This window comes from Dolomitihabitans soli (genome assembly GCF_022213955.1).
Classification (GTDB): Bacteria; Actinomycetota; Actinomycetes; order Streptosporangiales; family Streptosporangiaceae; genus Streptosporangium_A; species Streptosporangium_A soli.
The window spans coordinates 225,617-337,611 of the sequence record NZ_JAKNTW010000008.1 but is presented as its reverse complement, the minus strand read 5'-3'; the positions used below and the strand labels follow the sequence as shown (position 1 = coordinate 337,611).

110 protein-coding genes, 1 pseudogene and 2 riboswitches (2 of these 113 running past the window's edge) are annotated in these 111,995 nt (G+C 69.5%); of the genes and pseudogenes, 64 read left to right on the top strand and 47 right to left on the bottom strand.

What is annotated here, in order from left to right; translation table 11 throughout:
• The 3 genes from MBA17_RS19300 to MBA17_RS19290 all read right to left on the bottom strand — a co-directional run.
• Window positions 1-618: the 5' end (the start) of a protein kinase domain-containing protein gene (locus MBA17_RS19300; RefSeq protein ID WP_238497887.1), read on the bottom strand. The gene continues 1,362 nt to the left of window position 1, outside the view; only the first 618 of its 1,980 coding nucleotides appear in the window; the start codon lies at window positions 616-618; its stop codon lies beyond the left edge, outside the window.
• Window positions 619-681: 63 nt separating this feature from the next.
• Complete coding sequence (locus MBA17_RS19295; RefSeq protein WP_238497886.1) at window positions 682-1,404, bottom strand: hypothetical protein; 723 nt, start codon at window positions 1,402-1,404, stop codon at window positions 682-684.
• A gap of 170 nt (window positions 1,405-1,574) precedes the next feature.
• Window positions 1,575-2,339 carry a hypothetical protein gene (locus MBA17_RS19290; RefSeq protein WP_238497885.1) on the bottom strand — a complete coding sequence of 255 codons (765 nt, stop codon included), beginning with the start codon at window positions 2,337-2,339 and terminating at the stop codon, window positions 1,575-1,577.
• A gap of 426 nt (window positions 2,340-2,765) precedes the next feature.
• Here MBA17_RS19290 and MBA17_RS19285 point away from each other — a divergent pair, with 426 nt between their 5' ends.
• The gene (locus tag MBA17_RS19285) at window positions 2,766-3,224 is read left to right on the top strand and encodes a pyridoxamine 5'-phosphate oxidase family protein (RefSeq protein WP_238497884.1); all 459 of its coding nucleotides are present in this window, start codon (window positions 2,766-2,768) and stop codon (window positions 3,222-3,224) included.
• Between the two features lie 664 nt (window positions 3,225-3,888).
• Here MBA17_RS19285 and MBA17_RS19280 read toward each other — a convergent pair.
• On the bottom strand, window positions 3,889-4,224 hold the full coding sequence (locus MBA17_RS19280; protein WP_238497883.1) for a hypothetical protein: 336 nt from the start codon (window positions 4,222-4,224) through the stop codon (window positions 3,889-3,891).
• A gap of 246 nt (window positions 4,225-4,470) precedes the next feature.
• Between MBA17_RS19280 and MBA17_RS19275 the strand changes: the two genes are divergently transcribed.
• The gene (locus MBA17_RS19275) at window positions 4,471-5,301 is read left to right on the top strand and encodes a hypothetical protein (protein ID WP_238497882.1); all 831 of its coding nucleotides are present in this window, start codon (window positions 4,471-4,473) and stop codon (window positions 5,299-5,301) included.
• A 77-nt stretch (window positions 5,302-5,378) separates the two neighbouring features.
• Window positions 5,379-6,788 carry a serine hydrolase domain-containing protein gene (locus MBA17_RS19270; protein WP_238497881.1) on the top strand — a complete coding sequence of 470 codons (1,410 nt, stop codon included), beginning with the start codon at window positions 5,379-5,381 and terminating at the stop codon, window positions 6,786-6,788.
• Between the two features lie 261 nt (window positions 6,789-7,049).
• On the opposite strand, the gene MBA17_RS19265 is transcribed toward MBA17_RS19270, so the two are convergent.
• The 4 genes from MBA17_RS19265 to MBA17_RS19250 all read right to left on the bottom strand — a co-directional run bounded on the left by MBA17_RS19265 (window position 7,050) and on the right by MBA17_RS19250 (window position 10,276).
• Entirely contained in the window at window positions 7,050-7,682 is a 633-nt protein-coding gene (locus MBA17_RS19265; RefSeq protein WP_238497880.1) for a response regulator transcription factor, read from the bottom strand.
• Window positions 7,673-8,788: a sensor histidine kinase gene (locus MBA17_RS19260; RefSeq protein WP_238497879.1), complete on the bottom strand. Its 1,116-nt coding sequence runs from the start codon at window positions 8,786-8,788 to the stop codon at window positions 7,673-7,675. The genes MBA17_RS19265 and MBA17_RS19260 overlap by 10 nt, the downstream gene beginning before the upstream one ends.
• Before the next feature lie 197 nt (window positions 8,789-8,985).
• Window positions 8,986-9,444, bottom strand: a complete 459-nt coding sequence (locus MBA17_RS19255) for a hypothetical protein (RefSeq protein WP_238497878.1) — start codon at window positions 9,442-9,444, stop codon at window positions 8,986-8,988.
• 175 nt (window positions 9,445-9,619) lie between these two features.
• On the bottom strand, window positions 9,620-10,276 hold the full coding sequence (locus MBA17_RS19250) for a TetR/AcrR family transcriptional regulator (RefSeq protein ID WP_238497877.1): 657 nt from the start codon (window positions 10,274-10,276) through the stop codon (window positions 9,620-9,622).
• Window positions 10,277-10,358: 82 nt separating this feature from the next.
• On the opposite strand from MBA17_RS19250, the gene MBA17_RS19245 reads away from it, so the two are divergent.
• Window positions 10,359-11,546, top strand: a complete 1,188-nt coding sequence (locus MBA17_RS19245; RefSeq protein WP_238497876.1) for a DUF418 domain-containing protein — start codon at window positions 10,359-10,361, stop codon at window positions 11,544-11,546.
• Window positions 11,547-12,031: 485 nt separating this feature from the next.
• Here the strand turns inward: MBA17_RS19245 and MBA17_RS19240 are convergent, their stop codons facing one another.
• The gene (locus MBA17_RS19240) at window positions 12,032-12,403 is read right to left on the bottom strand and encodes an ArsR/SmtB family transcription factor (RefSeq protein ID WP_238497875.1); all 372 of its coding nucleotides are present in this window, start codon (window positions 12,401-12,403) and stop codon (window positions 12,032-12,034) included.
• 278 nt (window positions 12,404-12,681) lie between these two features.
• Window positions 12,682-13,908 (bottom strand): murein hydrolase activator EnvC family protein, encoded by a 1,227-nt coding sequence (locus MBA17_RS19235; RefSeq protein ID WP_238497874.1) that lies wholly within the window; start codon window positions 13,906-13,908, stop codon window positions 12,682-12,684.
• Window positions 13,909-14,627: 719 nt separating this feature from the next.
• On the opposite strand from MBA17_RS19235, the gene MBA17_RS49545 reads away from it, so the two are divergent.
• From MBA17_RS49545 to MBA17_RS19215, 5 genes are all read left to right on the top strand, one after another.
• On the top strand, window positions 14,628-14,753 hold the full coding sequence (locus MBA17_RS49545) for a hypothetical protein (protein ID WP_274385609.1): 126 nt from the start codon (window positions 14,628-14,630) through the stop codon (window positions 14,751-14,753).
• A 121-nt stretch (window positions 14,754-14,874) separates the two neighbouring features.
• A complete protein-coding gene (locus tag MBA17_RS19230) occupies window positions 14,875-16,485 on the top strand; it encodes an ABC-F family ATP-binding cassette domain-containing protein (protein ID WP_238497873.1) in 1,611 nt (536 codons plus the stop codon).
• A 321-nt stretch (window positions 16,486-16,806) separates the two neighbouring features.
• Window positions 16,807-17,520, top strand: a complete 714-nt coding sequence (locus MBA17_RS19225; protein ID WP_238497872.1) for a hypothetical protein — start codon at window positions 16,807-16,809, stop codon at window positions 17,518-17,520.
• A gap of 113 nt (window positions 17,521-17,633) precedes the next feature.
• Complete coding sequence (locus MBA17_RS19220; RefSeq protein ID WP_238498016.1) at window positions 17,634-19,046, top strand: hypothetical protein; 1,413 nt, start codon at window positions 17,634-17,636, stop codon at window positions 19,044-19,046.
• 130 nt (window positions 19,047-19,176) lie between these two features.
• Window positions 19,177-20,265: a C40 family peptidase gene (locus tag MBA17_RS19215; protein ID WP_238497871.1), complete on the top strand. Its 1,089-nt coding sequence runs from the start codon at window positions 19,177-19,179 to the stop codon at window positions 20,263-20,265.
• A 42-nt stretch (window positions 20,266-20,307) separates the two neighbouring features.
• Here MBA17_RS19215 and MBA17_RS19210 read toward each other — a convergent pair whose 3' ends face one another.
• Entirely contained in the window at window positions 20,308-20,802 is a 495-nt protein-coding gene (locus MBA17_RS19210) for an inorganic diphosphatase (protein WP_238497870.1), read from the bottom strand.
• A gap of 88 nt (window positions 20,803-20,890) precedes the next feature.
• On the opposite strand from MBA17_RS19210, the gene dacB reads away from it, so the two are divergent.
• The 11 genes from dacB (at window position 20,891) to MBA17_RS19155 (ending at window position 31,104) form a co-directional block, all read left to right on the top strand.
• Complete coding sequence (gene dacB / locus MBA17_RS19205; protein ID WP_238497869.1) at window positions 20,891-22,294, top strand: D-alanyl-D-alanine carboxypeptidase/D-alanyl-D-alanine endopeptidase; 1,404 nt, start codon at window positions 20,891-20,893, stop codon at window positions 22,292-22,294.
• Window positions 22,295-22,670: 376 nt separating this feature from the next.
• On the top strand, window positions 22,671-23,813 hold the full coding sequence (locus tag MBA17_RS19200; RefSeq protein ID WP_238497868.1) for a zinc-dependent metalloprotease: 1,143 nt from the start codon (window positions 22,671-22,673) through the stop codon (window positions 23,811-23,813).
• Window positions 23,814-23,819: 6 nt separating this feature from the next.
• Entirely contained in the window at window positions 23,820-24,830 is a 1,011-nt protein-coding gene (gene tilS, locus MBA17_RS19195) for a tRNA lysidine(34) synthetase TilS (protein WP_238497867.1), read from the top strand.
• Window positions 24,831-24,878: 48 nt separating this feature from the next.
• The gene (gene hpt, locus MBA17_RS19190; RefSeq protein ID WP_238497866.1) at window positions 24,879-25,439 is read left to right on the top strand and encodes a hypoxanthine phosphoribosyltransferase; all 561 of its coding nucleotides are present in this window, start codon (window positions 24,879-24,881) and stop codon (window positions 25,437-25,439) included.
• Between the two features lie 361 nt (window positions 25,440-25,800).
• Entirely contained in the window at window positions 25,801-27,777 is a 1,977-nt protein-coding gene (gene ftsH / locus MBA17_RS19185) for an ATP-dependent zinc metalloprotease FtsH (RefSeq protein ID WP_238497865.1), read from the top strand.
• On the top strand, window positions 27,778-28,362 hold the full coding sequence (gene folE, locus MBA17_RS19180) for a GTP cyclohydrolase I FolE (protein WP_238497864.1): 585 nt from the start codon (window positions 27,778-27,780) through the stop codon (window positions 28,360-28,362).
• A 127-nt stretch (window positions 28,363-28,489) separates the two neighbouring features.
• Window positions 28,490-29,344: a dihydropteroate synthase gene (folP, locus tag MBA17_RS19175; protein ID WP_455432794.1), complete on the top strand. Its 855-nt coding sequence runs from the start codon at window positions 28,490-28,492 to the stop codon at window positions 29,342-29,344.
• Window positions 29,341-29,781, top strand: coding sequence for a nuclear transport factor 2 family protein (locus MBA17_RS19170; protein WP_238497863.1), 441 nt, complete (start codon window positions 29,341-29,343; stop codon window positions 29,779-29,781). The genes folP and MBA17_RS19170 overlap by 4 nt, the downstream gene beginning before the upstream one ends.
• Window positions 29,778-30,152 (top strand): dihydroneopterin aldolase, encoded by a 375-nt coding sequence (folB, locus tag MBA17_RS19165; protein WP_238497862.1) that lies wholly within the window; start codon window positions 29,778-29,780, stop codon window positions 30,150-30,152. The genes MBA17_RS19170 and folB overlap by 4 nt, the downstream gene beginning before the upstream one ends.
• Window positions 30,149-30,649: a 2-amino-4-hydroxy-6-hydroxymethyldihydropteridine diphosphokinase gene (gene folK, locus MBA17_RS19160; RefSeq protein ID WP_238497861.1), complete on the top strand. Its 501-nt coding sequence runs from the start codon at window positions 30,149-30,151 to the stop codon at window positions 30,647-30,649. The genes folB and folK overlap by 4 nt, the downstream gene beginning before the upstream one ends.
• Window positions 30,646-31,104 (top strand): DUF3180 domain-containing protein, encoded by a 459-nt coding sequence (locus MBA17_RS19155; RefSeq protein ID WP_238497860.1) that lies wholly within the window; start codon window positions 30,646-30,648, stop codon window positions 31,102-31,104. Before folK ends, MBA17_RS19155 begins: the two co-directional genes overlap by 4 nt.
• Window positions 31,105-31,108: 4 nt before the next feature.
• Here MBA17_RS19155 and MBA17_RS19150 read toward each other — a convergent pair whose 3' ends face one another.
• Window positions 31,109-32,254 (bottom strand): NADH-quinone oxidoreductase subunit D, encoded by a 1,146-nt coding sequence (locus MBA17_RS19150; protein WP_238497859.1) that lies wholly within the window; start codon window positions 32,252-32,254, stop codon window positions 31,109-31,111.
• 17 nt (window positions 32,255-32,271) lie between these two features.
• Entirely contained in the window at window positions 32,272-33,555 is a 1,284-nt protein-coding gene (locus MBA17_RS19145) for an aminotransferase class V-fold PLP-dependent enzyme (RefSeq protein ID WP_238497858.1), read from the bottom strand.
• 47 nt (window positions 33,556-33,602) lie between these two features.
• Window positions 33,603-33,718, bottom strand: a riboswitch (SAM riboswitch).
• Window positions 33,719-33,780: 62 nt separating this feature from the next.
• On the opposite strand from MBA17_RS19145, the gene MBA17_RS19140 reads away from it, so the two are divergent.
• Window positions 33,781-34,983: a cytochrome P450 gene (locus MBA17_RS19140; RefSeq protein ID WP_238497857.1), complete on the top strand. Its 1,203-nt coding sequence runs from the start codon at window positions 33,781-33,783 to the stop codon at window positions 34,981-34,983.
• An 11-nt stretch (window positions 34,984-34,994) separates the two neighbouring features.
• On the opposite strand, the gene MBA17_RS19135 is transcribed toward MBA17_RS19140, so the two are convergent.
• From MBA17_RS19135 to MBA17_RS19125, 3 genes are read right to left on the bottom strand one after another with little or no spacing between them, the layout of a single operon-like run.
• Window positions 34,995-36,152, bottom strand: coding sequence for a cation:proton antiporter (locus MBA17_RS19135; RefSeq protein WP_238497856.1), 1,158 nt, complete (start codon window positions 36,150-36,152; stop codon window positions 34,995-34,997).
• 3 nt (window positions 36,153-36,155) lie between these two features.
• A complete protein-coding gene (locus tag MBA17_RS19130) occupies window positions 36,156-36,638 on the bottom strand; it encodes a cation:proton antiporter regulatory subunit (protein ID WP_238497855.1) in 483 nt (160 codons plus the stop codon).
• A 53-nt stretch (window positions 36,639-36,691) separates the two neighbouring features.
• Window positions 36,692-37,717 (bottom strand): SAM-dependent methyltransferase, encoded by a 1,026-nt coding sequence (locus tag MBA17_RS19125; protein ID WP_238497854.1) that lies wholly within the window; start codon window positions 37,715-37,717, stop codon window positions 36,692-36,694.
• A gap of 419 nt (window positions 37,718-38,136) precedes the next feature.
• On the opposite strand from MBA17_RS19125, the gene MBA17_RS19120 reads away from it, so the two are divergent.
• From MBA17_RS19120 to lysX, 5 genes are all read left to right on the top strand, one after another.
• Window positions 38,137-39,027, top strand: coding sequence for a Rossmann-like and DUF2520 domain-containing protein (locus MBA17_RS19120; RefSeq protein WP_238497853.1), 891 nt, complete (start codon window positions 38,137-38,139; stop codon window positions 39,025-39,027).
• Window positions 39,018-39,866 carry a pantoate--beta-alanine ligase gene (panC, locus tag MBA17_RS19115; protein ID WP_238497852.1) on the top strand — a complete coding sequence of 283 codons (849 nt, stop codon included), beginning with the start codon at window positions 39,018-39,020 and terminating at the stop codon, window positions 39,864-39,866. Before MBA17_RS19120 ends, panC begins: the two co-directional genes overlap by 10 nt.
• 125 nt (window positions 39,867-39,991) lie before the next feature.
• On the top strand, window positions 39,992-42,517 hold the full coding sequence (locus tag MBA17_RS19110) for an L-aspartate oxidase (RefSeq protein WP_238497851.1): 2,526 nt from the start codon (window positions 39,992-39,994) through the stop codon (window positions 42,515-42,517).
• Window positions 42,517-43,299 (top strand): type III pantothenate kinase, encoded by a 783-nt coding sequence (locus tag MBA17_RS19105; protein WP_238497850.1) that lies wholly within the window; start codon window positions 42,517-42,519, stop codon window positions 43,297-43,299. Before MBA17_RS19110 ends, MBA17_RS19105 begins: the two co-directional genes overlap by 1 nt.
• Before the next feature lie 82 nt (window positions 43,300-43,381).
• Entirely contained in the window at window positions 43,382-44,839 is a 1,458-nt protein-coding gene (gene lysX, locus MBA17_RS19100; RefSeq protein WP_238498007.1) for a bifunctional lysylphosphatidylglycerol synthetase/lysine--tRNA ligase LysX, read from the top strand.
• On the opposite strand, the gene MBA17_RS19095 is transcribed toward lysX, so the two are convergent.
• A complete protein-coding gene (locus MBA17_RS19095; protein WP_238497849.1) occupies window positions 44,823-46,001 on the bottom strand; it encodes a cytochrome P450 in 1,179 nt (392 codons plus the stop codon). The two genes, lysX and MBA17_RS19095, sit on opposite strands and share 17 nt — an antisense overlap.
• Complete coding sequence (locus tag MBA17_RS19090) at window positions 45,998-46,579, bottom strand: TetR/AcrR family transcriptional regulator (RefSeq protein WP_238497848.1); 582 nt, start codon at window positions 46,577-46,579, stop codon at window positions 45,998-46,000. The genes MBA17_RS19095 and MBA17_RS19090 overlap by 4 nt, the downstream gene beginning before the upstream one ends.
• A gap of 189 nt (window positions 46,580-46,768) precedes the next feature.
• On the opposite strand from MBA17_RS19090, the gene MBA17_RS19085 reads away from it, so the two are divergent.
• A complete protein-coding gene (locus MBA17_RS19085) occupies window positions 46,769-47,017 on the top strand; it encodes a helix-turn-helix domain-containing protein (RefSeq protein ID WP_238497847.1) in 249 nt (82 codons plus the stop codon).
• An 8-nt stretch (window positions 47,018-47,025) separates the two neighbouring features.
• Here the strand turns inward: MBA17_RS19085 and MBA17_RS49540 are convergent, their stop codons facing one another.
• Window positions 47,026-47,979: a C40 family peptidase gene (locus tag MBA17_RS49540; RefSeq protein ID WP_455432793.1), complete on the bottom strand. Its 954-nt coding sequence runs from the start codon at window positions 47,977-47,979 to the stop codon at window positions 47,026-47,028.
• Window positions 47,980-48,071: 92 nt separating this feature from the next.
• Window positions 48,072-48,211: riboswitch (cyclic di-AMP (ydaO/yuaA leader) on the bottom strand.
• A gap of 309 nt (window positions 48,212-48,520) precedes the next feature.
• On the opposite strand from MBA17_RS49540, the gene MBA17_RS19075 reads away from it, so the two are divergent.
• From MBA17_RS19075 to MBA17_RS19050, 6 genes are all read left to right on the top strand, one after another.
• A complete protein-coding gene (locus tag MBA17_RS19075) occupies window positions 48,521-49,081 on the top strand; it encodes an amino-acid N-acetyltransferase (protein WP_238497846.1) in 561 nt (186 codons plus the stop codon).
• A 227-nt stretch (window positions 49,082-49,308) separates the two neighbouring features.
• The gene (locus MBA17_RS50465) at window positions 49,309-50,526 is read left to right on the top strand and encodes an RDD family protein (protein ID WP_238497845.1); all 1,218 of its coding nucleotides are present in this window, start codon (window positions 49,309-49,311) and stop codon (window positions 50,524-50,526) included.
• 182 nt (window positions 50,527-50,708) lie between these two features.
• Window positions 50,709-51,260, top strand: coding sequence for an RDD family protein (locus tag MBA17_RS19065; protein ID WP_238497844.1), 552 nt, complete (start codon window positions 50,709-50,711; stop codon window positions 51,258-51,260).
• Between the two features lie 541 nt (window positions 51,261-51,801).
• Complete coding sequence (locus MBA17_RS19060; RefSeq protein WP_238497843.1) at window positions 51,802-52,137, top strand: histone-like nucleoid-structuring protein Lsr2; 336 nt, start codon at window positions 51,802-51,804, stop codon at window positions 52,135-52,137.
• A 334-nt stretch (window positions 52,138-52,471) separates the two neighbouring features.
• Window positions 52,472-54,979: an ATP-dependent Clp protease ATP-binding subunit gene (locus MBA17_RS19055; RefSeq protein ID WP_238497842.1), complete on the top strand. Its 2,508-nt coding sequence runs from the start codon at window positions 52,472-52,474 to the stop codon at window positions 54,977-54,979.
• 349 nt (window positions 54,980-55,328) lie between these two features.
• Entirely contained in the window at window positions 55,329-56,279 is a 951-nt protein-coding gene (locus MBA17_RS19050) for a TIM barrel protein (protein ID WP_238497841.1), read from the top strand.
• Window positions 56,280-56,438: 159 nt separating this feature from the next.
• Here MBA17_RS19050 and MBA17_RS19045 read toward each other — a convergent pair whose 3' ends face one another.
• Both MBA17_RS19045 and MBA17_RS19040 read right to left on the bottom strand, forming a co-directional pair.
• On the bottom strand, window positions 56,439-56,759 hold the full coding sequence (locus tag MBA17_RS19045) for a DMT family transporter (protein WP_012894543.1): 321 nt from the start codon (window positions 56,757-56,759) through the stop codon (window positions 56,439-56,441).
• Window positions 56,760-56,800: 41 nt separating this feature from the next.
• Window positions 56,801-57,145: a DMT family transporter gene (locus MBA17_RS19040; protein ID WP_031158438.1), complete on the bottom strand. Its 345-nt coding sequence runs from the start codon at window positions 57,143-57,145 to the stop codon at window positions 56,801-56,803.
• A gap of 125 nt (window positions 57,146-57,270) precedes the next feature.
• Here MBA17_RS19040 and MBA17_RS19035 point away from each other — a divergent pair, with 125 nt between their 5' ends.
• Window positions 57,271-57,732, top strand: coding sequence for a MarR family winged helix-turn-helix transcriptional regulator (locus MBA17_RS19035; RefSeq protein WP_238497840.1), 462 nt, complete (start codon window positions 57,271-57,273; stop codon window positions 57,730-57,732).
• A 185-nt stretch (window positions 57,733-57,917) separates the two neighbouring features.
• Here MBA17_RS19035 and MBA17_RS19030 read toward each other — a convergent pair whose 3' ends face one another.
• On the bottom strand, window positions 57,918-59,165 hold the full coding sequence (locus tag MBA17_RS19030; RefSeq protein ID WP_238498006.1) for a serine hydrolase domain-containing protein: 1,248 nt from the start codon (window positions 59,163-59,165) through the stop codon (window positions 57,918-57,920).
• 343 nt (window positions 59,166-59,508) lie between these two features.
• Window positions 59,509-60,381, bottom strand: coding sequence for an HhH-GPD family protein (locus MBA17_RS19025; protein ID WP_455432792.1), 873 nt, complete (start codon window positions 60,379-60,381; stop codon window positions 59,509-59,511).
• A 327-nt stretch (window positions 60,382-60,708) separates the two neighbouring features.
• Between MBA17_RS19025 and MBA17_RS19020 the strand changes: the two genes are divergently transcribed.
• Complete coding sequence (locus MBA17_RS19020) at window positions 60,709-61,395, top strand: hypothetical protein (RefSeq protein WP_238497839.1); 687 nt, start codon at window positions 60,709-60,711, stop codon at window positions 61,393-61,395.
• 209 nt (window positions 61,396-61,604) lie between these two features.
• On the opposite strand, the gene disA is transcribed toward MBA17_RS19020, so the two are convergent.
• The 5 genes from disA to MBA17_RS18995 form a co-directional block, all read right to left on the bottom strand.
• The gene (disA, locus tag MBA17_RS19015) at window positions 61,605-62,690 is read right to left on the bottom strand and encodes a DNA integrity scanning diadenylate cyclase DisA (RefSeq protein ID WP_238497838.1); all 1,086 of its coding nucleotides are present in this window, start codon (window positions 62,688-62,690) and stop codon (window positions 61,605-61,607) included.
• A gap of 79 nt (window positions 62,691-62,769) precedes the next feature.
• On the bottom strand, window positions 62,770-64,173 hold the full coding sequence (gene radA, locus MBA17_RS19010; protein WP_238497837.1) for a DNA repair protein RadA: 1,404 nt from the start codon (window positions 64,171-64,173) through the stop codon (window positions 62,770-62,772).
• A gap of 427 nt (window positions 64,174-64,600) precedes the next feature.
• On the bottom strand, window positions 64,601-64,915 hold the full coding sequence (trxA, locus tag MBA17_RS19005; RefSeq protein ID WP_238497836.1) for a thioredoxin: 315 nt from the start codon (window positions 64,913-64,915) through the stop codon (window positions 64,601-64,603).
• On the bottom strand, window positions 64,912-65,292 hold the full coding sequence (locus MBA17_RS19000; protein ID WP_238497835.1) for a MerR family transcriptional regulator: 381 nt from the start codon (window positions 65,290-65,292) through the stop codon (window positions 64,912-64,914). The genes trxA and MBA17_RS19000 overlap by 4 nt, the downstream gene beginning before the upstream one ends.
• Window positions 65,293-65,345: 53 nt before the next feature.
• Window positions 65,346-66,044, bottom strand: a complete 699-nt coding sequence (locus MBA17_RS18995; RefSeq protein WP_238497834.1) for a class I SAM-dependent methyltransferase — start codon at window positions 66,042-66,044, stop codon at window positions 65,346-65,348.
• A 100-nt stretch (window positions 66,045-66,144) separates the two neighbouring features.
• Between MBA17_RS18995 and MBA17_RS18990 the strand changes: the two genes are divergently transcribed.
• The 6 genes from MBA17_RS18990 to MBA17_RS18965 all read left to right on the top strand — a co-directional run bounded on the left by MBA17_RS18990 (window position 66,145) and on the right by MBA17_RS18965 (window position 72,260).
• The gene (locus MBA17_RS18990) at window positions 66,145-66,963 is read left to right on the top strand and encodes a sugar phosphate isomerase/epimerase family protein (protein WP_238497833.1); all 819 of its coding nucleotides are present in this window, start codon (window positions 66,145-66,147) and stop codon (window positions 66,961-66,963) included.
• Window positions 66,963-67,658, top strand: a complete 696-nt coding sequence (locus MBA17_RS18985; protein WP_238497832.1) for a TetR/AcrR family transcriptional regulator — start codon at window positions 66,963-66,965, stop codon at window positions 67,656-67,658. The genes MBA17_RS18990 and MBA17_RS18985 overlap by 1 nt, the downstream gene beginning before the upstream one ends.
• 161 nt (window positions 67,659-67,819) lie before the next feature.
• Complete coding sequence (locus MBA17_RS18980; protein ID WP_238497831.1) at window positions 67,820-69,952, top strand: heterodisulfide reductase-related iron-sulfur binding cluster; 2,133 nt, start codon at window positions 67,820-67,822, stop codon at window positions 69,950-69,952.
• Window positions 69,953-70,085: 133 nt separating this feature from the next.
• Window positions 70,086-70,880 carry a hypothetical protein gene (locus tag MBA17_RS18975; RefSeq protein WP_238497830.1) on the top strand — a complete coding sequence of 265 codons (795 nt, stop codon included), beginning with the start codon at window positions 70,086-70,088 and terminating at the stop codon, window positions 70,878-70,880.
• Window positions 70,881-70,891: 11 nt separating this feature from the next.
• Window positions 70,892-71,947, top strand: a complete 1,056-nt coding sequence (locus MBA17_RS18970; RefSeq protein ID WP_238497829.1) for a glycosyltransferase — start codon at window positions 70,892-70,894, stop codon at window positions 71,945-71,947.
• A gap of 31 nt (window positions 71,948-71,978) precedes the next feature.
• Window positions 71,979-72,260 carry a metal-sensitive transcriptional regulator gene (locus MBA17_RS18965; RefSeq protein ID WP_238497828.1) on the top strand — a complete coding sequence of 94 codons (282 nt, stop codon included), beginning with the start codon at window positions 71,979-71,981 and terminating at the stop codon, window positions 72,258-72,260.
• Between the two features lie 499 nt (window positions 72,261-72,759).
• Here the strand turns inward: MBA17_RS18965 and MBA17_RS18960 are convergent, their stop codons facing one another.
• Window positions 72,760-74,076, bottom strand: a complete 1,317-nt coding sequence (locus MBA17_RS18960; RefSeq protein WP_238497827.1) for a hypothetical protein — start codon at window positions 74,074-74,076, stop codon at window positions 72,760-72,762.
• A 39-nt stretch (window positions 74,077-74,115) separates the two neighbouring features.
• Window positions 74,116-74,652: a gamma carbonic anhydrase family protein gene (locus tag MBA17_RS18955; RefSeq protein WP_238497826.1), complete on the bottom strand. Its 537-nt coding sequence runs from the start codon at window positions 74,650-74,652 to the stop codon at window positions 74,116-74,118.
• A 164-nt stretch (window positions 74,653-74,816) separates the two neighbouring features.
• Here MBA17_RS18955 and MBA17_RS18950 point away from each other — a divergent pair, with 164 nt between their 5' ends.
• Window positions 74,817-75,887, top strand: coding sequence for a coiled-coil domain-containing protein (locus MBA17_RS18950; RefSeq protein ID WP_238497825.1), 1,071 nt, complete (start codon window positions 74,817-74,819; stop codon window positions 75,885-75,887).
• 276 nt (window positions 75,888-76,163) lie between these two features.
• Here MBA17_RS18950 and MBA17_RS18945 read toward each other — a convergent pair whose 3' ends face one another.
• The 3 genes from MBA17_RS18945 to MBA17_RS18935 form a co-directional block, all read right to left on the bottom strand.
• The gene (locus MBA17_RS18945) at window positions 76,164-76,388 is read right to left on the bottom strand and encodes a hypothetical protein (protein ID WP_238497824.1); all 225 of its coding nucleotides are present in this window, start codon (window positions 76,386-76,388) and stop codon (window positions 76,164-76,166) included.
• 122 nt (window positions 76,389-76,510) lie between these two features.
• The gene (locus MBA17_RS18940) at window positions 76,511-77,263 is read right to left on the bottom strand and encodes a GntR family transcriptional regulator (RefSeq protein ID WP_238497823.1); all 753 of its coding nucleotides are present in this window, start codon (window positions 77,261-77,263) and stop codon (window positions 76,511-76,513) included.
• 154 nt (window positions 77,264-77,417) lie between these two features.
• On the bottom strand, window positions 77,418-77,909 hold the full coding sequence (locus MBA17_RS18935; protein ID WP_238497822.1) for a VanZ family protein: 492 nt from the start codon (window positions 77,907-77,909) through the stop codon (window positions 77,418-77,420).
• A gap of 269 nt (window positions 77,910-78,178) precedes the next feature.
• Between MBA17_RS18935 and MBA17_RS18930 the strand changes: the two genes are divergently transcribed.
• From MBA17_RS18930 to kynU, 6 genes are read left to right on the top strand one after another with little or no spacing between them, the layout of a single operon-like run.
• The gene (locus MBA17_RS18930; protein WP_238497821.1) at window positions 78,179-79,606 is read left to right on the top strand and encodes an aldehyde dehydrogenase family protein; all 1,428 of its coding nucleotides are present in this window, start codon (window positions 78,179-78,181) and stop codon (window positions 79,604-79,606) included.
• The gene (locus MBA17_RS18925; RefSeq protein ID WP_238497820.1) at window positions 79,599-80,399 is read left to right on the top strand and encodes a 2-keto-4-pentenoate hydratase; all 801 of its coding nucleotides are present in this window, start codon (window positions 79,599-79,601) and stop codon (window positions 80,397-80,399) included. The genes MBA17_RS18930 and MBA17_RS18925 overlap by 8 nt, the downstream gene beginning before the upstream one ends.
• A complete protein-coding gene (locus MBA17_RS18920) occupies window positions 80,396-80,800 on the top strand; it encodes a RidA family protein (protein WP_238497819.1) in 405 nt (134 codons plus the stop codon). The genes MBA17_RS18925 and MBA17_RS18920 overlap by 4 nt, the downstream gene beginning before the upstream one ends.
• Window positions 80,797-81,312 (top strand): 3-hydroxyanthranilate 3,4-dioxygenase, encoded by a 516-nt coding sequence (locus MBA17_RS18915; protein ID WP_238497818.1) that lies wholly within the window; start codon window positions 80,797-80,799, stop codon window positions 81,310-81,312. Before MBA17_RS18920 ends, MBA17_RS18915 begins: the two co-directional genes overlap by 4 nt.
• 2 nt (window positions 81,313-81,314) lie before the next feature.
• The gene (locus MBA17_RS18910; protein ID WP_238497817.1) at window positions 81,315-82,304 is read left to right on the top strand and encodes an amidohydrolase family protein; all 990 of its coding nucleotides are present in this window, start codon (window positions 81,315-81,317) and stop codon (window positions 82,302-82,304) included.
• On the top strand, window positions 82,298-83,506 hold the full coding sequence (gene kynU / locus MBA17_RS18905) for a kynureninase (RefSeq protein WP_238498004.1): 1,209 nt from the start codon (window positions 82,298-82,300) through the stop codon (window positions 83,504-83,506). The genes MBA17_RS18910 and kynU overlap by 7 nt, the downstream gene beginning before the upstream one ends.
• Before the next feature lie 511 nt (window positions 83,507-84,017).
• Here the strand turns inward: kynU and MBA17_RS18900 are convergent.
• Entirely contained in the window at window positions 84,018-84,395 is a 378-nt protein-coding gene (locus tag MBA17_RS18900) for a VOC family protein (protein WP_238497816.1), read from the bottom strand.
• Window positions 84,396-84,552: 157 nt separating this feature from the next.
• Here MBA17_RS18900 and MBA17_RS18895 point away from each other — a divergent pair, with 157 nt between their 5' ends.
• Entirely contained in the window at window positions 84,553-85,524 is a 972-nt protein-coding gene (locus tag MBA17_RS18895) for a zinc-binding dehydrogenase (protein ID WP_238497815.1), read from the top strand.
• A 332-nt stretch (window positions 85,525-85,856) separates the two neighbouring features.
• Here the strand turns inward: MBA17_RS18895 and MBA17_RS18890 are convergent, their stop codons facing one another.
• The 3 genes from MBA17_RS18890 to MBA17_RS18880 form a co-directional block, all read right to left on the bottom strand.
• Window positions 85,857-86,222: an MmcQ/YjbR family DNA-binding protein gene (locus MBA17_RS18890; RefSeq protein WP_238497814.1), complete on the bottom strand. Its 366-nt coding sequence runs from the start codon at window positions 86,220-86,222 to the stop codon at window positions 85,857-85,859.
• Between the two features lie 374 nt (window positions 86,223-86,596).
• Complete coding sequence (locus tag MBA17_RS18885; protein WP_238497813.1) at window positions 86,597-87,478, bottom strand: sensor histidine kinase; 882 nt, start codon at window positions 87,476-87,478, stop codon at window positions 86,597-86,599.
• A gap of 211 nt (window positions 87,479-87,689) precedes the next feature.
• Window positions 87,690-87,863 carry a hypothetical protein gene (locus MBA17_RS18880; RefSeq protein WP_238497812.1) on the bottom strand — a complete coding sequence of 58 codons (174 nt, stop codon included), beginning with the start codon at window positions 87,861-87,863 and terminating at the stop codon, window positions 87,690-87,692.
• A gap of 59 nt (window positions 87,864-87,922) precedes the next feature.
• Here MBA17_RS18880 and MBA17_RS18875 point away from each other — a divergent pair, with 59 nt between their 5' ends.
• The 3 genes from MBA17_RS18875 (at window position 87,923) to MBA17_RS18865 (ending at window position 89,466) form a co-directional block, all read left to right on the top strand.
• A complete protein-coding gene (locus MBA17_RS18875) occupies window positions 87,923-88,129 on the top strand; it encodes a hypothetical protein (RefSeq protein WP_238497811.1) in 207 nt (68 codons plus the stop codon).
• A gap of 149 nt (window positions 88,130-88,278) precedes the next feature.
• Window positions 88,279-89,238, top strand: a complete 960-nt coding sequence (locus MBA17_RS18870) for a 2-hydroxyacid dehydrogenase (protein ID WP_238497810.1) — start codon at window positions 88,279-88,281, stop codon at window positions 89,236-89,238.
• 75 nt (window positions 89,239-89,313) lie between these two features.
• Window positions 89,314-89,466, top strand: coding sequence for a hypothetical protein (locus MBA17_RS18865; RefSeq protein WP_238497809.1), 153 nt, complete (start codon window positions 89,314-89,316; stop codon window positions 89,464-89,466).
• Between the two features lie 14 nt (window positions 89,467-89,480).
• Here the strand turns inward: MBA17_RS18865 and MBA17_RS18860 are convergent, their stop codons facing one another.
• The 3 genes from MBA17_RS18860 to MBA17_RS18850 form a co-directional block, all read right to left on the bottom strand.
• The gene (locus tag MBA17_RS18860; protein WP_238497808.1) at window positions 89,481-90,389 is read right to left on the bottom strand and encodes a hypothetical protein; all 909 of its coding nucleotides are present in this window, start codon (window positions 90,387-90,389) and stop codon (window positions 89,481-89,483) included.
• Between the two features lie 61 nt (window positions 90,390-90,450).
• The gene (locus tag MBA17_RS18855; protein ID WP_238497807.1) at window positions 90,451-91,125 is read right to left on the bottom strand and encodes an AIM24 family protein; all 675 of its coding nucleotides are present in this window, start codon (window positions 91,123-91,125) and stop codon (window positions 90,451-90,453) included.
• Window positions 91,126-91,296: 171 nt separating this feature from the next.
• Window positions 91,297-92,403: an epoxide hydrolase family protein gene (locus MBA17_RS18850; RefSeq protein ID WP_238497806.1), complete on the bottom strand. Its 1,107-nt coding sequence runs from the start codon at window positions 92,401-92,403 to the stop codon at window positions 91,297-91,299.
• Window positions 92,404-92,466: 63 nt separating this feature from the next.
• On the opposite strand from MBA17_RS18850, the pseudogene MBA17_RS18845 reads away from it, so the two are divergent.
• Window positions 92,467-93,411 (top strand): annotated as a pseudogene (locus MBA17_RS18845) (helix-turn-helix transcriptional regulator); the annotation flags it as partial.
• Window positions 93,412-93,745: 334 nt separating this feature from the next.
• Here the strand turns inward: MBA17_RS18845 and MBA17_RS18840 are convergent.
• A complete protein-coding gene (locus tag MBA17_RS18840) occupies window positions 93,746-94,879 on the bottom strand; it encodes a CU044_5270 family protein (RefSeq protein ID WP_238497804.1) in 1,134 nt (377 codons plus the stop codon).
• The gene (locus MBA17_RS18835; RefSeq protein WP_238497803.1) at window positions 94,872-95,480 is read right to left on the bottom strand and encodes an RNA polymerase sigma factor; all 609 of its coding nucleotides are present in this window, start codon (window positions 95,478-95,480) and stop codon (window positions 94,872-94,874) included. Before MBA17_RS18835 ends, MBA17_RS18840 begins: the two co-directional genes overlap by 8 nt.
• 473 nt (window positions 95,481-95,953) lie before the next feature.
• Between MBA17_RS18835 and MBA17_RS18830 the strand changes: the two genes are divergently transcribed.
• The 4 genes from MBA17_RS18830 to MBA17_RS18815 all read left to right on the top strand — a co-directional run bounded on the left by MBA17_RS18830 (window position 95,954) and on the right by MBA17_RS18815 (window position 101,417).
• Complete coding sequence (locus tag MBA17_RS18830; protein ID WP_455432791.1) at window positions 95,954-97,351, top strand: family 2B encapsulin nanocompartment shell protein; 1,398 nt, start codon at window positions 95,954-95,956, stop codon at window positions 97,349-97,351.
• Window positions 97,352-97,678: 327 nt separating this feature from the next.
• Window positions 97,679-99,061 (top strand): family 2B encapsulin nanocompartment shell protein, encoded by a 1,383-nt coding sequence (locus MBA17_RS18825; protein WP_238497801.1) that lies wholly within the window; start codon window positions 97,679-97,681, stop codon window positions 99,059-99,061.
• Between the two features lie 3 nt (window positions 99,062-99,064).
• Window positions 99,065-100,114, top strand: a complete 1,050-nt coding sequence (locus tag MBA17_RS18820; RefSeq protein ID WP_238497800.1) for a family 2 encapsulin nanocompartment cargo protein polyprenyl transferase — start codon at window positions 99,065-99,067, stop codon at window positions 100,112-100,114.
• A gap of 76 nt (window positions 100,115-100,190) precedes the next feature.
• Window positions 100,191-101,417, top strand: a complete 1,227-nt coding sequence (locus MBA17_RS18815; protein ID WP_238497799.1) for a 4-hydroxy-3-methylbut-2-enyl diphosphate reductase — start codon at window positions 100,191-100,193, stop codon at window positions 101,415-101,417.
• Here MBA17_RS18815 and MBA17_RS18810 read toward each other — a convergent pair.
• The 3 genes from MBA17_RS18810 to MBA17_RS18800 form a co-directional block, all read right to left on the bottom strand.
• Window positions 101,399-102,409 (bottom strand): polysaccharide deacetylase family protein, encoded by a 1,011-nt coding sequence (locus MBA17_RS18810; protein WP_238497798.1) that lies wholly within the window; start codon window positions 102,407-102,409, stop codon window positions 101,399-101,401. The two genes, MBA17_RS18815 and MBA17_RS18810, sit on opposite strands and share 19 nt — an antisense overlap.
• A gap of 200 nt (window positions 102,410-102,609) precedes the next feature.
• Complete coding sequence (locus MBA17_RS18805) at window positions 102,610-103,245, bottom strand: hypothetical protein (RefSeq protein ID WP_238497797.1); 636 nt, start codon at window positions 103,243-103,245, stop codon at window positions 102,610-102,612.
• A gap of 120 nt (window positions 103,246-103,365) precedes the next feature.
• The gene (locus tag MBA17_RS18800; protein ID WP_238497796.1) at window positions 103,366-104,538 is read right to left on the bottom strand and encodes a cytochrome P450; all 1,173 of its coding nucleotides are present in this window, start codon (window positions 104,536-104,538) and stop codon (window positions 103,366-103,368) included.
• Window positions 104,539-105,007: 469 nt separating this feature from the next.
• Here MBA17_RS18800 and MBA17_RS18795 point away from each other — a divergent pair, with 469 nt between their 5' ends.
• From MBA17_RS18795 to MBA17_RS49530, 6 genes are all read left to right on the top strand, one after another.
• A complete protein-coding gene (locus MBA17_RS18795) occupies window positions 105,008-105,709 on the top strand; it encodes an SIR2 family NAD-dependent protein deacylase (protein ID WP_238497795.1) in 702 nt (233 codons plus the stop codon).
• A 429-nt stretch (window positions 105,710-106,138) separates the two neighbouring features.
• On the top strand, window positions 106,139-108,481 hold the full coding sequence (locus tag MBA17_RS18790; RefSeq protein ID WP_238497794.1) for a sensor histidine kinase: 2,343 nt from the start codon (window positions 106,139-106,141) through the stop codon (window positions 108,479-108,481).
• Window positions 108,468-108,893, top strand: a complete 426-nt coding sequence (locus MBA17_RS18785; protein WP_238497793.1) for a roadblock/LC7 domain-containing protein — start codon at window positions 108,468-108,470, stop codon at window positions 108,891-108,893. Before MBA17_RS18790 ends, MBA17_RS18785 begins: the two co-directional genes overlap by 14 nt.
• Entirely contained in the window at window positions 108,890-109,237 is a 348-nt protein-coding gene (locus MBA17_RS18780; RefSeq protein WP_238497792.1) for a DUF742 domain-containing protein, read from the top strand. Before MBA17_RS18785 ends, MBA17_RS18780 begins: the two co-directional genes overlap by 4 nt.
• Entirely contained in the window at window positions 109,218-109,808 is a 591-nt protein-coding gene (locus MBA17_RS18775; RefSeq protein WP_238497791.1) for a GTP-binding protein, read from the top strand. Before MBA17_RS18780 ends, MBA17_RS18775 begins: the two co-directional genes overlap by 20 nt.
• 307 nt (window positions 109,809-110,115) lie before the next feature.
• Window positions 110,116-110,286, top strand: a complete 171-nt coding sequence (locus MBA17_RS49530; RefSeq protein ID WP_274385604.1) for a DUF3073 domain-containing protein — start codon at window positions 110,116-110,118, stop codon at window positions 110,284-110,286.
• On the opposite strand, the gene MBA17_RS18765 is transcribed toward MBA17_RS49530, so the two are convergent.
• The gene (locus MBA17_RS18765; protein WP_238497790.1) at window positions 110,279-110,623 is read right to left on the bottom strand and encodes an ArsR/SmtB family transcription factor; all 345 of its coding nucleotides are present in this window, start codon (window positions 110,621-110,623) and stop codon (window positions 110,279-110,281) included. The genes MBA17_RS49530 and MBA17_RS18765 overlap by 8 nt on opposite strands.
• A gap of 175 nt (window positions 110,624-110,798) precedes the next feature.
• Here MBA17_RS18765 and MBA17_RS18760 point away from each other — a divergent pair, with 175 nt between their 5' ends.
• A complete protein-coding gene (locus MBA17_RS18760) occupies window positions 110,799-111,452 on the top strand; it encodes a sensor domain-containing protein (protein WP_238497789.1) in 654 nt (217 codons plus the stop codon).
• Window positions 111,453-111,479: 27 nt separating this feature from the next.
• On the opposite strand, the gene MBA17_RS18755 is transcribed toward MBA17_RS18760, so the two are convergent.
• Window positions 111,480-111,995 carry the 3' portion of a maleylpyruvate isomerase family mycothiol-dependent enzyme gene (locus MBA17_RS18755; protein WP_238497788.1) on the bottom strand. Its footprint extends 321 nt past the window's final position, so only the last 516 of its 837 coding nucleotides appear in the window; its start codon lies beyond the right edge, outside the window — the gene reads right to left on this strand; the stop codon is at window positions 111,480-111,482.

The following is a 111,995-nucleotide window of genomic DNA, read 5'->3' as shown; positions in this document are numbered from 1 at the left end:
GTACACCATCGTGCATCCCCACGCGAAGACGTCGAGCCTCGACGTCAGGCGCTCGCCGCTCAGCTGCTCGGGGGCCATGTAGGAGGGCGTCCCGATCAACTCGGCCGAGATGGTCGTGGTGAGATCAAGGATCTTGGCGATCCCGAAGTCGATCACCCGGGGTCCGTCGGAGCCGAGCAGTACGTTGCTCGGTTTGAAATCGCGATGGATCACCTCTGCCTGGTGGATCGCGGTGAGCGCGGTCGCCGTGCCGATGGCGAGGCGGATGAGCGCCGAGGCGTCCCGCGGACCCGCTGCGGAGACGACCTGGTGCAGGGACGGCCCGTCCACGTACTCGCTCACGATGTACGGCTGGTCGCCCTCGACGTCGGCTGCCAACACCCGGGCGGTGCAGAACGCGGCCACCTTCCGCATCGCCTCCACCTCGGCGACCAGGTACTTCTTCGCCTTCGTGTCGGCGATGAGGTGCGCGTGCACCAGTTTGACGGCGACCTTGCCGCCCTCGGCCGTCTCACCGAGGTAAACGACGCCCTGCCCGCCTCCACCCAACCGGCCGAGCAGCCGCCACTCCCCGATGCGCCGGGGATCACCGGCTCGCAGGGATTCGATCACCGCCATGTCAGCCTCCGCGACTCAGACCATGATTGTCGCGGAAGAGCGCCTGCCGAGGCCACGGGAACCTTACAGGAGGGCCCGGCGGCCGGCCGGTGGGAGCAACGCCAGGTGCTCCTGGGTGACGACGTCGAACCGCAGGGCGGTGTTGACCAGCGCCGCCCGCTGCCAGTCGGCCTTATCGGGGGAGAGGCCGCGGACCCGGAGTTTCTGCGTTGCCAGGTAGGTGATGTGGTGATTAATCGCGAAACGGGTTAACTCAGGGTCCGAGAGCCGTTTGAGGATCTGCGGGACGGTCGGAATCACCGCCGTCGACGGATCAAGCAGCCGTGGCTCGCACAGCGCCACGAGCACGAGGAAGTACTTCTTGTGTGGATCCAGGTTGAAAACGGTCTTCGTGTCCCTGCGCGCGGGCCGTGCCGTACTGGCGACGATGTCACGCGGCGCCCAGACGAGGAAGCTCGCCGTGCCGCCGAGGGCGGGGACCACGACCCGGGCGAAGCCGTACCCGATCGGCACGCCCGCCTCGCCCGGCGCGATCTTGACGAACTCGCCGCCGCCCTCCGGATTCTCCACGACGTAGGTCGAGCCGGAGCTGGTGTTGGAGATCATCCAGTGGTCGCCGGCGGCTCTGATCGTGCCGCCCTCCCGGGACAGGCCGCGATCGTCGCTGAGGGGGATGTCCACCCGGGAGCCCGGGACGCTTCGCCCGAAGGTCACCGATCGGCCCTCAGCGATCTCGACAATGGGAAAACTGATCGAGGTCTTCTCGTCGGGCTGGATGATGACCATATTCAGGATTGTGCAGCACGTCGCGATAGGGGAGAACACGCCTCCGGTATCGGGTCCGGGTAGGGGCGGCGCTCGATTGTCGAAAGGCGTGTTTCTTCATGACCGCGGGGCGACCGGGTGCCGGACGCCGATCGCGTGACTTCGGCCGACGCTGTGGACAGCCCTTGTCCCTAGTTGTACTGGTACAGCCGGTCGCCGACCCGATTGTTGTGATCGAACACCGAGGCGCGGTACTTGCTGATGGAAAGACCGCCGTGCTCGGCCTTCCCGCAGCTGTTGGGCCCGGCCAGCTGGTGGATCTCGAAACGCGCCGACGGGTCGCCTCCCACGAAGTACTCCGCCCGGGCCTGATGCCTGTCGGCACTCGTGTCACACGCGAAGACGAACGTCTTCCGCTCGGCGAAGCACAGGCTCGCGGCGCCTCTCGTCGAGGTGCAGATCTCGGCCCGCGCCCGCGCGGTGAACGGTGTGACACGCGTTTCCCGCTTGACGGGATGCTTGGTGACGTTGCGAACCGTCATCCATGCGCTGACCTTGATCCGGTGATTGCCCTGGAATATCGCGGCTCGGAACGTCACGGTCTTGCCGATCGCGCGAGTTCCCCTGACTTCGCCCTCACGTGCCAGATTATGGATGACGTACTTCGTGCCCAGGTAGCCGTTCAGGTAGTACTCGACCGCGGGATGGAGCCTGTCGGTCTCGGTGTCCTCGATCGTGATCCCCGGCCGGTCGGCGTCGTCCGGGCCCACGCACGCCGCCGCGCCCCTGAGGCGGACGCAGGCGTCCTCCGCTTTGCCGGCGGTGGTGGGCGCAGCGGCGACACCGGGCACGTCGACGGTGGTGGCGGGCGCCTGTGCGTCGCTGTTCGCCGTGGCCCCTCCGGCGTTGAACGCGGTGGTCGCCATCACCACCACCGCTAAGAATGTGCGACCCATCACCACGTGGACCCCTCCAGGCTCATGCGTCACAGAGTATTGCCATATGACGTGCGGAACACCTCATTCGGTTCCGATCGGATGAGTATCAACCGGTCAGATCAAATGGCTTTATATCACGTGATAGGCCACAATTCGTGACAAAACATTCTGTCGGGCGGCAGCGCATAACCGTACTCCTGCGGGAACCTGACGAGTGACGGAAGCCCGCCATGATCTCCTGATGGCCCGCACGCCGCCGACCGGCCCGGCTCTGCCGTACGGCTATCGCGGGGGCATCGCGAGCCGGTGGACGTAATAGGAGGTCGGAGCGGCCAGGGCGCCCGAACTGCGTGGCGCGACGAAGGTGGTGCCGCCTGCTCCGGCGGCTGCCGCGCACGCGATGATTCGAGTGCCATGTTCGAAGTGAGAAGGAGTTGACCGACGATGAACCCGCCGCCTCGTACGCAGGAACAACGCAAGCAGGACACGCTGCATCGGCTTGAGCACGACGTGGACGCCTGGGTGGCCACCGCCGACGGGCAGAGCGGCCTGCCCTATCTGGTGCCGTTGTCCTTTCTGTGGGACGGCAGCGCCTTGTTGATATCCACGCCCGCCGCCAGCACGACCAGCCGTAACCTACAGGCCACCGGAAAGGTCCGGATCGGCATCGGCCCGACCCGCGACGTCCTGCTCATCGAGGGAACCGTCCAGGTTCTGACGGCTGCCGAGATCACCGACGAGGTCGGCGACGCCTTCGCCGCCAAGACCGGCTTCGACCCCCGCCGGCTCAGCAGCCCGTACCTCTATTTCCGCATTCACCCGCAGCGGCTGCAGGCTTGGCGCGAAGTCAACGAGCTCAAGGGCCGCGAACTCCTGACCGACGGACACTGGCTGACCACCTGACGAGGAACGCCATATTTGCCGTTAATCCATATCAAATCAACATAGATGGCAACTCTTGGGGTAACTGGGGCGTCATGTCCCTAGGGAGGCCAGATGGAAGTTCTGGATGGCGTCGAGGAAGACCTTCTCCTTGAGTTGCTTCTCATAGACGCCCTTCACCACGAGGCGGACCGGCTCACGGCCGGCGCGTAGGCCGTGTATCCCGCTGCTCCGGCGAGGGGAGCAGCGGGACCTGGGGCCGGCCGTCGCCGGCTAGACGAACTCGCTCTTGTAGAGACGCTGGACTGGCGCACGCCACCGGTATTGGCGTGGAATCCGAAGGCCAGGCGCGGACCCGCACCCGCCAGCCAGATCGTTTTAACTCACAGCAAGTCTCACCAGTTTGTACGGCTCGGCACACGTAGCCGGATAGCGTGCGGACTGGTGACGTTTCCTCTGATCAGGTCAAACGATGGGCTCGCGTGCGCTCCGCATGCCGTACTGACGAAGGAGACCGATCATGGCACCCGCCTGTGGCTGACGACTGGCCGGCCGGGTTGGAGGCCGTTCACGGCGGCGTCGTACGGCCCGCGGGCGGACAGGCCCGCGGACCGTAGCCCGTTGATCGACGGCCGAGGTGATGTCATGCCGTACGGCGTGCACCGGGGACGGCGGCCCCGGCTCGTCAGGAGAAGACGACCGAGCGCAGCTTCAGACGGTCCGAGGCCGCGCCGCCGAGGGGCCGGAGGCTGTAGTGGTTGCCTGCGCAGCCGAACTCGGTGAAGACCACGGCGGTCGAACGGGTCCAGTTGCGCGGGGCGGAAGCGGATTCCACGACCGCCTCAGGGATGTCGAAGCACTCGCCGCTCACCGGGTGCACGAGCGTGCCGTCGAGCGGCTGGCCGTACTCGTCGTAGTAGGTGTAATAGAACGTTCCGTCAGCCGCGCCGGCGGTGCCCGGCAGGGACAGGACGAGCGCGGCAGCGGCGCCGAGGGCGGTCGCGATGGTACGAAGACGCATGGTGAATGCTCTCCCGTGGACTGGTGATCCGATACGACGAGGTCACCATATGCCACCGACTCACCACGCTGTGTAATGTTCGCCCGATCGCCGTGGAGCACGCAGGACGACCCTGGAACTCACGGCCGTAACCCTGATGCTTCGCCGTGCTTACCGGCGTCCTCGCCGAATTGACATACTTCTCGGACGTGCATATTTCCGTTACGGATTCTCCTGACCATCGCCGTGCCGAAGGGGAAGCGGATCGTGAATGACGAGCCGATCGTGGATCCCGCCATTCCAGACGCGTATCGATGGCGGATCCTGGCGACACCAGCGGAATTGCGGGCGGACGCCGGGCCTTCGACCTGGGAGAGACGTCTCTGCACGGTCGGCGGATTCGTCGCGGCGTTGCTCGGGGCCTTTCTGCTCGGGATGGCCGTGGAGACCGACGCCCGGTTCGTCGCGCTGTGGACCGTCCCGCTCTTCGTTCTCGCCGCAATGCTGATCCACGCGGGACGCACCCGCCTGGGCACGCGGCTCAAGCGACTGTATGGCGACTGCTACGTGCTGCCGGCGGATCTCGACCTCGACGCCCGCGAGCTGGTCGGCCGGGTACGGGACGCGATCGAGCAGGTGTCCCGGTCTCAGGTGAAACGTCTCGGGATGCTCGACGGCATCGCCGACGACGTCGTGTTGCCGCACCGGCTGTGGGACATCGCCCGGTTGCTCCGCATCCAGGTGGCGCTGCGGGCCGAGCAGGCCGCGGCGCTGACCGGGGTGGTGACCCCCGAACTGGCCGAGGTGCTCGCGCCGCAGCGGGAGGCGCTGAACCGCTCGGTGGAGACGGTCGTCGGCCAGGTCCGCGAGATCGAGGCGTACGCGCAGCGGGTGGCGGCGGCGGACGCGGCGTTGCGGGCCCGGGACCTGATGAAGAGCAATGACAAGTACCGGGACCTCCTGGCGCGGACCCACGACACCGAGGGCCTACGCGACCTCGCCGACCAGGTGCGCGACCTCGAAAGCAGGCTTGCCGGGAGTTTGCGGGATGTGGTCGCGGCCGGTCGGACGCTGGCGGTGCCCGAAGACGCCGCGTGACGGTGGTGGTTTTCCGTAGAAGACGTGGCGGGATCTCGCAATGGTGCCGGGCGGGATGGCGCAAATAGCTTCGACGGATGCTCAGAATCACTCTTGCCGCGATCTGCCTCGCGGCGTTTCCAGCGGCCGGCGGAATGCCTTCCGGTGACATCAGCCCCGAGGCCGTCGACGCGTTCGTCGCGGACTACCGGGAGGCGACCGGGCTGCCCGGTGTGACGGTGGCGATCACCAAGGGGACGGAGGTGGTCCATGCCGCGGGGTACGGCGAGACCGCTTCGGGCGTCCCGGTGACGGCGGACACGCCGATGGCCGTCGCGTCGGTCAGCAAGTCCTTCACCTCCCTCGCCGTCATGCAACTGGTGGAGCGGGGCACGATCGACCTCGACAGGCCGGTGCGCGGCTATCTGCCTGAGTTCCAGATGGCGGACTCCCGGGCAGCGAAGATCACCGTGCGTCAACTGCTCGACCAGACGTCGGGCATGGCGGACTCGGTCTTCCACGAGAAGAGCCTGCCCCAGCCCGACTCGCTCGAAGGCGCGGTGCGGCGCCTCAGGGAGGCGACCCTGGCCGCGGAGCCGGGAACCACCTTCAGCTACCACAACACGAACTACCAGGTCGCGGCCCGGCTCGTCGAGGTGGTGAGCGGCGAGCCGTTCGGGGGCTACCTCAAGTCGCACGTGTTCGCACCGCTCGGCATGCGCCACAGCAACACGATCAACACCGAGCGGGACCTGCCGGACACCGCCCGCGGCCATCTCTACCTGCTCAGCCGCCCGGTCGCCCTGCCCGAGCCGCCCGGGTTCGGCAACGGCTCCGGCGGCGTGATCAGCACCGCGAACGACATGGCCCGATGGCTGATCGCGCAGAACAACGGCATCCTCTCCGCCGCGAGCGTCAAGGAGATGCGCACCCCCTCCAAGCAGAGCGACGGATACGCCCTCGGCTGGTCGATCGGCAAGACCGAGCACGGCACCCCCGTCGTACGGCACGGCGGCGACCTGTTCACCTCCACGGCCGAGCAGCTGCTGATGCCGGAGTCCGGGTACGGCGTCGCGGTCATGGCGAACACCGGCATGGCCTTCGACGACAGCGGCGCCCTGATGGACGCCCTGGTCGCCATGATCGAGGGGGAGACGCCGACGATCCCTTCCTCGCCCTTCCTGATCACCGACATCCTGTTCGCGCTGCTGACGCTCGCGACGATCGGGCTGGCGGTCCGCGGGGTGGCCCGCTCACGGCGGTGGGCGGCCCGCCGTACGGGCTGGCGGCGGTGGTGGTCGCTGCTCCATCTGGCGCCGCTCGCGTTGTGCGCGATGGCCGCGCCGGTCTTCCGGGTGCTCGCCCGGGGGAGCGACATCATGTGGATCCAGGTGGTCTATCTCTATCCGACGTTCATGATCTGGCTGGTGACGGCCGCGGTCGCGGGCACGACGCTGGTGGCCGCGCGGCTCATCCCCTGGGGCGGCACGGGGCGGCCTGCGCGGTGAGAACGCGCGGGGGATCAGGCGGTGGTTCACGCGGGGGGCGGTACGGGCGGCTGCGGGTGTTTAGCGTGCGCGGGTCGTTCGTATGTCGGGCGGCTCGTATGTTGGGCAGGGCGTGTGTCGAGCGGGACGGCTCTGTGCCGGGTGGGGCATGTGTTGAGCAGGGTCACTCATGTGTCTGGTGGGCCATGTGTTGGCGCGGGGCGGGCTCGTGTGTCGGGTGGGGCGTGTGCTGGGCGGGGCGGCTTGTGTGTTGCGGGTGGCTCACGGGTTGAGGTAGCGCAGGATGGCCAGGACCCGGCGGCTGTAGCCCGGCGTGCGGGCGAGGCCGAGCTTGTCGAAGATGCTGTTGACGTGCTTCTCCACCGTGCTCTGCGACACGTGGAGGCGTTCGGCGATCGAGGTGTTGACCATGCCCTCGGCCAGGTGCGCGAGGACGTCCCGCTCGCGGGGGGTCAGCGTGCTCAGCGGGGTGTGGGCGAGCAGCCGCCTGACCACGTCAGGGTCGAACACCGTGCCGCCGGAGCCGACCCTGCCGAGGGAGTCCAGGAACTCGGCCACCTCCGACACCCGGTCCTTGAGCAGGTAGCCGAGCCCTTCCGGCGGGCCGGCGAGCAGCTTGGCGGCGTACGTCCGCTCGACGTACTGCGACAGCACCAGCACGCCGACGCCCGGCCACCGTTCGCGGATCTCCAGCGCGGCCCGCAGCCCTTCGTCGGTGTGCGACGGCGGCATGCGCACATCGATGATCGCGACATCCGGTCGCCCCGCGGCCACGGCGGTCAGCAGCTCGCCCGCGTCGCCGACCGCCGCCGTCACCTCGTGCCCGGCGTCCTGCAGCAGCCGCGCCAACCCTTCGCGCAGCAGGACGGAGTCGTCAGCGATCATCACCCGCACGGCAGCCTCGCGGTCACCTTCGTCGGGCCGCCGGGCGGGCTGTCCACGTCGAACGTCCCGTCCAGCGCCCGCACCCGCCGAGCGAGCCCGGACAGCCCGCCACCGTCCTCGGCCGCACCGCCACGGCCGTCATCCGAGATCGTCACGGTCGCCTCCCCCTGCTCCAGCCGGAGATCGACCACGATCGTCCCCGCGCCGGCATGCTTGTTCGCGTTGGTGATGGCCTCCCTGGCCACGAAGTAGACGGCGGTCTCGATCTCGGACGCGAGCCGTACGGCGGGCCCGTACTCGATGGTCACCGGTACGGCGGAGCGGTCCGCCACCTCCGCCAGCGCGGCGTGGAGGCCCAGCGAGTCGAGCGCGGTGGGGTAGACCTGCCACGCCACGTCGCGCAGTTCGTCGAGGAGCAGCCGGCATTCGGTGTACGCCTGGTCGAGCAGGACGGGATCCGCCCGGTGCCGGGCGCGTCCCAGCAGCATCGCCAGCGCCACTCCCCGTTGCTGGACCCCGTCGTGCAGGTCGCGCTCGATCCGCCGGCGCTCGTCGTCGACGGCGCGCACGATGCCGGAGCGGGACGCGGTCAGCTCGGCGATCCGGCGTGCCATGGCCTCGCTCCGGTCGGGACCCGCGAAACGGTCGGCCAGGTGGCGTTCCATGGCGATCAGCCTGGTGCTCCACCAGATGGACGCCGCCAGCGCGACCAGCCCGAGGACGAGGCCGTACGCCCAGCTGCTGCCCGTCAGGTGCACGCCGGGGAACCGCAGCGGGATGAGGTCGGAGTCGCCGGAGACGAGTTCTCTGGCTCCGCCGTACAGGAAGAGGACGCCCACGAACAGGCCCGTGATGGTGAGGTAGCCGCCCAGCGTGCCGAGCAGGCCCCGCAGGGCGAGGTAGGCGCGACCGCCTCGGCCACCGCCGACGGGGTGGTCGTACCAGGTGGCGAGGCGGGTGCGCTCCAGTCTGACGAGCGCGGCCGTCACCCTTCTCGCGCGCGCGGGGCCGACCGCCGGGGCGAGGCAGATCCATCCGATCCCGGCCAGACCGGTCGGCATCCCCGCGAGCAGGCCGACGGCACGCCGGAGGGGCACGTTCGTCGCTGGGCGCATGGCCGGAGTCTAAGGTGCCGGACGGAACACGCCGAGCGCGCCGCCGGGCGGTACGAAGACCTGCCTGGTCGCCGGCCAGGTCTCCGCCTTCGCCGGAAGGGACGCGCGACACGGTTCCAGCCGGACGGCCGCCGGGCACTACGGCGACCGGAGGTCGCCCGCCGCCCGCCGCCCGCCGTGACTAGGACTCCCGGGCCTCAGCTGAGCGAGACCGCCGTGACGACGACCAGGATCAGCAGGAGTGCCAACGCTCCGAGCAGGACCGCCAGTATGGCGATCATGCAGCCCTTCCCGTTCCAGGGCTGGGGGGCGGAGCCGAGGGCGCCTCGGGAGTAGGTCCACAAGGGGGCGCGATATTCGAGTTCGAGTGCCCTCCCGGGGTGGAGCCAGATCGTCAGGTCCGCAGGCCCGATCTGTGCGGGGAAGATAAAGGGCAGATGGACGTGGAGATGGTACTGACCTGGAGGAAGCGGAATCGCGTTGTGGCCCCAACGGACCAGCATCTGGTGGCCGTTGAGGAAGATCTTCGGCGTGATCATGGCCAGCGTGAAGCTGAACCAGTGCCGCTTCACATCGAGGACGAGATGCGCCTGCGCCGTGGGGGGAACTGGTGGGGGCGGCCGGTTCCATGGGGTGTGCGGCGCGGGGGGATGCATGGCGCACATGTTACTGGCACCCCGATCCTCTTGATCTCACTTCAAATCGTCTGGAAATGAGTGGCCGGGGTGGCTCGGATACGCCCTCTGAGCTGCGTTCGGCAGGGATCTGGACATGGTGATGTGCTCAGCCGCAAGGGTTGCCATCTCTCGCCCACGAGAAACTCGTCGTGGGTCACGTACCCAGGTCGTCCGCAGGGCTCGTTGACGCTTCAGGGATGGCTCCGGCCTCGGGGGCGCGGCTCCCGCTCAGTCCGATCGCGGGCAGGATGGCCTGGTCGACGATGGCTGCCAGGTCGGCGTGGGTGGGTGCTCCGCTGTCGAGCAGTCGTTTGATGACGAGGGCTTCGCCGATGTCGAGCACGACCGGAGTGAGCAGGTCGGCGGGGAAGTGGCCGCGTTCGGCGTAGTGCCGCAGCACGGTGCTGGTGAATGTGCCACCGCGGTTGGCGAAGACCCTTTCGAACAGTGCCTCGGAAACCTGTGGAGCGGCTTTGGGATCGGTGAGGATGGCCGCGACCGCACGGCCCGCGGGGCTGAGCGTCCACGTGGCCATGAGCTGAAGGGATCGGATCAGGTCGCCGCGCAGGTCGTCCGCTCCGGGGGTCGGTTCTTCCACCGGATGCAGGTGATAGAGCGCGTCGAGGAGCACCTCGATGGGGTCGGACCAGCGGCGGTACAGCGTGGTCCGGGCGGTCGCGGCTCGCTTGCCGATCCCGTCCATGGTCATCCGTCCGACGCCGACCTCCGCCACCTCTTCCAGCGCCGCGGTGTGGATCGCGTTGATCAGCTCCTCGCCGCGCCGCCGGGACCGCCCGCTGAGGTCGCCCATGGTCGCCCCTTGCTTAGGTACACGGCTGTAGTTTACCGTAAAACATAAGCTACAGTCGTGTACCTAATCGCTGGGAGTTCCCATGTCCATCGCCCCACCGGCCCCGGTTCAGCGGGCCGTACCGCTCGTTCAGCGGTCCTTAGCCCCCGATCTCGCGCGAGGTCTCATGCTGCTGCTCATCGCCGTGGCGCACGCGCACATGTACCTGTCCGGTCACCAGGCCGGCTTCCGCGGCTACGCCCTCGACGGAGGTCCTGTCGACCGGCTGGTGGCCGGGGTCCAGATCGTGCTGGTGGACGGCCGAGCGCTCCCGATGTTCGCCGCCCTGTTCGGCTACGGGCTGGTACAGCTCGCGAACCGGCAGTCCGCCGCGGGCAGGAGCTGGGCACAGACCCGGCGGCTGCTCCGGGCCCGGAGCCTGTGGCTGCTGGCGTTCGGGTTCTGCCACGCGCTGCTGCTGTTCTTCGGCGACATCCTGGGCGCGTACGGCCTGGTCGGGCTGGTCCTCGTCGGGTTCATCCGGCGTAGTGACCGGGCCGTGCTGTGGGCCGCCGGCGTCGGGCTCATCATGCACGTCGTCGTGCTCGTCCTGTTCGGGCTGCTCACCGTGTCCGCCGGGAAGGGCGACACGCCCGCCGCGATGGCCGACCCGCTCCAGGCGCTCGTGACGAGGTTGGTCGGCTGGATCGCGATGACGCCCACCTACTTCGCCGCAAGCGTCGTATCGGCCTTTCTCCTCGGGATCTGGGCGGCACGCCGCCGTCTGCTGGACGAGCCGGGCCCGCACCGGGCGCTGCTCTCCCGGATCGCCACCGTCGGTGTGAGCATCGCGATCGTCGGCGGGCTTCCGCTGATGCTGGTCGACACGCGGCTCTGGACGCCCACGGCCGCGGTCTCCGTTGCCGCGTATGCGATCCACAGCCTGACCGGCATCGCCGGTGGCCTCGGGTACGCGGCGCTGATCGGACTGGTCGTGGACCGGATGCAGCGTCGTCGGCATGCCAGGCCCACCGGGTGGGTGACCACTGCCCTCGTCGCGTGCGGCCAGTGGTCACTCACCTGCTACCTGCTCCAGTCGGTGATATTCGTCACGGTGTTCGCACCGTACGCAGGTGGTCTGGGTACCCAGGTCGGCGACGCCGCCGCGTCAGGCATCGCCGTCGTCACCTGGTCGGGCACCGTGCTGCTCGCCGCGCTGCTCGCCCCGGCAGGGCGAAGGGGGCCGGCTGAGACCGCGTTGCGATGGCTGACGTACGGTCGCGCCCGGTGATGGACCGGCGCGCGCGGATCCATGCCAAGAAGGCCGGTTACGGGTCGCCGTGGGTCACGTACCCATGGTCGGCCCCTCCAGGCGCCGCGTCGCGCCGCAGTTGAGAAATCGGGATGCTCGACCGATGAGCCGGTGGATAGCCTGCGCGAGGAGCTTTGGAGGCGAATCGTCGTGGGGCACGTTGAGGTCGGGCAGCCCACATGCAAGTCATGACCCCCATCCGGCGAACCGGATCTCAGGGGTTAGTACGGGCTCATCTGGTCTAGTGCTTTGGCGGCGAGTGCCAGGAACTGCTCGGCTTTCGCCATGTCCTGAGTGACGTCATCGGATGTGATTCCCGGAGTGTCCGGTCGGGGGTATTCGGCGCTGTTGCGCCGGCGGCGCATTCGGTCGAACGAGCGGAGCGACTGTCCGAGTGGCGGGTCCAGCTGGGCTGTGACCGCGTCCAGCACAGCGAGGTGCCCGCCTCTACTCGTGGCTCGACGTCACGGGGGGTGGTCCGGCCTGGTTGGCATATCTCGCGGCCCAGGAGCCATAGATGTATGCCTCGTCGATACCGGAGATCGATTCGAGAAGGGGGGCAGGATGGCAGCTGGGCCGAAGGTCACCGCCAGCAGGTCGGTGAGTGGCTTCGCGACGATCGTGTCTGTGTCGGCGCGGATGAGGCGCAGATTGCCATGCCGTCTTTCGACGGTCAGTCCGGCGTCGAAGAACCGGTCCGCCTCGCGGCTCACTGTCGACTGCGACGCACCCACGCGCGCGGCGAGATCGGTTGTCGAGTATTCGCCCTCCGGATGAAGGTACAGCCAGGCGAGCAACTCGCCAACGGCGTTGGAGCGAAGCAGGGGCAGCAGCAAAGGTGGGGTTGCCCTCATAGATGCATAATTTCATGCAGGAATAGCAAGTTCGCTACTGATGGTGCCTGATCTATCGCGCTCAGTGTTGTAAAGAGTGGAGCCGGTGTTCATGCTCGGCGTAGATCACGGCGTTGAAGTGCGGTGACTCGCCCAGTTTCGTGGAGGCGGGGGCGACAGCGAGTAGACGACGTGCGGCGCGGTCCGCGAGCGCGGTCGCAACCTGTTGCGCCCCACGCCGAAGGACCCCGGACGCTGCCGGGGTCCTTCTTTTCGTTCGTTCAGTCGACGGTGCCGGGCTGCGCGGACAGGAGCGTCTGGCCCCAGCCGCTGGCGTCGACTGCGGCCTGCCCGCCGAGATCATTGCCGCGGCCGTCGTAAGGATCCTGGTCGAAGTACCTGGCCAGGGAACCGTTGGGATTGTGGCCGTAATACACGCCACCACCGGGCGACAGCAGATGATCGAACGCCTGCCAGGTCGCGTCACGAAGCTGATACCGCTTTGACGAGCCCGCGCCGTTGATGCGGTAGGAGATCAGCCTGCCATTGGCGGTCGTACCCAGAATCCAGTCCGGGCCCGTCGCCGTCAGAGTCTTGAGCGTGAACCCATCACCGATGACGACATTCCCACTGATGTCGCCGATCGCAGGCTTGGCCGCACCGATGGTGTAGCGGCGCAACGTCCCATCGGTGATACCGAACAGATGACCACTGCCGTCGTAGGCGAGAAGATCATGCGTGTAACCCCTACCAAGATAGACCGGCGGCTTGAAGACCAGACTGGCGCCGTTCGTCCGCACATCGACCCGATAAAGCCTGCCCCCAGGCCCCTTCTCGGTCACCAGAATGGTGTTGAAGTTCAACGTCGCCATCGCCTTCGGCGTGAACCCCAACGTCGCCGTCGACACCACCGCACCATGCGTACGCCGCCCCGACGCCGCATCGATGGCGGTATAGGTCAACCGCCCGTTAGGCAGCACCCCGTATACCGAGGCGACGCCCTTGGGGGAGGGTGCCGAGCAGTTGCGGCTTTTTACGTTGCGCCAGGTCCGGCCGTTGCTCTGGCCGTAGGTGACGCCGTTGAAGGTCGGCCTGATCCGTTCGGAGTCGCTGGACCCCCAGGAGGCGTGCCCGTCGCCGTTGGAGTCGTGGGCGAGCTCGAAGTGCAAGTGCGGGCGTTCGTTGGACTTCTTCCCCGTCGCGCCGACCCTGCCGATCACCGTGCCCCGCCGCACCCTGTCACCGGGCGAGACGGAGGCACGGGACTTCAGGTGGATGTAGGTGGTGAAGTAACCGCCGCCGTGATCGATCTGCAGGACATTGCCGCCGTTCACGTGGTAGAACACCCTGTCCACGGTCCCGGCCGCCGGCGCGACCAGGGTGGCGCCGTTGGTGCCGTGCTGGTTCGGCTCCTTCACCATGTCCAGCGCGGGAGCGTGCGCCCAGGTGTCCAGCCGCCACTTCTGGCCGCAGGGGAAGGGCAGTTGCAGATCGGGGGCGGCGGCCATCGCGGGACTCGCCGTGCCGAACACGCCGGCGGCCGCGATGAGCGTCGCGGTGATACCGGCCCGTAAGAAAGTGGATGGGGACATGAGATTCCTCCAGGGACATGCCGAAATGAAGCCGCCCTGGCGATGTCTCCATCCCGGGCATTCACTTTCATATGTGTTTTCGTCATTACCTATAAGGCGGAGTTCGCGATTTCATGCGGTTATGCCTCCGTTCGATCCGTGGCGCCTACCTGCGGGATCGACCATAAGCGGCGACGGTATATCGGTGGTATGCCGCGGCGGTGGCCGGAAGTCGCGAGCTTTCCGCACGGTGAAACACATGCTCCGTCCAGGTCCGGTGCGTCGAATTCGACTCGGCGCGCACACGGGTGTCGGATAACACAACAACACTTCGTTAGCCTCGATCTTTCTCGGCTTTGGCGTGGTCGGCTGAGGGGTTCGGCCACGGCCCCGGTGAAGTGGCGTTGACAGCCTGACTGTCCGTTTTCGGTGGCAGCAGGGGCGGAGGAGCAAAGCAGGCACGGCCTTCGCGATCACGAGTCGCACACCGAGACCGTCTACGCCATCACCGGCCTGCTCGCCTGGCAAGCCAGCCCTGCCGACCTCGCCACCTGGATCCGCGGCCACTGGACGATCGAAACCGGCTCCACTACGTCCGCGACGTCACCTACGGCGAAGACCATTCCCGGGTACGCACCGGCAACGCACCCCGGGCTATGGCCACCCTGCGCAACCTCGCCATCGGCGCCCTCCGCCTGACCAGCGCCAGCAACATCGCCCAGGCCACCCGCCACATCTCCCGCGACGCCACCCGCAGCCTGACCGTCTTCAGCCTCACGTGATCAGAACCGGACCCATGGTCGGCCCCTCCAGGCGCCGCGTCGCCCCCCAGCTGAGAAATCGGGATGCTCGACCGATGAGCCGGTGGATAGCCTGCGCGAGGAGCTTTGGAGGCGAATCGTCGTGGGGCACGTTGAGGTCGGGCATCTGACGTATGTGTTGCCGGATGGGCGGCCGTTGCTCAATGACGTGTCGTTCCGGATCGGTGAAGGGGTCAAGGCGGCGCTGGTCGGGCCGAACGGGGCGGGTAAGACGACGCTGATGCGGCTGGTCGCGCAGGATCTGGAGCCCGTCGAGGGGAGTGTCGCGAGTTCCGGCGGGCTCGGGGTGATGCGGCAGTTCATCGGGAGCATCCGCGACGGCCGTACGGTGCACGACCTGTTGCTGAGCGTCGCGCCGGGGCGGGTCAGGGAGGCGGCCGGGCGGCTGGAGGCGGCCGAGCTGGTGATGATGGAGCGCGAGGACGAGAAGGCCCAGATGCGCTACGCCCAGGCGATCACCGACTACACGGACGCCGGGGGATACGACATCGAGGTGCTCTGGGACACGTGCACGGTGGCGGCGCTCGGTGTGCCTTACGATCGCGTGAAATATCGGGAAGTCAATACGCTGTCCGGTGGTGAGCAGAAGCGGCTGGTGCTTGAGGCGTTGCTCAGAGGGCCGGACCAGACGTTGTTGCTGGACGAACCGGACAACTACCTCGACGTGCCGGGCAAGCTGTGGCTGGAGCAGGCGCTCAGGGAGACACCGAAGACGGTTCTGCTTGTCAGCCACGACCGTCAACTGCTGGCGAACGCGGCAGACCGAATCGTCACCGTCGAGTCCGGAAACATCTGGATCCATGGTGGTGGGTTCGCCGACTACGCCCAGGCGCGGCGCGAACGCAACGAGCGGCTCGACGAGCTGCGCAGGCGCTGGGACGAGGAACACGCCAAGCTGAAACGCCTGGTCATCATGCTCAAGCAGAAGGCGACCTACAACGACGGCATGGCCCCCGCCTACCATGCCGCGCAGACCCGGCTCCGGAAGTTCGAGGAGGCCGGCCCGCCGGAGGTGCCGCCCAGGGACCAGCTGATCAACATGCGGCTCCGCGGCGGGCGCACCGGCAAACGCGCGATCATCTGCGAGGAGTTCGAGCTCACCGGGTTGATGCGCCCCTTCGACCTGGAGATCTGGTACGGCGAGCGGGTGGCCGTGCTGGGGTCCAACGGTTCGGGAAAGTCACACTTTCTCCGGTTGCTGGCCGGGGACGAGGTCAGGCACACCGGTACGGCGAAGCTGGGCGCCCGAGTGGTCCCCGGCCACTTCGCACAGACCCATTCGCGGCCTGAGCTGCTGAAGCGCACCCCCTGCGAGATCGTGATGACCGAGCACGCCCGGCTCAAGAACGAGGCCATGAAGGCCCTGTCCAGATACGAGCTGGCCGGACCGGTGGCCGAGCAGCGGTTCGAGACGTTGTCCGGGGGACAGCAGGCGCGGTTGCAGATCCTGTTGCTGGAGCTGTCCGGGGCCACGTTGCTGTTGCTGGACGAGCCGACCGACAACCTCGACCTGGCCAGCGCGGAGGCGTTGCAGGAGGGTCTGGACGCGTTCGCGGGCACCGTCGTGGCGGTCACCCACGATCGATGGTTCGCGGCCGACTTCGACCGGTACCTGATCTTCGGGGCTGACGGGCGGGTCTACGAGGCGCCCGAGCCCGTCTGGGACGAGGGCCGGGTCGTCAGGGAGCGTTGAGGGGGTGGCCGTCGTGTTGAGGGGTTGACCGAAGGGGCCACTCCGGCGGTCCTGCCGTCGCGGCGACCAGCCGTGCGCGCCCGAGTGCCGTGGGGCCGCGGGCCGTCACCGGCTGCGGCGGGTGGCGTCAAGGTGGCGTGCCGTACGAACTTTGTCCGGTGGTTGGGGGGTTAAAGAGTTCATTGGGTGGGTGTGTCGTGCCGGTGGGGGGTCTCGGGGGCGGGTTATGACGGCAGGGTGATGCAGCGTAGGTGGGTTGTGGGTGTCGTTGTCGTCGGGGTGGCGGTTCTCGGGGGGTGTGCCGGTGAGGAGGTCAAGCCGGTGCCGCTTCAGCCGCTCTCCGTGCGGGAGCAGTCGTCGTCGATCGTCAAGGGACGCGACGGATATCTGGTGAGCTGGGCGGCGGTGCTCGGGAACCGGAATCCGTGGCACTTCGGCGAGCAGGTGGTCGCGACCGTGGTGGCGTCGAGTGCCAAGGGGAAAGAAGTGGTCCGGATGGAGCAGCCGCTGGACGCGGTGCCTCCGGCGGGAACCCTGGCGTTCAGCGGGCAGGCGATGGCGGTGCAGCGGCCGACGCAGGTGAACATCACCTACAAGCCGGCGCAGTGGAAGCAGGCGGCCAGGGTGACCTCGGCGTTCAAGCCGTTCCCGGTCAGCGACGTCATCACCAGGCGGCAGAAGAACGGCGCCTACCTGGTCACCGGCCGGGTCGGCAACCCGTACCGGCTCGCGGCCGGCAGCCTGGCCGTGACGGCGTTGCTCAGGGACGACAGGGGCAGGCTGATCGGCGGCGCGAGCACCTTCGTGGACGATGTGCGGGCCGACAACCAGCCGAGGTTCATCCTGACCGTGGACGGGATGCCGCGCGGGGTGGCCAAGACCGAGGTGGTGGCGCGCACCTGGGGAACGACGAGCCGGCCGTACGAGGAACTGGCGCTGGGCGGGGCGATCTCCAAGCACACGGTCAAGCCGAAGACGGCTCCGTTCGCCAAGGACCGCGGCGGCCAGGTGCTGGCGGGGACCGGGCCGCAGTAACGGACTTATCAGTATGAATTCCAGGCGGTCGTCGTCGTCGCGGCAGAGATAACCGATAGCGACGTCTCAGAATCGGTAGAACTAGCAGTTACCGAACGTTTACCATCCGTCACATGAACGATAGCGTCCTGGTCGAGGCCCTGCGTGCCCGCGACCCGGGTGCCCTCGCTGCGCTCTATGACTCGTACGCCGAGAGCATCTACCGATTCTGCCTGTCCTCGCTGGGAGGACTCGACAGCGCGCAGGTGGCGCTCCGCGACACGTTGATCGCGGCCGAAGCGCACATTCACGCGCTCACCGATCCCGCCCGCCTGCGCCCGTGGCTCTACGCGCTCGCGCGGCTCGAATGCGTGCGCCGCGGGGGGAGACCGGTCGCCGGCCCGTCACCCGCGTTCGAGGACGCGGGTGACGCCGATCTGCGGCTCATCTCGTGGAACGCGACGATGAGCCTGCCCGAGGCCGACCGCGAGATCCTCGACCTAGCCACCACGCACAACCTGTCCGTCCCCGACATCGCGCTGGTCGTGGGCCTGCCCGAGCGCCGGGCGCAGGAGGCGCACGACACGGCCCGCGACGTCCTGCACGACGCGGTGTCCGCGGAACTGATCGTCAGGAAGGGGCCGTACGACTGCCCGGAGCGCGCCCGGATCCTCAGCGGCTTCGCGGGCGACCTCACGCGGACCCTGCGCGAACGGGTGATCAGGCACCTTCAGGGGTGCCAGACCTGCGCGCCGCACCGCCGGCGGCAGGTCTCGGCCGCCAAGGTGTTCAACCTGCTGCCCGCCGCCACCGTTCCCGAGACGCTCCGCGTCAGGGTGATGAGCTGCTTCGTCGACCCGGAACTGGTCCCCTACCGCAGATACGTGGCGAGACGGGTGGGTCCGCTGGACGCCGCCGGGTTTCCCGTGGGGGGCGCGCAAAGGGATCATCGTGGCCGTCATGCGCTGGTCGGGGTGGTTGCGGCGGTGGCCGCGGTGATCGCGGGGGTCCTGGTGTCCGGCCATCTCGGGCAGACGCCCCAGGACGCCATTGCGAGCATCGCCTCCGGCGCCTTCCCGCCCACCGGGGAGCCGCCCGGTATCCGCCTTCCCTGGCAGCCGAAGCCGGAATGGGTCCCGGTGGAGCTGGAGCCCATGCCCCAGGGCTTCTCCGTGCGCCCCCAGGTCTACCGCTCCGTCAGCCCGAGCCCCACGTGGCGGACCTCCGCCCCGACGGACACGCCCGCCCCCGGGCCCAGGGGGAAGAGGAGCGCGCGCCCCCCTGCGCCCCCTTCACGCGCGCCCGAACGCTCCCCGCTCCGGCCCGAGGAACGACCGTCTCCCAGGGAGCACCACAACCGCCCGCGTCCCCGCCCCGCTCCCTCGCCGAAACCCACCAGCCCGCCGGCGCAGCCCCCGACCCCGACCCCGACCCCCGCCCCCACCAAACCGCCGACACAGTCTCCGACACAGCCTCAGACGCCGACCCCCACGCCGACCGTGAGCAGCACGCCGGAACCCACTCCCACCAGCGAGCCATCACAATAGGTGTGCGCACGGTGACGGATGGGAATCGTGTGCATAGCGTGACGATAGGAACGCAAGTGGAGAGGGGGACACGATGTACTCCACTGGTGCACGACGAAGAACGGCATCCCTCATCGGGCTGGCCTGCCTGATGATCACAACCAATATCGCCGCCGCCGATCCCAGGCCCTCGGCCGACCAGGTCGCCGAGGCTCGCCAGACCGTCCGCGACCGTTCCCAACGGCTCGGCGCGGCGACGGCGGACCTCGCCACGGCCCGCACCCGGCTCCAGGACCTGCGCTCGAACGTCGAACGGCTCGTCGAGGCCTACAACGGCGAGATGGTACGGCTGCGCGACGCCGAAGCCGCCTACCAGGGCGCGACCGAGCGGTTGCGGGTGGCGGACGGCAGGGTGGCCGAGACCAGGGCGACGGTGGCGATGCTGGCCGCGCAGAGCTACGGCGGCGTCGACCTGACCCGCCCGATGATCGGCATGGTCGCCGACGACGGTGGCGGATCCGCCGGCTTCCTGCATCAGGCGAGCGTCCTGGAGTACATGAGCGGGGCGCAGGCCGAGCTGCTCAAGCGGGTGCGCGAGGCCCAGCAGGTCTCCGCCATCCTGCGCGGCCAGGCGCAGGACGCTTTCGAGGAGCGGAGGGTGGCGGCCGAGCGGGTGAAAGCCGCCCGGGCGGCGGCCCATGCCGCGGTGAGCCGCCAGCGGGGCGCCACGCGCGCGCTGAGGGGGGAGAAGAAGTCCATCGCGAAACGCCTCACCGCCGCCAGGACCAGGGCGCAGCGCCTGGCCTACCGGCGGGCCGCGGCCGTGGACCGTTCCATCCCCCAGGGGGTTCCCGGCTGGATGGCCGGAGGCAGCACCGCGGGCGACATCGCGGTCACCTGGGCGCTCGGCCAGCTCGGCAAGCCGTACGTCTGGGCGGCGGCGGGGCCGGACACCTACGACTGCTCGGGGTTGACCATGCGCGCGTGGGAGCAGGTCGGCGTCCGGCTCGACCACTGGACGGGCACCCAGTGGACCTCCGGGCCGCACATTCCCACCGACGCGCTCGCACGTGGTGACTTGGTCTTCTTCGGTCAGATCACCGACAATCCCGGAGACATCCACCATGTCGGCATCTACGTCGGGAAGGGGATGATGGTGCACGCTCCGCAGACCGGCGACGTGGTGCGGATCGCCTCGATCTGGCGGAGCGACCTGGTCGGCGCGACCCGCCCCGGGTGACCGGGGTGAGGAGGGTGAACCGGGCCGCGCCCGCCGCGGTCGTCAGTGCAGGCCGTCCTGGTCCTGGGCCCGCTTGATCGAGTTCACGATCTCGGCCTCCGCCTCGACCCTGCCGACCCAGTTGGCGCCTTCGACCGACTTGCCCGGCTCAAGCTCCTTGTAGACCTCGAAGAAATGCTGTATCTCCAGCCGGTCGAACTCGGGCACGTGGTGGATGTCGCGGATGTGCTCCATCCGGGGGTCGGTCGACGGCACGCACAGCACCTTGTCGTCGCCGCCCTTCTCGTCGGTCATGCGGAACATGCCGACGGCCCTGCAACTGATCAGGCAGCCGGGGAAGGTCGGCTCCTGGAGCAGGACGAGCGCGTCGAGCGGGTCGCCGTCCTCACCGAGCGTGTGCTCGATGAAACCGTAGTCGGCGGGATACTGGGTGGAGGTGAACAGCAGCCGGTCCAGGCGGATGCGACCAGTCTTGTGATCGACCTCATATTTGTTCCGTTGCCCCTTGGGAATCTCAACGACAACGTCGAAGTCCACCGCGGTTCCTCCGCTCAAGCCCCCGGGCACCCCGGTTGGGCATTAATGTCTCGTAGGCGTAATACCCGTAATAAGAGAGGTTGGCGACGTGGTCCGGCGCGAGCGATGGGTGGCCCTGGTCACTCTCGTCTTGCTGCAGGCCTTCGTGGTCGTCGCGGGCGTTTACGTGATCACCAACGACATCAGCCTGAGCGCGTTGAGCGAGCGGGCACCACGTCCGAGCGTTTCGGCCAAGCCGCCGCCCGTTCCCGTCGTGACCGCGGGACCAGTGCTGGCTGCGGGTGGAAACGGACCTCTCCCGACCAAGAGTACTTTGGCGAGCAGGCTCAAGAACGCGCTGGGTGACCCGGCGCTGGGAGACCGAGTCGGCGCGGCGGTGATCGACGTCGGCACCGGCGAGGTGCTGTACGGCGCCGATTCCGGGACCGTCATCACGCCCGCCTCGACGACCAAGATCGTCACTTCCATCGCCTCGCTCGCCTCCCTCGGCCCCGACACCCGCCTGACGACCCGGGCTGTACGCGGTCCGGTGAAGAACTCCGTCATCCTCGTCGGCGGCGGCGACCCCACCCTGCTCGGCCCCAAGGCGCCCGCCCGCCCCGCTTATCCCAAACAGGCGTCTCTCGCCCAGCTCGCCCAGCGCACGGCCATGGCCCTCAAGGCCCAAGGAGTGACAAAGGTCACCCTCTCCTACGACGACACCCTCTTCAGCGGCTCGCGAATCGGCCCCGGCTGGAAACCCAACTACGTCCCCGAGGGCAGCGTGGCGCCGGTGAGCGCGCTGGCGATCGACGTGGGCCGCGTCCACCCCGACAGCTCCCAACGGGTCGCAGACCCCTCACGCACGGCCGCCACCGCCTTCGCGACCCTGCTCAGGAAGTACGGCGTGACGACCGGCAAGACGATCAAGGAGTCCAAGGCGGCCGCCGGCGCCGAGGAGCTCGCCAAGGTCGTGTCGGCCCCCGTCTACGCCCTGGTCGAGCGGACCCTGACGCTCAGCGACAACGATCTGGCGGAGGCGCTCGCCCGGCATCTGACGATCAAGGAGGGCATGGCCGCCACCTTCGCGAACGTCGCCCCCGCCGTCCAGGGCGTCCTCAAGCGGCTCGGCGCCGACCAGGGCATCCGGGTCGTCGACGGCAGCGGCCTCTCCACCCGCAACCGGATCAGCGCCGCCGGCCTCGCCCGCCTGCTCGCCGTCGCCCTGTCGCCCAGCCACCCGCACCTGCACGCCGTCGTCAGCGGCATGCCCGTCGCGGGCTTCTCCGGCACCCTCGGCAGCCGCTTCACCAGGAACGACGCCAAACCCGGGCTCGGCCTGGTCCGGGCCAAGACGGGCACCCTCAACCACGTGAACACCCTCGCCGGGATCGCCACCACCACCGACGGCCGCCTCCTCACCTTCGCCTTCATGGCCGACCGAGTCCCCCTCGCCTGGGGAAAAGCCGAAGCCGCCCTAGACCGCCTAGCCACAGTCGTCGCGTTGAGCTAACAAGCCACCCAAGTTTTGACGAAGCGAGCCAGGGGTTCTCGTTCGGGCGCGCCGCCGCAGCCAATGCTGAGGAAGGGTTTCCCCGAGCGAGCCAGGGTTGTCGTTCGGGCGCGCCGGTGGCTGGACTGAGGAGAGAAGGAGCGACGTAGGAGCGGATGAACGACGAGGGAAGCCGCCGGGTGTGAGCGCCCGAACCGCGACGCGCAGCGTCGCAATCAAACAGGGCGCGCCGGTGGCTGGACTGAGGAGAGAAGGAGCGACGAAGGAGCGGATGAACGACGAGGGAAGCCGCCGGGTGTGAGCGCCCGAACCGCGACGCGCAGCGTCGCATCAGGCAGGCGCGCAGCGTCGCCATAAACAACGTACGGTGGACGGTATGCAGGTGATCGACTGGGAACTCGCCGTGTCCACGGGAACGCGCCTGGTGCGCCCCGGCCCTCAGGTGAGCCGGGAGGAGGCCAGGCAGGCCGTCGCCGAGTTGCGCACGCTCTCCCGTGAAGCGGAGAGCCATGTGCGCGAGTTCACCAGGATCGACGCCGCGACCGCGCCACAGGCGGCGACCGTCGTCGACCGGCCGGGGTGGATCCGCGCGAACGTCGAGGGCTTCCGGGTCGTGCTGGAGCCGCTGACGCAGCGCATGGCGGCCAACCGCGGGCAGGCTCCGGCCATCGTCTCGGCGGTCGGCTCGCGCATCACGGGCGTCGAGGTCGGCGCGGTGCTGGCGTTCATGGCGTCCCGCGTGCTGGGGCAGTACGAGCTGTTCCTGCCGCCCGATCCTTCGGGGCAGGCGCCGATCGGCCGGTTGACCCTGGTCGCGCCCAACATCGTCCACGCCGAGCGTGAGCTGGGCGTGCACTCGCGCGACTTCCGGCTGTGGGTCTGCCTGCACGAGGAGACCCACCGGGTGCAGTTCACCGGCGTGCCGTGGCTGCGTGAGTACGTGCGCGGCCAGATGACCGAGTTCCTGCTCGCCTCCGACCTCGACCTGCCGACGCTGCTCGAACGGCTCCGCTCGGCCGCCGACGCGGTGGCCGACGCGGTGCGCGGTGGCGAGGGCAACCTGATCGACGCCATCCAGACGCCTGAGCAGAAGGAGATCCTCAGCCGGCTGACCGCTGTGATGACCCTGGTGGAGGGCCATGGCGACTTCGTCATGGACGCGGTGGGGCCGTCCGTGGTCCCGTCGGTCGCCGACATCCGCGAGAAGTTCCAGCACCGGCGGGAGAGCGGCTCCCGGCTCGACCGCACGATTCGCCGCCTGCTCGGCGTCGATCTCAAGATGAAGCAGTACGCCGAGGGTTCCGCCTTCGTGAAGACGGTGGTCGACCAGGTCGGGATGGACGGGTTCAACAAGGTCTGGACCTCGCCGGAGACCTTGCCCGACCAGGGGGAGATCGCCGATCCCGCCCGCTGGATCGCCCGTGTCGTCACCACCGCCGCCATCGCCAACGGCGCCGCCCCGGCGCCGCCCGCCGACCCGGGTTCTGTCGACGGCGACGCGCCGCCCGCGGTCGGCTAACCTCCCGTGGGCCCGCATCCGGCCGTCGCCGACGTCCGCCGTGCCCTGCGGGAGGCGCTGGCCGACCTGGGGCCGGGCGCGCTCGTCCTGGTGGCCTGCAGCGGCGGCGCCGACTCGTTGGCGCTGGCCGCCGCGCTGGGTTTCGTCGCGCCGCGCGCGGGCCTGCGTGGGGGACTGGTGACCGTCGACCACGGGTTGCAGGAGGGCTCGGCCGTGCAGGCGGCCGAGGTGCTGCGGCTGGCGTCCGGGCTCGGCCTGGAGCCGGCCGAGACGCTCCACGCCGTGGTGGGCGGGGAGGGCGGGCCTGAGGCCGCCGCCCGGCAGGCCCGCTACGCCGCGCTGGAGGAGGCCGCAGACCGCCTGGGGGCCGCTGCGGTGCTGCTCGGCCACACGAGGGACGACCAGGCGGAGACGGTGCTGCTGCGCCTCGCGCGCGGCAGCGGCACGCGTTCGCTGTCGGGGATGGCGGCGGTGGCGGGACGATATCGCCGCCCGTTCCTCCAGTTGTCCCGGGAGACGACCACGGCGGCCTGCGCCGCGCTCGGCCTCGCTCCGTGGGACGACCCGCACAATCTCGACCCGCGCTTCACCCGGGTGCGGGTGCGGAGGCGGTTGCTGCCGGTTCTGGAGGAGGAGCTCGGCCCGGGCGTCGCGGAGGCGCTGGCCCGTACGGCGCGGCTGTGTCGCGAGGATGCGGATGCCCTGGACGAATGGGCAGAATCCGCCTATGTAGCAGCGAGCGTCGATTTCGCTCTTAGCGATATTCCGCTGGAGCCGGGAGCGGTCGCGCTGGCCGTACCGGTGCTGGAAGGTCTGCCGGACGCGGTGCGGCGGCGGGTGGTGCGGCGCGCGGCGGTCGCGGCGGGAGCCCCTTCGGGGTCGGTCTCGGCGGCGCACGTCCTGGCGGCGGACCGGCTCGTGACCGCGTGGCGGGGGCAGCGCGGCGTGGACCTGCCCGGGGGGGTGGTCGCCGTACGCAGGTGTGGCACCCTGGTTCTCGCCAGAGCGTCCGGTTGATTCCGGACGTGCGCAGCCACACCTTTTGACGCGAAGGAAACACCCCAGGTGGACGCAGCCGACATGGGCCGGGACCTGGAGCGGGTCCTCATCTCCGAGGACGAGCTCCAGGCGAAGATCAAAGAACTAGCCGGAAAGATCGATGCGGACTACGCGGGCAAGGACCTGCTGATCGTCGGTGTGCTCAAGGGTGCCGTGATGGTCATGGCCGACCTGGCCAGGGCGTTGAGCGTGCCGCTTGAGATGGATTGGATGGCCGTCTCGTCGTACGGCGCGGGCACCAGGTCCTCCGGGGTGGTGCGGGTGCTGAAGGACCTCGACACCGATATCGCCGGACGGCACGTGCTGGTCGTGGAGGACATAATCGACTCCGGGCTGACGCTGTCGTGGCTGGTGCACAACCTCAAGTCGCGTGATCCCGCCTCGGTCGAGGTCTGCGCCGCGCTGCGCAAGCCTGACGCGAACAAGGTGCCGATCGAGGTGAAATACATCGGGTTCGACATCCCGAACGAGTTCGTCATCGGTTATGGCCTCGACTACGCGGAGCGTTACCGGAACCTTCCGTTCATCGGGACGCTGGCGCCGCACGTATACGGCGGAACGGAATAGGAAATACGCCCTGGGCGAAGCGGATGCGCACAGAGGCTGACATTGGCCGCACCCGCCGGGAACACCGCCACGGCTGACGTACGTTGGTAGGGCAAGAACCGGTGGTGCCCGGGCAGTTACCGAGCCCGGCACGCCGGTGTACCTTCGGACTCCGAAGGAGGTGACGTGTTGTCGCCTCCGGGTAGTCCGTTGGAGCGGTTAGGGATGCCGCGACCCGGGAGGGCGAGGAAGCGGAGCCGGACACGGCGCCGATCGTGAGAGCGATCGGGCGTCATGCGAGGCGAGGCGGAATCGACCGGTGTAGTACCCGGGTGCCAGGCCATGGTCAGGAAGGGACGGGCCCGTCGGGGTTCCGCATCGGATGGATCTCAAGAGATTTACACGTGGGCCACTCCTGTGGATCCTGGGCATCGTCGTGTTGCTCCTGCTCGTCACCACCATGTGGAGCAGCGACGGCAACTTCGAGCGGACCGACACCTCACAGGTCGTGACCTGGATCGACGAGGGCAAGGTTTCGAGCTCCAAGATCATCGACAAGGACCAGCGCATCGAGGTCACACTGACCGACGGTAAGCGCTACTACTCCTCGTGGGTGTCCGGCCAGGGAGTCCAGCTCGCTCAGCAGTTGCAGGCCGCAAAGTCCGCCAACAAGTTGCCCAAGGGTTACACCGTAGACGTGCCGAAGGAGAATTTCCTCCTCGGTCTGCTGGTGAGCTTCCTGCCCTTCGTCATCATCGTGCTGATCTTCCTGTTCATCATGAACCAGATGCAGGGCGGCGGCTCCCGGGTGATGAACTTCGGGAAGTCGAAGGCGAAGCTCATCACCAAGGACACGCCGAAGACGACATTCGCCGACGTGGCGGGCGCGGACGAGGCCATCGAGGAGCTCCAGGAGATCAAGGAGTTCCTCCAGGCCCCGGCCAAGTTCCAGGCGATCGGCGCGAAGATCCCCAAGGGCGTTCTGCTGTACGGCCCGCCCGGCACCGGCAAGACCCTGCTCGCCAGGGCCGTCGCCGGCGAGGCCGGAGTGCCGTTCTACTCGATCTCGGGTTCCGACTTCGTGGAGATGTTCGTCGGTGTCGGCGCCTCCCGAGTCCGTGACCTGTTCGAGCAGGCCAAGGCGAACGCTCCGGCGATCATCTTCATCGACGAGATCGACGCGGTCGGCCGCCATCGCGGCGCCGGTCTCGGCGGCGGTCACGACGAGCGCGAGCAGACGCTGAACCAGCTCCTCGTCGAGATGGACGGCTTCGACGTCAAGGGCGGCGTGATCCTGATCGCCGCGACGAACCGGCCCGACATCCTCGACCCGGCGCTGCTGCGGCCCGGCCGGTTCGACCGGCAGGTCACCGTGGACCGGCCCGACCTGGAAGGCCGCAAGGGCATCCTGCGCGTGCACGGCCGGGGCAAGCCGTTCGCGGAGGACGTCGACCTCGACGTCATCGCCCGCAGGACCCCCGGTTTCACCGGCGCCGACCTGGCCAACGTGATCAACGAGGCGGCGCTGCTCACCGCGCGCGCCGACCAGAAGCTGATCACGATGGAGCTGCTGGAGGAGGCCATCGACCGCGTGATGGCCGGCCCCGAGCGCAAGTCCAGGGTCATGTCGGACCAGGAGAAGAAGATCATCGCGTATCACGAGGGCGGTCACGCCCTGGTGGCACACGCGTTGCCCAACTCCGACCCGGTCCACAAGATCACGATCCTGTCCCGCGGCCGCGCCCTCGGTTACACGATGACGCTGCCGATGGAGGACAAGTTCCTGGCGACGCGCTCGGAGATGAACGACCAGCTCGCGATGTTGATGGGCGGACGCACGGCGGAGGAGCTCGTCTTCCACGAGCCCACCACGGGCGCCTCCAACGACATCGAGAAGGCCACCACCATCGCCCGCCGCATGGTCACCGAGTACGGCATGAGCGAGCAGCTCGGCGCCCGTAAGTTCGGCAGCGGCAACGGCGAGGTCTTCCTCGGCCGTGAGATGGGTCACGAGCGCGACTACTCCGAGAAGATCGCATCGTCGATCGACGAAGAGGTCCGCAGGCTCATCGAGTCGGCGCACGATCAGGCGTGGGACATCCTGGTCGAGTACCGCGACGTGCTCGACAACCTGGTGCTGGAGCTCATGGAGAAGGAGACCCTCTCCCGCGACATGGTGCTCCAGGTCTTCGCCCCCGTCGTCGTCAAGGAGCACCGCCCCTCCTATGCGGGATACGGCAAGCGGCTCCCGTCGGACCGCCCGCCCGTGCTCTCCCGTAAGGAGCAGACCGGCAACGGCGCGCTCCCGGCGGGGACCGGTGCGGAGCCCCGTGACGTGGTTCCGCGAGACGGGGCCTGAGTGGGTCAGAAGCCACTGAAGGTCGACTCGGCCCGGATCGAGAAGGCCGTTCGCGAGATCCTGATCGCGATCGGTGAAGATCCGGACCGGGACGGCCTTCTGGACACCCCGGCCCGCGTCGCCCGCGCCTACGCGGAGCAGTTCGCCGGGCTCGGGCAGACCCCCGAAGACGTGCTGACCACCGTCTTCGAGGTCGAGCACGACGAGATGGTGCTGGTCAAGGACATCGAGGTCTACTCCAACTGCGAGCACCACCTGGTCCCGTTCCACGGGGTCGCCCACGTCGGCTACATCCCCAACGCCAAGGGCCAGGTGACCGGCCTGTCCAAGCTGGCCAGGCTGGTCGACGTCTACGCCAGGCGCCCCCAGGTCCAGGAGCGGATGACCTCCCAGATCGCCGACGCGCTGATGCACGTGCTGGAGCCGCGAGGAGTCATCGTGGTCATCGAGTGCGAGCACCTCTGCATGACCATGCGGGGGGTGCGCAAGCCGGGGGCGAAAACCATCACCTCGGCCGTGCGCGGCGATTTCCGTGACAGCGACAAGACCCGTGCCGAGGCGATGTCGCTGATCCTGGGCACGTGACCCTGCGCTCGATCCCCGATCCCCTAACCGCCCGTCGACCGGACAACCCGGTCGACGGGCCGTTTCGTTATCCGGAAGGCGGACCCGTGGCTCCGATCGGAGATGCGGAAGACCTAGGCTTGTCGGCATGACCACGTGGAGTGTGCCCGGAATGCCCGCCGAGGAGCGGTGCCTGGTCATGGGCGTGGTCAATGTCACGCCTGATTCCTTCTCCGACGGCGGCCAGTGGTTCGACGAGGACGCGGCGATCCGGCACGGCCTGGAGCTGGTCCGTCAGGGCGCCGACATCGTCGACGTCGGCGGCGAGTCCACCAGGCCGGGCGCGGCCCGGGTGTCCCTGGAGGAGGAGCTGGCCAGGGTGGTCCCGGTGATCCGGGCGCTGGACCGGGAGGGCGTCCCGGTCAGCGTCGACACCATGCGGGCCGAGGTGGCGCAGGCGGCCGTCGAGGCGGGCGCCAAACTCGTCAACGACGTCAGCGGCGGACTCGCCGATCACGGCATGGCCAGGGTCGTCGCCGCCGCCGGCGTGCCGTACGTGGTGATGCACTGGCGGGGGCACAGCCACGACATGGAGAGCCGCGCGGTGTACGCCGACGTGGTGACCGAGGTGCGCGAGGAGCTGGCCAAGCGGGTCGATCTGGTGCTGGCGGAAGGCGTGCCGGAGAATCAGATCGTGCTCGATCCCGGGCTCGGCTTCGCCAAGCATCCGGAACACAACTGGTCCCTGCTCGCGGGCATGGACAGGCTGGCCGAACTGGGCTACCCGCTGCTCATCGGCGCGTCGCGGAAGCGGTTCCTCGGCCGCCTGCTGCCGGGGCCCGACGGAACCCCCCGCCCGTTCAGCCGCAGTGACGACGCGACCGCCGCGGTGACGGCCCTCGCCGCGCGGGCGGGAGCCTGGTGTGTCAGGGTGCACCGGGTGGGGCCCAACGCCGATGCCGTCCGGGTGGCGGCCGCATGGACCCGTGGAGGGAGCAGATGAGCGTCGACACGGTGGCCGTCGAGACGGCCAATCAGACGTTCTACACAGCCATCGAGGAGGCCGACCTCGACGCGATGACCGACGTCTGGGCCGCCGACTCAGAAGGGCTGCAGGTGGGGTGCGTGCATCCCGGCTGGCCGCTGCTGACGGGCCGCTCCGAGGTGCTGAGGTCGTGGGCGCTGATCATGGCGAACACGCCGTACATCCAGTTCGTGCTGACGGACGTCAACGTCACCGTCTTCGGCGACGTCGCCGTGCTCACCTGCGCGGAGAACATCCTGACCGCCGGCGACGAGGGCGATTCGAGTTTCGCCGCCGGGAAGGTCGTGGCGAGCAACACCTTCGTCAGGACCACCGAGGGCTGGCGGTTGTGGATGCACCATGGTTCGCCCGTCCTGCAGGGCGATGACGACGACGAGGAGGAGGAACCGGCGTGACGGTGCCGGGCACAGACACGATCACACTGTCGGGGCTACGGGCACGGGGGTTTCACGGCTGTCTGCCGGCCGAGCGCGCGCTCGGTCAGGAGTTCGTCGTCGACGTCACGCTGTTCCTCGACACCGCACCCGCCGCCGCCGGCGACGACCTGGCGAAGACGGTCGACTACGGAGACCTGGCCGTACGGCTGGCCAGGGTCGTCGAGGGCGAGGCGGTGGCCCTGATCGAGACGCTCGCCCAGCGGCTGGCCGACGTGTGCCTGGCCGACGCGCTGGTCGACGCGGCCGAGGTCCGGGTGCACAAACCGGCCGCCCCCATCCCCCTGCCCTTCGACGACGTGATCGTCACGATCACCAGGAGGCGAACATGAAGGTCGTCCTCTCCCTCGGCAGCAATCTGGGCCGCCGGTTCGACACCCTCCAGGGCGCGATCGACGCGATTTTCGACGCGCCCGGCCTGGCATTCGTCGCCGTGTCCCCCGTCTACGAGACCGATCCGGTCGGCGGCCCCGAGCAGGGGCCCTACCTCAACGCCGTGGTCATCGCCGAGACCATGCTGGAGCCCCGGGCCCTGCTCGAACGCGCCCAGAGCGTGGAAGACTCCTTCGGCCGCGCCCGCGGCGAGCGCTGGGGCCCGCGCACGCTCGACGTGGACCTGATCGTCGTCGGCGACCAGTCCTGCGACGACGGCGAGCTCACCCTGCCGCACCCCCGCGCGCACGAGCGCGCCTTCGTGCTGGTCCCGTGGGCCGAGGCCGACCCGACCGCGGTCCTGCCCGGACACGGCCCGGTGGCCGAACTGGCCGCCTCCGTGGGCACGGCGGGCGTGCGCCTGCGGGCCGACCGCACGTTGCAGGTGCCGATGTGAGGCCGACCCGGCCGATGGCGCTCGTCGCCATCATCGTGGCGCTCGCCGCGATCACCTGGCTGATCCTCCAGCGGATGTACGGCACGCTGCCCACGGTCCCGTGGAGCGCCATCCCGTCCATGCTGCTGCTCGCGATCGGCGAGGCGTACAGCGGGTGGATGACCAGGGCTCGGCTGGAGGGCAGGCACGAGACCAAGCCGGTCGAGCCGATGGTCGTGGCCCGGCTGGCGGCGCTGGCCAAGGCGTCGGCCTACGCCGGGGCGGTCTTCGGCGGCGTCTTCGCCGGGTTCGTGTTGCACGTCATAGAACTGCTGGGCCAGGACACCCCGCGGCGCGACTTCTTCGTCGCGGGCGGCTCGTTCCTCTCCTGCGTGGTGCTGATCTGCGCGGCCCTCTACCTGGAGTACTGCTGCCGGATCCCCAAGGACGACGAGGAAGCGGACACCCGGCCCTGAGGCGTCACTTGTCGATGTCGCCGACCACGAAGAACATCGAGCCCAGGATGGCCACCATGTCGGCGACCAGATGGCCGGGCAGCATCTCGCGCAGCACCTGGATGTTGTTGAAGGACGCGGAACGGAGCTTGAGCCGCCACGGCGTCTTCTCGCCGCGGGAGACCAGGTAGTAGCCGTTGATGCCGAGCGGGCTCTCGGTCCAGGCGTAGGTGTGCCCCTCCGGCACCTTGAGCACCTTGGGCAGCCGCTGGTTGATCGGCCCCGGCGGCAGCTCGCGGAGCCGGTCGAGGCACGCGTCGGCGAGATCCAGGGACACCTTGACCTGCTCCAGCAGCACGAGGAACCGGGCGTGGCAGTCACCGGCCGACTGGGTGATCACTTTCACCGGCAGCTCGCCGTACGCCAGGTAGGGCTCGTCGCGGCGGAGGTCGAAGTCGACGCCCGAGGCTCTGGCGATGGGGCCGCTCACGCCGTACTGCATGATCGTGTCGCGGTCGAGGACGCCGACGCCGACGGTCCTGGCGCGGAAGATGTCGTTGCCGAGGAGCAGGTTCTCGATGTCGGGCAGGCGTCGCCGTACGTCCGCGACGGCGCGGGAGGTGCGGTCGAGCCAGCCCTCGGGAAGGTCGTCCTTCAGGCCGCCGACCCGGTTGAACATGTAGTGCATCCGGCCGCCGGAGATCTCCTCCATGACGGCCTGGATGGTCTCGCGCTCCCTGAAGGCGTAGAAGACGGGGGTGATGGCGCCGAGCTCCAGGGGATAGGAGCCGAGGAACATCAGGTGGTTGAGCACCCGGTTGAGCTCGGCGAGCAGGGTGCGCGCCCACACGGCCCGGACCGGCACCTCCATGCCGAGCATGCGCTCGACCGCGAGCACCACGCCCAGCTCGTTGGCGAACGCCGACAGCCAGTCGTGCCGGTTGGCCAGCACCAGGATCTGCCGGTAGTCGCGCACCTCGAACAGCTTCTCCGCGCCCCGGTGCATGTAGCCGATCACCGGCTCGGCGGCGCTGATCCGCTCGCCGTCGAGGGTGAGCCGTAGCCGCAGCACACCGTGGGTGGACGGGTGCTGCGGGCCGATGTTGAGGATCATGTCCTCGGTGGCCAGCTCTTTGGCGCCCGCGCCGATGCCCACCATGCGTTCGGTCATAGGCTCATGCTGCCACGTCAGCGCCGGGTGACAAGATCCCGCAGGGCGGCGATCAGCCGGTCCACGTGCTCGGTGGCGGTGCCCAGGCCGATCGAGGCCCGTACCGCGCTCGCCGTACCGTCGTGGCAGCCCTCGTCGGAGGCGCCCAGCAGGTGCCGGACGAACGGGTGCGCGCAGAACTTCCCGTCACGCACCCCGATGCCGTGCTCGGCCGACAGCGCCTCGGCGACCTCCCGCGCGGTCCAGCCCTCGACCACGAACGACACGATGCCCAGCCGCGGATGCTCGGGACCCCACAGCGCCAGCTCGCGCACCCCTTCGATCTCCGCGAGCCCGGCCCGCAGGCGGGTGAGCAGCCGCTCCTCCTCGCGCACCAGCGCGGTCCAGCCGGTGGCCGACAGGGCGTCGCAGGCGGCGGCCAGCGCGATCGCGCCCAGCACGTTCGGGGTGCCCGCCTCGTGCCGCTGCTCGGCGTCCTCGCTCCAGACGGTCTCCTCGGCGACGGCCGTGGTGGCGCCGCCACCCCGCAGGTACGGCTCGGCGTCGGCGAGCCAGTCACGACGGCCGATCAGCGCGCCCGCGCCGAAGGGGGCGTACAGCTTGTGCCCGGAGAACACCACGTAGTCGAGGTCGAGCGCGGTCAGGTTGAGCCGCCGGTGCGGGACGAGCTGCGCCGCGTCCACCAGGATGCGGGCGCCGTGCCGGTGCGCGATGTGGGCCAGGGCCGCGATCGGCCACAGCTCCCCGGTGACGTTGGAGGCGGCGGTGACCACCAGCAGCGCGGGGCCGTCGATGCCGGCCAGGGCGTCGTCGACCGCGCGGACGGCCTCGCCGGGAAAGGCGGGCGGGGCCAGCCGTACGGCGTCCGGCCAGGGGAGTAGTGAGGCGTGGTGCTCGGTGTCGAAGACCACCACGGTCGTGCCCTCGGGCAGGCAGCGGGCCAGCAGGTTGGTGGCGTCGGTGGTGTTGCGGGTGAAGACCACCGCGTCGTCGGCGCGGGCTCCGGCGAAGGCCCGCACGGTGTGCCTGGCCTGCTCGTAGCGGGCGGTGGTGAGCTGCGAGGCGTAGCCGGCGCCGCGGTGCACGCTGGAGTAGGCCGGCAGCGCGGCGGCGACGGCCGCGTTCACCGGCTCCAGACAGGGGGCGCTCGCCGCGTAGTCGAGGTTCGCGTACGGCACCAGCCTGCCGCCCTTGACCGGGACCTCCAGGTCGGCGCCGAGCACCCGGGGTAGGCCGCGCTCGGTGGTGTCCCGTGCCGGGGTGCGGGCGGGGGCGGGACCGAGAATGGTGAGAACGGACATGGCCAGGCTCCTTGGGTCATCGGACCCCTGCCCTGGTGTCGGAAGGCGGCCCGCGCTTGCCCGACGCACCTCGCGCCGGACCAGGTCCTCACCCGGGGCACCCCGCCGCGGACGCGAGGGTTGCCGGCCAGCGAGCCGGGGCTTGACGCTGGCACTCATGACCTACGCCGGAACTATAACCGACAACCGGTACCTGATCGCAACCCCGCGATCTAGCATTGCGGTGTGCGTTTTGACCCGTGGAATCCTGAATTCGTCGCTCATCCCTACGACGTCTACGCGGAACTGCGCGCCTCGGCGCCGGTGAGCTACTTCGAACCCACCGGACAGTGGCTCGTCGCCGGGCACGCCGACGTCAACGCACTGCTGAGGGACCGCCGGCTGGGCCGCTCCTACCTGCACGCCGCCACCCACGAGGAGTTCGGCAGGGAGCCGGAGCCCGACTTCCAGGAGCCGTTCTGGCGGGTGACCAGGACCGGCATGCTCGACGTCGAGCCGCCCGTGCACACGCGCCTGCGGCGGCTGGTGTCCAAGGCGTTCACGCCCCGGATGGTCGAGGCGCTTCGTCCCCGGGTGCGCGCGTTCGCCACCGAACTGGTGGCCGGACTGGTCGAACGCGGCGGCGGCGACCTGCTGGCCGAGGTCGCCGAGCCGTTGCCGGTCACCGTGATCGCCGAGATGCTCGGCGTGCCGGAGGCCGACCGCCACCTGTTGCGGCCCTGGTCGGCCGACATCTGCGGGATGTACGAGCTCAACCCCTCCAGCCAGGCGCAGCACACCGCGGTGCGCGCCGCCGAGGAGTTCTCCGCCTACCTGCGCGACCTGTCCCGGGCCCGGCGCGACGCCCCCGGCGACGACCTCATCAGCGCCCTCGCCCAGGTGGCCGACGAAGGTGACGTCCTCACCGAGGACGAGCTGATCGGCACCTGCGTGCTGCTCCTCAACGCGGGCCACGAGGCCACCGTCAACGTGACCGGCAACGGCTGGTGGTCGCTCTTCCGCAATCCCGGCGAACTGGCCCGGCTCAGGGCCGACCACACGCTTCTGCCGACCGCCGTGGAGGAGCTGATGCGGTGGGACACGCCGTTGCAGCTGTTCGAGCGCTGGGTGCTGGAGGACATCACCGTCGGGGGCGTCGACATCCCGCGCGGGGCCGAGGTCGCTCTCCTCTTCGGCTCCGCGAACCGTGACGAGACGGTGTTCGACGACCCCGGACGGCTCGACCTGGCCCGCGCCGACAATCCGCACATCTCCTTCGGCGCCGGCATCCACTTCTGCCTCGGCGCCCCGCTGGCCCGCATCGAACTGGCCGAGTCCTTCGCCGCCGTCCTCCGCGCCGCCCCCGGACTGGAACTCACCGAGGAACCCACCTGGAAGCCCGGCTACGTGATCCGCGGCCTGACCTCCCTGAAGGTCGCCGTCCGCTAAGACGACGGCTGTCAGGCGCGTTTGGCGATCGAGGTGATGAGGGGCTGCATGAGGCGGGCGGCGAGAGGGCCGAAGGCGGCGAGGATGAGCACGTAGGTAGCCGCGAGCGGGCCGAGGTCGGGGTGGACTCCGGCGCCGACGGCGAGCCCGGCGATCACGATGTTGAACTCGCCCCTGGGGATCAGGGCGATGCCGGCTCGGGCCCGGCCGGCCTTGCCGATGCCGGCCCGGCGCGCGGCGTACGCCCCGGTGAGCAGCTTGGTGATCATGCTGATCAGGGCGAGGCCGGCGGCGAGCGCGGCGACCGGCGGGATGGCGCCGGGGTCGGTCTGCAGGCCGAAGAAGACGAAGAAGACCGCCGCGAACAGGTCGCGGAGCGGGCTCAGCAGGGCGCGGGCGTCCTCGGCCAGTTCGCCTGACAGGGCGATGCCGACCAGGAACGCGCCGACCGCGGCGGAGACCTGGAGCTGCTGCGCCAGGCCCGCCACCAGCAGCGCCAGGCCGACGACCTTGAGCAGCAGCACCTCGGAGTTCGGGCTGGCCACGAACGCCTCGATGAACCGGCCGAAACGCAGCGCCACGAGCAGCACGACGCTGACGGTGGCCAGCGCGATCGCGACCGTGACGGCGCCGCTGAGCAGGGTCAGCCCGGCCAGCAGCGCGGTCAGGATCGGCAGGTAGAGCGCCATCGTGAGGTCTTCGAAGACCAGCAGCGACAGCACGACCGGGGTCTCCCTGTTGCCGATCCAGCCGAGGTCCGACAACACCTTCGCGGTGATGCCCGAGGAGGTGGCATAGGTGACGCCGGCCATCGCCACGGCGGCCACCGGGCCCCAGCCGAGCAGCAGCGCGGCGATGGCGCCCGGCGCGGCGTTCAGCACCAGGTCGACGATTCCGCCCCTGGCGTTGCTGCGCAGGCTGCTGACCAGCTCGTCGGCGTTGTACTCCAGGCCGAGCGTTAACAACAGCAGGATGACGCCGAGTTCCGCGCCGACCGCGATGAACTCCTCGCTGGTGGCCAGCGGCAGGATCCCGCCCTGTCCGAAGGCCAGACCGGCCAGCAGGTAGAGGGGAATGGGGGAGATGCCCACCCGGAGCGCGAGCGCGCCGAGAACGCCTAGACCGAGAAGGACACCACCGAGTTCGAGAAACAGGATCGCTGTGTGCACCGGCTACCCGTGAGCCAGGATCTCGGCGACGGCGGACGTGCTCTCGGGGCTGCCCACGACGACCACCACGTCGTCGCCGGCCAGGGTGAAGTCGGGCGTCGGGCTCGCGATCACCTGAGCGCCGCGCACGATCGCCACGATGGAGGCGCCGGTGCGGGTGCGGACCCGCGCGTCCCCCATCGGCCGTCCCGCGTACGGCGAGCCGTCCGCGATGGCGAGCTGGAGGCTGACCAGCCCCTCGACCTCGCGGTGCAGGTCGTTGAGGCGCTGCACGATGCGCGGCGCGCCGAGCAGCTCCACGAGGGCGTCGGCCTCCTCGTCGTTCAGCTTGACGCTCTCGCAGGCCCGGTCGGGGTCGGAGACGTCGTATATGATCAAGTCGCGTCGGCCGGTCCGGTGGCTGATCACGCCCACTCTGCGGCCCGATCGGGTGGTGAACTCGTGTTTCAGCCCGATTCCTGGCAGCGCCGTCTGCTCGATCTCCACCGAGTCGTCTCCCCACCTGGTTCTGCGTGATTCGCCCGACTAGGTTAGCGCGGTCACCCAATGTGCTGACATAGCCATCCGAACCCACCCAAACCTGACGAATCAATCAGCTCGCCCTCCTCCGAGGCGCGGGCGAGCGCGCGGAGGTAGCCGCGGGGGTCGGTGTGGGCGCGGGCCGGCGCGGGCCGGGCGCCGGTGACGCCGAGCGCGCGCAGGGCCTCGCGCTGGGTGGTCAGCGTCGTGGACGTCAGGGCCGGGCCCTGGAAGGCCGCCGCGCAGGAGTCGAGGGCGACGTGCGCGGTGATGTCGCAGGAGCCGTCGGGCACCGGGATGACGAGGGCGCCGTCGCGGTAGCCGGTGAGCGTGCCGCAGGCGGGCCGGTCGGCCGCGGAGTGCGCGTAGTCGACGGCGATCGCCGTGCCGCGCGCCAGTCGCCGGAGGACCGAGGACCAGGCCTCGTCGCGGGCCCGCCCGATCTCCGCGCGCTGGCCGATGTGACGCAGCGGCCACCAGCGGGCCAGCCAGGCCAGGTCGGCCCCGTCCGGCGGCGGGCCGAGGCGCTCCTCCCCGGTCTCGGGGTTCACCAGCACGAGGCGAGGGCCGTCGGTGCTCTGCTCGACGATGTCCAGCGGCACGTTGTCGAGCCACTCGTTGCAGATCACCAGCCCGGTGATCGAGCCGGGCGGCGAGGACCGCCAGGCGATTCGCTCCGGCAGGCCCGGCGGGCGCTCGGCGAGGTCGACCCCGGTGACCCGCAGGCGGCTCACGAGGCCGGGCTCCGCGAGGTCGAGGATCGTGCCCACCAGCGTGCCCTCGCCGGCTCCGATGTCGACGAGGTCGAGCAGCGGTGGCCGGGCCAGCCGTTCGTCGACCTGGATCAGGGCCCGCAGGATGGCCTCGGCGAAGGCGGGGGAGGCGCCGACGGAGGTCCGGAAGTGCATGGAGGGGCGCTCTCGCAGGTAGAAGCCCTCTTCGCCGTAGAGGGCCCGTTCCATCGCCGCGCGCCAGGTGAGCCACACACCTGGAGACGTTATCTTCCCGCCGCTGGGCGGGGGATCACCTTTGACTCGCTCAGCCATGGTGTCACCGTGACACGCGGAGTGATTGGATGACTACTCAGTGCCGTCGCTTTGCGCTATCGTTGCCTTCATCAGGGAGCGGCACCGTCCCGACCCGGCCCCCACCGGGTGCGGTCCGGCTTGCCGCCCTGTGGGGAGTGTGTGATGTTCACGCGCGAACGCCGGGCCCATTGATCGGGCTCGGCGTTCGCTTCTAGAGGCACCTATACGGTGACTCATCCCCTTTTCTTCCTTGGTGGGGCGCCCTGACAGGGGCGTCCAGATATGTCTTCCCCATCACGATTGTCCGAATCTCAAAGTGTGGTAAAACCCCTGGCAGCGTGCCGTGCGGAGCGTTCGAAGTGCTCCCGTTACCCTGGCAACGGAGCGGGGCGTCAGAAGCGTGGACGCCCGGCCGTGGCCGACAGGGACGTGACGACATGGACGCAGGTGATCGCCCGGCACGGCTCGCCGTGGGTGTGCTCGGCGCCGGCCGGGTCGGGTCGGTGCTCGGCGCCGCGCTCGCGGTCGCCGGCCATCGGGTGACGGCGGTCAGCGGGGTGTCCGACGCCTCGCACCGCCGGGCGGCCGAACGGCTGGGCACCACGCCGGTCGCCCCGGAAGAGGTCGTGAGCGCGGCGGAGCTCGTGCTGCTGACCGTTCCCGACGACGTGCTGCCGGGCCTGGTCTCCGGCCTGGCCACGACCGGCGTCGACCTCAAGGGCAAGCTGCTGGTGCACACCAGCGGCGCCTACGGGCTGAACGTGCTCGAACCGGCGGCCAGAGTGGGCGCGCTCCCCCTCGCGCTGCATCCGGTCATGACCTTCACCGGCAGGGACGACGACCTGCGCCGCCTCGTCGGCTGCTCGTTCGGCGTCACCGCGCCCGCCGCGTTGCGTCCCGTGGCCGAGGCGCTGGTCATCGAGATGGGCGGCGAGCCGGTCTGGATCGAGGACGCCGACCGCGCCCTCTATCACGCGGCCCTCGCCCAGGCCGCCAACCACATGGTCACGCTCATCGCGGAGTCGCAGGAACTGCTGGAGAAGATCGGGGTGGAGCATCCGGGGCGGATGCTCGGCCCGCTGCTCGGCGCGGCCCTCGACAACGTGCTCCGCCTGGGCATCGCCGGGCTCACCGGCCCGGTCGTGCGCGGCGACGCGGGCACGGTCCGCAAACACGTCGACGCCCTGATCGTCGCCGCACCCGAGGCCGCCGACGCCTACGTCGCCCTGGCGCGGCTCACGGCCGACCGGGCGCTGGCGGCCGGTCTGTTGAAGCCCGAGGCCGCCGAGCGCCTCCTGGACGCCCTGGGGGGCAACATATGGACGTGATCGTCGCCGGTGACCGGGCGGAGCTGGACGTCGCCAGGACCGAGCTGGGCGTCGGCCGGCTCGCGCTGGTGCCGACGATGGGGGCGTTGCACGAGGGGCACCGGTCGCTGATCAGGCTCGCCGGCGAGCACGCCGACCAGGTGGCCGTGAGCATCTTCGTCAACCCCCTCCAGTTCGCACCAAACGAGGATTTTTCGCGCTATCCCCGGACATTTATGGATGACCTGGAGGTCTGCCAGGAAGAGGGGGTGCGGCTCGTCTTCGCCCCCTCGGCCGACTACATGTACCGTCCCGACCGGCAGGTGTCGGTCAGCGCGGGCGAGATGGGCGCGATCGTCGAGGGCGCGTTCCGCCCGGGGCATTTCGACGGGGTACTCACCGTGGTCCTCAAGCTCTTCAACCTCGTGCGGCCCGACGTCGCCGTCTTCGGCCGCAAGGACGCCCAGCAGCTCGCGCTGATCCGCCGGATGGCCGCCGACCTCGACCTGCCCGTCGAGATCCTCGGCGCCCCGACCGTCCGCGAGCCCGACGGCCTGGCCCTCTCCAGCCGCAACCGTTACCTCTCCGCCGCCGACCGGGCCACCGCCCTGTCCCTCTCCACAGCCCTCAACGAGGGATCCTCCCGCGCCACGCCCCCGGAGGTCCGGCAGGCCGCCCGCGAGGTCCTCGACGCCGCCGCCCACGCGGACCCCCCGCTCCTCCTCGACTACCTCGCCCTGGTCGAGCCCGCCACGTTCACCGAGATCCCCGACGGGCACGTGGGCGACGCCGTACTAGCCGTGGCCGCCCGGGTCGGGACCACCCGGCTCATCGACAACGTCGTCGTCACCTTCGGCTGACGGGGCCGGCACCGAGCGCCGGGCGACTGATGGGACCCCGAAGGCGGATGGCGTGCGGGCGGGGGTTATCGTCATGCTGACGAAATAACGATCCCGGTGCTCGGCACCGGACGGGGAGGTGGCCCGTGAGTGCCCCAGCCATCCCGATGCGGTTGTCCGCGCCGGCGCCCGGGTGGACGGTCTCTGCCGATGTGGTCGTCGTGGGGTCCGGCATAGCCGGGCTGACCGTCGCGCTCGGGTACGCCGAACTCGACCCGGGCGCGCGCATCCTGGTCGTCACGAAGGACGTGCTGTCGGCCGGCTCGACGCGCTGGGCCCAGGGCGGGATCGCCGCCGTGCTCGACCCGGACGACTCGCCGGCCGAGCATCGGAGCGACACGCTGATCGCCGGCGTGGGGCTGTGCGACGAGCCCGCCGTACAGGTGCTGGTCACCGAGGGGCCGGCCGCGCTGCGGCGGCTGATGGCGCACGGCGCCGAGTTCGACCGCGACGCGCGGGGGGAACTGGAGCTGACGCGGGAGGGCGGTCACCGGCGGCGCAGGATCGTGCACGCGGGGGGCGACGCCACGGGGGCGGAGGTGCAGCGGGCGCTGGTGGCGGCGGTGCGCGCGGCGGACGGGATCGAGGTGATCGAGCACGCGCTGGTTCTCGACCTCCAGAAGGACGCTGACGGCCGGGTGTGCGGGATCACCCTGCACGTGATGGGCGAGGGCGCCAGGGACGGCGTGGGGGCCGTCAGGGCGCGGGCCGTGGTGCTGGCGACCGGGGGAATGGGGCAGATCTACGCGGCCACCACCAATCCGGTCGTGTCCACGGGCGACGGGGTGGCGCTGGCGCTCCGGGCGGGGGCGGTGGTGCGGGATGTGGAGTTCGTCCAGTTCCATCCGACGGTGCTCTGGCTGGGGCCCGACTCCACCGGGCAACAGCCGCTGGTCTCGGAGGCCGTACGGGGCGAGGGCGCGTTCCTGGTCGACGCCGAGGGGACCAGGTTCATGCGCGACGTGCACGAACTGGCCGATCTCGCGCCGCGCGACGTGGTGGCCAAGGCGATCATGCGGCGGATGCGGGAGTCCGGCGCCGACCACGTCTACCTCGACGGGCGGCACTTCGGCGAGAAGATGTGGCGCACCCGTTTCCCCACCATCCACGCGGTCTGCCTGGAACACGGCATCGACCCGGTGACGGAGCCGATCCCGGTCGCGCCCGCCGCCCACTACGCCAGCGGCGGGGTCCGCACGGATCTGCGCGGCCGTACGTCCGTCCCCGGCCTCTACGCGTGCGGCGAGGTCGCCTGCACCGGTGTGCACGGTGCGAACCGGCTCGCCTCCAACTCGCTGCTCGAAGGGCTGGTGTTCGCCGAGCGGATCGCGGCGGACGTGCACGCCCACGACCGCGCGCCGGGGCCGCCGGCGGCGGAGGGGCGTCCCGAGGGCCTGGTCGATCCGCGCGCGCGGGCCCGGATCCAGGGGCACATGAGCCTGGGCGCGGGCGTGCTGCGCAGCGGCGACAGCCTCGGCCGGGTGGCCCATGCGCTGGTCGACGCCCGGTGGACGCCCGTCCAGGTGCCGCCGTGCACCGAGTCGTGGGAGGCGACCAACCTGCTGACCGTGGCCTCCGTGCTGGTCGCGGCGGCGATGCGGCGGGCGGAGACCCGCGGCTCGCACTGGCGTGAAGATCATCCGGATCGTGAGGACGCCTGGTGGCTCGGACATCTCGACGCCACCCTGTCAGAGGAGGGACTCGCCATGACCTACCGCCCGCACACGACCGCGCTGCCGCCGCGGATCGAGACCGACCTGACGGAGGCCGGTCTGGACCCGGCGGCTGTCGTCACCGTCTACGAGAGCGCGCTGGCCGAGGACCTGTCGGCCGCGGGAGACGTCACGAGCGTGGCGACGATCCCGGCGGGCGGGCAGGCCGTCGCGGACGTCGTGGCTCGCGCGGCGGGCGTGGTGTCCGGCCTGGCGGTCGCCGAAGGGCTGTTCGCGCACGCCTCCGACGGCAGGCTCACGACCGAGCGGCACGTGAAGGACGGCGAGCGGGTACGGCGGGGCGACGTCCTGCTGACCGTCACCGGCCCGGCCCGCGACCTTCTCACGGCCGAGCGGACCGCCCTCAACCTGCTGACCCACCTGTCCGGAATCGCCACCACGACCGCCCGGTGGGTCGAGGCCGTGGCGGGTACGGCGGCGCGGATCAGGGACAGCCGAAAAACCCTCCCCGGGCTTCGCGCGCTGGAGAAGTACGCCGTGCGGTGCGGCGGCGGAGTCAATCATCGGATGTCCCTGTCGGACGCGGCCCTGATCAAGGACAATCACGTGGTGGCCGCCGGCGGGGTGGCCGCGGCCTTCCGTGCCGTCCGGCAGGCATACCCTGACCTGCCGATCGAGGTGGAGGTGGATCGCATCGACCAGATCGAGCCGGTGCTCGCCGAGGGGGCCGAGGAGATCCTGCTGGACAACTTCTCGGTGGAAATGCTGCTGGAAGCCGTACATTTGGTGAAAAATCGGGCGCGATTGGAAGCCAGTGGGGGATTGACCTTGGAATCCGCCCGGGATGTGGCCGAAACTGGCGTTGATTACCTCGCGGTAGGAGCGCTCACCCACTCGGCGCCCGCACTCGATATCGCGTTGGACCTCCGGGGGACTTGATGCTGCTAACGATCGACGTCGGCAACACCCACACCGTCCTCGGCCTGTTCGAGGGCGAGGAAGTGATCGAGCACTGGCGGATCGCCACCGACGCCCGCCGTACCGCCGACGAGATCGCCGTGGTGCTCCAGGGGCTGCTCGCCCAGTCCCCGCTGCTCAAGAACGCCGACGTCGGGGGGATCGCGATCTGCTCCACGGTCCCCTCCGTGCTGAACGAGATGCGTGAGATGTGCCGCCGCTACTACGGCGACGTCACGGCCGTCATCGTCGAGCCGGGCGTGCGCACCGGCGTGCCCGTCAGGATGGACAACCCCAAAGAGGTCGGCAGCGACCGCATCGTCAACTCCCTCGCCGCCATCAGCCTGTACGGCGGGCCGTGCATCATCGTCGACTTCGGCACCGCGACCTCCTTCGACGCGGTCTCCGCCAAGGGGGAGTACGTCGGGGCCGTCACCGCGCCCGGCATCGAGATCTCCGTCGACGCGCTCGCCGCCGCCGGCGCCCAGCTGCACAAGGTCGAGCTGATCAGGCCCCGATCGGTGATCGCGAAGAACACCGTCGAGGCCCTCCAGTCGGGCATCATCTACGGCTTCGCCGGGCAGGTCGACGGGATCGTCGAGCGGATGGCCGCCGAACTGGCCGAGGATCCCGACGACGTGACCGTGGTCGCGACCGGGGGGCACGCGCCGCTGGTCGCGGGCGAGGCCAGGTCCATCGACGTGCACGAGCCATGGCTGACGTTGATCGGGTTGCGCCTGATCTATCACCGCAACACCGCCTAGCCGTACGAAACGGGGTTGAAGACCTCGGTAACCTGTGCCTGTGACCGATGACACGACCCCGACCCAGGATCTTCCCGAGCAGATGCGCATCCGCCGGGACAAGCTCGACCGCCTCCGCAGCGAGGGCGTCGACCCCTACCCGGTGACCTTCCCGCGCACGGCGACCGCCGCCGAGCTCCGGGAGAAATACCAGGGACTGGAGCCGGACACCGCGACGGGCGACAAGGTCGGCGTCGTGGGCCGCGTCATGCTGTCACGGACCGGTGGCAAGCTCTGCTTCGCCACGATCCGCGACGGCTCGGGCGACCTCCAGATCATGATCTCGCTCGACAAGGTGGGCGAGGAGCCGCTCGCCGCCTGGAAGCGCGACGTCGACCTCGGCGATCACGTGGGCATCGAGGGCGAGGTCATCACCTCCAGGCGCGGCGAGCTGTCGGTCCTCGCCGACCGCTGGCAGATCACCTCCAAGTGCCTGCGCCCGCTGCCGGAGAAGCACGCCGGGCTCACCGACCCCGAGGCGCGGGTCCGGCAGCGTTACGTCGATCTCATCGTCAACGACGAGGCCCGCCGGATGGCCCACGTGCGCAGCGACACCGTGCGGGCCGTACGCGACTTCTGGCACGAGGAGGGTTATCTGGAGGTCGAGACGCCGATGCTGCAGCCGATCCACGGCGGCGCGACGGCCCGGCCCTTCAAGACCCACATCAACGCCTACAACATGGACCTCTACCTGCGCATCGCGATCGAGCTGTACCTCAAGCGGCTCGTGGTCGGCGGCATCGAGAAGGTCTTCGAGATCAACCGCAACTTCCGCAACGAGGGCGCGGACGGCACGCACAACCCCGAGTTCACCATGCTCGAGGCGTACGGCACCTATCTCGACTACAACGACATGGCCGACCTCACCCAGCGGATGTACCAGAAGGCGGTGATGGCCGCCCTGGGCACGACCGTCGTGGTGAACGACGGCAGGGAGGTCGACCTCGGCGGTGACCGGTGGCCGAGGATCACGCTCTACGGCTCGGTCTCCGAGGCGCTGGGCGAGGAGGTCACCACCGAGACGCCGGTCGAGCAGCTCAGGAGGTGGGCCGAGAAGCGCGAGATCCACTGGGACGCCAAGTGGGGACAGGGCAAGCTGGTCCAGGAGATCTTCGAGGCGCTCGTCGAGCACACGCTGATCCAGCCCACCTTCGTGATGGACTACCCGATCGAGACCTCGCCGCTCACCCGCCAGCACCGCGAGAACCCGCTGCTCACCGAGAAGTGGGATCTCATCGGCTTCGGCACCGAGCTGGGCACCGCCTACTCCGAGCTGGTCGACCCGATCGAGCAGCGGCGCCGGCTCACCGAGCAGTCGCTGCTCGCCGCCGGCGGCGACCTGGAGGCCATGCAGCTTGACGAGGACTTCCTGACCGCACTGGAATACGCGATGCCGCCCACCGGTGGCATGGGAGCGGGAATCGACCGGATGGTGATGGCCTTCACCGGCAAGAACATCCGCGAGACCATCCTGTTCCCGCTGGTCAAGCCGACTTCCTGACCGCCAGCCAGGCCAGGCCGCGCAACACCAGATTCTCCTTGTACGGCGGCGCCGGGTCGGTGAGAACCAGCCCGGGCGCCGCCCCGGCCAGCGCGGTCAGGGCGATCTCGGCCTCCATCCTGGCCAGCGGCGCGCCCAGGCAGAAGTGCACGCCCAGCCCGAAGGCCAGATGGCGGCCCGACGGCCGGGCTGCTCCGTTTCGGGCGGTAGCGAACCGGCCGAGATCCAGCCGGTCGGGGTCCGCGAAGGCCACCGGGTCGCGGTTGGCCGAGCCGAGCAGGGCCAGGACCGTCTCGCCCTTCCGCACGAGGGTGCCGCACAGTTCGGCGTCGGTGTTCGCGACCCGCGTGGTGAGCTGGACCGGCGGGTCGTAGCGCAGCAGTTCCTCGACCACCGCGGGCGCGTGGTCCGGATGGTCGGCGAGGTGGCCGGCCTGGCCGGCACGGGTCAGCGCGAGCACGCCGTTGCCGATCAGGTTGACCGTCGTCTCGTGCCCGGCCACGATCAGCAGGATGCACGCGGACAACAGCTCGTCCTCGGTCATCTCGTCCTGCCGCAGGAGTTCGCTGAGCAGATCGTCGCCCGGCTCGGCGCGCAGCCTGACGAACAGGTCGGCGAAGTACGCACGGAAGTCCATCCGGGCCTGCTCGCGGGCGTCCAGCACGTCGGGCGGGAGCAGGAAACCGGGGTCCAGGCCGCGGGCGAGGGCCAGGCTCCAGCTCTGGAACCGTTCATGGTCGCGCGGCGGCACGCCGAGCATCTCGCTGATCACCCGGACCGGCAGCGGATAGGCCAGCTGGGAGATCACCTCGGCGTCGGCCTCCAGACCGGCGATCAGCTCGTCCGTGATGGCGACGATCCTCGGTCGCAGCCGCTCGATCATCCGGGGGGTGAACGCCCGGCTGACGAGCCCGCGCAGCCTGGTGTGCTCGGGCGGGTCCATCGTGAGGAAGGACCGGGCGGGCCGGACCACGCCTCCGTGCCCGAACCGGGTGTCGCGCAGCACCGCCGTACAGGGGGCGTGGCCGGTCGCCACCCACATGCCCGCCTCGGTGCGCACCAGCGGCCCGCGCTCGCGCAGCCGCCGGTAGTGCTCGTACGGGTCGCGCAGGAAGCCGGGGTCGAACGGGTCGAAACCGAGCACGGACACCGGGTCGATCACGAGGTCGCCTGCGCGAGCAGGCGGCGCAGCGCGCCGGCGAACACGACGGGGGGGACGGAGGCGGGATTGACGCGGCGTTGCATGAGGAGCCCTTCGAACAACGCGATGATCGCCGTGGCCGTGATCTGGGCGTCCGCCCATGACGGGGCGCGCCTGGAGATCAGCCGCGCGATGGCGTCACGTGCCGACTCCCGTCGTTCGGTGACCTTGGCGAGCAGCTCGGCACGGGTCAGGGCGTAGCGGAGAAACTCCGATTCCAGGCCGGACCACCCGGACCGGCTGTCGGCCACCGTGGTCAGATAGTCACCGAATGCGGCGAACGCGGCGTCGTCGTCGACCCCACAATGCTCGACGATTTCCTCGATGGCACGAAGATGGCCGGCCACCCGATCGTCGAACAGCGTTAGGAAAAGTTCATCCTTTCCGGAGAAATGTGAGTAGAGCGCGCCGATGGTGTAACCCGCCCGTGCGGCGATCTCGTCGACGGAGCCGCCGGCATAGCCCTGCTCTGCGAAGACCTGAGCTGCGGAGGCCAGCAGGAGCTCCCGCGTGCGTGCCTTGGCCGCTGCTCTGGTCAACCGTAAAGGAGGTGACATATCGTGAGTAATTCACATAGTGACCGCTATGTCAATACTGCGCGCAGCGTAAATACCGGGCGTGGCTTGACGACCTTTCTCAATGCCGTTTACCGTTCACGACGACGACAGAGGTGGACCGCACTCACGCTTGCATCGTTGAGTTCCGTGGTTGGACGAAGGGGCGCTCCGGTGGCTTATCCAAGGGTTGACACCCTTCGCGACGACGGCGCCTTCGACGCGCGCCTGATCGGGCTCAACGACGACGATCTGGTCCTGCTCGCCGAGCTGGCCAAGGGCGTCACGGTCGACCGGGTGGGCCGCCGCCTCGATGTGAGCGGGCGCACCGTGCGGCGCAGGTTGCGCGGCATCTGCGACCGGATAGGCGTGGCGACCGCCATCGAGGCGGTCGCCTGGGCAGCCCGTCGAAGACTCATCTGACGATCGCCTCAGTCGGCGATCCGCACCGCCCCGGCGAACGGACGGTTGCCGATCGGGGCGATGTGGATGACGTCACCCGTCTGGGGCGCGTGCACCATCATGCCGCCGCCGACGTATATCCCCACGTGGTGCAGGTCGTTGTAGAAGAACACCAGGTCACCCGGGCGCATCTCCTCACGGGGGATGTGCGTGCCCGCGGTCCACTGGTCGCCGGTGTAGTGCGGCAGGCTGATGCCGACCTGCTGGTAGGCCCACATGACCAGCCCGGAGCAGTCGAAGCCGTTCGGCCCCTCGGCGCCCCAGACGTACGGCTTGAGCTGCTGGGTGAGCGCGTGGCGGGCGGCTTCGGCCGCCTTGCCCTTGCCGATGACGGGTAGCGCGATCTTGACCCGGCGGCCCGAGGAGCCGCCCGTGCTCTGCATCGCCTTGCGGAAGAGGCTGCTCTCCGCCCTGGACACCAGCTTGCGGATCCTGTCGCGCTTGGACTCGATCTGCGAGACGAGCTTCGAGACCTCTTCGGCCCGCGACTTGGCGCTCGACTTGGCGCGCTCCGCGGCCTTCATGGCCCGGGTGACCTGGGCCACCTGTTCGCCCTGCTGCTGCTCGATGGCGTAGCCGGTGGCGGCCCTGTCGAGGTAGGCGTCGGGATCGGCGGCGGCGTTGAACGGGAGGGCGGAACCGAGGCCGCCCATCATGTAGGCGTTCTGGGCCAGCATGCTCGCCTTGTAGCGCTTGGACTCCAGGTCGGACTCGCTCGTCGTCAGGGTCTTCTGGGCCAGCGTGGCGGCCCGCTTGGCCTGGTCGAGCTTGACCCGCTCGCCGTTGTACTGCTCGGTCAGCGTGCCGATCTGCTCGTGCAGCTTCTCGACCTGGGCGGACAGCTCCTTGAGCGTCGGCTCGGGATCCGCGGTCGCCGATACCAGTGGTGTGCCGAAGGTCAGGGCGGCCAGACCCACCGCCACCACCGCGATCCTCCGGACAAGGGTCCGTTCTCGGGGGCGGGCATGCCTGCCCGCAGACGTCTCCGCATCAACGCGCGAGCGCGTCACCGACCAGCTCCTCTCATCGACGCCTACCGGGTTAGCTGACGGGTTCGGGCCGGAGCAGCCCTACCGAGCGGTTCGGCTCGGATTCACCCCAGGTTGTTTGGGTCCCCGGTTCCCCAATCGCTTGAGGATTCGGCGTTCAGCTCACGGCTGACATCGACGTCGGACACTAGTGCACCCTGGGTTCGTGCTCAACCAGAACTGCCAACTCTGTTGAGGTTCGACAACTGTGAGATCACGGGAGGATTACGCAGATCCGGCGCTATTACTGCACTTGCGCTGGGATTTTCGCTGGTCGTGGGCGGACCCGCGGGCGCGGCGGAACTGTATGAATCTTGAAAAAGGCGGCTTGTTCGGATGGTGACTGGGCTGTCGCACAAGGTCACGCGTGGACAGAGTGGCCTTCGTTACGGGTGAGCCGTAAATGGAGGAAGGCGAGCACGTACGCTGGACGTCCATGGAGCAGCTCGCGGAGCCCACGGAGCCCATAGCCCGGAACACCGAGATCGTCGTCCGCCGTGCCCGGACGCCGGACGTCCGAGCGATTCGGAGCCTGGTCGACACCTACGCCGGAGCCGGTTCGCGGCTGCTGAAGAAGGCCACGGTGACCCTGTACGAGGACGTACAGGAGTTCTGGGTGGTCGAGGTCGACGGTAGGGTTGCCGGCTGCGGAGCGTTGCACGTGCTCTGGGAGGACCTCGCGGAGATCAGAACCGTGGCGGTCGATCCGGATTTCCGAGGGCTGGGGCTCGGCAACCGGATCGTCTCGGCGCTCATCGGCACGGCCCGGGATCTGGGTCTGGAGCGAGTATTCTGCCTGACCTTCGAAGTCTCGTTCTTTCGCAGGCACGGTTTCCGTAGGATCCGGGGCACTCCGGTCGCCCCGGAGGTCTACGCCGAACTTCTGGCCTCGTACGACGAGGGCGTCGCGGAATTTCTGGATCTTGAACATGTCAAGCCCAACACGTTGGGCAACACCCGGATGATCCTTCATCTTGACGCGGACTCGAAGGGCTGATGGAGCGGAAAGATGACTGTTGATACCTATATCGATACGTTGTGCAGCAGCAAAGCATGTGAGCCTGACATACGCCGCATGCGCAGTCGAAGCGAGGTGACACGGTGAGCACCGGACAGCCGCCGTATCCACAGGACGACCCGGAGCGCAACCAAGCGGCGCGATCGTCGGGATCTCCTGAATACGGACAACAGAACCCCGGTCAGCCCGACCCCGACGTAACCGTCGTGGGTTATCGGACCGACACGGGGCCAAACCAGGCCCAGCCCGGCTACGGGCAACAGCAGGGCTATGGGCAGCAGCAACCCGGTTACGACCAGGGCTACGGCCAGCAGCAACAGCAGTACGGCCAGCAGCCCTCTTATGACCAGGGCTACGGCCAGCAGTCGCAGCCCGGCTACGGCCAGCCGCAGCAGCAGCAGCAGGGCTATGGGCAGCAGCCTGGTTACGACCAGGGCTATGGCCAGCAGTCGCAGCCCGGCTACGGCCAGCCGCCGCAGCAGCAGCAGGGGTACGGCCAGCAGCCCGGTTACGACCAGCAACCTGGTTACGACCAGGGCTATGGCCAGCAGTCCCAGCCCGGCTACGGCCAGCCGCAGCAGCAGCAGCAGGGGTACGGCCAGCAGCCCGGTTACGACCAGCAACCTGGTTACGACCAGGGTTACGGCCAGCAGTCCCAGCCCGGCTACGGCCAGCCGCAGCAGCAACAGCAGGGGTACGGCCAGCAGCAGGGCTACGGCCAGCAACAGCCGTACGGCCAGCAACAGCAGCAGCAGTACGGTCAGCCCGGCTACGAGCAGCAGCAGGGCTACGGCCAGCAGGGGTACGGGCAGCAGGGCTATGGCCAGCAGCAGCCCGCCTACGGCCAGTACGGCCAGCAGCAGCCGTACGGTCAGGGCTACGGCGCGGCGGCGGGTGTGCAGCCCCCAGGGGCCCCTGCGCCGCTCGCGGAGTGGTGGCAGCGCCTGGTGTCCAGGATCGTCGACGGCGTCATCCTGGGCATCATCTACGGCGTCGTGAGCTTCATCCTGGGCGCCATCCTGATCACTGCCCCGAAGTACGACCTGGACACGGGCACCTTCACCGAGGGCGGCGGGCTCTTCCTGTACAGCCTGCTCACCGCGTTGATCGGCGCGGTCATCTACATCGTCTACGAGTTCTTCATGCTCCGCATGGGAGGCCAGACCGTCGGCAAGATGGTCATGGGCATCCGCGTGGTGCCCGTAGGCGGCACGATGGCTCCCGGCGGGCTGGCGACCGACGTGGCCCTGAAGCGGGCCGGTGTCCTCTGGGGCCCCGTCGCCCTGAACTGGATCCCGATCGTGGGGGCGCTCGTCACGGGCGCGTTCATGCTAGTGAACGTTCTTTGGCAATTCTGGGACAAGCCTTTGCATCAGTGCCTGCACGACAAGGTCGCGGCGACGGTCGTCGTCAAGACCAAGTAGGTTTCCCCAGAGAAATCGGGGCCGGTGGGCGACCACCGGCCCCTTTTTCGTGCCTGGCGGAGGTGGTCTGGATGCCCGGTAATTGGGCAGAAACCTGGGACGGCCCCGTGGGCGGCGCGTCGCACGCGACAGGGCACTAGCAAACAGGCGCGAGCTCATTCGCGGCCCGGACAGGTGACGTTATGACTCTGGATCCGTCTCACATCGACGGCGACGCCACCGCTTCTCAGGGGACGGCGACCCGGGCCGTTCCCGCCGATTGGCGGGAGCGCCTGATCGCCCGTGTCATCGACGGCGCGCTCTTCGTGGTCCTCTATTACATTCTCTTCGCCGTGTTCTGGGCTGTCTCCGGGGCGGAGGACCCGATGGCGGCGAAGATCGGGGGAGGCGGTGAGCATACGCTTCTGCCCGAGCTCTTCGCCTGGTTGATCGCTGGTGTGGCGTTTGCCGTCTATGACGTCGCCTCGCATTCCCGTCATGGCCGCACACTGGGCAAGCGGCTGTTGCGGATCGAGCTGGCTCCAGTGGCCGGCGGTGTTCTGACAACGGTGTCTCTAGCGAAACGCGCGGCCCTGCTGCCTGGTCCGATGACCGCGATGGGGATTCCGGCACTCAATCTGCTGGCGGGTGTGTTCCTCTTCACGATCGGCCTGTTCATCCTGATCGACAAGCCCCTCCAGCAGGGGTTGCACGACAAGGTGGCGGGAACCTGGGTGGTCAAGAGGGGCCGGTGAGCGGGGCTTTCCAGGGTGCTGTGATCTTCAGCGGGGGAGGACGTGCTCTTTTCACAGCTGATTTACAGACTGCATCCGGTAAGCGGGCTGGAGAGACAGCCATTAAGCTGTTGTTCGCCGGCGAGGTGCAGATGGGTCCCTGGGACACGTGATGGCCTGCGATGGCGCTATGGTCATCCGAGGGCCACGCCCAGGGCGCCGGTAGGGCCCGTCACCAGGTAGACCCGACTGGCCTGTGAGAAAAACTGCAGCCTCGGAAACACGTCCGACCTCCGGAGCGAGGACGAATGATGGAAGTATTGTCCGCGTTGTTACCTCCCGCCATCGTCGGCGGGGCGTTCATCTACGGCGTCGTGAAGCTCGTGCGTTCCGAAGCCGCCGGAAGACGTGCAAACCAGCACGATGAGGTCCGGAAGCCTAACTGATCCTCCCACGCCGGACCTGTTCAGGAAACCCTGTAACCGAGTCGAATTGTGTCGGCGTTCTGTGGGGTATATGTTTGGCAGCGAATGAAACAATACCTCTCGAAAGGATTGCGTAGATGGCCAAGCAGATCCAGGAGATTCTCATCGACGACCTCGACGGGGGCGAGGCCAATGAGACTGTCGCCTTCGCGGTTGACGGCACCTCCTATGAGATAGACCTGAGTGACGTGAACGCCAAGAAGCTGCGGGACGCGCTGTCGCCTTTCGTGCAGAGTGCTCGCCGGTCCAACGTCGTCTCCGCGCGCAGGCGCGGTGGACGCGGTGGTGCGCGGGCGATGACACGGGAGAAGAGCTCGGAGATCCGTGCGTGGGCCAAGGCCCACGGACTTCCGGTCAGCGAGCGTGGCCGGATCGCATCTTCTGTGGTGGAGCAGTACGAAGCTGCTCACTAGAGATCGGTTGTCGGAGGCGGCCCTCGTCGTCTCGACGAACCAGCCGATCTTTCGGTCGGAGCATGCGCTTATGACGGCCGCCAAAGGACCCCGGCGGCCGCCATAAGTGCATGATCGCCTTATCCGCTCCAAACGGTCGTTCGCTTCGGGCGTAGCGGGAACATCAGGGCCCCGAACAGTAGTTGGATGAGGGTGAACGCCCTGCTCTCGGGGAACGTCTTCTCCATAGGGCACGTCTTCAGCAGAGGGCGAGGTTCGCCGAGCCAGGGCTACCATGCGGAATGACGGGCCGGAAGTCCCGGGCCTGCCTGACCGCTCTGTGAGGAGCGACGAGATGTTCGAGAGGTTCACCGACCGCGCGAGGCGGGTTGTCGTGCTGGCCCAAGAAGAGGCCAGGATGCTCAACCACAACTACATCGGCACGGAGCACATTCTTCTTGGTTTGATCCATGAGGGCGAGGGCGTTGCCGCAAAGGCGCTTGAGAGCCTCGGCATCAGTCTTGAAGGTGTGCGCCAGCAGGTCGAGGAGATCATCGGCCAGGGGCAGTCGGCGCCGTCGGGGCACATCCCGTTCACCCCGCGCGCCAAGAAGGTCCTTGAGCTGTCGCTCCGTGAAGCCCTGCAGCTAGGCCACAACTACATCGGCACCGAGCACATCCTGCTCGGCCTCATTCGTGAGGGCGAGGGCGTGGCCGCCCAGGTGCTGGTGAAGTTGGGCGCCGATCTCAACCGCGTGCGGCAGCAGGTCATCCAGCTGCTGCACGGCTACCAGGGCAAGGAGCCCGCGGCGGCCGGCGGCCCCCAGGAGGCCGCGCCGTCGACGTCCCTTGTGCTGGACCAGTTCGGCCGTAACCTGACCCAGGCCGCCCGTGAGGGCAAGCTCGACCCGGTCATCGGCCGTGAGAAGGAAATAGAGCGGGTCATGCAGGTCCTGTCCCGCAGGACCAAGAACAACCCGGTCCTGGTGGGCGAGCCCGGCGTCGGTAAGACCGCCGTGGTGGAGGGCCTGTCGCAGAAGATCGTCAAGGGTGAGGTGCCCGAGACGCTCAAGGACAAGCAGCTCTACACGCTCGACCTGGGCGCTCTGGTGGCCGGCTCCCGATACCGCGGCGACTTCGAGGAGCGCCTGAAGAAGGTGCTCAAGGAGATCCGCACCCGGGGCGACATCATCCTGTTCATCGACGAGCTGCACACGCTCGTCGGGGCGGGCGCCGCCGAGGGCGCGATCGACGCCGCCAGCATCCTGAAGCCCATGCTGGCCCGTGGCGAGCTGCAGACCATCGGCGCGACCACGCTCGACGAGTACCGCAAGCACCTGGAGAAGGACGCCGCGCTGGAGCGCCGTTTCCAGCCGATCCAGGTGGCCGAGCCCAGCCTCAGCCACACGATCGAGATCCTCAAGGGGCTGCGCGACCGTTACGAGGCGCACCACCGGGTGTCGATCACCGACAGCGCCCTGGTGGCCGCCGCTCAGCTCGCCGACCGCTACATCAGCGACCGGTTCCTGCCTGACAAGGCGATCGACCTGATCGACGAGGCCGGTTCGCGGATGCGCATCCGCCGGATGACCGCTCCGCCGGACCTGCGCGAGTACGACGAGAAGATCGCCAACGTCCGTCGCGACAAGGAGTCCGCGATCGACGCGCAGGACTTCGAGAAGGCCGCGGCGCTGCGCGACCAGGAGAAGCAGCTCCAGCTCAAGCGCGAGAGGCGCGAGAAGGAGTGGAAGGCCGGCGACATGGACGTCGTGGCCGAGGTCACCGAGGAGCTCATCGCCGAGGTGCTCGCCACCGCGACCGGCATCCCGGTGTTCAAGCTGACCGAGGAGGAGTCGCAGCGGCTGCTCCGGATGGAAGACGAGCTGCACCGGCGGATCATCGGCCAGGACGACGCGATCAAGGGCCTGTCCCGTTCGATCCGGCGTACGCGTGCGGGTCTGAAGGACCCGCGGCGTCCGGGTGGCTCGTTCATCTTCGCCGGTCCGTCCGGTGTCGGTAAGACGGAGCTGTCCAAGGCGCTGGCAGAGTTCCTGTTCGGCGACGAAGACGCGCTGATCATGCTGGACATGTCCGAGTTCATGGAGAAGCACACCGTCTCGCGGCTGTTCGGGTCTCCTCCCGGCTATGTCGGGTACGAAGAGGGCGGCCAGCTGACGGAGAAGGTGCGGCGCAAGCCGTTCTCGGTGGTGCTGTTCGACGAGATCGAGAAGGCCCACCCGGACATCTTCAACTCGTTGCTCCAGATTCTGGAGGACGGCCGGCTGACCGACGCGCAGGGCCGGGTCGTCGACTTCAAGAACACGGTCATCATCATGACGACCAACCTGGGCACCCGTGACATCTCCAAGGGCATCGGGGTCGGGTTCGCGAAGAACAACGACGCGGACAGCAACTACGACCGGATGAAGTCCAAGGTGCAGGAGGAGCTCAAGCAGCACTTCCGGCCTGAGTTCCTGAACCGGGTGGACGACACCGTGGTGTTCCACCAGCTGACGCCGAAGGAGATCATCAAGATCGTCGATCTGATGCTCGCCCAGGTGGGCGAACGGCTCAAGGACCGGGACATGACCCTGGATCTCACCACCGAGGCCAAGAACCTGCTCGCCGAGCGTGGTTACGACCCGGTGATGGGCGCCCGTCCGCTGCGCCGTACGATCCAGCGCGAGCTGGAGGACTCGCTGTCGGAGAAGATCCTGTACGGCGAGCTCCGCCCCGGCCAGGTCATCAAGATCGCTGTCGAGGGCGAAGGCGACAACGCCGTCTTCACCTTCGTCGGTGAGGACGCGCCGGCACCGAGGGTGCCCGACTCGGCGGCTGCGATCGCCGAGCCGATCCAGCGGTAGGCCCAAGGCCGACGAGGCCCCGTGTGAGCATCACTGCTCACACGGGGCCTTCCGTTTTGTTAGCCGTTCGGGTGCCTCGCCACCGAATGTAGTACTACACTGTGTAGAGCGAAGTCGGCCAAATCTCGTCCAAGCGGCTCACCGAAGGGCTGCCGTGCGGTGAGATCGGCTCCAGGTCAACCCTGCGGTGTAGTGCTGAATCACCTACAGGGCTGACGCGGACCACGGCGCACGCCGGGCATGCTCAGGCGGGCCGGGCCGAGTTCCCGGCAGGGGAGGGATCCCCGTTCCGTACAGCCGATGGCGTGCGGGCGAGGGACCAATCGAGAAGTACGCCTGGAGGCACCGGATGCGTCTGCGCCACGACGACGGCACGCTCGTTCACCTGGCCTACAACGCTGGTGTTCACCCCGCGGAGGACCTGGAGAACCTCATCGCCCACCTCACCCGCTACGCGGTGCCGGTGCGCAAGAAGCTCGGGGTCGAACGCATGGGGGTGGTGCTCTGGCTGTCCCCGAGCGTGGCCGACCACCTCAGCGCCGACCGGATCGAACTGGTCCGGCTGCGCCGGTCCCTGGAGGAGCGCGGCCTGGAGGTCGTCAGCCTGAACGGCACCGGTGGCCGCCACCAGGAGGCCCCCGGCCCCGACTGGGCCAAGCCCGAGCGCTACCGCTACACCATGGCCCTGGCCAAGATTCTGGCCTTCCTGCTGCCGGACGACGTCCGCTTCGGCAGCATCTCCACCATCCCGATCGGCTGGCGCCGCGACTGGCCCGCCGACCTGCACTCCATCGCGTCCCGCCGGCTCGAACGACTCTCCCGGGAGCTCCGCGGACTCTACAGCGTGACCGGCAAGACCATCCGCGTCGGGTTCGAGCCGTGGCCCGGTTGCGTCCTGGAGACCACCGAGCAGGCCCTGGAGCGCGTCTGCGGCATCGACTCCGAGCACCTCGGGGTCTGCCTCGACGCCTGCCACCTCGCGGGCGGCACGGAGGGGCCCGGCGCGGCCCTGCGCGGTCTCGCCCGGGCCGGCGCACCCGTCGTCAAGCTCGGCCACGTCCACAACCACGCCGGCCAGGTCCGCGGCCACCTCCCCACCACCGGCTCGGTCCTTGAGGACACCCTCACCGCGATGCTCTCCGGCGCCGTCAACGGCACCGCCCACATCGAGGTCGAAACGCACGACCTCGCCGTCCCGCTCCGCACCCGCGGCCCCGGCGCCCTCGTCTCCGTCCTCGCCGACGAACTCGACTGGGCCCGCCGGAACCTCACCTCCCTGGGCCTCCAACTCGCCGCCTAGTGCGGTGTCCACAAACCTTCGCCGGGGGTCCAAGCGGCCCCGACCTCGGCGATCACGGCTCTTGGAGCCGGTGAACGTTACTGGACACCGCACTAACCGCCCCTGGCCCGCTCGACATCCGTACGGCAAGCCACATGCGTACGGCAAGCCCATCGCGGCTCAGATCCCCGCAGCGATCTTGAGGAGGACGACGCCGCCGATGATCGCGGCGAACGAGCCGAGCTTGGCGGGGGTGATCTTCTCTTTGTAGATGAGGGCGCCGAGGATGACCGTACCGATGGAGCCGACGCCGGTCCAGATGGTGTAGCCGACGCCGACGTCCAGCGTTTTGAGCGCCAGGCTCAGGGTGAAGATGCCGCCGGCGGCCGACAACAGCGTGAAGACCGACGGCCAGAGCCGGGTGAAGCCCTTGGTTGCGTTGGTGCCGAGGGCGAAGCCGATCTCGAAGACGATCGCGATGGAGAGGTAGATCCAGGCCATGATGATGTTTCCTTCGGGCGCGAAGTGACAAAGCAGGGTGTTCAGGCCGCGGACGGCTTCTCGGCGGTCAGGCGGTCGGAGAGCTTGAGGCCCAGGACGCCGCCGATGATCAGGACGAAGGCCAGCACCTTCCAGATGGTGAACTCCTCACCGAAGATCACAGCGCCGAGCACGACTGTGCCGACCGAGCCGATGCCGGTCCAGATGGTGTAGCCGACGCCGACGTCAAGCGTCTTGAGCGCCAGGCTCAGGAAGAAGATCCCGACGGCCGCCGCTGCGGCTGTGAGCAAGGACGGCCACAGTTGGGTGAAGCCCTCGGTGGCGTTGGTGGCGAGGGCGAAGACGACTTCGAAGACGGCCGCTATGAGCAGGTAGATCCAGGCCATGAGGGTTGCTCCTATTTGTATGTACTTGCAAGTTTCTGACAGGACAGAATGTTGCATGTACATGTATGCTTCTGTCAAGCCGGTCTCAGGAAAGATCGGGAAGGCCGTAAGAACGAAGAGGTCTCATGATTCCCGCAGCCCCCGCCCCGGTTGCCGCGCCGCCCGTCTCGGACCTCGCCGCGACCTGGCAGCACATCCTCCTCCTGCACGCCCGCGTGGAGAACAAACTCGCCGCCGTGCTGCAGCGAAGGCACGGCATCGGCCTGTCGGAGTTCCGTGCGCTGGGCCATCTCGCCGCCTCCCCCACCTCCGAACTGCGCATGCAGGAGTTGGCCGACAAGGTCGGGCTCAACCAAAGTTCGGTGACCCGCCTGGTGGCGCGACTGAGCACGGCGGACTTCGCCGTCCGGGATCTGTGCCCGGACGACAAGCGGGGGGTCTACACGGTCATCACCGAGACGGGCCGGACGAGATACACCGAGGCGAGCCGCACCTATGAGGAGACGCTGAACGCCGCCCTGGAGGAAGCCAAGCAGGCGGACCCGCAACTCGCCGCCGCCCTCACGGTGTTGGGCGCCGCGCGCTGAGTGCCGACGCCCACGGCCCCGTTTCTGGGGCGTGGGTGGCTGAACGCCGTCACGGCCTGGTCGTCGGAGTGGGGTCTTCGGTCCGGGCCCCAGACCGTTCCCGTCGGTCAAGGTCGACCGTGGTTTCTGCGTGCCACGGGCGGGAGGGAGCCGGGGCCTGCCCCGACTCCCGGGGGTTCACGTGGTCAGAAGTATCTCGGTGCGAGGTCGGTCGTGGGCCAGGTCTTCACGGTGCCGATCGCCTTGCCGAGGATGGGGTCGATCGAGTCGAAGTCGAGGGAGCCCTCCTCTTCCCTGCGGTTGAAGATGGCGCAGTAGCTGACGCCGTTCTGAACCCTGGCCAGGAAGCTGAAGGTGCCGGGCATCGAGCCGTTGTGCCAGGTGTTGAGCTTGCCGAGGTTGTTCGTGCGGGCCTGCCAGCCGAAGCCGTACCAGGAACCGCCCGAGGTGACTCCCGTCTCGGGCTTGGCGAACACCCGTGAGATGGACGTCGCGTTGAGGACCGGCCCGGCGCGGTCGAAGACGAAGCCCCACTTGACCAGGTCGACGGCCGAGGCCAGCCAGCCGCCGTTGGCGTCCTGGTTGGGCATGCTGAAGCCGCCGTAGGGGTACGGCACGGTCGCGCCGGAGTCGTCGACGACCGTCTTCCGGGTGTACTTCGAGGAGTAGGTGACCTCGGTCGAGGCCGCCTGTGACGGAAGGCTGCGGCCGAGCCGGAGGCGCGAGATGCCGGCGGGCGCGAGGATCCGCTGCCTGACGTACGACTCGTAGCTCATGCCGGAGACCTTCTCGATGATCCGGCCGAGCAGCATGTAGCCGTAGTTGCTGTAGGCGTAGCGCGAGCCGGGTGCGAAGTCGAGCGGCCTGGCCGTCGTGTACTCGATGATGTCCTCGTGGCTGATCGGCAGCGGCGCGTCGAGCCCGGCGGAGATCGCATAGTCGGACCAGAGCGGGTCGCTGGTCACGGCCCTGTCCCAGCCGGCGGTGTGCTGGAGGAGCCGCCACACGGTCACCTTCGACAGCCGGGCGTCGCCCTTGGTGGACAGCCCGAGCAGCGAGGTCACCGAAGCGCCCAGACTCAGCTTGCCGTCCTGGGCCAGCCGCGCGATGGCGGCCCCCGTGATGCTCTTGCTGAGGCTGGCGATCCGGAACAGCGAGGTCGGCTGCACCTTCACGGCGCTTCCGGCCCTGGAGTAGGTCCCGTAGCCTCTGGCCAGCAGGATCTTTCCGCTCTTCGCGACCGCGAGCTGGGCGCAGGTGATGCCGCGCTCCTGGATGTAGGTCTTCATCGCCTGGTCGAAACCGGCCAGCGCCGCCGGCACGACGCCGGTGGTCACCAGCGCGGCGGACTCGGCCTGGGCGGGTCGAACACCGAGGGCGACGGCGGGCACGGCGCCGGCCCCCACCTGGAGAATCCGCCGCCGACTGAGCATGGTCACATCTACCTCCGCAGCATCAAATCCCTCGTTAGTACCATAAGTTGGCCTAAAACGACGAACCGAGCGCGTGATCATTGCGACACGCAGGGCAACCCGCTCCTCCCGCGAACACGGATTGAATCGCGGGGTCGCTATCCGATGGGCCGGTGGTGGCGCGCAGGCGTATGCCGCGCATTACGTGTCCGTTGTGGCGTACGGCTTTGTCAGTGGGGAACCGTGCCAGAGCCTGTCACCACTGGTATCGGGTGGCGGGGAACCGTGCCAGAGCGGTCTGTCACCACCGGTACCGGTCCGGCAGGGGTCAGTGAGGCAGTCGGTAGGTGCCGTCCGGCAGGGATCAGTGAGGCAGTCGGTAGGTGCCGTCCGGCAGGACTTCGGCCAGGCCGTCCGTGACGAGCCCGTCGAGTGCCCGTTCACGCTGGACGGGGTCGTCCCACACGACGTCGAGAGCGTCCTTGGGCACGGCCCCGTGAGCCTCGCGGAGTACGGCGAGCAGCCGGCCGCGGCACTGCCGGTCGGTGCCCGCGTACGTCTGGCCCTTCCTGGCGGGCCCGTCATGCGGCGGCCGGCCCGCCAGCCGCCACCGGCACTGCGACGCCACCGGGCAGTCGGCGCACCGCGGCGAGCGCGCCGTGCACACCAGCGCACCCAGCTCCATCACCGCCACTCCCCACACCGGCGCGCCGGCCACGGGCAGCAGCGCCTCGGCCGTGGCCCGCTCCACCGCGGTGGTCGCCTTCGGCGGGTACTCCTCGCCCCGCACGGCACGTCCGAGAACCCGGCGGACGTTGGTGTCGAGCACGGCATGCCGTCCGCCGAACGCGAAACTGGCCACGGCGGCGGAGGTGTACTCGCCGATGCCGGGCAGCGAACGAAGGGTTGCGTGGTCGGCGGGCACCCTGCCGTCGTGCTCGGCCATGATCGCCCGCGCGCAGGCGTGCAGGTTGAGGGCCCGCCTGGGATAGCCGAGGCGTCCCCAGTGCCGCACCGCCTCGCCCGGCGGCTCGGCGGCCAGGTCGGCGGGGGCCGGCCAGCGCGCCATCCATTCCTCCCAGACCGGCAGCACGCGCGCGACGGGAGTCTGCTGCAACATGATCTCGCTGACCAGGATTCCCCACGGCGTGGCCTCCGGCCGCCGCCACGGCAGATCACGCGCGTTCTCGGCATACCAGTCGAGAATCGGGCCCTGGAGAAGGTTCGGCACGGGCACCTTCAGACCTTAACCGAGACCCGGTCCAACCGAGACCCGGTCCAACCGAGACCCGGTCCAACCGAGACCCGGTCCAACCGAGACCCGGTCCAACCGAGACCCGGTCCAACCGAGACCCGGTCCAACCGAGACCCGGTCCAACCGAGACCTGGCCCACCCGAGACCTGGCCCACCCGAGACCCGCCACAACCGAGACCCGCCACAACCGAGACCCACTGCCCGCACGGCCATCGCGCCGACAGCGAGGGTTGTGCCTGGGTTGTTGAAGAAACGCCTGGATGAGCGGGTCATTGCGGGGAGACGGTGGGGACTCCTCATACTGACTGCATGGATCCGGACACGTTCCGTGGCGATCTTGGAGGAGTGGCCACCGATATCTACTGGCGCCGGCGGATGGCCCTGCTGGTCGGCGTGCTGGTGGTGGTCGCCGTGGTCGCATGGGCCTGCACCAGCACCTCGGGGCCCAAGCGTTCGTCGAACTCCGCCGCGCCCGCTCCTACCAGCCCCGAACCGATCCTGGCGAGCCTCCAGGCCACACCGACTCCCGCACCCGCCCCGACGCTCACCTCGACGATCTCCCCGAAGCCGAGCAAGCCGAAACCGACCATCGAGCCCCGCCGGGCGGGTGACACCTGCGATCCCGGCGACCTGGTGCTGAGCCTTCAGGGAACCCAGGAGGTCTACCTGGGGGACAGCCGCCCCAGGTTCATGATCACCCTGGTCAACACGGGACGGCTGATGTGCACGGCCGACGTCGGGCCACGGGCGATGGAGATCCGGATCACCTCCGGGTCGGACCGGATCTGGTCCTCCTCCGACTGCATCAGCGGCGAGGGCGTCCAGGTGCGACGCCTGGAACGAGGAATCCCGTACGTCCGGCCGGTCGAATGGGATCGCCATCGTTCGGCCCGCGACTGCGCGGCGAAGCGCTCCGACGCGCGGACGGGCACCTACGTGGCGGCGGTCCACTCAACAGACCTCAAAACCCCCAAGACCGTCTTCCACCTGCGTTGACCGCCCCCTTTCCGAGTGGGAACGGCGCGTTTGTGATCTGCGCACAGATCCACGCGCGGGTGTCGTGACCGAAGGGGATGGGTTGGGGGCGGCGCGTTGCGGCGCGTTGCCATGCGCGCTGGAGGAGCGTTGGCCCCGCGGAGCTTCGCCGCATGCGGCGCGAGGCTCTGGGGTGGCTCTGCCGTACGAGATTGGGTGTGGGGCGCAGGTCAGACGTAGCGTTCGAGGATTGAGGATTCGGCGAGGCGGGAGAGGCCCTCGCGGACGCTGCGGGCGCGGGACTCGCCGACGCCGCCGACGGCCTGGAGGTCGCCGATGCTGGCGGCGAGGAGCTTCTGGAGAGTGCCGAAGTGGTCGACGAGGCGGTCGACGACGGTGTGGGGGAGGCGGGGGACCTTGGCCAGCAGGCGGAAGCCGCGCGGGCTGACCGGGCCGTCGAGGGCGTCGGCGCCCGTGTAGCCGAGGACGTGGGCCACGGCGGAGAGGTCGAGGAGGTCGCTGCCGGAGAGCCGGTCGAGCTCGTGCAGGGCCTCCACGAAACGGCGGGGGCGGCGGCCGGAGATCGGGAGATAGTCGCGGACGATCAGCTCGCGGTCGGTCTCGACGCCGGCGACCAACTCGTCGAGCTGCAGGGTCAGCAGCCGGCCGTCGGTGCCGAGCTCCACGACGTAGCCCTCGATCTCGCCGGCGATGCGCCTGACCATCTCCAGCCGCTGGGCGACGACCGCGACGTCTCTGACGGTGACGAGGTCCTCGATCTCCAGGGCGGACAGGGTGCCGGAGACCTCGTCGAGCCGGTGCTTGTAGCGCTCAAGGGTGGCCAGCGCCTGGTTGGCCTTGGACAGGATGGCCGCCGACTCCTCCAGCACGTAGCGGATGCCGTCGAGGTAGAGGGCGATGATCCGCATGGACTTGCTGATGGAGATGACGGGATAGCCGGTCTGCTTGGCGACCCGCTGGGCGGTGCGGTGCCGGGTGCCGGACTCGTCGGTGGGGATGGAGGGGTCGGGGACCAGGTGCACGGCGGCCCGGACGATCTTGTGGTTGTCGTGCCGCAGCACGATCGCGCCGTCCATCTTGGCCAGCTCGCGAAGACGGGTCGCGGAGAACTCGACGTCGAGCGCGAACCCGCCGCTGCACAGCTCCTCGACCGTGCCGTCGCAGCCCAGCACGATCAGGCCACCGGTATGGCCCCGGAGGATGCGCTCCAAACCGTCACGCAGCTCGGTGCCCGGCGCGACCTCGGCAAGGGTGGCTCTTCGGCGGTCGTCGAGCCCCTTGATGTTCGTTGCCACATGACCCCCGGTGGTCGCTTATCACACTCAGCTTACCGGCGAGGTATCCCCCGAGTCCCGAGCCGGCGGGTGCAACATGTCAGGTGACATGCGTCAGCGCGTCCCAGACGTTCTCCGCCTCTGTAACGTCGAAACCCGGCAATAGGTTCGCGGTGCGGGCCCCGACGGGCACCAGAGACCCCTGCCCGCCGCTGTCCACGTCTAGTGAACCGGCGGGCACGAGAGCCCGGGTGAACCCCAGACGGGCGGCTTCGGACAGCCGTCTCCGCACGTCCCTGACCGGCCGCAGCTCGCCCGCCAGGCCGACCTCGCCCAGCACGACCAGCCCGGCGGGGAGCGCCTTGTCGCCGGCGGCGCTGGCCACCGCGAGCATCACCGCCAGATCGACGGCGGGGTCGCCGAGCCGGATGCCGCCCACGGTCGCGGTGAACACGTCGCAGCCGCTGAGCCGCGCGTTGAGGCGGCGCTCCAGCACGGCCAGCACCATCGTGACCCTGAACGGGTCGAGGCCGGAGGAGGTACGTCTGGGCTGCTGCGCCTCGGTCCTGGCGACCAGCGCCTGCACCTCGGCGGGCAGCGGCCGGGTGCCCTCGACGGTCACGGTGACGCAGGTGCCGGGGACCGGCTCGGTGCGGCGGGAGACGAACAGGCCGCTCGGGTCGGTCAGGCCCTCGATGCCGCGCTCGTGCAGGTCGAAACAGCCGACCTCGTCGATGGGGCCGAACCTGTTCTTGATCGCGCGGACCAGGCGGAGCCGGGAGTGCCGGTCGCCCTCGAAGTGCAGCACCACGTCGACCAGGTGCTCAAGGACCCGGGGGCCGGCGATCGAGCCGTCCTTGGTGACGTGGCCGACGAGCACGGTGGACATCGCCCGGTCCTTGGCCAGCCGTACGAGGTTGCCGGCGACCTCGCGGACCTGGGTGACGCCACCGGGGACGCCGGTGCCCTGGGCGGAGCCGATGGTCTGCACCGAGTCGACGATCAGCACGCTGGGCTGGACCTGCTCCACGTGGGCGACCAGCGCGCCCAGGTCGGTCTCCGCGGCGAGGTAGAGATCGTCCTGGACCGCGCCGATCCGGTCGGCGCGCAGCCGGACCTGGGCGGCCGACTCCTCGCCGGTGATGTAGAGGACCTTCTCCTGGCGGGCGATCCGCGCCGCGGCCTCCAGCAGCAGGGTCGACTTGCCGATGCCGGGCTCGCCGGCCAGCAGCACGACCGCACCGGGCACCAGGCCGCCGCCGAGCACCCGGTCGAGCTCGCTGACGCCGGTGCTGCGGGCGAGCGCGATCTCGGCCTTGACCTGGCCGATCGGCACGGCGGGCGCGGTGACCGCACCGGCGGCGGCGACCCGGACCCCCGCCCGCGCGCCCTCCTCGTCGACCGTGCCCCACGCCTGGCACTCGCCGCAGCGCCCGACCCACTTCGCTGTGCGCCACCCGCACTCGGCGCAGCGATAACCCGCGCGCTGGGCTGTCTTGCTCATGCAGGGCACGCTATCGTCCGCCGCCGACAATCCACACCGATCTCCGGAGTGCGATGTTTGGTCGTACGGCAAGCCACCCCGGCGCCCCGCGCCGTCGCCGGCGAAGGTCCGCGGGGTCCACGCCGCTCCAGCGCGTGGGGTTGCGCGCCATAACGCTTCGCCCGTGGACCATGCCCTCCGGTCAGGACGTGGACCATGCCCTTCGGTCAGGGCGTGGATCGTGCCCTTCGGTCAGGACGTGGATCGTGCCCTTCGGTCAGGGCGTGGGCCGTGCCCTCTGGCCAGCCTGGGACCAGGCTCTCCGGTCAGGACGAGCTGGCGGTGGCTGGTCGAGGAAACGGGAGGTCGGCAGATCCCGCCACGGGACCGAGGCCGGTCCGTGGTCGGGTCAGACTCCGGATGAAGGCGTTCGCCTGCATCGTCACTGTCAGAGGTGGTCCTCCAGGGCCGCCATGAGGAGGCGCTTGGGCTTGGCGCCCACGATCTGCTGGGTGACCTCGCCGTCGCGGAACAGCAGGAGGGTGGGGAAGCCCATGACGCCGTAGCGGGCGACGATCTCGGGGTGGGCGTCGCCGTCGAGCTTGCCGATCGTGAGGCGGTCGCCGTGCTCGGCCTCGATCTCCTGCAGGATCGGGGCGATCATCCGGCACGGGCCGCACCAGTCGGCCCAGAAGTCGATCAGGATGGGCTTGTCGCTCCGGAGCACCTGCTCGTCGAAGTTGTCGGTGGTCAGCGTGATCATGTCAGTCCTCGTCTGTCCAGCACGCAGTTCGGGCACGCTCCGGCCAGTTGCGCCGCGACGTCGGCGCGTCGTGCCGTGAGGGTCCCGATCTGCTTGTCGAGCTCGGCCAGCTTGCGCCGGTAGACCGCGACGGACTCGGGGCAGGCGTCGCCCGAGTGGTTGCCCATCCGCAGGCAGTCGACGAACGGCCGGGCGTCTTCCAGGGTGAAACCGGAGGCGAGCAGTGACCGGATCTCGGTGACGAGCGGCAGGTCGGCCTCGTCGTAGTCGCGGTATCCGTTGGCGCCGCGACGGGCGTCGATCAGCCCCTGCTGCTCGTAGTAGCGCAGTGCCCGGGTGCTCACACCCGCGCGCTTGGCCATCTCCCCGATCCGCATGCTTCCTCCTCCTGGCACGTTAAACGTTGACGCCGGTGACAAGGTCAAGCCCGTTAATAGAGCCGCCAGCGCAGCACGTTGGGGTAGGCGATCTCCAGGCCGGGAGCCTCCGCGATCGCCTCCTCCGCGACCGGTGGGCTGAACTCGATGCGCAGCACCGCCTCCAGGTCGGCCCGCCGTTCGAAGGCCATCCGCAGGTCGAGCTTCTGCCGCTGCCAGCCCTGCCGTACCCAGAAATTCTCCACCGCGGCGGTGGAGTAGCCGGGCACGGTCCTGCTGAACCAGCGGCCGAACGCGCCGCGTGAGGCGTCGAGGTCGATCACGAACGCGGCGCCGCCCCGCCGTAGCACCCGGGACAGCTCGCGCAGGCCGGGTTCGCAGCCGGGACCGAAGAAGTACGCCCAGCGGGCCACGGCGACGTCCACGGACGCGTCGGGGAGGGGGAGGGACTGCGCGGTGCCGGTGTGCACGGTGACGTTCGGCAGGGACGCGCAGCGGCGGGCGGCGAGCGCGGCGAGGTCGCCGTGCGGCTCCACGCCGATCACCCGCGCGGCCGTGGCGGCGAAGACGGGCAGGTGGTAACCGGTGCCGCAGCCGATGTCGAGCAGCGTCGCATCGCGCCACGGGCGGATGGCGGCCATCGCGGCGTCGGCCCGCCCCTCGGGGTCGACCGCGCGGTTCTCGACTTCGTAGACCCGGGGGGTGTGCCAGATGTTGGGGCTGGGGATGGCACCCTTGGCGATCTGTCCCATGACGTCCAAGCTAACCCGTGTCGGGGACACCAGGCCGCCACATCTCCGCCCGCCAGCTTAGGCTGGCAACGTCAGCGAGCGAACAAGATGAGGTCGCGAAGTGAGTGACGTGGTGCGGGTGCCGAGTGCGAAGATCGCGCTTTCTACTGCGTCGGTGTATCCGGAGCGCACACCCGACGCCTTCGAGTTGGCGGCGCGCCTGGGATACGACGGCGTGGAGATCATGGTGGGCGCCGATCCGGTGAGCCAGGACATCGACGTGCTGGAACGGCTGTCCGACCACTACCAGTTGCCGGTGCTCGCCATCCATGCGCCGTGCCTGCTCGTCACCCAGCGGGTGTGGGGGCGCGACCCGTGGGCGAAGCTGGTCAAGGCGCAGAAGGCGGCCGAACGGCTGGGCGCGCGGACGGTCGTGGTGCATCCGCCGTTCCGGTGGCAGCGCGACTACGCCCGCGACTTCGAGACGGGCCTGGCCAGGATGCGCTCCGAGACGGATGTGATCTTCGCGGTGGAGAACATGTTCCCGTTGCGGGCCCGGGGCAACGAGGTCGTGCCCTACTCCCCTGACTGGAACCCGGTGGAGCACGACTTCCCCCACGTCACGCTCGACCTGTCGCACACCGCCGTGTCCGGGTCCGACGCGATGGAGATGGCCGTCAAGCTCGGCGACCGTCTTGCCCACCTGCATCTGGCCGACGGCCTCGGGGTGACCAACAAGGACGAGCACCTGGTGCCGGGGCGGGGCAGCCAGCCGTGCGCGCCGATCCTGGAGCGGCTGGCCACCTCGGGGTACGGCGGGCTCGTCGTGCTGGAGATCAACACGCGCAAGGTGGCCAGCAGGACCGAGCGCATCGACGATCTCGCGGAGGCCCTCGCCTTCGCGAGGTTGTATCTCGCCGCGCCGTCGGCGGGCGCCTGATGACGGAGCCGGGCAGGCCAGGGACGGGCGGGGCAGGGTCGGGCAGGCCAGGGTCGGGCGGGGCAGGGTCGGGCAGGACGGAGTCGGGCAGGGCAGGGACGGGCGGGGCGGAGACGGGCAGGAGGCGTCCCGGGCGGCGGCCGGGTACGGCGGACACGCGTGGCGAGATCCTCGCGGCGGCCCGGCGGATCTTCGCGGAGAAGGGGTTCGACAAGGCCACCATCCGGGGCATCGCCCGGGAGGCGGCGGTCGACCCGGCGCTGGTGCACCACTACTTCGACAGCAAGGACGGGGTCTTCGTCGCGGCGATGCAACTGCCGATGGATCCGGCGGTCGTCATCCCGCGCGTCCTGGAAGGGCCGCGCGACGAGGTGGGGGAGCGTCTGGTCAGGATGATCCTGACGATCACCTCCGAGCCGGCGAACCGCGAGCCGATCCTGGCGTTGATGCGTACGGCGATGACGAACGAGCAGGCCGTGTCGATGATCCGCGAGTTCATCTCGCACGCGATCCTCGGCCGGGTGGTCGCGGCGCTCGGCGTGTCGCCGCTGCGCATGGAGGTGGCCTTCGCGCAGCTCTTCGGCGTGGTCATGATGCGTTACATCGTGGAGTTGCAGCCGCTCGCCTCGGTGGGCGTCGAGGAGCTCGTCGAGGTGCTCGCGCCGACGATCCAGCGTTACATCGACGGCTCCTGACCCCCCGGCCGCACGCCGTACAGAGCATTGTTCTAGCCTGGTACGTGCGGTGCGCTCTGGAGCGAGTAAGTTACTCACCGGTAGGCTTCGGGGCGGCCTCGTCGTCATCGTGGGTGACCGGCGGTCTACGCTGGCAGCCAACGTAGTCTGTGGGAGGATCTGTGCTCCTTGTAGCGATCATCGGGCTGGTGATGACCGTCGTGGCGGTCGCGCTGGCGGGGCGCCGCGTGCTGTGGCTCTACAAGCTCGCCACCAGCGGCCAGCCCGCTCCCGAGCGAGTGGAGTACGCCAGGGCCAACCTGGGAGCCGAGATCAAGGCCCAGCTGGTCGAGGTGTTCGGCCAGCGGAAACTGTTGAAGTGGACCGCCTCGGGCACCGCTCACTTCTTCGTCATGTGGGCCTTCTTCATCCTGATCACCGTCTACCTGGAGGCGTATGGCGTGCTGATCCAGGGCGGGATCACCGGCACGCCCGACTTCCACATTCCGCTGGTCGGCACCTGGGCGGTCCTCGGCTTCCTGCAGGACTTCATCGCGGTCGCCGCCCTGCTCGGCCTGATCGCGTTCGCGGTGATCCGGGTGAAGAACTCGCCGAAGAAGCTGGGCAGGAAGTCCAGGTTCTCCGGATCGCACCTCGGCGGCGCGTGGCTCGTCCTCTTCATGATCTTCAACGTGATCTGGACGATGTTCCTGTTCCGCGGCGCGGCGATCAACACCGGCAACTTCCCCTACCGGAGCGGCGCGTTCGCCTCCGAGGCGGCGGCCGCCGTGCTGCACCCGCTGGGCGAGGGCGTCAACGAGGTGCTGGAGCCGGTCGGCCTGCTGCTGCACATCGGCGTCATGCTGGTCTTCTCGGTCATCGTGGTCAACTCCAAGCACCTGCACATCTTCACCGCGCCGATGAACGTGGCGTTCTCCCGCCGCCCCGACGGCAACGGCCCCGCGCAGCCGATGCGCAGCGGCGGCAAGGTGCTCGACTTCGAGGAGGCCGACCCGGAGACCGACGTCTTCGGCCGCGGCAAGATCGAGGACACCACCTGGAAGGGCTTCCTCGACTTCTACACCTGCACCGAGTGCGGCCGGTGCCAGGACCAGTGTCCCGCCTGGAACACCGACAAGCCGCTCTCGCCCAAGATGCTCATCCTCGACCAGCGCGACCACGCCTTCAAGGTCGCGCCGTACCTCATGGCGGGTGAGCAGGAGCGCGCCGGGCTGCACGAGGACGTGCTGGCGTTGCTGGAGAAGCCGCTGGTCGGCGAGGACGGCGTCATCCACCCCGACGTGCTGTGGTCGTGCACCAACTGCGGCGCGTGCGTCGAGCAGTGCCCGGTCGACATCGAGCACATCGACCACATCCTGGACATGCGCCGCTACCAGGTGATGATCGAGTCCAGCTTCCCCTCCGAAGCCGGCGTGATGCTGAAGAACCTGGAGAACAAGGGCAACCCGTGGGGCATGCCCGAGTCGAAGCGGGCCGAATGGGTCGAGGAGCTCGACTTCGAGGTCGAGATCGTCGACGAGAAGATGCCCGAGGACGCGGAGTACCTCTTCTGGGTCGGCTGCGCCGGCGCGCTGGAGGACCGGGCCAAGAAGACCACCAAGGCCGTGGCCGAGCTGCTGCACATCGCGGGCGTCAAGTTCGCCGTGCTCGGGCCGATGGAGGCGTGCACCGGTGACCCGGCCCGCCGGCTGGGCATGGAGTTCCTGTTCAACATGCTCGCCCAGCAGAACATCGAGACCCTCAACGAGGCCGGGGTCAAGAAGATCGTGGCGACCTGCCCGCACTGCTTCAACACCCTCGCCAACGAGTATCCGCAGCTCGGCGGCACGTACGAGGTCGTGCACCACACGCAGCTGCTGGCGCATCTGGTCGACGAGGGCAAACTCACCCCGATCACCCCGATCGAGGAGAAGATCACCTATCACGACCCGTGCTTCCTCGGCCGCCACAACAAGGTCTACGCGCAGCCCCGCGACATCATGGCCAAGGTGCCCGGGGTGCAGACGCAGGAGATGCACCGGTGCAAGGAGCGGGGCTTCTGCTGCGGCGCCGGCGGCGCGCGGATGTGGATGGAGGAGCGCATCGGCAAGCGGATCAACACCGAGCGGGTGGACGAGGCGCTGACCACCGACCCGGACCGGGTCTCCACCGCCTGCCCGTTCTGCCTCGTCATGCTCGGTGACGCGATCAATGAGAAGAAGAACTCCGGCGAGGCCAAGGAGACGCTGGAGGTCGTGGACGTCGCCCAGCTCTTGATCAAGTCGGTGAAGGGCGAGCCGACTCCGGCGCCGTGACAATTCTTACAAATGACGTGGAATGCCAGGCGGTCCAGATTTTTGATCTTTGGAGCGATGCCATTCTCCACATAACGGGAAAATCACGGTAACCTCGACGGCGGGGCTCTATTCGACGGGGAGGGGGCTGGCGGTGCGCGTGGTCGTCACCGACGCCGAGGTCACTCTGGCCGACGTGCTCGCCCTGCGCCTCGCCGTCGACGAACCCCTCACCCAGGGTGCCGAACTGGTGTTACGCCACCGGGTGTCGAGCGTGGAGCGCCGGGTGGCGCTCGGCACGCCGGGCGCGGAGGTGCGCGACGCGGCGCTCGCGGTCTCCCTGGCCTCGCTCACGCTCGACCCGGGCCGATGGGACGCCTACCTCGCGCACGGCGGCGAGCGGATCCGTCTGAAGAGCGTGGACCCGGGGTTCTCCCTCGACCATCTCGACGCCTACGCCCTGGCCAAGCGCACCGTCGCGCACCGCGCCTACCGCACCCGGGGCGGCTACCTGGCGTTGAAGACCTCGCGGGCGCGGCCGGTCGCCGAGGTTCGCGCCGTGTGGTTCCGTGAGGGACGCTTCGAGGTGACCGGCCTGCTCGCCTACACCGGGTTCGACGACGACGACGCCCCGCGGGATGCCCGCCTGGCGTTGCACAGACACGCGCCGAAGGCAAAAGTCTCCACGGTCGCGACGGTCCAGGGCGTGCGCTTCCACGCCGCGCTCTCGCTGTGCGACGTGATCGACGCCGCCGCGGAGTCCACCGGTTCCTGGGAGCCCACGCTGGAGGTGGCGGGCGTGGCCACCCCGCTCAGCCTCGGCGCCAGGCTCGACGACATCGACGGCAAGCGCCGCCGCCTGCACTACCCCGCCGCCCGGATCGACGGTGTGCCGATCCGGCCGTCGTTCACCGCCGACGACGAACTACGGCTGGAGGTCGGTGGGTGAGGATCTGCCTGGTGGTCCCTTCCGTGTACGGCATGCGGGGTGACGTGCGGTCGGTCATCAACCTCGCCGCCGAACTGGCCGGCCGGCACGAAGTGGAGATCATCAGTTTGAAGCGCCACCGGGAGAAGCCCTTCTTCCCGGTGGACCCCCGGGTCGAGACGCGCTGGCTGGTGGACATGCGGCCCGGAGTGCGCCACCTGCTCCCGAGCGGCCAGGTGCGCACCGAGGTGGCCCTGTGGCGGCGGCTGCGGGCACTGAAGGCCGATGTCCTGATCACCACCAGGCCGGGGCTCGGCGTGCAGGCCGCCAGGCACGCGCCGCGCGAGATGGTCCGCATCGCCCGCGAGTGGGGCCGGCCGTCCGTGGCGGGCCCGATCAGGCGCTTCTATCCCCGGCTCGACGCGGTGGTGGCGGCCGCTCCGGCGGGCCGCGAGGAGTGGACCAGGCTGCTCGGCGAGGCGGGCCCGCACGTCCACCTGATCCCCGACGCGCTGCCCAGCACGCCGTGGCCGCGTTCGCGGATGGACAACCGGATCGTCGCGGCGGGCGGCCGGTGGGTGCCGGGCAAGGCGTACGACCGGCTGCTGCGGGCCTTCGCCATCGTGGCGGACAAGCGCCCCGACTGGCAGCTGCGGCTGTACGGCGGCGGCCCCGAGGAGAAGCGGCTGCGCGCCCTGGTGAGCGATCTCTACCTGCACAACCACGTCTACTTCATGGGCACCACGCCGGATCTCGCGGGCGAGTTCGCCAAGGCGTCGATCGTGGCGGTGACCTCCAGGGCCGAGGTGCTGGGGATGACCGTGATCGAGGCGCTGGGCTGCGGGGTGCCGGTGGTCGGCTTCGACAGCCCCCGCGGACCGGGGGAGTTCGTCACGGACGACGCGAACGGCGTGCTGGTGCCCGAGGGGGCGGGCGAGATCGAGGCGTACGCCGACGCGCTGCTGTCCCTGATCGACGACGAGCGGCGGCGGAAGTCCCTGGCGGCCGGAGCGCTGCGCGGTGCGGCGGCGCATGCCGCTCCCGCGGTGGCCGAGCAGTGGGAGCAGTTGGTCGCCGGGCTTCGCTGACCTGATACCGGTAGCCGGTACCGTTGACGGTATGCATGGGTACAGCGGCGACAAGCAGGCTTATCTGACACGGCTCAGGCGGATCGAAGGGCAGATCCGTGGCCTGCAGCGCATGGTCGAGGACGATGCCTACTGCATCGACGTCCTCACCCAGGTCTCCGCGGCGACCAGAGCGCTCCAGGCGGTGGCGCTCGGGTTGCTGGAGGACCACATAGGTCACTGTGTGGCCGACGCGATCAACACCGGCGGCCCAGAGGCGGAGGAGAAGGTCAAGGAGGCGTCGGCCGCGATCGCGCGGCTGGTGCGTTCCTGAGGGACTAGTCACCCGTGAGCGTGACGGGCTAGCCCGAAAAGCCATAGTCCCGGCCCCCTTGGGAGTCGGGACTAGGTCATTGTGATGGTCCTCAGCAACTCGCCGAAGTCCGCAATCCGAGCGCGTTGTCAAGCTCTGCCAAGGTCAGCCGCCGCTCAGTGATGGCCACTGCGCTGAGCACCTCGGCGTAAAGCGCGATCTCGTCCAACGCGACACGGTCGTGGACCCGAGAGTCCAGGTCGTCGTGCCCCACCGCGTCGTCCTTCCTTCCGCAGCCCACACCCACTTCGAGGTTACGACGGGCGTCCTTTCCGCGACATGGCCCATCGGGACCATTCCCTGCGGCCTCTCCGGGTGCTCCACAGAGGATCATTTCCCGAGGCTGAGATCACAATTCAGTGAATCTTGCGTAGGGCAAAGTATTAGCCGCCTATTGGCCAAGTAAGGGGAAAATGACTGCGTATTTGGTTTAACCGGATTCCATGCCGCTGATCCGGAACTAGTCGTCCCGGTGATGGGTGAGCCGGCGCACGGTCGCCGAGGCCGTGGCGAAGCCGTTGCTCGGCGTCTCGACCTCCAGCAGGCGGCTCCACGCGAGCCCGGTGGCGTAGGCCGCGCCCAGCAGGGCGGCAGCCGTACCCCTGTCTGGCGGGTGCAGCGCGGCCGGGAGGTCGCCGTCCACCGGCCAGAGGCGGCGCAGGGCGTGCGCGGGGTCGGTCAGGGTGGCGTGCAGCACGTGCCGGAGCTCGGGGTCGAGCCAGGGGTAGAGCCGCGCGGCGGACTCCGGCGCGACCGCCGAGACGTCCGCGGCGAGCAGCGACGCGGCCACCACGCGGGGGTCGGCCCGGCGCCTGCCGAGATAGCCGAGCGCCTCGATGAGGTCGTACATGGAGTGCCTGAAGTGCTCGCCGGGCGCCGTCTCGGACACGACCGCCCGGGACAGCTGCGGGGGGCAGCGGGCCAGCCAGGCCCGGCGCACCTCGGCGTCGCCCCTGCGGGCCGCGTCATGGTCGAGGCCGGGCGCGCGCAGGGCGGGTTCGAGCATCGCCAGCAGCGCCTCGGCCCGCGGCCGGAACCGGTCGTCCTCAAGTACGGCGTCGGCGGTGTTGGCCATCAGCGCGACCAGCCGTAACCCGGCCTTCGGCGTGTCGGCCCTGATCCGCTCGGCGTACAGCCCGGCCAGGTCGTCGAGGGAGACGGGATGCAGCCAGCGGACCCACTCGTCGCCCGGCAGCGCGCGGCGCAGGAACTCGCCGAACATCGACAGCAGCACCTCGTTGCCGTCGAACGCGGGCGCGTAGGCGCACCACATCAGCGTGCCCCACACGGCGGCGACCGTGCTGGACACGTCGCCGGCGAAGATCGCCGTGAACGGCTCGGTGGTGATCGGGAAGTCCTCCTTGCGCACCGGCCGCCGGGAGACGACCAGTGCGCGGACCCGCTCCGTGATGCCCACGGGCACGTCGGGGCCGACGAAACCCTGCGTGGAACCGCCCTCGAAGGAGAAATCGGGGCCGTCGGGCACCAGGTCGGGGCCGAGCATCGTGGTGTGCCGCACCACGTGCGCGGCCGACCTCAGCGTGTGGTCCAGCGGCGGTGCGGACAGGTGCCACCGGCCGTCGGCCGGGTCCAGGCGGTACCACCGCGCGTGCGCCCCGAACAGCCACCGGCCGCCGTCGGGCGTGACGAGCATCCGCGCGGCGACGGCCTGGAGCTTGGCCTGGGCGGGGAGTCCAGGCCAGCGCGGATCGGCGACCATCGCGCGCACGTCACCCTCGATGGTCGCAAAACCGTCCCACTGTCGCACGGCGGCCATGTTAGACGCCCCGCAGGCGCCCGCGTTCGCGCACCGCCCCTACTGAACGGGGCGTGCGCCGCGGTGCAGCGCCGCCTTGGCGATGTAGGTGTCGGGAGTGCCGGCGAAGGAGGCGCGGTCCTCGTCGGTGAGGTCCCGGAGGATCTTGGCGGGCATCCCGGCGGCCAGGACTCCGGCGGGGATCTTACGGCCGGGCGGGACCAGGGCTCCGGCGGCGACGAGCGAGCCGGCGCCGACCCGCGCCCCGCCGAGGACGATGGCGCCGATGCCGATCAGCGCGCCGGTCTCCACGTAGGCGCCGTGGACCATGGCCTTGTGGCCGAGGCTCACCCGTGGTTCGAGCACGGCGGGCTCGCCCGGATCGGCGTGCAGACAACACAGATCCTGGATGTTGCACTCCTCGCCGACCTCGATGGCTTCGTCTTCGCCCCGCAGCACGGAGCAGTACCATACGTTGGCGGCGCGGTCCAGCCGTACCTTGCCGACGACGACCGCGCCTGGCGCGACATAGGCTTCTGGGTGGATGTCAGGAAAGGTATCGGTGCCGAGGCTTGCGACGTAGGGGTGATCCTTCATGGGTTCATGCTATTGGGGCGTTCCGGTTGCGGACTTGGGCAGTAAGCAGGAAGGTCGTCTCCTGACGTGACGTTCCGGCCCCCCAACGACCGTTGATCTTCCTCCACCTCGTAGACCCCCAGGGCAGTGCCATGACAAACCAGCACGAAAGCTTTCCCGACCTGATGCATGACGACTCTTTCGAGGTCGTCATGCGCGGCTACAGCCGTCGTCAGGTCCACGACTACATGATTCGTACCCGGAACCAGATCAGGGACCTTGAGGAGCGGCTGGCACGGGCGATAGACCAGGCGGAGCAGGGCCGTATCGAGCTGGCGGAGGCCCGCAGGAGGATCGTCGAGGCACCGCAGAACTACGACGATCTGAGCCCGAGGCTCGCGCAGATCCTCCGGCTGGGCGAGGAGGAGGCCGCCCAGAAGAAGGATGACGCCGAATCCGAGGCCGCGAAGGTGCGCGAGGAAGCCGCGGTGGAGTCGGACCGGCTGATGACCTCGGCCCGCGAGCAGTCCGAGGCGCTGCTGTCCTCCGCGCAGGCGGAGGCCGAGCGCCGGGTGGGTGAGGCGACCGCGGCGGCCGAGCGGATGATGGCGCAGGCGGGGGCCGAGGCCGAGGAGACCAGGAATTCGGCGGGCCAGGAGTCCGAGGAGAGGCTGCACGCCGCGCGGAGCGAGGCCGAGCGGACCGTCGGCGCCGCCCGTCAGGAGGCCGAGCAGACCGTCAACGGCGCGCGTGCGGAGGCGGAGACCACGCTGGGGGCGGCCAGGGCGGAGGCCGAGGCCGCCGTCTCGGCCGCCCACGCCGAGGCGGAGGCCACGCTGACCGCCGCGCAGCAGCAGGCGACGACCCTGGAGGAGCACACGGGCCGGCGGGTGTCCTACCTGACCGACACGCACGGTGAGGTCATGCGCCGCCTGAACGAGATCGGCTCGGTGCTCGGCGACCTGCTCCACCAGGAGAGCGCGGCGGGTGCGCTGATGAGCGACGGCCCCGCGCTCGTCGACGGCCCCGGCCTCGTCGACGCCCCCGCGCCCGTCGATGCCCCCGAGCTCGTCGACCCCGTGCTCGTCGACGCCGTCGACGAGCCCCAGGACGCCCTGCAGGACGGCCCGGACGCCACCCAGGAGGTCCGCAAGCTGGTAGAGGAGAACGCGGACGAGGTCGACATCCGGGTGATCGTCAACGATGAGGACGACGACACCGACGTTCGCGAACCGTTCTCCCAGGCCCGCCAGTAAGGCCCGGCACTGAGGCCCGTCACGGAGGCTGGTCAGTGAGGGCTTGCTCGTCCCTGGAGAAGAGACCTGGTAAGTGGTTCGCGCGGGGCGGAGAGAGGTTCTCCGCCTCGCGCGAACTCACCAGGCGGAAACCCCCGCCCCCGATCGGGTCGGAGGCTTCCGCGCATTGGGGGCCCGGCGCCGGGACCGCTTGAGCCGCAAACCCCGGCACCGGGCGGCTGATGGGTCCCGTGGAACGCCCCCCTCACGGGCACGGTGCGTTCCACGGGACGTCTGTCACGGTTCGGAGCCGATGCCGTCGGCCCGTTGCCGCTGATCGGTGAGCTCGATGCGCAGGCCGTCAGGAGTGTCGGCGTCGATCGTCATGGCCAGCCCGGCCTCTCGCTCGACCGAGTTCAGCGGGTGGTGGCGGGTGGCCCACCACCGCCCCGCATCACTTCTCCAAATGGTCCACGCGGGATGCTCCCGGGCGATTTCGGCGAGATGCCGGTCGAAGGACATCTGTTCACCCTTTCCCAGGGGCCCGGTATGCGACCTTTCATCTACGAAGGTGAGGCACATCTCTAGAGATATCTATGATCTCAAGGGACAGGTCAACCTATCGCTTGACCTTTTCGCTTGACTCAGGCGTCGAAATCGTACTGGAGTACGTATGAAGCGGCGTCAAGGATCATGGTGTTGAGCTCGATGGGCGTGCCGCCCGCCGTGTAGGCCGTCCGCGCGACGACGATGACCGGCGTTCCCGCCGGCAGGCCGAGTAACGTGGCCTCCTCCGGGTGCGGCATCCTGGCTTGCACCTCCTCGCTGAAGTGGGCGGGGGCGTGCCCCAGGTCGCCGAGCCTGGCGTAGACGCCGCCAGGGCCCGTGTCGGGCAGCGTGATCGCGGTTCCCTCGACCAGTTCGGCGGGGAAACACGAGGTCGAGTACTGCACGGGCCGCCCGTCGACCGAGTAGCGGCGTCGCCGTACCCAGACCTCCGTGCTGTCCAGGATCCGTGCGGCGCTCTCGCCTGCGCGCTCCCTGACGATCTCCACCGCGTCGACCGTGTACGGCCTGCCGCGGGTGTCGGCCTCCCAGATCGCCCGGCCCTGTCCCCACTGGTCACGGGCGAGCCGGCGGGAACCGTGCCGCCTGATCGGTTTGAACCTCCGGACATAGACTCCCGAGCCGCGTTTGGGCACGGCCAGCCCCTCGTTGATCAGTACGGCAAGCGCCTGCCTCGCTGTCGCCCGCGCTATGCCGTACTCCGCCATAAGAGCGTTCTCGCCCGGCAATCGATCCCCATCTCGCAGTTCGCCGGACAGGATCGCGCTGCGAAGCCCGTCGGCGATGCGCCGATAGATCGGGGGCTCGTGGGATACCGGGGATTCCGACACTTTATGATCACCCTCTGTCACCAACCGGGTTTGGCGTCTCCAGAGAACTTGCCCCGTCTTGTCCACGATCGCACAGATACGGAGGTTGGTCCCGAGCTTCTTTTGAGTGGATCGTGCCCGTGTGGTGATCGTCAAGGGTTTTTACTGACCGTAACTATGGACCGATCCTGGCCGGTATTCGGGGTGCCCACCACGGACGGCTAACAGCGGCGGCGAGTGCCGCGCCCGCCGTGTTGAGCAGGAGGTCGTCCACCGAGGCGACCCGGCCGAGCCGGAGGCCGTACTGGAGGAGCTCCACCAGGAGTGATCCACCGGCCGCCGTCAGGGCGACGGGGGCCAGGCCGGCGAACCGGGCGGAGCGTGCGGGCAGCAGCGCGCCGAGCGCCGCGAAGACCAGAAGATTGCCCCCGACCTGTACGAACGCGGTCCGGGGCGCGACGCCGGCGAGCGCCGCGAGATCGTGGAACGGCAGCAGGCTCACGCCACCGGGGCCCGGCTGCGGGGTCAGGATCATCCAGAGCCAGGGCAGGGTGCCGGCCGGGATGAGGATGTCGGCGACGGCGGTCCGGATCGGCGCGGGGTGACCTCGGCGGGTCCGGTGACGCGCGAGGAGCCGGGTGAGGAGCGCGGCCACCGGCAACCCCAATGCAGCCGGGAGGATGACATGTCCCCACATATGCCAGACATGATCCATATAGAGGGTCTACCAGGGTACGAGAAGGTGGCGCTTCGGAAAGGTCGCTCTCCTGGCGTACGAATCACCACAGATGGCCCAGTGCTACACGGGTGGGCTGGAAGGGTGTGAGCGGCGCAGAGCAGGACAGGAGCGCCATCTCGCGATCTAGGGCCGGTCGAGCGCGGCGTTCCGCGTCACGTTGTTGCCCAACGCCGCGCCGTACCTCTATACCGATAGATATGGAGACGACGAGGGCCCACTTCATCGGCGGGTCACCGGTGGCCGAGGGCGAGCGCTTCCCGGTGCACGATCCGGTGACCGGCCGGGTGGTGGGCGAGGTCTGCGAGGCGGACCGCGAGATCGTGGACCGGGCGGTGACGGCGGCCAGAGAGGCGCTCCCGGCCTGGGCGGCGCTGCCGGTGGCCGAGCGGGCGGGCTGGACGCGCAGGCTCGCCGACGCGATCGAGGAGCGGTTCGAAGACCTGGTGACCGCCGAGGTCGCCGACACCGGGAAGCCGGTGGCCCAGGCCCGCGAGCTGGACATCCCGCGCGGCGCGGCGAACTTCCGCGCGTTCGCCGAGATCGCCGCGCAGCGCCCGGAGAGCGCGTTCCACCTCCCGGGCACCCTGAGCTACACCGTGCGCCGCCCGCTGGGCGTGGTGGCCGTCATCGTCCCGTGGAACCTGCCGTTCCTGCTGATGACCTGGAAACTCGGCCCGGCGCTGGTCGCGGGCAACACGGTGGTGGTCAAGCCGTCGGAGCACACGCCGGGCTCGGCGGCCGTACTGGCCGAGATCGCCGCCGGGATCGGCCTGCCGCCCGGGGTGCTCAACGTCGTCAACGGCTTCGGCGGCACCGGCCGGCTCCTGGCGGAGCATCCGGGCGTCGACGCGGTGACCTTCACCGGGTCCAGCCGCACCGGGTCGGCGATCATGAAGTCGGTGGCCGACCGGGTCAAGCCCATCTCCTTCGAACTGGGCGGCAAGAACGCCGGGCTGATCTTCTCCGACACCGACCTGGACGCCGCCGTCGAGGGCGCGGTCCGCTCGGTGTTCACCAACGGCGGCCAGGTGTGCCTGTGCACCGAACGGCTGTACGTCGAGCGCCGCGTCTTCGAACCCTTCGCCCTGCGCCTGGCCAAACGCGCGCAGGAGCTGGTGACCACCGGCCTGATGCCGATGATCTCGGCGGAGCACCGCGACAAGGTGCTCTCCAGCTACGTGGCCGCCGCGGAGGAGGGGGCCGAGATCCTGGCCGGCGGCGGCGTGCCGGGGTTCGGCGACGAGCGCGACGGCGGCTACTTCGTGGAGCCGACCGTCCTCACCGGTCTGCCGGAGGGCTCCCGGGTGAACCGCGAGGAGATCTTCGGGCCGGTGTGCCACATCGCGCCGTTCGACACCGAGGCCGAGGCGATCGCCCTGGCCAACGACAGCGAGTACGGCCTGGCCGCGACGGTGTGGACGCGTGACCTCTCCCGGGCGCACCGCGTGGCCCAGTCGATCGAGGCGGGCCTGGTGTGGGTGAACACCTGGTTCCTGCGCGATCTGCGCACGCCGTTCGGCGGGGTGAAGCTGTCGGGCGTGGGCAGGGAGGGAGGGGTGCACTCGCTCGACTTCTACTCCGAGCCCACCACGATCACGATGAAGCTGGAGCAAGACGATGGATGACGAGTGGTCCGAGGCCGTCGACCTGCTGGGCACGGCCGCCGACATGCTGCGCGAGGCCCAGCTGAGCGGCAAGCCGTGCCCGCCGATCCGGGACGTCGTCGGCGGGTCCGACGCCGCGACCGGCTACGCCGTACAGGAGATCAACACGCGTGGGGCGCTCGACGCGGGGCGCAGGCTGGTCGGCAGGAAGATCGGGGTCACGAACCCGCTGGTGCAGCAGCAGTTCGGGATCGATCAGCCCGATTTCGGCATGCTGTTTCAGGACATGGCGTTTCTGGATGGGCTGCCCATCGAGACCGGCCGGTTCCTCCAGCCGCGCGCCGAGGCCGAGGTCGCGCTGGTGCTCGACCGTGACCTGGCCGGCGGGCCGTACACCGTGGCCGACGTGATCAGGGCCGTCGGCTTCGTGCTGCCCGCGATCGAGATCGTGGACAGCCGGATCGCCGGCTGGGACATCACGCTCGTCGACACCGTCGCCGACAACGCCTCCAGCGGCGCGTTCGTGCTCGGCAACACGCCCAGGCCGCTGACCGGCCTCGATCTGGGGGCGGCGGTGATGACCATGACCAAGGGCGGCCTGGAGGTGTCCACCGGCACCGGCGCCGACTGTCTCGGCCACCCGCTGAACGCCGCCGTCTGGCTCGCGAACACCCTCCGCACGACCGGCCACCCGCTGCGCGCGGGCGACGTGGTGCTGACCGGCTCGCTCGGCCCCGTGGTCCCGGTCGAGGCCGGCGACGTCTTCGAGGCGCGGATCGACGGACTCGGCTCGGTGAGAGCGGTGTTCACGTGACGGCCGGGGTGACCCCGCGCGGCCGGTACCCCCATGTCAGACGGGCGGGCGACTTCGTCTACGTCTCCGGCACCAGCGCGCGGCGCCCCGACAACACGATCGCGGGGGCCGCCGCCGACGAACTCGGGACCACCAGCCTGGACATCCGCGAGCAGACCGCCGCGGTGATCGAGAACATCGGCCGGCTGCTCGCCGGCGTCGGAGCCGGCCTGGGCGACCTCGTGCAGATCACGACCTACCTGGTGAACATGAACGACTTCGGCGGGTACAACGAGGTCTACGGCGGCTACTTCGACGAGACCGGCCCGACTCGCACCACGGTGGCGGTCCACCAGCTGCCGCATCCGCACCTGCTCATCGAGATGCAGGCCGTCGCCTACCGGCCAGAGGAGCGATCATGATCCCACCCATCGACTTCACTCGATGGATCGACGAGCACGCGCACCTGCTCAAGCCGCCGGTGGGCAACAAGGTGATCTTCGAGGGTGCGAACGACCTGATCGTGATGGTCGTCGGCGGGCCGAACGCGCGGACCGACTTCCACGTCGATCCCTACGAGGAGCTCTTCTACCAGGTGCGCGGCAACATGCACGTCAACGTGATGACCTCCGAGGGACCGGACACCGTGCACATCCGCGAAGGGCAGATGTGGCTGCTGCCGCCGAACGTGCCGCACTCGCCGCAACGCCCGGAGGCCGGGTCGATCGGCTTCATCGTGGAGAAGATCCGGCCGGAGGGCACGCTGGAGCGGTTCCAGTGGTACTGCCCGTCGTGCGGCGCGCTCGTCCACGACGTGGCGCTCCAGGTCCGTGACATCGTCTCCGACCTGCCGCCCGTCTTCGAGGCGTTCTACGGCGACGAGAAGGCGCGCACCTGCGACGCGTGCGGCACCCTCCACCCCGGCAAGGGCTGAACTTGATCGTCGACGTTCACTCGCACCACGTCCCGCGCGGCTGGCCCGATCTCGGCTGGCCGCAGGCGCCCCGGCTCAGGATCGACTCCGAGCGGGAGGCGATGATCCTGCTCGGCGACCGGGAGTTCCGGCGGATCCAGGACGACTGCTGGAATCCCGCCCGGCGGTTGGACGACATGGACGCCGACGGGGTGGACGTCCAGGTCGTCTCACCCACGCCGGTGTTCTTCTCCTACGAGCGGCCCGCCGCGCAGGCCGTACGGGTCAGCCGGATCTTCAACGACCTGGCGCTGGAGATCTGCGCGTCCGAGCGGCTCGTCCCCTTCTGCCAGGTGCCGCTCCAGGACCCCGAACTGGCCTGCGCCGAGCTCGACCGGTGCCTCGCCGCCGGGCACGCCGGGGTCGAGATCGGCAACCACGTGGGCGACCGGGATCTCGACGACGCGGGGGTGGTCGAGTTCCTGGCGCACTGCGCCTCGGTGGGAGCGCCCGTGTTCGTGCACCCCTGGGACATGCCGGGCGGGGCGCGGCTGGAACGGTGGATGGCCCAGTGGCTGGTCGGCATGCCCGCCGAGACCCATCTGTCGGTGCTCGCGCTGATCCTCGGGGGCGTGTTCGACCGGGTGCCCGCGTCGTTGCGGCTGTGCTTCGCGCACGGCGGCGGGTCGTTCGCGTTCTGGCTGGGCCGGTTCGAGAACGCCTGGCACCGGCGGCCCGACGTGATCGGGGTCTCCGAGCATCCGCCCTCGCACTATCTCGACCGGTTCAGCGTCGACTCCGTCGTCTTCGACGAGCGGGCGTTGCGGCTGCTGGTCGACACCTTCGGCGAGGACCGCGTCCTGCTCGGCTCCGACTACCCCTATCCGCTCGGCGAGTCGCCCGTCGGGGGGCTCATCCGGGAGGCCGCGTTCCTGTCGGACCAGGCCCGCGCCAAACTCCTCGGCGGCAACGCCTTCCGCTTCCTGGACAACTTCTTGGAAGGTGAATCGTGACCCTCACCCGTGCCGACTGCGCGGCCCTCGACGAAGCCGACCCGCTGGCGGCGTTCAGGGACGAGTTCGTCCTGCCCGAAGGGGTGATCTACCTCGTCGGCAACTCCCTGGGAGCGATGCCCAGGGGAGCCGCCGCGCGGGTCGCGCGCACGGTAGAGGACGAATGGGGCCGCGAGCTGGTCGGCGGCTGGAACACCGCCGGCTGGTACGCCCAGCCCCTCACCACCGGCGACCGGCTGGCCCCGCTCATCGGCGCCGGCCCCGGTCAGGTCGTGGTCGGCAACAGCACCTCGATCGCCGTCTTCCAGGCCGTCGCCGCCGCTCTCCGGCTCCGCCCGGGACGTCGTGTCATCGTCTCCGACGTCGCCAACTTCCCCACGGACCGCTACGTCGTCGAGGGCCTGGCCACCCTGCTCGGCGGCTACGAGATCCGTCCCTTCGAGGCCCCTCTCACGGACGAGGTCGCCGCCGTACTCCTGTCCGAGGTCGACTATCGCACCGGCGCCCGCCACGACGTCGGCCAGGTGACCGCCCGGGTCCAGGCCGCCGGGGCGCTGATGATCTGGGACCTCTGTCACAGCGTCGGCGCCCTCCCCGTGGACGTCTCCCAGGCCGACTTCGCCCTCGGCTGCACCTACAAGTATCTCAACGGCGGCCCCGGAGCCCCCGCCTTCCTCTACGTCAACCCGCGCCACCAGGCCGCCGCCGAGAACGTCCTCACCGGCTGGTACGCCCACGCCGAACCGTTCGCCTTCGAACCCGGCTTCCGGCCCGCCGACGGCATCCGCCGCTTCGCCGTCAGCACCCCCCACGTCCTCTCCTTCGCCGGTCTCGAAGCCGCCCTCGACATCTGGGACCGCGTCGACATGCAGGCCGTCCGGGCCAAGAGCATCGCCCTGACCTCGCTCTTCATCGACCTCCTCGCGCCGATCGAGACCCTCCGCCTGGCCACGCCCAGGGATCCGGCTCGCCGTGGCAGCCAGGTCAGCTTCCACCACGCCGACGGCTACCCCGTCATGCGCGCCCTCATCGACCGGGGCGTCCACGGCGACTTCCGGGCCCCCGACATCCTCCGCTTCGGCTTCGCCCCCCTCTACCTCCGCCACGTCGACGTCTTCGACGCCGCCGCCACCCTCACCGACGTCCTCTCCAAGGACCTCTGGCGCGCCGAGAAGTACACCCACCGCCTGCCCGTAACCTGACCCACTGCGCTTCCGCCGACCACGTACGGCAAGCCAGGCCGGCCCCCGCGCCGCCCGTGGAACGGTCCGCAGGGTCCACGCTCGCCGCAGGAAAATGCATCAAGTGGGGCGGTGCGTACGGCGGAAATCCTCCTCAGGGCCTCGGAACGGATATTTGGTATTAATCGCGCTTTGAGCACTGCGGCTGATCAGGCCCCGAGTACTTCAGACCCTGCCGTCTGGCCGGTTTCCGGCCTCCTCCTGTGGGCGACGGTAGGGTCACCCTCGATGTGACACGACTCCATCTCACCTCTCGGCGTCGTGAAACGGTTCGTCGCGCCTGGGTTGCGACTCGCGCGATGAGCTGGTCACATCCCCACCCCTGGCCGCCGCGGAACCGCTGCGGGAGGTGCCCGGCCTTGCCGACTTCCCCATCCCCACCCCGCAGGCCGGCGCGGTCGGCATCCGGGTCGGAAGCCTCAGGGCATCCCGGCTGATGCCGGAGATCAGGAGGCGGTTCGGTCGTCTTTCGTCAGAGAGGGGAGAGCCGGGTGCGGAGGAGACAGAACTCGTTGCCCTCCGGGTCGGCGAGGGTGTGCCAGGACTCCTCGCCGGTCTGGCCGACGTCGACGGGGGTCGCTCCCGCGGCGAGTAGCCGTTCCAACTCGGCGGGCTGGTCGCGGTCGGTGGCGTTGACGTCGATGTGCAGCCGTAGTTTGCCGGTCTTGGGATCCTCCGAAGGGCTGAGGATCATCGTCGGCTGAGGGCCGCCGAAGCCCTCACGGGGACCGATCTCGATGCTGCCGTCGTCGCGATCCAGCTCCACGTAGTCGAGCACCTCGCACCAGAAGGCGGCAAGCCGGTCCGGGTCGTGGCAGTCGAGGACAAGCTCACTGATACGGCACGCCATGAGATCCCTTTCGAGAGCCGTTTCCGGTCTGCGCCATTATGCCAAGCCGTACGTCAGGGTGGCCGCGACCTCCGACACGCGAGGCCGGTTTGACCTCTACTTAAGTTGAGGTTGCATCGTCGAAGGGTCGAGTAGTCACGCCCACAGGGAGCGCCCAATGCACGCCGTGGTTCTGTACACCTTCGGTCCCGCCGAGAATCTGCGCTATGAGGTCGTCCCCGATCCGGTGCCCGGCCCCGGCCAGGTGCGCATCGCCGTGAAAGCGGCAGGCGTGCACCTGATCGAGACCGCGATGCGGGCCGGGCTGGCGATCGGGCCGCCGTTGCCGGAGCTTCCCGCGATCTTCGGTGGCGAGGTGGCGGGGACCGTCGAGTCCGTGGGCCCCGGTGTCGACGCCGACTGGATCGGCAGGGACGTGGTGACCTCGGCCGGCCGGCCAGGTGGGTACGCCGAACTGGCGGTCGCCGATGTCGCGGCCCTGCACCGGATGCCCGGCGGGCTGAGCCACGAGGCGGCCGTGGCCATGGTCGTCACCGGCAGAACCACCATCGGCGTGCTGGACATCGCCGGGCTCACCACCGATGACGTGGTCCTCGTCACGTCCGCGGCCGGTGGCATCGGACGCCTGATCGTCCAGCACGCCCGCCGGCTCGGCGCGAAGGTCGTCGCCGCGGCGGGCGGCCCCGCCAAGGTGGCAGCCGTCTGGGATCTCGGCGCCGACCACGCCGTCGACTACAACGAGCCGGGCTGGGCCGAAACCGTCCGCGAGTCGCTCGGCGGGCGCGAGGTCACCGTCGTCCTCGACGGCGTCAGCGGCGAGAAGGCGCGGGCGGCGTTCGACCTGCTGGCCGACGGCGGACGCATGATCACCTTCGGTGCCGCCTCCCGGCAGGAGTTCCACCCCGACCCCGAAGTGCTGAAGGCGCGCGACGTGACCATGATCGACGCCCTCGCGCTCCTGATCGGCAGCCCCGAGGTCATGCCGGCCGACGAGACCCGAGCGCTGGCGGCGGCGGCCGAGGGCGCGCTCGTGCCCGCCGTCCAGACGTTCCCCCTGGCCCAGGCGGCCACCGCCCACGCCGCCCTGGAGTCCCGGGCCACAACGGGCAAGGTCGTCCTCCTCCCCTAGCCCCACCCCGGCATGCGTACGGCACGCCAGGCCGGCGCCTCCCGCCGCCCGTGGCCCGGTCCGCGGGGCCAACGCTCCTCCAGCGTGCGTGCCGCTCGCCGCTACGCCCCGCCTGCCGGCCATGCCCGCTGGTCGAAACCCGCCCGTGAGTCGGCGCCGTGGCAGATCGCGCGGCGGCTCAGGGCCGGAAGCCGGGAGAAGTGGTCGACGTTCAGCCGGCCGCCCAGCCGGTGATCGGATCAAGCAGGACCAGTCGGCCGCGGACATGCCGGGCGTGCTGTGCGTTCAGCCGGTCACCCAGGTGGTCTGCTTTCTGCAGACCGGAGGAACGTCTACTCGTCCAGACGAGCGACGAGTTTCTTGGGGGCGACGGTCCGGTAGCTCTCCTCGACCCAGTCGATCAGCACTTCGGTCTCCGGCAGCGCCGTCTGGAACGGGAGGTGCACCCACCCGGCCTTCCCCAGCCCGTAGCCCGCGGGCGCGGCCCCCTGTACGGCGAGCGCGTGGCCGCCGGACTCGGGCAGCTTCACCGTGAAGCCGGGCGCCCACTTCTCGGTCGGCTCGTCGATGCCGAGGAAGACGAAGATCTTCTTGCCGACCTTGACCACGGTCTCGCCCCAGGGGTGGTCTTCCCATGCCTCCGGCAGGCTGAGCGCGTAGGTGCGCAGACTCTCCCGGACGTCGTGCCAATCGCTCATGCGAACCACTGTTTCACCGGCCCCCGACAAAACGCCGCACCGACCACTCACCTTCGGCATGACCGCCACCCCGCCCGGGGGTCATCGCACCCATCCCGAGCGGGCAGGTCTCGGGGCCCGTCCCAGGCCGCCGCATGGGGGCGCCCGCCCGAGGTCATAGCGCCCACCCCCGAGCGGGCGGTATCGAAGCCGTCCCAGGCCGGTGCCCCAGGTGGCGCCCGCCCGAGCGGGCGGTCTCCGAGCCGTCCCAGGCCGCCACTCAGGTGGCGCCCGCCCAAGTGGGCGGTCTCGAAGCTGCCCCAGGCGGGTGCCCGAGACCGCCAGCCCGAGCGGGCGGTCTCGGAGCCGTCCCAGGTCGTCGCCGGTGCCCGCGCCTAATCGTCGGAGAGAGGCAGCCGCAGGACGAACCGGGCGCCCTGGCCGACCGCGGGTTCCTCGATGGCGAGCCGGCCCCGGTGCGCGGCGGCGATCTCCCTGGCGAGCGCCAGCCCGAGCCCGGTTCCTCCCTCGTCCCGGCTGCGCGCGGTGTCCAGCCGGGTGAAGCGCTCGAACACCCGCTCGCGCTCCGCCGGCGGTATCCCGGTGCCGTCGTCGCTGACCTCCAGCACGGCCTCGCCCGCCACCCGGGTCACGACCACCGCGATGGAGCTCTCCGCGTGCCGTTCCGCGTTGGAGAGCAGGTCGCTGAGCAGCCGCGCGAGCTGCGTGCGATCTCCCGGTACGGCGAGGCCGGGCACGAGGTGGGTCGACACCGGCATCCGTACCGGCGTCTGGGCGACCACCGTGCGCGCCAGGTCGGCCAGGTCGACGCGGCCCACCTCGGGCAGGTCGCCGGCGTCCAGCCGGGAGAGCGCCAGCAGGTCGTCCATGACCGCCTGGAGCCGTTCCGAGCCCCTGAGCGCCTCGCGGAGCGCCTGCCAGGGGTCGCTTCCCGTGGGATCGGCCAGCGCGACCTCGATGCCGGTGCGCAGGCCGGTGAGCGGTGTCCGCAGTTCGTGGGACGCGTCGGAGGCGAATCGCCGCTCGCGTTCCATCGCCCGAGCCAGCCGTTCCGTCGTCTCGTCGAAGCCGTGCAGGGTCCGACCGGCCAGCCACCAGGCCAGCGCGCCGAGCAGGATCAGCAACGGCAGCGCCACGCCCAGCGTGACCAGCGGGTGCCGGCCGGCCATGACGAGGCCGACCACCAGGAACACGACCGCGATCGCCAATGCGGCGACGGCGACGGTGCCCCGGATCCGCAGCAGGTTGGTTCGCATGTGATCCCCCGGCATGCCTCCGGGCATGTCCGCCCGACATACCGATGGCACGCACTTATCCCGATAAATTCGGGTGACATCCTCTCTGTCGTTGCTTGATGGTGAATGCCAGTACCCATGGAGACATCCACCTGTTTCTTCATGTATAGGTCGTCACGCCTCATGAAACGGCAACCCTCGCCTCATGTGGAGGTGCCGATCCGGCAGGCGATCACACCAGGACCAGCTCGGCCAGGTTCACGAGTTTGGCCAGTTCCCGCACGTCCGGGCAGTAGCCGATGAAGGTGTGCAGGCCGTCGTGCCAGCGGGAGATGCGGAGGCATGGGCGGTTGTTCACTACCGTGACCGCGACTTCGAGTCCGTCGGGTGTACGCCAGATAGCCATGCGCACGACGTTACGAGGAGTCGTGTATGGGACGGGCAACCACAATCTAGACATTCGCCATGCGTTGCCGCGGCGATGCCAAGTCTGGCGAAACCCTTCGCACAGGTCTTGTCACCGCCGCCGTACGGCCCGGCCGGTGGCTGCGGCACTCCGCGACCAACGGCGGCGTGGCCCTGAGCGTCGCCGCCGACCTGCTCGGCCGTCCGGTGGATCTGGTGGACGAGTCGTTTCTCCCGGCGATGGGGGCTGCGGCGATGGCCGCCTAGACGTCGGATGGGACCATGGTGCCCGCCCCGCGGTCCCGCCGGATCGAGCCCCGGCCCGGATGGCAGGAGACCGTTGAGGCACGCTGGAAACTGTTCGCCGAGATGTGGAGCCGGGTGGTGGACCGGCCGTTTCCCAGGATGGAGCCGTAGTGACACACGTGTACGTGCCCAGGACGCTGACCGACGCGGCCATGACGGCGGTGCGTGACCTCGGCCATCCGGTCGTCGTCGGCGGCGAGGAGCCGCCGACCCGCGACGCGCTGCTGCGTGACGTGGCGGGGGCGGTCGCCGTCGTGTGCACGCTCACCGAGCGGATCGACGCGGAGTTCCTCGACGCGGCGGGCCCCGGCCTGAAGGTGGTCGCCAACACGGCGGTCGGTTACGACAACATCGACGTGCCGGCGGCGACCGCGCGGGGCGTCCGGGTCACGAACACCCCCGGCGTGCTCGACGGCGCGACCGCCGACCTCACCATGGCGCTGATCCTCGCCGCCGGCCGCCGGGTGCTCGAAGGCGACCGGCTGCTCCGTGAGCAGACCCCCTGGGTGTGGGGCCCGCGGATGCTGCTCGGCCTGGACCTGAGCGCCGGCGCGAGCCTCGGGGTGATCGGCTACGGCCGGATCGGCCGGGCCGTCGCCCGCCGCGCCAAGGCGTTCGACATGCGGATCCTCGCCACGCCCACCTCGTCCAGCCTGACCGAGGAGGACCGCCTGGGCGTGCGGTTCGTCGAGCTGCCCGAGCTGCTGGAACAGGCCGACGTGGTGACCGTGCACTGCCCGCTGACCCCCGCCACCCGGCACCTCATCGACGCCGACGCCCTGCGCCGGATGAAGTCCACCGCGATCCTCGTCAACACCGCGCGCGGCGGGATCGTCGACGAGCGGGCGCTGGTGGCGGCGTTGCGCGCGGGCGACATCGCGGGCGCCGGCCTCGACGTGTTCGACGGCGAGCCGAAGGTCGATCCCGAGCTGCTGACCCTGGAGAACGCCGTGCTGACCCCGCACATCGGCAGCGCGGGCACCGCCACCCGCGAGCGGATGTGCCGTCTGTCGGTCTCCAATGTGGCCGAGGTGCTGGCGGGCCGCGACCCTGTCACCCCGGTGAACTGAGCACTCTGGAGGGTGCAGCCGGCTCTTGTGACCGGACTCACCGGTGAACTGCGCGATTCGGGGTAGAGGTGAGATATGGCTACGTTGATGGACAAGGTGCGACGTTACATCCAGAGCCCTCAGGGGCGGCAGAACGTCGAGAAGGCCAAGCGGATGGCAAATGACCCGCGCAACAAGCAGAAGCTGCGCGGCCTGCTGGACAAGTTCCGCTCGCGCGGGCACCGCTAGACCGACCAGACCGACTAGACCAAGCCGACCATGAATCCCTCGTCCTGAACGCCCTGATAGACACTCGGGTGCAGCTGGCGCATGGCGTTGTCGATCACCGGGATGAATTTGGGCGATGACCCGAGGGGCAACCGGTAACCGTTTCGCACCCGATGGAACTCCCACAGGTGTTCCATCTCCGGGTGTCTGAGACGGAAACCGGGGTCCGCGGGGAAGAGGTCGAGCCGTACCATCACCTTGCGCATGATGTAGTCGGCGGGTTTCACCCGCCGCTGCTGGGTGCGTGAGATCCGCACGCCGGCCAGTTCGTGCCACTGGACCGCCCACGGCCGTCCCTCGGGGTCGTCCCACCGGACGCCGTCCGCCTCGAAGATCAGCTCGCGCGGTCGGGCGAGCTTCTGCCAGGCGAACACCGGGAGCAGGCCGATGGCCAGGAAGACGATTCCCAGCAAGGCGACGGTGATCCGCGTCCCGATGCCGCCGTTCACCGCGCCCACGACCGCGGAGAGGAGGGCGATCAGCCCGATCCCGCCGGCCACGCTGCCGCCGACGATCGACTTGACCTTGGCGTCGGCCCCGACATCGATGACGAACGGCTGCGGACCGGCCGGCTGCTGGTAGGTCTGCTGGTTCTGGTGCTGGGTTTGCCGGCCGTACCGGTGCTGCTGTGCGTGCGGCGCCTGGCCCTGGTACTGGTTTGGCTGGCTCTGGGGTTGGTAGCCCTGTGGGTACGGCCGGCTCTGGGGTTGCTGGTGGGCCGGCTGGCCGTGGGGGCCGGGCCGGCCCTGGTACGGCCGGCCGTCGGAGCCCGGCTGCCCTTGGTGCTGCTGATTCTGGTAGCCGGGCTGGTACGGCGGCGGCTGGTACGGCTGCTCTTCCCCGTGTCGGCGGGGTTGCTGCGGGTGTGGCGGGCCGTACGTCATGCAGGCGAGGCTAGTGCTTCACCAGCTTTGATACGTCCCATTTCATCCCAGTGTGAAGTGTTCAGTTGCCGTGATTGTGGGGCGGTACGGCGGGCCCTTCGCTGGCCTGGACCAAGACGAAACCCTGTCCCTGGAAGGCGAGCTGCATCGCCTCGCCGCTGCCCCGCCCGACCAGCGCGCCCAGCTTGGCCGTCCGGTTCACCCCCACCTGCAGCCCGGCGCTCCAGCACACGGCCGACTGCCCGTCGGCGAAGGTGGGCGCCTGCGCGGTGTCCAGCAGGACCGGCGTCCCGTGGGCCGTGATCGCCACCCACCCGGTGCCCTTGACCGTCGTGTTGAACAGGCCGCCCGAGGCGATTCCGGCACCCTGCACGCGCTGGATGTCCGTCGCGAGCTGCGGGCCGTACGCCAGGAGGTTCGCGCCGTTGACGGTCAGGGCCTCGTTCTCCAGGAAGAACAGGTGGATGTCGTCGGCGTCGTTGGCGAGGTAGAGCCGGCCCTGGCCGCGGACCCGCATCAGCGGGGTGCCCTCGCCGGTGACCATCTTCTTCAGCAGCTTGCCCATGCCCCCGGAGCCTTCGTAGCTGAAGTCCATCTGGCCCTGGAACGCGACCATGGCCCCCTGCTTGGCCAGCACCTCCCCGTTCAGTTCCACGCGTAGCATCTTGGAGTTCTGCAGGGCGAAATCTCCAGGGAGCTGAGCTTGGTCAAGGTTCCCGAAGAATGAGCTACGCACAGCGCGGGCCTTTCGATCTACGACGTTTGGTCGGACATAGCAGACCATAGTCGCCGATGTCGTTCTGTGGCGGCGGGATGAAGGTGGCGATCTGTCGGCTCTGCCACATCCCTCCCGGGCTCTGGGTGCCGGCTGTCCACCGAAGCCACCAAGCCCGCCAAGCCGCCCGGTTTACCGGAAGCGCAGGAAAAAGCGCTGGATATCCCCGACAAGCAGATCCGGTGCCTCCATTGCCGCGAAATGCCCCCCACGGTCGAACTCAGACCAATGCACGATCTCATGCTCCCGTTCCGCGATACTCCGAATACCGAGATCGCCGGGAAATACCGCGACACCACACGGAACAAGGGACCGTTCAGCAGGCTTGCCCCAGGAAGCGGCCTCCTCCCGATACAGCCGTGCCGACGACCCCGCGGTGCCCGTCAGCCAGTAAAGCGTCACATTGGTGAGGAGTCGGTCGCGGTCCACCGCGTCCTCGGGAAGGGCGGCGGCGGGATCGGTCCATTCCTTGAACTTCTCCACGATCCAGGCGAGCTGGCCGGTCGGGGAGTCGTGCAACCCGTAGGCGAGCGTCTGCGGACGGGTGGACTGGATCATCGCGTAGCCGACCCCGTCCTGGTTGGAGTAGCCCGCGACGCGAGCCTGCTCGGCCTCGGTGAGGCCCTCCAGTTCGGCGGGGTCGCCGGAGGGGAAGCCGAGAGCGCCGTTGACGTGCACGCCGATGACGTGTTCCGAGTCGATCCTGCCGAGGGTGTCGGAGACGACGGCACCGGTGTCGCCGCCGTGGGCGCCGTAGCGGTCGTAGCCGAGGCGGCGCATGAGCTCGGCCCAGGCGCGGGCCACCCGGTCGATGTTCCAGCCGGCTTCGCCGGTCGGGCCGGAGAGGCCGAAACCGGGGATCGAGGGGATCACCAGGTGGAAGGACTCGCTGAGCGGCCCGATGACGTCGAGGAACTCCACCACGGAGCCGGGCCAGCCGTGGGTCACGATCAGCGGGATGGCGCCGGGGTCCTGGGACCGCACGTGCAGGAAGTGGATGTTCTGCCCGTCGATCTGGGTGGTGAACTGCGGGAACTCGTTGATCCTCGCCTCCTGCGCACGCCAGTCGTAGCCGTTGCGCCAGTACGCGGCCAGTTCGCGCAGGTAGCCGACCGGAACGCCGTACGCCCAGCCGACGCCGGGGAGGTCGTCGGGCCAGCGGGTGCGGGCGAGCCGGTCGTGGAGGTCGTCGAGGTCGGACTGGGGGATGTCGAGGTGGAAAGGCGTGATTTCGTCCATGTCGGCAACGGTACGACCCACCTAGGACGGCTTCGGTCCTAGGTTGATGTCAGACTACGGACCATGTTGGAGACATCGGCACGACTGCTCCGGTTGCTCTCGTTGTTGCAGACGCATCGCGACTGGTCCGGCACCGAACTGGCCGAGCGGCTGGAGGTCACCGCGCGAACGGTCCGCCGTGACGTCGACCGGCTGCGCGAACTCGGCTACCCCGTGCACGCCAGCGCGGGCGTCGCGGGTTACCGGCTCGGCGCCGGCGCGGCCCTGCCGCCGTTGCTGCTCGACGACGAGGAGGCCGTGGCGGTCGCCGTCGGGCTCAGGACCGCGGCGGGGGGCACGGTGGCGGGCATCGAGGAGACCTCCGTCCGCGCGCTGGCGAAGCTGGAACAGGTGCTGCCCGCACGGTTGCGGCACCGGGTCAACGCGCTGCAGACGGTCATGGTCGGGATGTACGGCGGAGGCCCGACCGTCGATCCGGCGACGTTGACCACCATCGCCACCGCGTGCCGCGACCACCAGCGGCTCAGGTTCGACTACGTCGCCCATGACGGGACCGAAACCTTGCGCGTCTCCGAGCCGCATCGCCTGGTGCACTCGGCCCGCAGGTGGTACCTGATCGCCTGGGACACCGACCGGCAGGACTGGCGCACCTTCCGGGTGGACCGCCTGCGCCCCCGCCTGCCCACCGGTCCGAGGTTCACCCCGCGCGAGCCCCCCGAGCCCGATCTCGCGGGCTTCACCTCCCGGGCCGTCTCCACCGGCGCCTACCGCCACCAGGCCCGGATCACGTTGCACGCGCCGGCGGAGGCGGTCGCCGAACGGGTGGCGCCCACGGTCGGCAGGCTGGAGGCGATCGACGAGCGCACCTGTCTGCTGCACACCGGTTCGGACTCGCTCGACGAACTGGCCGTCTACGTCTCGCTGCTCGGCGTCGACTTCGACATCCACGAACCGCCCGAGCTGGCCGTACACGCCGCCGCGATGGCCGCCCGGCTCAGCCGCGCCGCCGAGGTCTCCGGCCGCCACGCCGGCGGGAGCCCCGCCGGCGGCCGCCACGCCGGCGGGAGCCCCGCCGCCGGGAACCCCGCTGGCGGAAGTGATGCCGCCGGGAGCCCCGCCGAGCCGGAGACTCGGCGGGCCCGGCGGGAGACCCCCGACAGTACGGCGGGCCCGGAGCACGCCTGAGCCGGTCCGGGCGTCCACGCGAGGGCTGGGCGCCGGCCAGGGAGCGCTTCGAAGACACCCGTGCCGCGCGGGCACCCGCGCAAGGCGCTGGCACGCATTCCGGCAGGAAAGCCCGCGACGGTCCGGCAGGAAAGCCCGCGACGGTCCGGTGGGAAGGTCAGGACGGAAGGTCGGGCTCCTCGTCGGTCCAGCCGATCTCCTCGTACGCGGTGAAGCTCTTGAGCTCGACCGCCCGGCCGCCCTCCGTCCGCCCCTGAGTGATCGTTTCACGGGCGAGCGTCAGGCCCGTCTTCGTATCGACGATCATCCGGTTCACGATCTCCTTTCCGCCCTCCGTGTGCCTGTAGAGAATGGCCTGGCCGGTACGGCCGAGCGGATCGGTGACCTCGCCCGCCGCCTCCATCATCGGCAGGGACGCCATGATCTTGTAGGCGGCGGCCCGGACTTCTGGAGAAACCGGCAGGAAGACGACGATCTCCATCAGACTTCCGTGGATCCGGTACTCCATCTCCTTCGGATCGTCGAGATCGACGGCGGGCATGTCGCCGTACATGCTGGTGATGCGGGATTCCAGGTAGGCGCGCAGTCCGGTGGGATCCGCCGGGATCTGCCGCAACTCTTTCACGGAGATCGGGTTCTTCCCCAGGTGCCCGGCTGAGCCGAGCCACTTGCCCTGCAGCCGGTGGGCCGTCCGCTCACCCGTCTCGGTGATGAAGCTCTCGCCCGGAACGAACTCCGGGTGGGGGCCGGAGAAGGTCCAGCGGTCCTTCGAACCGTCCTCCCGCCACGCCTTCTCGTCCTCGGCGGTCGCCGGTTTCGCCCCGAGGTTCTGGACGATGCGCCAGCCCTGCTTTCCGGAGGTCGGCGCCATCCACATCTCCTGGGAAGCGCTCTGCTGGAGGACGTAGCGACCGCCGGGCTCCAGGAAGACGGTGCCCGTCGAGTCTTTGATGACCCAGTAGGCGCCGTCTGCGGGAGCCTTCGCCGCCGACTCCGCCGCGGCCAGCAGGATCTGCCTGGCGGACGGCTGGGTGAGTGGCGTCTGGGAGATGGGCGCCCGGCCGGGGGAGTCCGCGCCGGTGCCCGGCATGATCACGATGGTCACCGCGGCGGCCACGCCGAGCAGGCCCGTCGCCAGCGCCGTCCACCTAGCCGCGCTGCGGCCGCGCCGTACCTGTTCGGTGCCGTCCGTGCCCATGGCGGTGCGGAGCCGGGCGCGGCCGGCGGCGACCACCTCCTCGGACGGCGGCGGGGACGCGAGCAGGTCCCGCACCGGGGTGAGGTCATCCATCTGTCTCTCCGAGCATCGGGTTGACGCCGCCCAAGACGGCGCGGAGCTTCTTGCGGACCCGGCTGAGCCTGGACCCGACGGTGCCGTACGGGATGTCGAGCGCCTGGGCGATCTCGTCGTAACTCAGCTCGGCGACGGCCACGAGCAGCAGCACGTCGCGATCGCCCGCGGGCAGGTCGCGCAGCGCCGACGCGAGCCGTTCCTGAACGCTCGCGGCGATGAGCCGTGCCGCGACCCGCTCCTCGTGCCCGTCCACCGTCCCGCTTTCCACCGGCGCCCGCCTGAACGCGGCCAGCCGGCGCGTCTCGCTCCTGCGGTGCCGCCACACGAGGTTGGTGGCGATCCCGAAGAGCCAGGGCCGTACGGCCCCGCGCGCGGGATCGAAGGTGTCGCGCTTGCGGAAGGCGACCAGGAACACCTCCGCGGCGAGGTCGTCGGCGATCTCACCGCCCAGGCGGCTCGCCAGGTAGCGGTGGATCTCCGTGAAGTGGCGGTCGTAGAGCACCGCGAACCGGTCGGGATCGCGGCGGGACCGCTCGATCAGCGCGACGTCGTCGACCCATGTCAGCGGATCATCCGTCACATCCGGTGGAGCCGTCATACGTGGGGGTCCCTTCTGTGGCTTCCACCCTGTACTTCACCGGAGCCCCGGTTCGCCTTCACGGTGCCTGGACGGGGACGTCACGGGCGCTGCGCGGGGCCTGCGCGGGGCCCTGCGCGGGGCCTGGAGGTGCCTGCATCGGTCGCCGGGAGGACACCAGCCTCATCAGACGGCAACTTGCTCCGAAATATCGCTACTCGTGGCGAAGATGCGTTTATAGCGGAAATGTCGTGCCCTAAAGAGAATATCCACACCCGCGCAATGCGAATAAAGTTTCAATTGACTTTCCGATTGGCCGCGAAGCATACTGGCCCGTGTCATGAAAGAGAAAAGTTCAACAACTTTTCGTCATCAAGAAAGACCGATCAACCTCGCTGCTCAGGGCGGACAGCACAGTCGGCGTGCGTTCGACCCTTCGCTCTGTGTTTCGAGTTTTCCTTCAGATCCGACGATGCAGAATGGTGGTGTTCGTTGTGACGGAGACGGTCGAGACAGGTGCTGAGGTTCATTCGCAACTGAGCCTGGGCACCGGTGCCGCGCGGAATCTGGCGACGACGACCAAGTCGGTCCCGCAGATGCAGGGGATCTCCTCGCGGTGGCTGCTGAAGGCGCTGCCGTGGGTGCAGGTCTCGGGTGGCGCCTATCGGGTCAACCGGCGGTTGAGTTACGCGGTGGGCGACGGGCGGGTGAGTTTCACCTCGACCGGCGCGGAGGTCCGGGTGATCCCGGCGGAGCTGGCCGAGCTGGCGCTGCTGCGCGGCTTCGGCGACATGGACGTCCTGGAGACGATGGCCGAGCGCTTCGTCCAGCGCGACTTCGAGGCCGGCGACGCGATCGTGAAGTCCGGTCAGCCGGCCGACCAGGTGGTGCTGCTCGCGCACGGCAAGGTCAGCCGGATCGGCGCGGGCGAGTACGGCGACCAGACGGTGCTCGGCACGCTGGCCGACGGCGACTACTTCGGCGACCAGGAGGTGATCGCCGAGCCCGACACCTGGGATTACACCATCAAGGCGGTGACCGGGTGCACGGTCCTGGCCCTGTCCAGGCAGGACTTCCACGACCTGGTCGAGCGGTCGGAGTCGCTGCGCACCCATCTCGAAGGCGCCCGCAGACCCCGGGGCCCGCAGAACCCTTACGGCGAGTCGGCGATCGAGGTGGCGTCCGGTCACGTGGGCGAGCCGGTGCTGCCGGGCACGTTCGTGGACTACGAGCTGTCGCCCCGGGAGTACGAGCTGAGTGTGGCGCAGACGGTGTTGCGGGTGCACACGCGGGTGGCCGATCTGTACAACCAGCCGATGGATCAGGTGGAGCAGCAGCTCAGGCTGACGATCGAGGCGTTGCGTGAGCGTCAGGAGGACGAGCTGGTCAACAATCGGGAGTTCGGGTTGTTGCACAACGCCGATCTGAAGCAGCGCATCCATACCCGGACCGGCCCGCCCACCCCCGACGACCTCGACGAACTGCTGGCCACCGTGTGGAAGGAGCCCACGACGTTCCTGGCCCACCCGCACGCGATCGCCGCGTTCGGCCGCGAGTGCAGCAGGCGGGGCGTCTACCCCGAGAGCGTCGACCTCGGCGGCAACAAGATCCCGGCCTGGCGCGGCGTGCCGATCCTGCCGTGCAACAAGATCCCGATCACCAAGACCCGGACCAGCTCCATCATGCTGATGCGCACCGGCGAGCAGAGTCAGGGCGTCGTCGGCCTGCACCAGGTCGGCCTCCCCGACGAGTACCAGCCGGGCCTGTCGGTCCGTTTCATGAACATCAACGAGCAGGCCATCATCTCCTACCTGGTCAGCGTCTACTACTCCGCCGCCGTCCTGGTCCCCGACGCCCTCGGAATCCTGGAGAACGTCGAGATCGGCCACTGACCGCCATGTGGTCCCTGGAGCCGCCCGGGTTCCATCCGCCGTAGCCGATCCGCCGGACCCGGACCCGGACCCGGCCTCGGCGGAGCCCCGAGACCGAGGACGGGGCCACCCCCGCTCCCAGCGGGGTGCGAGCGCCCGCCCGTGACCAGACCGCCGGGATCGTGCCCCCGGATCGTGCCCGTGTCCCCGGGCCGTGTCCGCCGGCCGGTCGGCCGGCGACCCCACCGGCGGCCTTGACGACAGGCCGCCACCGCATCATCCGACCGCGCACGCGCCGCGGTCACACCGAAATCGGCGACCCCCCGCCGCGAGATTGGGATGTGCTTCGTGACACAGACAGAAGTTGAAGGTACGCCGCTGAGCCTGGGCACCGGTGCCGCGCGGAATCTGGCGACGACGACCAAGTCGGTCCCGCAGATGCAGGGGATCTCCTCGCGGTGGCTGCTGAAGGCGCTGCCGTGGGTGCAGGTCTCGGGTGGCGCCTATCGGGTCAACCGGCGGTTGAGTTACGCGGTGGGCGACGGGCGGGTGAGTTTCACCTCGACCGGCGCGGAGGTCCGGGTGATCCCGGCGGAGCTGGCCGAGCTGGCGCTGCTACGGGGGTATGGCGACCAGCCGGTGCTGGAGGCGCTGGCCGACGGCTTCGAGCAACTGGAGTTCCAGGCGGGCGACGTCATCGTGGAGTCCGGGCAGCCCGCCGACGAGCTGTTCCTGATCGCGCACGGCAAGGTGAGCAAGGCGGGCGCCGGGCCGTACGGGGAGGAGGCGGTGCTCGGTGTGCTGGCCGACGGCGACTACTTCGGCGACGAGTCACTGACCGGGCAGGTGGAAACCTGGGACTACACCGTGCGCGCGGTGACCGGGTGCATCGTGCTCTCCCTCCAGCGTCAGGACTTCCAGGGGCTGGTGAGCCGCGCCGAGTCGCTGCGGGCCCACCTGGAGGGGGTCACCGGGCCGCGGCCTCCGCAGAACAAGCACGGCGAGGCGGCGATCGCGATGGCGGCGGGCCATGCGGGGGAGCCGGTGCTGCCGGGGACGTTCGTGGACTACGAGCTGTCGCCCCGGGAGTACGAGCTGAGTGTGGCGCAGACGGTGTTGCGGGTGCACACGCGGGTGGCCGATCTGTACAACCAGCCGATGGATCAGGTGGAGCAGCAGCTCAGGCTGACGATCGAGGCGTTGCGTGAGCGTCAGGAGGACGAGCTGGTCAACAACCGGGAGTTCGGGTTGTTGCACAACGCCGATCTGAAGCAGCGCATCCAGACCCGGACCGGCCCGCCCACTCCCGACGATCTCGACGAACTGATCAGTCGGCGCAGGAAGGCGCGTTACCTGCTGGCCCACCCGCAGACCATCGCCGCGTTCGGCCGTGAATGCACCAAGCGGGGCGTCTATCCCTCCGGCGTGGAGCTCGACGGCCACCGGCTGACCGCCTGGCGCGGCGTGCCGATCCTGCCGTGCGACAAGATCCCGATCACCAAGGCGCGGACCAGCTCCATCCTGGTCATGCGCACCGGCGAGGACGACCAGGGCGTGGTCGGCCTGCACCAGGTCGGTCTCCCCGACGAGTGCGAGCCGGGCCTGTCGGTCCGTTTCATGGGCATCAACGACCAGGCCGTTATCTCCTACCTGGTCAGCGCCTACTACTCCGCCGCCGTTCTGGTCCCCGACGCCCTCGGAGTCCTGGAGCACGTCGAGATCGGGCACTGAGGGATGGCCGAGGTCGAGGAGGTCGAGGAGAGGGCCGCGGGCCGTCCGGCGGCCGAACTGCTGGTGTGGAGTCGTGGCCTGCTCGATCCGGCGCTGCGGCTGGCGGTCGACTCGCTCCCGGGGTCCATGCGCCGCGTCGCCGGCTACCACTTCGGCTGGCTCGACGAGCACGGCCGTGACGCCGACACCGACGGCGGCAAGGCGATCCGCGCGGCGCTGGTCCTGCTGTCGGCCGAGGCCGCCGGGGAGGCCCCCGAACGCGCGGTGCCCGCCGCCGTCGCCGTCGAGCTGGCGCACAACTTCTCCCTGCTGCACGACGACGTGATGGACGGCGACGCCACCCGGCGGCACCGGCCGACGGCGTGGAGTGTGTTCGGGCTCAGCGCGGCGATCCTCGCGGGTGACGCGCTGCTGGCCCTGGCCTTCGACGTGCTCGCCGCCTCCGGGCATCCCGCGAACGGTGAGGCGACCCGGATGCTGAGCGCCGCCGTACTGGACCTGACGGAGGGGCAGAGCGCCGACGTGGCCTTCGAGCGGCGGGCCGACGTCGCGCTGGCCGAATGCGTGGCGATGGCCGAGGGCAAGACGGGCGCGCTGCTGGGGTGCGCCTGCGCGATCGGCGCCCTGTACGGCGGGGCGGCGCCCGAGCAGGTGCGGCATCTACGCGGGTTCGGGGAGCGGCTCGGGCTGTCGTTCCAGCTCGTCGACGATCTCCTGGGCATCTGGGGAGATCCGGCGGTCACCGGCAAGCCGGTCTACTCCGACCTGCGCAACCGCAAGAAGTCCCTGCCGGTGGTGGCCGCCCTCACCCTGGGCACTCCGGCGGGCGGCGAGCTGGCCGCGCTCTACCATCGCGAGTCGCCGCTGGCGGACGAGGAGCTGGGTCATGCCGCCGCGTTGATCGACGCGGCGGGGGGCCGGGACTGGAGCCAGATCCGGGCCGAGGAACTGCTGGCGGGGGCATTGCGCGAGCTGGTGGCCGCCGAGCCGGGCGTCGGCGCCGCGACGGAGCTGGCCACCCTCGCACGACTGGTCGCTCGCCGGGACCGCTGACAAGACCCCGACCGGCCACCTGATCTCCGGCTGGTCTTCCGATGTGACCGATGACGTTTCCAGAAGTGGAGGAGCCGTGCGAGAGGTCCTAGAGAGCCTGGAGCCGGGGGCGGTGCTGGTCGCCGACGAGCTGCTGGTTCCCGGCTCGTCCTCGATCGAGTGCAGGGCGGCCGGTCTGATGGCGGGGGAGGTGCGGCGGCGCGGCCTGACCACGGTTCGCGGTTCCCTCGAACTCGCGGGCCCGAGCACCTCGCTCGCGGCCGTGCTGCCCGGAGCCGTGGGGCTCGGCATCGGTGTCGCGGCCGATGACCACGCGGGCTGGTTGTCGGCCCGCGCCTCGCTGGCGGCGTGGCTGCGGGCGGCCGGGCCGCGCACGGTCCTGCTGGCCGCGCCGAGGTCGTTCTGCGCCGGGGTCGAGCGCGCGGTCGAGATCGTCGAGCGGGCCCTCGACCAGCGCGGCGGTCCCGTCTACGTGCGCAAGCAGATCGTGCACAACGCCCATGTGGTGGCCGGCCTGGAGACGTCCGGGGCGGTGTTCGTGGAGGAGCTCGACGACGTCCCGGACGGGGCGACCGTCGTGTTCTCCGCGCACGGTGTGTCCCCGGCCGTCCGGGTCGAGGCGGAGCGCCGCGGGCTGGACGTGATCGACGCGACCTGCCCGCTGGTCACCAAGGTGCACGCGGAGGCGCGCAGGTTCGCGGCGCGGGGCGACACCGTGGTGCTGATCGGTCACGCGGGGCACGAGGAGGTCGAGGGCACGCTGGGCGAGGCTCCCGACCGGACCGTGCTGGTGCAGGACACCGACGACGTCGACCGCCTGCTCGTGCTCGATCCCGCCAAGGTGTCCTACCTGACGCAGACCACGCTGGCCGTGGACGAGACGGCCGAGGTGGTCGACGCGCTGCGTGCCAGGTTCGCCGACCTGCGCGGCCCGGGTTCCGACGACATCTGCTACGCCACGACCAACCGGCAGAACGCGGTCAAGGTGATCGCCGAGGAGTCGGACCTGGTGCTGGTCATCGGTTCGGCGAACTCCTCCAACTCGGTGCGCCTGGTCGAGCTGGCGCACCGGCACGGCGCCCCCGCGCATCTGGTCGACGACGCCGGCGACATCCGCCCCGAATGGCTGACCGGCGCTCGGGTGGTCGGCCTCACCGCCGGCGCCTCCGCCCCGCCCCGGCTGGTCGAGGACGTGATCTCCGCGTTGTCCGGCCTGGGTCCGGTCACCGTGGCCGAACGCGAGGTGGCACGGGAGACCGTCCGCTTCACGCTGCCCTCGGCGGGTCAGTACGGCAAGGCGTAGGAGGCGAACTTCTTGGCCGTGAACGGCTCCTTGAACTTGGGGTAGGCCACGGTCCTGATGTTGCCGTCGGAGGTGTATCTCTCGTCGGGGTGGGCCTGGAGCCAGTCGAGCCAGGCCGTGGAGCAGAACTTGGCGCAGTCGCCCACCTTGTCGTGCGACCGGATGCGCGGGATGCCGAGCGGGTCGAAGTCCTTGGCGAAGGGGGAGGGAGCCGGAGTGTAGCCCGCGAGGAACACCCCGCCGTAGTCGTACCGCACGCCGGAGAGCGAGCCGCGCCGCGCCCACTCCTTGGTGCTCGGCTGGTTCCCGTACGGCAGCGCCAGCGTGACGGGGTCGCTCTTGACCATCGAGGTGATCAGCTTGTGGCCCGCCACGATCTCCTTGTTGACCTCCTGCTTGGAGCGCCCGCGCAGGTTGAGGTGGTCGTGGGTGTGGTTGCCGAGGTCGAACTTGTTGTTCTGCAGCCACGTCATCATCTGCGCCTTCTCCTCGGGGCGCGTCTTCCCGAACATGTCACGGGTCACGTAGAAGGTGGCGACCGGGCGGAACGACGGGTGGCGCCTGGCCACGTCGAGCATGATGGCGACCGCCGTGTTGGGCGCCGGCACGCCCAGGCCGTCCAGGGTGAGCTGTGACGGTGAGGAGTCGTCGAAGGTCAGCACGACGGGGTGCTTGCCCGCGGGGATGCCGATCCGCCCGGTGACGTACTCCGCGGCCGTGATCGGCACGTAGTTCTCCTTCACCAGGCGATCCAGCTCGGCGCGGAACTGCTTGGGAGTCCGGTCGTCCGGCCCCGCCGCCTTGTCGACGATCCGGTGGTACATGAGCACGGGTATCTGGCCCAGCTCGTTGGCCTTGGCCGTCGTCGCGGCGGCGATGTTCGCCTTGCGGACCATCTCCTGTGACGGTGCGGACGCCTTGACGGGTGCCACCTTGACCGTGTCGTCGCTCTCCCATGGCATGCATGCGGCGAGCGAGACCGCACTCAACACGACGGCCCCTACGGGACCAACCCTGAAGCGCATTACGAGCCCCCCGATCGGGCGAAGAAGATGCTCTTCTTCTACCCTTCTGACCTGCGGGTTCATGCTGACTGCTGAGCAAAGCTACTACGGTGAGAAGCTGACCGGACACGTTACGTTTCGAGGGCTTTCGCAGACCGGGAACATGCCGGGAGGCGATCAACGCGTGGTCAGCGGCGGCGCATGCTCACGGCGAGCCAGAGGCCGCCGGCGGCCATCAGCACGCCGTGGGCGATGCGCATCGCCGGCGTGCCGAAGAACTGCGGGATGAACAGGGCGAAGCCGAGGGCCAGCGGGACGCCGCTCCAGCGAGCCAGGACGCCGGACCGCCACACCGCGACGGCCGCGAGGACGGCTCCCACGGCCAGCAGCAGCAGTCCGCCCGCGAACATCGTGACCGCCGTCGTGCCGTACCTGAACGTATCGGCGAGTTCGAGCAGGGCCGGGTCGCCGTCCTTGACCACCTGGCCGGCGATGACGTTGAGGCCGAAGATCTCGGCGCCGTAGTAGGGGAGGGTGAGCCCGGCTCCGAGCAAGCTCGTCACGATCGCCCGGGAAGCAGTTCGGTCGCCGGAAAGGGCGGTGTGCAGTCCCAGCAGGGCCAGGATGAACAGGACGAACCCGCCGACGGCGAAGAGATGCGCGGCGATCCAGGCGGCGGAGGCCATCCCTTCGGCGCCCGCCATGGTGGTCTCGTCGGCCCACGGCCGGACCACGGGATAGAGGAGAAAGAGGACGCCGGCCGCGCCGAGGGCGAGGGATCCCGTGTGGGTGGAGACGATCGCACCTGACGAACGCTGGTTCATGGGCACATCCTGACTAGTGGTTACATTCGAGAGCACCGCTCTCGATGAATCACAGCATGGCCCACCCGACCACCAGGCGTCAAGAGCACTGCTCTCGTTAGTCTCCGATGCTCTCGATTGTTACCAGGCGACCGGCAGACGGTCGACGCCGTAGACGATGGAGATCCCCCGGAACGAGACCTCCTCGGCCGGTACGGCCAGCCGCAGCTCGGGGAAGCGGCGCAGCAGCGCGGGAAAGGCGATCTGCATCTCCATCCGGGCCAGGGGAGCGCCGATGCAGTGGTGGACGCCGTGGCCGAAGGCCAGGTGCGTGGCGACCTGGCGGTCGGGGAGCACCACGTCCATGTCCCTGCCGAGCGCCGGGTCGCGGTTGGCCGCCGACAGCGAACAGAGCACCATCTCGCCGGCCGCGATCCGCTGCCCGGCCAGCTCCATGTCCGCGCGGGCGAAGCGCGGGAACGCGACCTGCACGACCGAGAGGTAGCGCAGCAACTCCTCGACCACCGGGACGACGTGGGCCGCCTCGTCGCGCACCCGGGCCAGCTGCGCCGGGTTCTGCAGCAGCCACAGCGTGCCGAGCGAGAGCATGCTCGTGCTCGTGTCGTGCCCGCCGGTCAGCATCCCGTCGGCGAGACTGGCCAGCTCCCGGTCGGAGACCTCGTCGCCGTGGTCGCGGAGCAACATGCCGAGCAGCCCGTCGCCGGGGGTCTTCCGCTCCCGCGCGACCAGGTCGGTGAGGTAGGCCATGGAGTCGTTGACCGCCTGCAGGGACGCCTCGGGCCCGGCGGAGAAGTCGAAGCGGTCGGTGCTCAGCCGCAGGAAGTCGGACCGGTCGCCGTACGGCACGCCGAGCAGTTCGCAGACGACCAGCGACGGGATGGGCAGGGCGAAGTGCTCCACCAGGTCGGCCGGGGAACCGGCCTGCTCCATCGCGTCGAGGTGCTCGGCGACGATGGCCTCGATCCGCGGCACCAGGCGCCGCAGCCGCCGCGTGGTGAACTCGGGCGTGAGCAGCCGGCGCAGCCGGGTGTGCTCCGGCGGGTCGCGGAAGCCGAGACCGCCCGGGTCCTCCTGCTGGGTGGCGCCCAGCACGTTGTTGAAGTCGTTGCTGAAAGCGATGTGGTCGCTGAGCACGGCGCGCGCGTCCTCGTACCTGGTGACCAGCCAGACGGTGGAGCCGCCGGGGACCTTCATCGGGAAGACGGGGTGCTCCGCGCGGATGCGGCCGAGCTCGGCCACCGGGTCCAGTCCCTCGCGCGTGAACTGCAGGAGCGGGAAGTCTGTCTCGGACATCAGTCGATCCTCAAGGGGTTTCGGGGAGAACGCCGCGTGTTTCGCGCTCCAGGACCCGCGCCGGCAGTGTTCGCGCCTGGAGTCAGGGGGTGGCGGCGGTGGTGCGATATTACGCTCGCGAGCCGACATGTCAGCTGCGCTCTCAGCGGCGGCTCAGGTGTTCAGGTCCCGCTTGGATCCGTTGTCGGGCACGTGGTTTCCCGGCCTGCCGAGGCCGGTGGGCGGCACGTGGGGTGCGTGGACGTCTCCTGGGCCCGGTATCCGGAGAATTCGACGATCGCTGCTCCCCCCTGTGCGTGCCCGCTCAACCCTACGCGGAGGGGTGCGAGGTCCTTCGTCCCCCTGGCGGCCAGGTATCCGTTACGCACACGGCCCGATCTCTCGAACATCCGCTCCCCGGACCGCTCGCAGCGCCCGGACGCGGCGCGGGCCGCCGTACGCCCGCGTGCGCCTGGTTATGCTCGCCCATATGACGATCACGGTGCTGACCGGCGCGGGGATCTCCACCGAGTCGGGGATTCCCGACTACCGAGGCCCCGCCGGCGTCTGGCGCCGGGACCCTGACCACGAGAAGCTGGTCACCTACGACTACTACATGGCCGATCCCGAGATCCGCCGCCGCTCCTGGCTGTACCGCAGGGACAACCCGGCCTGGCAGGCGGAGCCCAACCCGGCCCACCGCGCCCTCGCCGCGCTGCCCGGCGCCTGGATCATCACGCAGAACGTCGACGGCCTGCACCAGCGAGCGGGATCGCCGCCCGAGCGGGTGCTGGAGCTGCACGGCAACATGTTCGGCGCGGTGTGCACGGTCTGCGACGCGCGCTCGACGACCCGCGAGGCGATCGACCGGGTGCTGGCCGGCGAGGCCGACCCCGCCTGCCGGGCGTGCGGCGGGATCCTGAAGACGACGACGGTGATGTTCGGCCAGTCCCTCGACCGGGACACGCTCGCCCACGCGATCGAGGCGGCTGAGGAGGCGGCCGTGTTCCTGGCCGTCGGCTCCTCGCTGCAGGTGCAGCCCGCCGCCTCCCTGGTGGGCATCGCGGCCCGCGCGGGAGCCCGTCTGATCATCGTCAACGGCGAGCCCACGCCGTACGACGAGGTGGCCGACGAGGTGATCCGCGACCCGATCGGGGTCGCGGTCCCGCGCCTCTGCGCGACGCTGGGTTAGACGGGTACGGCGGGCGCGCCGTACCCCGAAGCTTCATGGCCGTCGCGGTGGCTAAGGCGAATCTTGTTCGGTTATGTGTGGACACCTTGCCCGCGGGCCATTTTGTCGGGCCGAAACGCGGCTCAATGGAGCCAGAGGTGGTGGGGAAAATGGTAGTTTCGGACGCCGCTCTAAAAGGAACGCGACAAAACACTCCTGGTGAGAGCATGATCACCAGACGTGCTGGACATCGGGGAGGGCCGAAATGCCTAACCGGACGGTCAACAGTCGCCGACAACAGATACTCAATCGCCGCTTTCGTGGCTTGATGTTCGTTCTGCCCCGCGGGCATAGTGTGTCGAATCACACGCGTATCAGTCGTGGGGTGCGGTCTCGGGGGAGACAGCTGCCCCCGGCTACGCCCCGAACGCGCCGAATGGGACACGATGCATGAGATCAGCCCCGCCGATCCGGTCGAAGATCCTCAGAATCCTCCTGGTCCCGCTGATCTCCCTGATCGTCCTGTGGGCGTTCATGGCCTACACCACCGTCGGTGAGATCGTCGGCCTCTCCCAGGCCGCGAACCGCTGGCAGGCCATCGGAGAGCCCTCCCGTGCCGTGGTCCTGGAGATCCAGCGGGAGCGTCAGCTCTCGGCCCAGTTCGCCGGCCGTACCAACGCCAACGGGCCGCTGCAGGCCCAGCGGCGGCTCACCGACGGCAAGGTGGCGACGCTGCGCGAGGTGGCCAACTCCCTCGACCTGCAGGGCGCGTCCCAAACCGACCGCGACAACCTGCGGAGCCTGCTCTCGGCCCTGGACGGGCTGGCCGCGCTGCGTGCCAACGCCGACGCGGGACGGTCCTCCCCGCTGGAGGTGACCGAGGCGTTCAACGCGTTCGTCGTCGTCGCCAACCGGCAGTACGGCGGGTCGAACACGATCACCAGCGCGTCGTCCTACCGGGTGCTGCGCGGCCTGTCCGCCTACAGCACCATGACGGAGCACCTGGCCAGGGCGCACGCCGTGCTCACCCCCGCGTTGACGCGCGGTGCGATGACACGGGCGGAACACGCGGCCTTCATCACGGCGATGGCCAACCGCAGGACCTTCCTCGCCAGTGCCGAGCAGGACATGGGCCCCGAGCTGAAGGTGTTCCACAAGCCGGTCGCCGCGAGCCCCGGCTTCCAGCGGATCCCGGCGGCGGAGAACAAGATCTTCGCCTGGGATCTCGTCGGGAAGCCGCCGGTGGACGCGGCCGTGTGGAAACAGGACGCCGAGACCGCGGTGAAGAACCTCGAAGCCAACAGCCAGCAGGAACTGGCGCGTGCCAGTGCGAAGGGCGAAAGGCTCAAGATTGCGGCCCTGGTGCAGATCGGGCTGGTCGTGGGGCTCGGCCTGCTCGCCGTCATCCTGTCGATCCTCGCGTCCTACCGGTTCGGCCGCGCCCTGATCGACGAGTTGAAGCAGCTCCAGGCGTCCGCCGTGGAACTGGCGGAGGAGCGGCTGCCCCGGCTGGTCCAGCGGCTGCGCAAGGGGGACGACGTGGACCCCGTCGCCGAGGCCCCGGACCTGAAGCCGGCGAACACCGCGGAGGCGGACCGGGTCGTGCAGGCGTTCTCCGCCGTGTGGAGCACCGCCGTGGAGGCTGCGGTCGGCCAGGCGAAGCTGCGCAAGGGGGTCAGCCAGGTCTTCCTCAACCTCGCCCGGCGCAACCAGGCCCTGCTGCACCGCCAGCTCACCCTGCTGGACACGATGGAGCGCAAGGTCGAGGAGCCGGACACGCTGGAGGACCTGTTCAAGCTCGACCACCTGACCACCCGCATGCGCAGGCACGCGGAGAACCTGATCATCCTCTCGGACGCGGCGCCCGGCCGGCGATGGCGCGACCCGGTGCCCGTCTTCGACGTGCTGCGCAGCTCGGTCCTGGAGGTCGAGGACTACACCCGGGTCACGGTGCTCCCCGTCGCGCAGGCTCCGCTGCTGGTGGGCAGCGCGGTGACCGACGTCATCCACCTGGTCGCCGAGCTGGTGGAGAACGCCACCGTCTTCTCCCCGCCCAACACCGTCGTGCACGTGCGCGGGCTGGCCGCCGCGAACGGCTTCGGCGTGGAGATCGAGGACCGCGGACTCGGTCTGAACCAGGCCAGGATCGATGAGATCAACGCCCGGCTCGCCAGCCCGCCGGAGTTCGACCTGGCGGGCAGCGACCGGATGGGACTGTTCGTCGTGGCCAGGCTGGCGGCCAGGCACGGCATCAAGGTCATGCTCAGGCCCTCGCCGTACGACGGCACCACGGCGATCGTGATGCTGCCGCCGCACCTGCTCGCCGGGCCCGACACGCCGTACACGGGCACCCCGGCCGTCGACAGCGGCCTGCCGTACTCCGGCGTGCCGCGCACCGACAACCCGCTGCGCGGGCTGAGCGCGTCGCCGTTGCGGCCCTCCGCGATGCCGATGGGCGCGCCCACCGCCCAGCTCGTGGCGGACTCCAGCGATTCGGGGGCGGACTGGTTCGCGGCCCCGCTGGCGCCCGTCACCGAGCCGAACGACGACTTCGACGACGACCTGGACGACGACCTCGACGGCCTGCCCAGACGGGTACGGCAGGCCAACCTGGCGCCCCAGCTGCGGGGGCCGCAGCCGCGGGAGCGCCCAGAAGTGTCCACCCGCTCTCCCGAAGAGCTCTTCGACCTGATGTCCTCCATGCAGCTCGGCTGGCAACAGGGACGCAGCGAGGCAGACAAGCACCGCGACGTGTGGAACGGAAAGGAGGGTCACGCCGATGGCCGACCCTAGATCTGAGCTGAGCTGGCTGCTCGACGACCTGACCCAGCGAGTGGCCGGCATCAAGCACGCCATCGTGCTGTCGGCCGACGGCCTGGCGATGGGTGGCTCCCGAGAGCTGACCAGGGAGGACACCGAGCATCTGTCCGCCATCTCGGCGGGCAGCCACAGCCTCGCCCTCGGTGCGGGACGGCACTTCGGCCTCGGCGGAGTGCGGCAGACCATCATCGAGATGGAGGGCGGCTTCCTGTTCGTCACCGCCGCGGGGCAGGGGGCCCGGCTGGCCGTACTGGCGGCGGGCGACGCGGAGATCGGGATGGTCACCTACGAGATGGCACTCATGGTCAAGCGCGTCGGCGAGCACCTGTCCACCCAGCCGAGGGGAGTGGTCCCCGCGCCGGTTTGGAACGGTTCGACGCCGTGACAAGCGACGATCCCGGGCCGCTGGTCAGGCTCTACGGGCTCACCGGCGGCCGGGCGCGCGCACTCGGGGAGGCCTTCGACCTGGTGGCGATCGTCACCACCGTCAGCGTCCCCTTCGAACCGCTCGGCCTGGTGCCCGAACACCTCGCCGTGCTCACGATGTGCCGCAGACCCACGCCGGTGGCGGACATCGCGGCGCAGCTCAGGGTGCCCCTCAACATCACCCGCGTGCTCCTCAGCGACCTGCGGCGCGAAGGGCTCGTGACCATCGACCAACCGTCGGCAGACCAGACCATCGACGAACGTATCTACAGGGAAGTGCTGCATGGAATTCGCAGGCTCTGAACCGGGCGTGAGGGCGGTCGCCCCTCTGGCGACGGCCCTCAAGATCCTCGTCGCGGGCGGCTTCGGAGTCGGCAAGACGACCATGGTCGGCACGATCAGCGAGATCCGGCCTCTGCACACCGAGGAACTGCTGAGCGACCGGGGCATCGGCATCGACGACACGGCGGGCGTGGAAGCCAAGATCACTACCACCGTGGCGCTCGACTTCGGCCGCATCACCATCCGCGATGGGCTGTGGCTCTATCTGTTCGGCACGCCGGGCCAGGACAGGTTCTGGTTCATGTGGGACGAACTGGCGCTCGGCGCGCTCGGCGCGGTGGTGCTCGCCGACACCCGCCGGCTGCAGGACTCCTTCCCCGCCGTCGACTACTTCGAGCAGCGCGGGCTCCCGTTCGTGGTGGCGGTCAACTGCTTCGACGGCGCCCGCCGCCACGACCCCACCAAGGTACGGCGAGCGCTGGGGCTGACCGGATCGGCTCCTATCGTGCTGTGTGACGTGCGCGAACGCGACTCCGTCAAGGAGGTGCTCACCACCCTCGTCACCTACGCGATCAGCGGCGAGTTCTCTTGACGGGCCGTCGGCCGGCAGCGCCACCCGGTCACCTGTGTCGGGTGGCGTCGCGTGCCGGCTCACCACGACGCCGGGAATCGTGTCCGTGTGCTGGGTTGTTTCAGCTGGAACGACGTACGGTTCTCCTGCGCCGCGGGGTCGGCGAATCGATGGCGCAGGAGTAGAGTCGCTGACTCTCGGGTAGGCGCACGGCGGCCCTCCTGAGCCAGGATCGACACGACCGTACGAACGTAATGAATTGCAGAATTTTTCAAGTCGTGATGACGTAAGATAAGCTAAGGCCGTATCTATGGGAGGAGTGCAGGCGATGGGACGGGGTCGCGCCAAGGCGAAGCAGACGAAGGTGGCTCGCGAGCTGAAGTACTCCAGCCACAGCGTGGACTTTGACCGGCTTTACAGCGAGATCGGAGTCAACGAGGAGACTGAGCGCGACGAGGAGAGCGAACGACCTGGCGATGGTTCCGCCAAGGTCACGTGACTTTGCCCGACTCCGTGTCACGGAGCTCGGCGAGTAGCTCCTCCTGGCCGGCGATCATGTCGGTCAGGATGCGCCGGGCTGCTTTGAGCAGATCGGCCACATCCACGCTGATCAGCGCGTAGACGACGGTCGGCCCTTCACGGGTGGCCGTCACTATTCCCGCCCTGCGCAGCACCGCGAGCTGCTGTGACAGGCTGGACGCCTCGATGTCCATCTCGGCGAGCAGGTCGCGCACCGGACGGGGCCCGTCGCGCAGCAGTTCGAGCACACGGATGCGGACGGGATGCCCGAGCGTACGGAAGAACTCCGCCTTGGCCTGATAGAGCGGAACCGTCACGATCGACCTCCCATCATCAAGTAGTGAATTGAATAATTCTACAACTTCTTGAACCGCGCCAGGTCAAGCCGTACGGACGCACGTCCGGGGGTTCCCGGGGGGTAGGGCCAGCCCTACCCTGAGATGCCGGTGAGCCGGATCGATCGGCGGGCCGCCGGCTCGTAGCGTTTCCGGTATGAGAACCCTCCGGCACCGCATCGCCATCGACACCAGATACCTCCTGGCCGGCTTCCCGGCGGCGGTGGTGATGTTCTGCCTGATCGTCGCGGGGACCGCGGCCGGCCTGGGCAGCCTGGTCGCGTTCGTGGGGTTCCCGATCCTGGCCGGAACCCTGCTGATGGCCAGGAACTTCGCGGACATGGAACGCGAGGCGATCGCCGAAGTGCTCGACCGGCCGGTCACGCGGCCTCCCTACCGCCCGGCCCCGCACGGCGCGGGCTGGTTCCGCCGGCTGGTGAACCCGCTGACCAACGGGCAGTCGTGGCTCGACCTGATCTACGCCATCGTCGCCTTCCCGATCTCCATCATCACGTTCGTCGTCACGATCGTCTGGTGGTCCACGGCGATCGCGGGCCTCACCTTCCCGATCTACGGCTGGATCGTCGCCGCCATCCCCGGCGCCGGCGGCGGGCTCCCCGAACTCCTCGGTCTCGGCGACGGCATCGTGACGCAGGTGGCCTTTCACACGGCGCTCGGCGTACTGTTCGCCCTGACCCTCCCGGCGGTCGTGCACACCGCCGCGCTGATCAGGGCCGGCCTCGGCCGCACACTGCTGACCCGCCCCACCGAACTCCCCACGTACTCCTACCAGACCCCCGCGCTCGGCTGACGCCCTCGCCGACGGCTGACGTCCGGGTCAGCGGACGATCGACAGGATGCCGAGGGCCGCGCACGCCAGCGACCAGTCGCCCCGGATGCTCGCGGACCGCTCGGCGGCCTCCGGGGTGATGCCGCGCGAGGCCAGTCGCCACAGCGTGTCCGGGTCGAGCTCCAGGTCGGCGTCGGCCTCCACCGACGCGTCCTCGGCGAGGGTCCACCCGTCGGGCAACCGGGAGACCGTCCACTGACCGCCGGCCGGGCCGGGGACGTGCAGCCGCAGGGTCGTGCCGGTCGGTGCGGCGTGATCACGCAGGGTGTGCGGCAACGCCCTCGCGAAGGTGTCGAGCACCGGGCCGGCCAGTTCGGGCTCGGTGGCTCCCGGCCTGCCCACCGCGGCCCGGATCTGCTGCTGGTGCACCCAGAACTCGGTGTAGTCGCGGGCGACGTCCAGCCAGACGGGGGCGGGGACGTCCGGAGCGGCCCACGACACGTCCAGCGTGCCGATGGCCGTCAGGTCGCGGGCGGCCCACATCGCGTCCACCTGGGGCCCGAG

Excerpts from the sequence above, each read along its gene's own strand:
- MBA17_RS19295 (WP_238497886.1), bottom strand. The coding sequence starts at position 1,404 with ATGGTCATCATCCAGCCCGACGAGAAGACCTCGATCAGTTTTCCCATT.
- MBA17_RS19290 (WP_238497885.1), bottom strand. The coding sequence starts at position 2,339 with ATGGGTCGCACATTCTTAGCGGTGGTGGTGATGGCGACCACCGCGTTC.
- MBA17_RS19285 (WP_238497884.1), top strand. The coding sequence starts at position 2,766 with ATGAACCCGCCGCCTCGTACGCAGGAACAACGCAAGCAGGACACGCTG.
- MBA17_RS19280 (WP_238497883.1), bottom strand. The coding sequence starts at position 4,224 with ATGCGTCTTCGTACCATCGCGACCGCCCTCGGCGCCGCTGCCGCGCTC.
- MBA17_RS19270 (WP_238497881.1), top strand. The coding sequence starts at position 5,379 with ATGCTCAGAATCACTCTTGCCGCGATCTGCCTCGCGGCGTTTCCAGCG.
- MBA17_RS19260 (WP_238497879.1), bottom strand. The coding sequence starts at position 8,788 with ATGCGCCCAGCGACGAACGTGCCCCTCCGGCGTGCCGTCGGCCTGCTC.
- MBA17_RS19255 (WP_238497878.1), bottom strand. The coding sequence starts at position 9,444 with ATGCATCCCCCCGCGCCGCACACCCCATGGAACCGGCCGCCCCCACCA.
- MBA17_RS19250 (WP_238497877.1), bottom strand. The coding sequence starts at position 10,276 with ATGGGCGACCTCAGCGGGCGGTCCCGGCGGCGCGGCGAGGAGCTGATC.
- MBA17_RS19245 (WP_238497876.1), top strand. The coding sequence starts at position 10,359 with ATGTCCATCGCCCCACCGGCCCCGGTTCAGCGGGCCGTACCGCTCGTT.
- MBA17_RS19235 (WP_238497874.1), bottom strand. The coding sequence starts at position 13,908 with ATGGCCGCCGCCCCCGATCTGCAACTGCCCTTCCCCTGCGGCCAGAAG.
- MBA17_RS49545 (WP_274385609.1), top strand. The coding sequence starts at position 14,628 with ATGGCCACCCTGCGCAACCTCGCCATCGGCGCCCTCCGCCTGACCAGC.
- MBA17_RS19220 (WP_238498016.1), top strand. The coding sequence starts at position 17,634 with ATGAACGATAGCGTCCTGGTCGAGGCCCTGCGTGCCCGCGACCCGGGT.
- MBA17_RS19215 (WP_238497871.1), top strand. The coding sequence starts at position 19,177 with ATGATCACAACCAATATCGCCGCCGCCGATCCCAGGCCCTCGGCCGAC.
- MBA17_RS19200 (WP_238497868.1), top strand. The coding sequence starts at position 22,671 with ATGCAGGTGATCGACTGGGAACTCGCCGTGTCCACGGGAACGCGCCTG.
- ftsH (WP_238497865.1), top strand. The coding sequence starts at position 25,801 with ATGGATCTCAAGAGATTTACACGTGGGCCACTCCTGTGGATCCTGGGC.
- folP (WP_455432794.1), top strand. The coding sequence starts at position 28,490 with ATGACCACGTGGAGTGTGCCCGGAATGCCCGCCGAGGAGCGGTGCCTG.
- MBA17_RS19170 (WP_238497863.1), top strand. The coding sequence starts at position 29,341 with ATGAGCGTCGACACGGTGGCCGTCGAGACGGCCAATCAGACGTTCTAC.
- folK (WP_238497861.1), top strand. The coding sequence starts at position 30,149 with ATGAAGGTCGTCCTCTCCCTCGGCAGCAATCTGGGCCGCCGGTTCGAC.
- MBA17_RS19150 (WP_238497859.1), bottom strand. The coding sequence starts at position 32,254 with ATGACCGAACGCATGGTGGGCATCGGCGCGGGCGCCAAAGAGCTGGCC.
- MBA17_RS19145 (WP_238497858.1), bottom strand. The coding sequence starts at position 33,555 with ATGTCCGTTCTCACCATTCTCGGTCCCGCCCCCGCCCGCACCCCGGCA.
- MBA17_RS19125 (WP_238497854.1), bottom strand. The coding sequence starts at position 37,717 with ATGGCTGAGCGAGTCAAAGGTGATCCCCCGCCCAGCGGCGGGAAGATA.
- MBA17_RS19120 (WP_238497853.1), top strand. The coding sequence starts at position 38,137 with ATGGACGCAGGTGATCGCCCGGCACGGCTCGCCGTGGGTGTGCTCGGC.
- panC (WP_238497852.1), top strand. The coding sequence starts at position 39,018 with ATGGACGTGATCGTCGCCGGTGACCGGGCGGAGCTGGACGTCGCCAGG.
- MBA17_RS19105 (WP_238497850.1), top strand. The coding sequence starts at position 42,517 with ATGCTGCTAACGATCGACGTCGGCAACACCCACACCGTCCTCGGCCTG.
- lysX (WP_238498007.1), top strand. The coding sequence starts at position 43,382 with ATGCGCATCCGCCGGGACAAGCTCGACCGCCTCCGCAGCGAGGGCGTC.
- MBA17_RS19075 (WP_238497846.1), top strand. The coding sequence starts at position 48,521 with ATGGAGCAGCTCGCGGAGCCCACGGAGCCCATAGCCCGGAACACCGAG.
- MBA17_RS19065 (WP_238497844.1), top strand. The coding sequence starts at position 50,709 with ATGACTCTGGATCCGTCTCACATCGACGGCGACGCCACCGCTTCTCAG.
- MBA17_RS19060 (WP_238497843.1), top strand. The coding sequence starts at position 51,802 with ATGGCCAAGCAGATCCAGGAGATTCTCATCGACGACCTCGACGGGGGC.
- MBA17_RS19055 (WP_238497842.1), top strand. The coding sequence starts at position 52,472 with ATGTTCGAGAGGTTCACCGACCGCGCGAGGCGGGTTGTCGTGCTGGCC.
- MBA17_RS19050 (WP_238497841.1), top strand. The coding sequence starts at position 55,329 with ATGCGTCTGCGCCACGACGACGGCACGCTCGTTCACCTGGCCTACAAC.
- MBA17_RS19045 (WP_012894543.1), bottom strand. The coding sequence starts at position 56,759 with ATGGCCTGGATCTACCTCTCCATCGCGATCGTCTTCGAGATCGGCTTC.
- MBA17_RS19040 (WP_031158438.1), bottom strand. The coding sequence starts at position 57,145 with ATGGCCTGGATCTACCTGCTCATAGCGGCCGTCTTCGAAGTCGTCTTC.
- MBA17_RS19035 (WP_238497840.1), top strand. The coding sequence starts at position 57,271 with ATGATTCCCGCAGCCCCCGCCCCGGTTGCCGCGCCGCCCGTCTCGGAC.
- MBA17_RS19030 (WP_238498006.1), bottom strand. The coding sequence starts at position 59,165 with ATGCTCAGTCGGCGGCGGATTCTCCAGGTGGGGGCCGGCGCCGTGCCC.
- MBA17_RS19020 (WP_238497839.1), top strand. The coding sequence starts at position 60,709 with ATGGATCCGGACACGTTCCGTGGCGATCTTGGAGGAGTGGCCACCGAT.
- radA (WP_238497837.1), bottom strand. The coding sequence starts at position 64,173 with ATGAGCAAGACAGCCCAGCGCGCGGGTTATCGCTGCGCCGAGTGCGGG.
- trxA (WP_238497836.1), bottom strand. The coding sequence starts at position 64,915 with ATGATCACGCTGACCACCGACAACTTCGACGAGCAGGTGCTCCGGAGC.
- MBA17_RS19000 (WP_238497835.1), bottom strand. The coding sequence starts at position 65,292 with ATGCGGATCGGGGAGATGGCCAAGCGCGCGGGTGTGAGCACCCGGGCA.
- MBA17_RS18995 (WP_238497834.1), bottom strand. The coding sequence starts at position 66,044 with ATGGGACAGATCGCCAAGGGTGCCATCCCCAGCCCCAACATCTGGCAC.
- MBA17_RS18985 (WP_238497832.1), top strand. The coding sequence starts at position 66,963 with ATGACGGAGCCGGGCAGGCCAGGGACGGGCGGGGCAGGGTCGGGCAGG.
- MBA17_RS18965 (WP_238497828.1), top strand. The coding sequence starts at position 71,979 with ATGCATGGGTACAGCGGCGACAAGCAGGCTTATCTGACACGGCTCAGG.
- MBA17_RS18960 (WP_238497827.1), bottom strand. The coding sequence starts at position 74,076 with ATGGCCGCCGTGCGACAGTGGGACGGTTTTGCGACCATCGAGGGTGAC.
- MBA17_RS18955 (WP_238497826.1), bottom strand. The coding sequence starts at position 74,652 with ATGAAGGATCACCCCTACGTCGCAAGCCTCGGCACCGATACCTTTCCT.
- MBA17_RS18950 (WP_238497825.1), top strand. The coding sequence starts at position 74,817 with ATGCATGACGACTCTTTCGAGGTCGTCATGCGCGGCTACAGCCGTCGT.
- MBA17_RS18945 (WP_238497824.1), bottom strand. The coding sequence starts at position 76,388 with ATGTCCTTCGACCGGCATCTCGCCGAAATCGCCCGGGAGCATCCCGCG.
- MBA17_RS18930 (WP_238497821.1), top strand. The coding sequence starts at position 78,179 with ATGGAGACGACGAGGGCCCACTTCATCGGCGGGTCACCGGTGGCCGAG.
- MBA17_RS18925 (WP_238497820.1), top strand. The coding sequence starts at position 79,599 with ATGGATGACGAGTGGTCCGAGGCCGTCGACCTGCTGGGCACGGCCGCC.
- MBA17_RS18915 (WP_238497818.1), top strand. The coding sequence starts at position 80,797 with ATGATCCCACCCATCGACTTCACTCGATGGATCGACGAGCACGCGCAC.
- MBA17_RS18900 (WP_238497816.1), bottom strand. The coding sequence starts at position 84,395 with ATGGCGTGCCGTATCAGTGAGCTTGTCCTCGACTGCCACGACCCGGAC.
- MBA17_RS18895 (WP_238497815.1), top strand. The coding sequence starts at position 84,553 with ATGCACGCCGTGGTTCTGTACACCTTCGGTCCCGCCGAGAATCTGCGC.
- MBA17_RS18890 (WP_238497814.1), bottom strand. The coding sequence starts at position 86,222 with ATGAGCGATTGGCACGACGTCCGGGAGAGTCTGCGCACCTACGCGCTC.
- MBA17_RS18885 (WP_238497813.1), bottom strand. The coding sequence starts at position 87,478 with ATGCGAACCAACCTGCTGCGGATCCGGGGCACCGTCGCCGTCGCCGCA.
- MBA17_RS18880 (WP_238497812.1), bottom strand. The coding sequence starts at position 87,863 with ATGGCTATCTGGCGTACACCCGACGGACTCGAAGTCGCGGTCACGGTA.
- MBA17_RS18875 (WP_238497811.1), top strand. The coding sequence starts at position 87,923 with ATGCGTTGCCGCGGCGATGCCAAGTCTGGCGAAACCCTTCGCACAGGT.
- MBA17_RS18865 (WP_238497809.1), top strand. The coding sequence starts at position 89,314 with ATGGCTACGTTGATGGACAAGGTGCGACGTTACATCCAGAGCCCTCAG.
- MBA17_RS18860 (WP_238497808.1), bottom strand. The coding sequence starts at position 90,389 with ATGACGTACGGCCCGCCACACCCGCAGCAACCCCGCCGACACGGGGAA.
- MBA17_RS18850 (WP_238497806.1), bottom strand. The coding sequence starts at position 92,403 with ATGGACGAAATCACGCCTTTCCACCTCGACATCCCCCAGTCCGACCTC.
- MBA17_RS18840 (WP_238497804.1), bottom strand. The coding sequence starts at position 94,879 with ATGGATGACCTCACCCCGGTGCGGGACCTGCTCGCGTCCCCGCCGCCG.
- MBA17_RS18835 (WP_238497803.1), bottom strand. The coding sequence starts at position 95,480 with ATGACGGCTCCACCGGATGTGACGGATGATCCGCTGACATGGGTCGAC.
- MBA17_RS18820 (WP_238497800.1), top strand. The coding sequence starts at position 99,065 with ATGGCCGAGGTCGAGGAGGTCGAGGAGAGGGCCGCGGGCCGTCCGGCG.
- MBA17_RS18805 (WP_238497797.1), bottom strand. The coding sequence starts at position 103,245 with ATGAACCAGCGTTCGTCAGGTGCGATCGTCTCCACCCACACGGGATCC.
- MBA17_RS18800 (WP_238497796.1), bottom strand. The coding sequence starts at position 104,538 with ATGTCCGAGACAGACTTCCCGCTCCTGCAGTTCACGCGCGAGGGACTG.
- MBA17_RS18795 (WP_238497795.1), top strand. The coding sequence starts at position 105,008 with ATGACGATCACGGTGCTGACCGGCGCGGGGATCTCCACCGAGTCGGGG.
- MBA17_RS18790 (WP_238497794.1), top strand. The coding sequence starts at position 106,139 with ATGAGATCAGCCCCGCCGATCCGGTCGAAGATCCTCAGAATCCTCCTG.
- MBA17_RS18785 (WP_238497793.1), top strand. The coding sequence starts at position 108,468 with ATGGCCGACCCTAGATCTGAGCTGAGCTGGCTGCTCGACGACCTGACC.
- MBA17_RS18775 (WP_238497791.1), top strand. The coding sequence starts at position 109,218 with ATGGAATTCGCAGGCTCTGAACCGGGCGTGAGGGCGGTCGCCCCTCTG.
- MBA17_RS49530 (WP_274385604.1), top strand. The coding sequence starts at position 110,116 with ATGGGACGGGGTCGCGCCAAGGCGAAGCAGACGAAGGTGGCTCGCGAG.
- MBA17_RS18760 (WP_238497789.1), top strand. The coding sequence starts at position 110,799 with ATGAGAACCCTCCGGCACCGCATCGCCATCGACACCAGATACCTCCTG.